Raw genomic sequence first — 115,343 nt, forward strand, 5'->3', positions numbered from 1 at the left:
AGAAGTGGCTGGAACGGGAGTCTGCGGTTCGCGGCACCGGCGCAATTGTCCCCACAAGAAATTGAGAGATCGTTGCCCGCTTTTGGGGGTGCCACTCAATCGAGGTTAGAGCGCGGAGATCGGTTCGGCAATGTTGGACTTGACGGCGGGCATAAAGCCGAAAGTGGATCAGCTGACCAATTGTCTCGCAGCAGCGTTAGCTCTTGAGCAGGATTCGCAGTTGCGCGCGCATCTATCGACCATCGCGAGACGACCTGAAGCGCTTGCTCTCTCAACTAAAACAATGACTGTGCCCGTCGAGATTGCATCGGAGCGCATCGAGCTCGCCTCCGAACACGCAACCAATGCCGCTCTTGACGGGATCGATTTTGAGGCTAACAGCGCCTTCAAGGAGCGGTTGCGAGCTCAGATCGCGAGAACACGGAGGCAAGCCGAACAACTGCTCTTTCCATTTTTTTCGCACACCAGTGTGCCTTCGCGTTCGGAATTCGACGCTTTGTGCAAATGGGCGCCCACTATGGGAATTGCCGCGAACGAGCTTGGCCAACAGATAGTTGAGATGAGTGATTGCTGGCGGGAGCCAGCGCTGAATGAGTGGGCGCACAGCGGACCATCACGTTACGGCGCTGCAGTTCGGTACTCGGCCCTCTTACGCATGCAGGCTCATCTCGTGCTGTTGCGCAGTAGCGTGCGAGCGTCTGCAGGAGCGGCAACAGTGCCGCGTTCGTTTCCTTTGACAGACCACTCGCCGACTCTCTTTCTAACGCGGGAAAGAGTTGTTTGGCTCGCTGCCGCGGCGGCGCGATGGGCAGCATCGCTTGGTACAAGCCTCGTTGAGGGCTATTTGCGAGTGCTGGGAAGCGCAAGGCACGAGATCGAGGTCTTCGATGCGCTTTTCGGCCTGGTTTCGATAGCGCTGGCGCATAAAGAGAGCAGAGAGGATATCGCGAGGATACTCGAGATGAAGGGTGCTGCCATTGTGGAGGCGGCACCTACAAGGAGCGACTACGTTGCTGCCGCATTTCGATCCGCTTTGGGCATTCTGCGGCGACCGCATATTCGTGTGGATATTTCCTCGCTTACCCGTCTAGGTTGGAAGGCCGATCCGAGCGGAGACGGGTTGGCGTACCCGGAAGCCTTCCGCTTGGATCCTACGGAAATCGGCTCGCAGGGGCACATGCTTGGGTTTGCCGTTTTACCGATTATTCTAGGTGCCGACGTCAGGCTGCACTACCCGCGGTCCAAAGCGCGAGTCTCGCGGCTTGTTCCTCCGCCGGGCGAACTTTGTACACTCATCAAACGAGCTTGGTCTTCCGACTTGGCAAGCGGCTGCTCGTGCTTCTGACGCGCCCCGATCCCCAGGACCGATCGACGTCAACGCGATCACGCCACGTGGTCAGATTGGTGTGCTGCCGTGGCGTGATTCGAGGTCGATTGAGCGGGATGAGCACCAGGTCCGAGGTGCGCGACGACGTCTTTTGCCGACAACGGCTCACCACATTCCGAGCAAACCATGACAGGATCGAAAAGTTTACCGCACTTCTTGTGCTCATGAACGATCGGACGACCGCGCTCGTCCGCCAGGTGCGTGTCTCCCCAATGGACGAGTGCCATCATAATTGGATGGAGATCCAGACCCTTCTGCGTCAGAATGTACTCATAACGTTTAGGAGATTCCTGATACGGCACGCGACGTAAAACACCGTTCCGCACAAGCTTCTTGAGGCGCTCGGCAAGCAGGTGCCGTGTGATACCAAGTGCCGATTGAAATTGCTCGAACCGTCGCTTGCGCAGGAAAGATTCCCGAAGAATGAGCAGAGTCCACCGGTCGCCGATCACACCGATAGTGCGTGCCAGCGAACAGGGCTCCTCTTCCAGAGTGTCCCATTTCATTCCAATTACTCCAGCATAGCTTTCCCGATCCGTCGGTCGGAGTCGTGGATTCCGTGAATCCTCATTCTAAATGGGTACTGTGGAAAAGCAACGCCAGCCCGTTGAGCCCATCAGATTGGGAGAGGCAAGCGAATGTTGACAGTTCTATTTTGGAACGATAAGTATAAGTTGCTACCTGCCTGCGACACTCGATGTTGCTGCTGTCAACTAGGAGAGAAGACCCGTGCCAGATTCGCTGAAGGTGGAATTTTTGTTCGATTTCGGCAGCCCGAACGCCTACCTCGCAGAGAGGGTCATTCCCTCAATTGAGCGTCGGACGGGGGTGAAGTTCCAATATGTGCCCATCTTGCTCGGCGGGATTTTTAAGGCCACCGGTAATATGTCGCCCTTCGAGTCGCTGCGCGGCATCAAGAATAAGCCGGAGTACAATACGCTCGAAATGAAACGCTTTTTCCAGCGGCACAACATCACGAATTTTCAACAGAATCCATTTTTCCCGGTCAATACTTTGATGTTGATGCGTGGCGCGGTCGCCGCCCAATTGGAGGGCGTGTTCGAGCCTTACTTTCGCGCGGGGTATCACCACATGTGGGAGAACCCGAAAAAGATGGACGACGTCGAAACCTTCCGCGCCGCATTCAAGTCTTCCGGCGTCGATATCGACCGGTTGATGGAGCGTGCGCAGCATGACGACGTCAAGAAGCGACTGGCCGACTTGACCGCCGACGCCGTTAACCGTGGCGCCTTCGGATCTCCGACCTTTTTCGTCGGCAAGGAGATGTTCTTCGGCAAAGACCAGCTTCGGGACGTGGAAGAATCGATTCTCGAGCAGATGCAGAAGCGCGCGCCCCAGCCGGTATAAAATTGCCGCGAACGCGTCGCTCTTAGTAGAGGATAGTTCAAGGGCGGACAAATGCATGTCGGCGCCGCCTAGGCGGTAGGTTCCTTGAACTGACGGGGATGGTCTCAGGGCCATTCACGACGATGCCTTCTGGTGGATCAAGGAGCGGACGTAATCAAGATCGAGCCGGTCGTCGGGATATTTCTCGACGGAGCCGCGCCCTGGTCGGGTTTCCGGGCTTTTTCCCAAATCGCTGCTCACTCGCGATCGACATGCGCGAGGAAGGTCGTGAGGTGATCGAGAAGATGGCTGGCCAATGCGGCATTCTAGCCCTGAACTTCCGGGCACGATGGCGGGCTTCGCCTAGGGCGCCGAGCACACGGAATCTTCTGCCTTGGATTCAGCGCCGCGTATTCCGCTGTTTTAGGCCCGATGAAATGGCTTGGTTTCGCGGCACCTCGCTGCTTTCATGCGTGCGCGAATGGCTTAGCAGTCCGGTATCGATCATAAGGTGCACGACGTGGATGTTCGTCGGCCCAATTCACGCCCGATAGGTCGCAAAACCGCTCCCATCTCGAAGACTGGTGGCTGCTTCTGCGAACATGATGATGAGGCGGCTCGGATATCATATGGTGAGCGACTCGCGGCGGACCAGAAAGCTGGCGTAGCGAACGGACTTCCATGCCATGAGGAGCAGTCTTCGGTGGTCTCGTGCGACGGCTTGGCCCGTTCGCGCCTCCATTGAACGGGCAGATCTCACAATTTATCGACGTGCACCTGCAATTTTGCAGACTTGCGTCTGCAGATGCAAACGACATAGCAGCCTACCGCGAGCCGCCAAGCCACCGCAGCTCCGATGAGCTCTTCGCCTCCCGAGAATTGCAACCCCGCTCCTCGACACCGGTTCAATCGTTCTAATTTAAAACTCACATTTAGCTGAGAAAGCTTCTCTGTAGGTCAGCCTTTAGGGCCGCAAAGGAGGTCTGGTTTGAAAATACTCATTGACTAGTTCTAAAAAAGAACTGTACTTATGCCGCAACGAGATCGAGAGGAGCAGTGGCCGGCGCAGCGGGGGAGCTCGAAAATGCGTCGGTTGGCGTGCCTCGGTGACCTCGCCCGGAGCTCGGGGGAGCGGTCGTCGGAGACCGGCAGAACCCATCAGAGGAACCTCGCCGAGATCGCAAAGATCGAGCCGCCGGTTCAGCAAGATTTCAGGTCCAAGAGGAGAGCAGCATGCAGAAGAGAAATGCCACCGTGGCCGTGATCGGTGCCGGCGACTACATCGGCGGGGAGATCGCCAAGAAGTTTGCTGCCGAAGGCTTCACCGTATTCGCTGGCCGTCGCAACGGCGATAAATTGGCTCCCTTAGTCAAGGAGATTGAGGAAGCAGGGGGCGAGATCCATGCCCGCTCGCTCGACGCTCGCAAGGAGGAGGAGATCATTTCCTTCCTCAATGACGCAGACAAGCACGCGCCTCTCGAAGTTTGCATTTTCAACATCGGCGCGAACGTCAATTTCCCGATTCTGGATACTACCGAACGTGTATTCCGAAAAGTTTGGGAGATGGCCTGCTATTCCGGTTTTCTGGCAGGGCGTGAGGCTGCGCGGCTGATGTTGCCGCGCGGTGGCGGCAACATCTTCTTCACCGGCGCGACCGCTTCGCTGCGCGGGAGCTCCGGCTTTGCGGCCTTTGCGAGCGCCAAATTCGGGCTGCGTGCAGTCGCCCAGGCTATGGCGCGTGAATTGGGGCCAAAGAACATCCACGTTGCGCATCTCGTTATCGATTCCGGCGTCGACACCGAGTGGGTGCGGCAGCGTCGGATCGAGGCGCTCGGGCCGAATGCACTCGACGATCCCGAGGCGTTGATGCCGCCATCATCGGTCGCTGCGTCCTACTGGCAGCTCTACCAACAACCGAAGAGCGCCTGGACGTTCGAGCTAGAAATCCGTCCATTCGGCGAGAAGTGGTAGGAGCGCTTCCGATGGAATTGGCTCTCTCGCCGGAAGATGCGGCGTTTCGCGAGGAAGTACGCACCTTCATTGCAGAAAACTATCCGGCGGAGATGCGAGTTCCGAATCCGGAGACGGACCTGAGCAAGGAGCAGTCGCTTCTCTGGCATCGCATCCTTCACGACAAGGGGTGGATCGCGCCACTCTGGCCGAAGGAATATGGTGGTCCTGGGTGGTCGATCACGCGCCAATTTATTTTTGATCAGGAGACGTCTCGCGCCGGCACGCTCCCGCCGTTGGCCTTCAGTATTACCATGGTTGGCCCGGTCATCTACACGTTCGGAAATGAGGCGCAGAAGAAGAAGTTTTTGCCGCGCATCCTTTCTGGGGAGGACTGGTGGTGCCAGGGCTATTCGGAGCCGGGTTCTGGTTCGGATCTCGCGACCGTTCGCACGAGGGCGGTAAGGGATGGTGACCACTATGTCGTCAACGGTCATAAGACCTGGACCACGCTGGCCCAGAACGCGGACTGGATCTTCTGCCTTGTTCGTACTGATCCGACGGCCAAACCGCAGTCCGGCATCTCCTTCCTCCTGATCGACATGAGGTCGCCGGGCGTCACAGTGCGTCCGATCATCACGATCGACGGTAGTCACGAGGTAAACGACGTCTTCTTGGAAAACGTACGCGTTCCCGCCGAGAATCTAGTTGGCGAGGAGAACAAAGGCTGGACCTACGCCAAATTCCTGCTCGGCAATGAGCGCACCACAATGGCCGGCATCGGTCGTTCGACACGCTATATCAACAAGCTGAAGCAGATCGTGAAGGCCGAGATCCCGGCCGACGATCCTGCGCATTTCGAGTTTCTTCGCGACATCGCCCGCGTTGAGCTTGACGTGTTGGCGCTTGAGGCGACCCAGCTCCGCGTCGTCGCACAGATGTCGCGCGGAATCGATCCGGGACCTGCGGCATCACTGTTCAAGATTCGCGGTACCGAGATATTCCAGAACATCACCGAATTAACCCATCGCGCGATCGGCAACTACGGGCTCGCTCTTCGCGAGCAGCCGATCAGCGACAACCACTTCATGCCGGGTCCCGCCTACGGACACACCGCATCTGAGAAATACCTCAACTCGCGCAAGCTCAGCATCTTCGGCGGGTCGAACGAAATCCAACGCAACATCATTGCCAAAGCGGTGCTCGGTCTCTAGCCGCAGCTTATCGAGAGGATCGGATGGATATCCAGTTCACGGAAGAGCAGGAATTGCTGCGATCCAGCGTGCAACGCTTGCTGCGCGACCAGTACGATTTTGAAGCGCGTCGCAAGATCGTCGCGAGCGAAGAAGGATTTAGCCGGGAGCAATGGAAGGCGTTTGCTGAACTCGGCCTGCTCGCCGCACCGTTTTCCGAGGATGTCGGCGGCCTCGGCGGCGGGCCACTGTCCACCATGATCATCGCGCAGGAATTCGGACGCCATATCGTCGTCGAGCCGTTTATCGAGACGGCGGTGGTGGCTGGTGGCCTGATCGAACAAGCAGGTACTGCCGAGCAGAAAGAAGCTTTCATCGCCGATATGATTGCCGGGACGAAGATCTGGGCGTTGGCCTGGACCGAAAAAGGGTCGCGCTTCGATCTCGCCAATGTCGCGACCACCGCGCTGCGGAACGGCAAGGATTATGTCCTGACGGGCGAGAAGGCCGCCGTCGTCGCCGCGCCCTGGGCGGACTATTTGATCGTTTCAGCCCGAACCTCCGGGCACAATCACGATCGCGGCGGCGTCAGCCTGTTCGTGGTCGAGCGCCGGGCCGCGGGTCTTGGCCTAAAGAGCTTCAAGACGATCGACGGCCGCCGGGCCGCCGAAATCAGTCTGCGCGAGGTTCGCGGGCATTTGCTCGGTAACGCGGGGGAGGGCGTCGCGGCGCTGGAAGCCTGTCGAGACCGGGCGATCGGAGCGCTGTGCGCGGAAGCTGTCGGTGCGATAGGCGAGTTGAATTCGGCGACGCTCGAATATTCCAAAACCCGGAAGCAGTTCGGGACCACCATCGGCTCTTTCCAGGTGTTACAGCATCGAATGGTCGACATGTTTATTGCGCATCAGGAGGCGCTTTCCCTGATGCAGCATCTCAATCTTAGTCTCAGCACCGGCGATGCCGTGCTGTCTCGTATCGCCTCCGGAGCCAAGTCGAAGGTCGGCTATGCGGGCAAATTCGTCGCCGACCAGGCGGTGCAAATCCACGGCGGCATGGGCATGACCGAGGAGTTGAACGTTGGTCATTACTTCAAGCGAATTTCTTCCATCAACATCCAGTTCGGCGATCCCGCCTACCATGTGCTGCGTTACGCGCAGCTCGGCGCCGTCGCCTAAAAAAAGAGGCCACCATGACCACTGAAGCAGTAATCGTTTCCACCGCGCGCACGGGCGTCGGCAAGGCATATCGCGGAGCGCTCAACTATACCGAAGGGCCCACATTGGCCGGCCACGTGATGGCGGAGGCCGTCAAGCGCGCGGGCATCGAGCCGGGCGACGTCGAAGATGTGGTCATGGGCTGCGCCATGCAGCAAGGCACCATGGTGATGAATGTCGCCCGTAAGGGCGCAATCCGCGCCGGCCTTCCCATTACCGTCGCCGGCACCACGATCGACCGGCAATGCGCCTCGGGCCTTCAGGCGATCGCGGTCGCAGCGCGCTCAGTTATGCTCGACGGCGTCGAAATAGCGATCGGCGGCGGCATCGAGTCGATCAGCCTTGTGCAGAACGAGCACATGAACAAGTTCCACGCCGTTGACGATGAGCTGATGGCGATGAAGCCCGAAATGTACATGTCGATGCTCGACACCGCCGAGGTCGTCGCCGAACGCTACAAGATCGGCCGCGACAAGCAGGATGAATATAGCCTCGAGTGCCAGCGCCGGATCGGAGCCGCGCTACAGGCCGGCCGATTCAACGACGAAATCGTGCCGTTCACTACCAAGATGGCCGTGGTTGACAAGGACACCAAGCAAGTTTCCTTCCATGAGGTGACGCTGTCGAAGGACGAGGGGCCTCGTCCCGACACTACGGCCGAAGGCCTGGCCAAGATCAAACCGGTTTTCGAAGGGAAGACCATCAGCGCCGGCAATGCCAGCCAGCTCTCCGATGGTGCCTCGGCTTGCGTCATCATGAGCGACAAGATCGCAGCCAAGAGAGGCCTCAAGCCGCTAGGCATCTTCCGCGGCTTCGTCGCCGCCGGTGTCGAGCCCGAAGAGATGGGCGTCGGCCCAGTGGCCGCAATCCCGCGGTTGCTCAAGCGACACAATTTGAAGATCGACGATATCGATCTCTGGGAGCTCAACGAGGCCTACGCGGTGCAGGTGATCTATTGCCGCGACAAGCTCGGCATCGATCCCGCGAAGCTCAATGTCAACGGAGGTTCCATCGCTATCGGTCATCCCTACGGCATGACCGGCGCACGATTGACGGGCCACCTTCTGATCGAGGGACGTCGGCGCAAGGCAAAATATGGCGTGGTGACAATGTGCATCGGCGGCGGAATGGGTGCCGCGGGCCTATTCGAAATCTTGCACTAGTGCGGGTGTCCAAGGCGGCGGTTCCGTCGCTTCGGCGAAGTCAATAAACGAACCATTCTGGAGGACCAGGTGAAGACAGCGATTACTGAACTTTTCGGCATTGAACACCCCATCGTTCAGGGCGGGATGCATTACGTCGGATTTGCCGAGATGGCCGCGGCAGTGTCGAACGCGGGCGGTTTGGGGCTCATTACTGGACTGACACAAAGGACCCCCGAGCTACTTGCGAAGGAAATCGCGCGTTGTCGCGATATGACCGACAAGCCCTTCGGTGTGAATTTGACTTTCCTGCCGGCGCTCAGCTCACCTCCTTATCCGGAATACATCGCGGCTATTCGTGAGGGCGGCATCAAGGTCGTGGAGACTGCCGGCCGCAGCCCGGAAGCCTACATGCCCGCCCTAAAAGCTGCGGGCATCAAAGTGATCCACAAATGTACGTCCGTGCGGCACTCCTTGAAGGCTGAAAAGATCGGCTGCGACGCAGTAAGCGTCGACGGCTTCGAATGCGGTGGCCATCCTGGCGAAGACGATATCCCAAACATGATTCTGCTGCCTCGCGCGGCAGATGAACTGAAGATCCCCTTCATCGCGTCCGGCGGTTTGGCCGATGCAAGGGGTCTCGTCGCGGCGCTCGCGATGGGCGCCTCCGGCGTGAACATGGGCACGCGATTCGTTGCAACCAAGGAAGCTCCAGTGCACGAGAACGTCAAAAAGGCGATCTTGGCCGCCAACGAGCTTGACACACGACTTGTCATGCGCCCTCTCCGGAATACCGAGCGGGTGCTCAATAACGCCGGCGTCGAACGTCTCTTGGAAATCGAGAAGGAGAGAGGCGCCAGCCTCAAGATCGACGACATCATCGAGGAAGTCGGTGGCGTGTATCCCAAGGTGATGGTCGACGGCAACATGGATGCGGGCGCCTGGAGCTGTGGGATGGTGGTTGGGCTCATCAACGACATTCCAACCGTCAAAGAACTAATCGATCGGATCATGCGCGAGGCTGAAACGATCATCCGGGGACGCTTGGGCGGTTTCTTGGATGGCAAGCCTGAGGCAGCGCGCAAGCCGGCTTTGGCTCATCTGTAATTCGATTGGATTGGATCTATATAGGGCAGGAGTCGGAATGACCGAGCACGTTCGTTGCGAAGTATCGGGCGGTGTCATGACACTGACTCTTGCCCGTCCAGAAAAGAAGAATGCCTTGAGTTTGGGGATGTATGGGGCGCTCTCGCACGCGCTAGAGGCAGCCGAGAGGGAATCCTCTATACGTGTCCTTCTCATCCAAGGTGAGGGTGACAGCTTCACCGCGGGGAACGACCTTGCGGATTTTCGATCCGCATCCGACCACCAGGAAGGGCCCGGAGAAGCATTTCGATTTATTAGCAATTTGGCACACGCGAGTAAGCCGCTGGTCGCAGCCGTGCAGGGGAATGCAGTAGGGGTGGGCACCACGATGCTGCTGCATTGTGATCTCGTGTTCCTCGCCGAGAATGCCAAGCTGGCCACACCGTTCGTCAACCTGGCGCTGGTCCCGGAAGCCGCATCGAGTTGGTTGTTGCCTGCGCGCATCGGATATGTCCGAGCGTATGCCATGTTCGCCCTCGGCGAGCCACTGGACGCGTCCTCTGCACTCGTTTACGGTCTCGCGAATGCTGTGGTGCCCGTCGGCGAGCTCCGACAGAAGGCCCGCAACGCTGCTGAGGCATTGGCGAAGCAGCCGGCCGGAGCCCTTCGCCACACCAAGGCGCTCATGCGGGAGACGCAGCGGATCGCGTCGCAGGTCAGCCTGGAGAGCAACCTCTTTCGCGAGCGGCTCCGATCTGCCGAAGCGCGCGAAGCCTTCTCAGCCTTGGCCGAGCGGAGACTGCCCGACTTTTCCAGATTGTCGACGTGAGTGCCAAGTGGATTGCCGTTCGAGGTGAGGAGCCTACGAGGTAGTGTATGAAGACGGCGGTCGTGATCGGGGTAGACTCGGACCAGGGCCTTGGAGCCCAGCTGTGCAAGCGATTTGCCGCGAATGGTCTGAGGATCGTTGTCGCGGGGACAAGTAAATCGGCCATTGAATCGGTCGCGCTCGAGGTTCTGTCATCCGGCGGCAAGGCTCTTGCCTTCGTCGCCGACCCGACGAACGAGGCCGACATCATTGCGCTCTTCAATGTCGCGGGACCGGCGGTCGACCTTGCGATCTACAATGCCGGAAATCGCGTGCCACGCATCGTATCGGCGATTTATAGCGAAGCCGAACAGTTCGAGCAGGTCTGGCGGGGCGGCTGCTTTGGCGGTTACCTATTCGGCCGCGAGGCCATTCGCCGGATGCGACCGAACGAGCGAGGTACGCTTCTGTTCGCCGGAGCAAGCGCTTCCCTATCTGGGCTCGCAGGTTACGCTCCGTTCGGTTCAGCAAAAGGTGCTCTGCGGGTGCTCGCGCAGGCATTGGCCAAGGAATATGCAGGCGACGGAATTCATGTCGGTCACGTGATAGTGGATGGCGGAACGCCGGATGATGTTCATCCTGCAGGCAACGTTGTTCGCGGCGACGATACGATCAGCATTAACGTATTAGTTGATGCATTTGCACACCTCTACAACCAGCCGCGTTGGGCTTGGTCGTTCGAGTTGGACGTGCGTGCCTCGAAAGAGAACTAGTAGCAATCAGTTGCCCGTCGAACCCTCCTCAGAGGATCCACGAGACAACACCACATCCAAAAGCAGTGTCTGCCGGGAGTTTGATTTCATGGCGGACCGGACAGCATCCATCTTATCCGGACATGAAAGCCCACATCGTTCGAATTAGGAACTATAGATCCAATATGGAAAGTATTAGGCGGCCGCACTGGACATATTTTCAACTAAAATTCTGGCAACTCGTCCGAACGAATTGACAGTACCAAAAAAGAACTTCATGATCTTGTAATAACAGTCTTAGGGGAAGCGCGTACTGCTGAGCAATCTGAGGAGCCGCACGTTCGCCGCGCTCACGCGTGGGAGGTCGGTCCCAGAACTCAGTGGCAAGCTGGAGAGCAAGCTGCACATGACCAACGCACCGTACATGGATGTTCACTTCCTGAAGCCGGAGCTGGATGTCGACCGCCGAGGCGACGGGACCTTACTTCTCCGCTCACGTCATCCACTGACCGGTGTTGGACGAACGGTTTGCGATCAACTTCCAAAATGGGCCTCGGAAGCCCCAGACAGAATTTTCATTGCTCAGCGCGCCAGCAATGGCGAATGGGATAGCGTGCGATACGAGAGTGCCTGGCAGATGGTTCAGTCATTTGGCCAGGCCCTGCTTGATCGTGGCTATAAGCGCGGCGACACAATTGCCATTCTTTCCGGCAATTCTATTGAGCATGCGATTGTCAGTTTCGGTGCGATGTGCGCGGGCTTGGTGGTGGCGCCGATATCCCCGAGCTATAGCTTGATACCGGGCGGTCTGGATCGCCTCGCCCACATCGGGAACGTGCTTCGGCCTTCGCTTGTGTTTGTCCAGCAGGTCAATCCTTATCGTAAGGTCATGGAGCTCGAGGGTTTCAAGGACGCCGAGTGGATTGCGGCCGAGCCAGCCGATGGTGTGGTGTTGTTCGGCGGGCTTTTGGAGGTCAAGCCTGGCCCCCACTTCGCGAAAGCGTTCGAGGACTTGTCTCCGGATGATGTGGGGAAGGTTCTGTTCACTTCCGGCTCGACAGGGCTGCCAAAGGGGGTGCCCAACACGCACCGCATGATGGCATCCGCGGTCGCCATGTCCGCTGTGGAGTTGGAGGAGCCGCCGGTACAGCTTGAATGGTTGCCGTGGCATCACACGATGGGTGGAAACTTAGTGTTGAACGGCGTCTTGAATAACGGAGGGTCGCTATTCATCGATGACGGGCGGCCGACGCCGGACGCGATGCATCGCACCGTTGCCAATCTCAAGGTCATCTCGCCTACGACGATGATAAATGTGCCCCTTGGCTGGTCGATGCTGGTCGATGCTCTCAAGTCGGACGCGCAACTGTGTGACAATTTCTTTCGCCGCTTGCGCCGTTGCACCTACGCCGGCGCCGCCATGCCGCGGGCGACGCTCGACGCGCTGCAAGAACTTGCAGTCCGTGCAACCGGGCGGCGTATTCCCTTTGGCTCGGGCTACGGAACGACAGAGACAGCACCTGGGATTTCCACCACGCAATGGCCCAGCGAAACGTCTGGCGAACTCGGGGTGCCGCTGCCGGGAGTCGAGCTCAAGCTCGTACCGGTGCGCGACTGCTACGAGGTTCGCGTGCGTGGTCCCAACGTTATGCGCGGCTATCTAGATCACGAGGCGACGCAGGCAGCGTTCGATGAGGAGGGGTACTACCGGACTGGGGATACGGCCACTTTCATAGATTCCGAGGATCCCAATCGTGGGCTGCGTTTTGCCGGTCGTCTTTCCGAGAGCTTTAAACTGAGCAATGGGACCTGGGTGGTGGCCGGAGATCTCCGACTCACCGTGCTCAATGCCTGCAGGGGGCTTCTGCAGGACGTGGTTATCGCAGGCGAGAATCGGGATTCGGTGGCGGTGCTCGCCTGGGTCAATCCGGAGCGAGCGGCTCGCGTGGCGTCCGACCCAAGCTGCGGGTCCGATGCGCGGCGCCTCTCCCGCGATCCGTCTGTTATCGAGCACATTCGGCAGGAACTGGAAAATTACAATCATGGCGCGAGCTCGAGCAATCGCGTCTCTGCTTTCACTCTGCTCGAGGATCCGCCTTCACTTGGCAAGGGCGAGATCACCGACAAGGCATATGTTAACCAACGTGCGGTCCTCAGCAATCGTGCCGTGAACGTCGAAGCGCTCTATGCACCAGAAACGCCGCCCGGAATTTTCGTTTGCCGGCCGAAGGTGAGGGCGGAGGTAGGCGCATAGCTGAAGGCTCTCAAGATGGGAGCATAGCGAAGTTCTCGGAGTCCACGATGCCTGTGGTTGATTTCTACTTCGATTTTCGGAGCCCATATTCATATCTTGCGAACAGTCAGGTAACGGCGATTCCAAATATCGAGATTACTTATCGCCCGATGGATGTGGCCGCAGTGATGCGACAGGTTGGCAATACGCCGACGACGATCGTCTGCGCGGCAAAGGGAAAGTACGCAGGGGTCGACCTTCAGCGCTGGGCAGCGCACTACGGAATAGCCCTCAAACGCCAGAAGGATCCCAAGGCGATCGACGGTCGGCGACTGTTGCGCGCTGCGATCAAGGCGTTAGAGGGCGGAGATGGAAGCAGGGCGATTCATGCCATTTTCAATGCAATGTGGGTGACAGGCGCACCACTTGTCACTCCTGACGATGTGGCAGCCGTACTCACTGCCGCCGGTATGAACGCAGCTTCGATGGCGGCGTCGTTGGATGATGAAGACCTCGATAAGCAACTGACGGAATCGAGCAGTCTGGCGGGTGATCTGGGCGTATTCGGTGCTCCGACCTTCATTATCGGTGGCGAGATGTTCTTCGGCAACGATCGTCTCGACTTCCTGCGGAAGCATCTGGAGAAACTACAGTGAGTAAACTGGCGAGTCCGATTGCCGTTGTGACCGGCGTTGGCCCAGGCACAGGTTCCGCTCTCGTACGTCGATTTGCTGCCGGAGGTTATCGGGTCGCCATGTTGGCTCGCGATGAGCGGCGTCTAAAGGATTTGCAGGCGGAGATACCAAATGCCGCGTCATTTCCATGCGATGTTGCCGATCCAGTCGCATTGGAGACGACACTCACCCAAATCGATCGTTCCCTTGGCACTCCGAAGGTCGTTGTTCACAACGCGGTGGGAGGGGCATTCGGCGGATTTACGGAGATCGATCCTGGCATTCTTCGCACCAACTTCGAAACGAACGTGATGGCTCTTCTGCACCTCGCGCGCCATGTGGTTCCCCCCATGGCGGCGGCCGACGGTGGTTCCCTGATCGTTACCGGCAACACATCGGCACTACGGGGCCGCCAGCGCTTCGCAGGTTTCGCGCCGACGAAAGCCGCGCAACGCATCCTCGCTGAATCGATTGCGCGCGAGATGGGCCCTAAAGGAGTGCATGTCGCGTATCTCGTCATCGATGCCGTCATTGATGTGCCCTGGGCGCGCGAGAGGTACAAGGACGCAGCGGATGACTTCTTCATCAAGCCCTCTGCCATTGCCGAGGAGGTCTGGCATGTCGCCCATCAGGATCGCTCGGCTTGGTCCTTCCTGACCGAAGTCCGTCCATACCGCGAGACTTGGTAGCTGACGAAGTGACCCGCTTTTGGAGAGGCCCGTCGCTCGGAGAGTTGCTTTTCGAAAGTGAGACGTGTGTCCGATGAGAAAAGTTCTCGCCGCTAAACTGCACGGCATTCACGTTACCGAAGCCAATCTTCACTATCACGGCTCGATCACTCTCGATCCGGACCATTGCCAAGATGCGGGCATTCTGCCGATGGAGTTCGTGGAGATTTGGAACAAGAATTCCGGAGCTCGTATTTCAACGTATGTCATTTTTGGCGCTCGCGGATCCCGCTGTTGCGTGCTCAACGGGGCCGCAGCGCGGACCTGCCAGGTCGGCGACCAGATCATCGTCTGCAGCTCGCAATACTTGGATGGCGCGCGCATCGTCGATCTGAGGCCCAAGATCCTGGCATTCGACCGCGATAACCGCGTCGTCGATCGTCTGACGTACTCGGTCAAGGCGGACTCGGTCGGAGGCCATCATTTCGAAATAGCGGATGAGAAGGGCGATTTGAAGCCTGTTCCGCTCCGTGCTGCGGAATCTAACTGAGCTCCATCGGTAAACAAGGAGATGGAATGAGCCATATCTCGCAGCCGCATGCTCAGCGCGTCACGATTCCGATGCTGCAGCGTTGGAAGGCGGAAGGGAGGCGCATGGTTATGACGACCGCCTATGATACGGTTTCGGCACGGATCGCGGACCCGGTCGTGGATATCTTGCTGGTAGGCGATAGCGTCGGCAACGTGTGCCTGGGTTTCGAAAACACGCTCTCGGTCAGCGTGGAAATGATGAACCACCACGTGGAAGCCGTAGCTCGCACGAAGCCTCGTGCGTTGCTGGTCGCCGATATGCCCTTTCTCAGCTTTCACATCAGCGTCGCGGACACAATACGCAATGCCGGCGGGTTTCTTCAGCGTGGCGCAGCCGCAGTAAAACTGGAGGGCGGCGCGAGGCGCATCGAGATGCTGAAGGCCCTTGTCGACAGCGAAATCCCCGTAATGGGCCATCTGGGGCTGACCCCACAGAGCGTCAACGTCATAGGTGGTTTCAAGGTGCAGGGTCGGACGGCGAGCGAGGCGCTGCGGCTGCTGGATGATGCACAGACGCTGCAGGAAGTCGGCTGTTTTGCGCTGGTGTTGGAGGGAATTCCGGCCGAGCTTGCCGCTCGTGTTACCGACTCGTTGACGATACCGACGATTGGTATTGGTGCAGGAGTAGGGTGCTCGGGGCAAGTTCTTGTATTCCACGACGTGCTAGGCTTGACCGATGAGCCGCGACCAAAATTCGTTCGAACTTATGTCGAAGGGGTCGACACGTTGCGGGACGCGCTTTTGCGTTGGGCCGCGGATGTCCGCAGCGGCGCCTTCCCTGGGGCGCAGGAATCGTATCGTCTGCCCGGTGACTTGGCCGATGCCATCGCAAATTGGGCGCCCCTCAATTCAAAATGACTTGAGCCGTTCCATGCAAACGATAACGAATGTTGCTGAACTTCGGCATGCGGTCGCGCGTGAGCGTCGGAGTGGCAACCGTATAGGACTTGTACCGACCATGGGGTACCTGCATGAGGGGCATATGTCCCTCGTCGATGCCTGTCGGGCCGCTTGCGACGTTACGGTCGTCAGCATCTTCGTCAATCCCACCCAGTTCGGACCGAACGAAGATTTGAACGTGTATCCGCGCGACTTCCCGCGCGACGAGAAGCTGTGCAGTGAAGGCGGTGTCACGATCCTGTTTGCTCCTGATGCACGCGAAGTCTACCCCGCGCAATTCCAGACGTTCGTCGAACCGGGAGACCTCGCGACGCCCCTATGCGGTGCTTTCAGACCTGGGCATTTCCGAGGGGTGGCCACCGTCGTGTCGAAACTGTTCAATATGGTGCAGCCGGATGTCGCCTTTTTCGGCGAGAAGGATTTCCAGCAGTGTGCGGTCATACGCCGTATGACCACCGACCTCAATCTTCCGGTTGAGATCTTCACAATGCCCACCGTTCGCGAGGCTGATGGCCTAGCGATGAGCAGCCGCAATCGCTTTCTCGACGATGACAACCGCCAGAGGGCTTTATCGATCAGCCGTGCGCTTCTTGCAGCGGAGGCCGCATTCCGAAAAGGCGAGCGCGATGTAGAGAAGCTCCTTGAACTCGCCAAGCGGCATTTGGGAGAGGTAGATCGGCTTCAGTATCTTGAGGTCGTCGATGCCGAAACGCTCAAGCGACCTGAGAGCCCGTTGCGTCGTCCCGCTGCGCTTTGCGTCGCTGCCTATATTGGATCGACCAGGCTGATCGACAATGTGGCGCTGAAGGGCGGGCTTACATTGCGCAGCGTTGCTGGCTTGGACACAGCGGCGCTCGAGCGCATCGATCGAGGTATCACGGAGGGGAGGGGCAATGCGCGCAAGAGTAGGTGATTTGTCACCCGTTCGCGACGTGGGCGTTTCCTCCGTCAAAGCGCATATTGGGAGGGCGCGTTCCTCGAGATTGCCTTGCGAGTCTCCGTCTACCGCGATTGAGTATGCGCAGATGTCACGATATTTAAGGGCATTACCTTCGAAATGGCATATTGCCCCGCGTTCCGGCGGCACGCTGAACGAGAGCTTTTGGATCGTCGCTCCCGCCATCGGCGTCATGGTGTTGATGGCGTCAATAGTATTTCTTCTTGGGAGGTAGGCAGCCGCGCAATGCAGGCACTGCGGGCATCGAACATTCCTGACCCGTACCCTGGCCTTGAGAGAGGATAGCTAAGCAGTCTCCTGAGTTGACAGTTCGATTTTAGAACTATACCGGATTGCGGGCAACAGAGAGAGGCTCGATGAAGGTCTTAGTGCCGGTAAAGCGGGTGGTCGATTACAACGTCAAGGTCCGCGTCAAGAGTGACGGGACGGGCGTAGAGCTCGCCAACGTCAAGATGTCGATGAACCCGTTCGACGAAATCGCCGTCGAGGAAGCGCTGCGGCTGAAGGAAACCGGCAAGGCGACCGAGGTGGTAGTGGTGTCGATCGGCCCCGCGCAGGCCTCGGAGACCATCCGCACCGGTCTTGCGATGGGCGCCGAACGCGGCATCCTGGTCAAGGCCGAAGGCAATGTGGAGCCGCTTGGCGTCGCCAAGATTCTGAAGGCGGTGGTTGAGGCGGAAGCGCCCGGACTCGTCATCCTCGGCAAGCAGGCGATCGACGACGACAGCAATCAGACCGGCCAGATGCTGGCCGCGCTGCTCGGCTGGTCGCAGGCGACGTTTGCCTCCAAGCTCGAAGTCGACGGTGCTGATTTCAAGGTCACTCGCGAAGTCGATGGCGGCCTGCAGACTGTCAAGCTGAAGGGACCGGCGATCATCACCACTGACCTCCGCCTCAACGAGCCGCGCTATGCGTCGCTGCCCAACATCATGAAGGCGAAGAAGAAGCCGATCGACGACAAGAGCGCAGCCGATTATGGCGTCGATCTGACGCCGCGTCTGGAAGTGCTGAAGACCGCGGAACCGGCGGGCCGCAAGGCGGGCGTCAAGGTCAAGGACGTCGCCGAACTCGTGAACAAGCTCAAGACCGAAGCCGGGGTTCTCTGATGACGACGCTGCTGATTGCTGAACACGACCACGAGACCCTGAAGGACTCGACCAACAAAGCGCTGACGGCTGCAAGCCAGCTCGGCGGTGACGTGCATATGCTGGTCGCCGGTGGCGGCCAGGGCACCAAGGCCGCGGCGGACGTCGCCGCCAAGCTCGCCGGCGTTGCCAAGGTGCTGGTGGCCGAAGGTGCTGCCTATGAGCACGACCTCGCCGAGCCGCTGGCTGCACTGATCGTCTCGCTGGCCGGTGACTACGATGCTTTCGTCGCGCCCGCGACCTCGCGCTTCAAGAACGTGATGCCGCGCGTCGCAGCCCTGCTCGACGTGATGCAGGTCTCGGAGATCATCAAGGTGGTCGCGCCCGACACCTTTGAGCGGCCGATCTACGCCGGCAACGCGATCCAGACCGTGAAGTCGAAGGACGCCAAGAAGGTCATCACCGTGCGCACCTCGACCTTCGCCGCGGCCGGCGAGGGCGGCAGCGCGTCGGTGGAGAGCGCCACGGCTGCGGCCGATCCGGGCCTGTCCTCGTTCGTCGGCGAGGAAGTCGCCAAGAGCGACCGTCCGGAACTGACGTCCGCAAAAATCATCGTCTCCGGTGGCCGCGCCATGCAAAGCCGCGAGAACTTTGCAAAATACATCGAGCCGCTCGCCGACAAGCTCGGCGCCGGTGTCGGCGCCTCGCGCGCCGCGGTCGATGCCGGCTATGCGCCGAACGACTGGCAGGTCGGCCAGACCGGCAAGGTGGTGGCCCCGGAACTGTACGTCGCGGTCGGCATCTCCGGCGCGATCCAGCATCTGGCCGGCATGAAGGACTCCAAGGTGATCGTCGCCATCAACAAGGATGAGGACGCGCCGATCTTCCAGGTTGCCGATTACGGCCTGGTCGCCGACCTCTACCAGGCGGTTCCGGAGCTGACGGCCGAACTGGACCACTAACCAACGTACAGGGCGTTACGCCGCCTACGTGCGAGAATCTAAGAACTCGGCGTCGATCAAATCGAATTGCAAGAGCCTTCGCTGGAATGGCGGTATGGAGGATATGATGAGCAATGTCGTAAGTTTGAAATCGCACGATGAAGTTGGCCTCGTTACGATCGACAGCCCTCCCGTTAACGCGCTAAGCGCTGCGGTTCGAGGCGGCATTCTGGACTGCGTCCAGCAAGCCATTGCGGATCCCACCATCCGAGCGATAGTATTGACCTGCAGTGGACGGACCTTCATTGCAGGAGCCGATATCACTGAGTTCGGTAAGCCTCCGAAGCAGCCGGGTCTCGATGAGGTGTTGGCCGCGCTCGAGAGCAGCCCCAAGCCGACAGTCGCAGCAATCCACGGGACAGCGCTCGGTGGCGGGCTCGAAGTCGCGCTCGCTTGTCATTTCCGGGTGGCGGATAAGAACGCAAAGCTCGGCCTGCCAGAAGTCAAGCTGGGGCTCCTGCCTGGCGCTGGCGGCACGCAGCGTCTTCCGCGCGCCGTTGGCCCGGAGCTGGCCGTCAAGATGATCGTCAGTGGCAATCCCATCGGTTCGCAGGAAGCACTTCGGAGCGGGTTGATCGAGGAAGTAGTCGAAGAAGCCTCTGCCGGCGGTGAGACGTTCGCCCGCAAACTCCTGGCCGAAAAGCGTGCTATTCGCAGGTTGCGCGATGACGATACGAAGCTCGCCGCGGCTCGAGCCGATCGCTCCATTTTCACCACCGCAGTAGCCGCAACGACGAAGAAAATTCGCGGGCTCGAAGCTCCATTGGCAGCGGCGGACGCAATCGGCTACGCGATCGATTTACCGTTCGATGAAGGGCTCAAGAAGGAGCGGGAGATATTCCTCCGATTGATGAGCAGCGATCAATCGAAGGCTCAGCGATATGCCTTTTTTGCCGAGCGAGAGGCAGCGAAGATTCCAGGAGTTCCGAACGGGATCCAGCCGCGCCTCGTCGAGCGCGTCGCGATCATCGGGGCTGGGACCATGGGTGGCGGTATTGCCATGTCTTTCGTCAACGCAGGCATTCCCGTTACCCTGGTCGAGACTGGAAGGGAACAGCTCGATCGCGGACTAGACATTATGCGGAAGAATTACGACGCGACCGCAGCGCGAGGCGGGATTCCCGCAGATGCGCCCGAGAAGCGTATGGCGCTGATCAACGGTACCGTCGGAATTGAGAACATAAAGCATGCCGACCTCATCGTAGAGGCGGTATTCGAAACCATGGCTATCAAGAAGGATGTCTTTGGTCAGATCGACCAATTCGCGAAGCCCGGTGCCATTTTGGCGACCAATACCTCCTTTCTCGACATCAATGAGATCGCCAAAGAGACCAAACGGCCTCAGGACGTCCTTGGGATGCATTTCTTCAGTCCTGCGAACGTCATGAAGCTCTGCGAAGTGGTTCGGGCTGCGGACACTGCCCCCGACGTCTTGCAAGCCGTCGTTTCAGTGGCGCGCAAGATTGGAAAGGTGCCGGTCGTGGTCGGTGTCTGCGACGGATTCGTAGGCAACCGCATGCTCATGGCCAGGCAACGTCAGGCTAGTCAGCTACTTTTCGACGGCGCACTTCCGCAGCAGGTCGATGCCGCTCTTACGAAGTTCGGGATGCCAATGGGTCCATTTGCCATGGGAGACCTCGCAGGATTGGATATCGGGTGGCGATCGCGGAAGGATCGCGGCATTAAATCGGAGATCGAGGACGCGCTTTGTGAAGCTGGTCGTTTCGGACAAAAGACCGGGAAAGGCTTCTTCCGGTATGAGGAGGGCTCCCGCGCGCCCCTTCATGATCCAGAAGTTGAGAAGCTGATCGATGAGACGCTGAGCCGCCTCGGACGCAAGCGGCGTGTCGTCAGTGATGAAGAAATTATCGAACGGACGACATACTCGATGATCAACGAAGGTGCGCGGATCCTCGAAGAAGGTATCGCGGCGAGGGCGAGCGACATCGACGTCGTATGGCTGTACGGGTACGGCTGGCCGATCTACCGCGGCGGTCCGATGCATTATGCAGACCATGTCGGACTTCAGCGGCTCGCTGATCGGCTGTCATACTATGCAAGAGAATCTAACGATGCTTCGCTTCAACCGACCCAGCTGCTGATGGAGTTGGCAGAACAGGATGGGAAATTTGGCGCGCGCGGCTGACCTACCTAGCTTGGCCCGAACGGGCCAGGCTTTTTCTCGAGACCGTTTTTTCGTTCCGGCCGTCAGGCGGCCCCATCTTCAAAATCCGAAGGTCTCCCAGACGGTCGGCGGTATTATCTTCCTGCTTTGCCGTTGGCCTAGAGACGATCGAGGGAAAACTGGCTGCTGCGCCACCGCTCGGTCGCTGCTCGGCAAGGCGAGTATCCCATCCGTATCGCGCGCAACTGCATCTTACATGACTAGGACCTGCACACGACGGGCTGCTGGGGCTTCCATCAGATCCCGTCGCCTAGAAGGCGCCGAAACGTCGGCTCTTCAGGCAGTCGGCCGGAGGGCGCATGCGACTCCAAACCAAGAAATTCAGGGTATATCGATCGCCACGCCGATAAAGTTGACAGCGTAAAACAATGATGCATATTGCCGCTCGTTCAACGTGGAAAGCTGCCCATGACCGATATCTCCAGCCTGAAAGCCACACTTCGGCTGCCCATCATCGCATCGCCGCTCTTCATCATATCGACGCCAGAGCTGGTGATTGCACAATGCAAGGCCGGAGTGGTTGGCACATTTCCGGCACTGAATGCTCGCCCAGCGCACGTGTTGGAAGATTGGCTCAAGCGCATTACTAACGAACTCGCCGAGCATGATATCCGCCATCCCGACCGGCCGTCCGCGCCATTCGGCGTGAACCAGATCGTGCATAAGTCGAACGAGCGGCTTCATCACGATCTCGAGGTCTGCACGAAGCACCAGGTACCTGTCGTGATCACCTCGTTGGGGGCTCGGCCGGAAGTCAACGAAGCGGTCCATTCGTACGGCGGATTGGTGTTGCACGATGTCATTAATCAGACGTTCGCGCGTAAAGCCGTCGAGAAGGGGGCGGACGGATTGATCCTCGTAGCAAGCGGTGCCGGTGGACATGCAGGTACGCTGTCGCCGTTTGCGTTCGTCAACGAGACCCGACAGTGGTTCGATGGGCCGATCGCGTTGTCTGGATCCATCGCAAGCGGACAAGCGGTACTGGCCGCCGAGGCGATGGGCGCCGACCTTGCCTACATCGGCTCCGCCTTCATTGCCACCGAGGAAGCCAATGCGCCGGCCGCCTACAAGCATGCCGTGACGGAAGCCAACGCGTCGGACATTGTGTATTCAGATCTCTTCACCGGGGTGCACGGCAACTATCTTCGAAAATCGATCCTCGACAGCGGTCTGGATCCTGACAACCTGCCAGCAGGCGACATTTCGACGATGAACTTCGGATCTGGTGGAAATATGAAAAAGAAGGCGTGGAAGGACATTTGGGGAGCGGGGCAAGGTGTTGGAGCGATCACCGCAGTCGAGCCGGTGGCACGATTCGTCGATCGCCTGGAGAATGAATATCTCTCGGCGCGCAGTAAGATTGCCGCTTGATCGCGACGGCCTGCTGCGGTCAGTGCCGTTGCCGCGATCGTGCAGGAAGGGTTGCCGAGGCGCCTGTCCGCGGGCGAGCGGGTTAGGCGAACGGCAGCATCTACTGCGATGCAGATCTGCGTCGTTGAAGTGCTGCTTCGCTTGGATAGTTGGTGAACGCTTGGAGCGGTTCTGCACCGCACTCGGGAGGCCAAATGCAACTCTTCATCAATGGCCAGACCTATCAAGTTGATGTCGAAGACGAGATGCCCCTTCTATGGGTCTTGCGCGACGTACTCGGAATCAGCGGGCCCAAGTATGGCTGCGGAATCGCGGCGTGCGGAGCGTGTACCGTGCGCATAAGCGGTGAGGCGGTGCGATCCTGCTCCCTTCCGGCCGTAGACGTCAAAGGAGAGGTCACCACTATCGAGGGATTGGGCACGCCGCAAGCCATGCATGTCGTGCAGAAGGCCTGGGTAACGCACCAGGTCGCGCAATGCGGTTACTGCCAGTCCGGTCAGATCATGTCAGCGGCCGCGCTATTGGGAGTCAATCCGAACCCGAGCGACGACGATATCGACCGAGCCATGTCGGGCAATCTGTGCCGCTGCGGCACCTATCCGCGCATCCGCGCAGCAATCAAGACAGCGGCGCGCGAACTGAAGGGACGCGCGACATGAGCAGGCTTGGCAAGATCGCGCGACGTACATTCCTGATCGGGTCCGCCGCGATCGCAGGCGGCGTCGCGCTCGGTGTTTATTCTTACGAGAGCGAGCCCGAGAATCCGCTGTTAAAGCACCTCGGCGACGGGCAAGTCGTGCTCACGCCCTACGTTCGCATCGACCAAACCGGAGTGACCATCATCACGCCGCGCGCCGACCTTGGGCAAGGCGTGGCGTCCGTGCTTGCGGCACTGGTTGCGGAAGAGCTTGATGTCGCATGGAACGACATCAGGATTGATTTCGGACCACCGAGCGCCGCTTACTATAACGGCGCGGTGACTGCGGAAGGTTTGCCATTTGCAGCGACCGACGATGGCTTGATTGCTCGCGAAGCGCGCGTCGTGGGCGATGTCATGGGCAAATTTTTGAGCCTTCAAATCACCGGTGGATCGTCGACCATTCCCGATGCCTATGAAAAGATGCGCGTCGCCGGCGCGGTCGCGAGGGACATCCTGCTGCAGGCAGCGGCAAAGCGGACGGGCATCGCCAAGGAGCAGTTGAGGACCAGCGATGGCAACGTGATCACGCCACGCGGCGAGGCGCTTAGCTACGCATCTCTGGCCCCAGACGCAACCCGGCTGGGGCCGCCCAAAGATGTTCGGCTCAAGCCTGAGGCTGAATGGCGCTATCTTGGTAAGACGATGCAGCGCATCGACATCGTCGCGAAGTCGACAGGTACCGCGACATTTGGCATCGACATCAGGATGCCGGATATGGTCTACGCCACGGTGCGCACCAATCCGCGGATTGGCGGTGGCATGAAGAGCTTTGATGCCAGCGCAGCTGAGAAGTCGAGAGGCGTCATCGCGATCCTGCCGATTACCGGTGGCGTGGGCGTGATAGCCGACAACACCTGGCGAGCCTTCAAGGCAGCGAGCCTGATAAAGTGCGATTGGGGGCCATCGCCCTATCCATCGTCAAGCGCAGCCATGTTCCGGGCGGTCGCGGGTTCCTTCATGCCGGATCGCCAGGACAGCCGGCTAAAGGACGAAGGCGATGTGGTGGCGGCGCTGCAGGGCACTGAGGTGCTCGAGGCTGAGTATAAGGTGCCATATCTTGCGCACGCGCCGCTCGAGCCCATGAATGCCGTAGTGCAGTTGAAGGACAGCCGTCTCGATATTTGGACAGGAACGCAGATTCCGCTGTTCGTGGTTGCAATGGCGGCGAAGGTCACAGGGCTTCGTGCCGAGGATATCCACCTGCATTCTCAATTTTCAGGCGGCAGTTTTGGGCGGCGCCTCGAACACGATTATGTCCGCCAGGCGATTGAATTGGCGAAGGCGCTTCCGGGGCGCCCGATCAAGATGACCTGGACGCGAGAGGAGGACATGGGTCACGATTTCCCTCGTCCGCTCGCCATGGCGCGCATGCGCGGCGCGGTCAAGGATCGCAAGGTCGAGGCCTATGATTTCAAGGTCGCTTGCCCTTCGGTCAACGCCTCGTGGTTTGGCCGGCTGAGTGTCCCGACGTTTGGACCCGACACTGCCATCGTGGCGGGCGCCTGGGATCAGCCGTTTCGAATTCCACACTATCGTGTTACGGGCTATCGAGTCCCGGAAATGGTGCCGGTCAGCTCATGGCGTTCGGTCGGCGCGTCTGGCAATGGCTTTATGCACAACTGCTTTCTCGACGAACTGATCCGGGCGGCGGGTGCCGATCCCCTGAAGGAACTGATCCGGCTCTGCTGGCATGAGCCGTCGCGCAAGGTGCTGGAAGCGGTGGGCGAGATGTCCAAATGGGATGGCGATCCCGGCAAGGACCGCGGGCGCGGAATCGCTTTTACGCTGTCGTTTGGAGTGCCCGTAGCCGAAGTCGTGGAGATCACCAGTACGCCGCGCGGTATCAAGATCGATAAGGTGTTCGTTGCGTGCGACGTAGGGAAAGTTCTCGACCCTGCGAATTTCGAGAACCAGGTCCAAGGCGGCGTTATCTGGGGACTCGGCCACGCGATCAACTGCGAATTGACCTACAAGGACGGAGCACCGGAGCAGACCAACTTCGACGCGTACGGGGGCTTGCGTCTCGACCAGGCACCTGCGATCGAGGTACGCGCAATCGACAGCGGCAGCGCCATCCGAGGCATCGGCGAGCCTCCGGTTTCCCCCGCCGCCCCAGCCCTTGCCAATGCTATCTTCGCCGCCACCGGCAAACGCATCCGCGAATTGCCGCTGAGGAAGCACATCGATTTCGTATGACCCCCACGTGCTGACCTTCCACCGTCGCAATTCAACTTAGCTCGCGCGAATGAGTGCGCTTGTCCCGCTTCATCAGAGGCCTCATGAAGATTGCCGTTGCCAAGGAAATCGACCCGTCGGAACCGAGGGTCGCCGCTTCGCCGGATACGGTGAAGAAGTTCAAGGCGCTGGGCGCCGAGATCGCCATCGAGCCCGGTGCCGGCATCAAGTCGGGCCTGCCGGATTCCGAGTTCACGGCCGTGGGCGCCACCGTCAGGGCCGATGCGCTGAAGGACGCCGACATCATCATCAAGGTGAAGCGCCCCGAGGCGTCCGAGCTTGGCCAGTACAAGCGCGGCGCGCTCGTCATCGCCATCATGGATCCCTACGGCAACGAGGCCGCGCTGAAGACGATGGCCGATGCCGGCGTCGCCGCCTTCGCGATGGAGCTGATGCCGCGCATCACGCGCGCGCAGGTGATGGACGTGTTGTCATCGCAGGCCAACCTTGCAGGCTACCGCGCCGTGATCGAGGGCGCCGAGGCCTTCGGCCGCGCCTTCCCGATGATGATGACCGCCGCGGGCACCGTTCCCGCCGCGAAGGTGTTCGTGATGGGTGTCGGCGTTGCCGGCCTCCAGGCGATTGCGACCGCGCGCCGCCTCGGCGCCGTCGTGACCGCCACCGACGTGCGTCCGGCGACGAAGGAGCAGGTGGAATCGCTCGGCGCAAAATTCCTCGCCGTCGAGGACGAGGAGTTCAAGAACGCGCAGACCGCCGGCGGCTACGCCAAGGAGATGTCCAAGGAGTACCAGGCCAAGCAGGCCGCGCTCACCGCCGAGCACATCAAGAAGCAGGACATCGTGATCACGACGGCGCTGATCCCGGGCCGGCCGGCGCCGAAGCTTGTCAGCGCCGAGATGGTCAAGTCGATGAAGCCGGGGTCGGTGCTGGTCGATCTCGCCGTCGAACGCGGCGGCAATGTCGAGGGCGCCAAGGCCGGCGAGGTCGTCGAGACAGATGGCATCAAGATCGTCGGCTACACCAACGTCGCCGGCCGTGTCGCGGCCTCTGCCTCCAGCCTCTATGCGCGCAACCTGTTCTCCTTCATCGAGACCATGGTCGACAAGAAGGAGAAGAAGCTTGCCGTCAACTGGGACGACGAGCTCGTGAAGGCAACCGCGCTCACCAGGGACGGCGCCGTCGTCCACCCGAACTTCCAGCCGAAGGGTTAAGGAGATCCGTCATGGAGCATGCTGCACAGGTCGTCGATCCCTTCGTGTTTCGGCTGTCGATTTTCGTGCTGGCCGTTTTCGTCGGCTATTTCGTGGTGTGGTCGGTGACGCCTGCGCTGCACACGCCGCTGATGTCGGTCACCAACGCGATCTCCTCGGTGATCGTGGTCGGCGCGCTGCTGGCCGGTGGCGTCGCGAACGTCTCGAGCGGTTCGGGCTGGGCCCGCGCGTTCGGTTTCGTCGCGCTGATCTTCGCCTGCATCAACATCTTCGGCGGCTTCCTTGTCACCCAGCGCATGCTGGCGATGTACAAGAAGAAGTCGAAGTAAGCGGCCACCTCGGGCTGATGGGATCAATGGGGACCTGAGATGAGCGCCAATCTCTCTGCATTCTTGTATCTTGTGGCGGGGGTGCTGTTCATCCTGTCGCTGCGCGGGCTGTCGAGCCCGGCGTCGTCGCGCCAGGGCAATCTGTTCGGCATGATCGGCATGGCGATCGCGGTCGCCACCACGCTTGCCAACCATCCGCCGGCCGACGGTCTCGCCTGGGTGCTCGTCATCGTCGGCATCGCGATCGGTGGCGTGATTGGCGCGGTGATCGCCCGCCGCGTGTCGATGACCTCGATGCCGGAACTGGTCGCCGCCTTCCACTCGCTGGTCGGCATGGCCGCGGTGCTGGTCGCCGCCGGCGCGTTCTATGCGCCCGAAGCCTTCGACATCGGAACCCCCGGCAACATCCATCCGCAGAGCCTGGTCGAGATGTCGCTCGGCGTCGCCATCGGCGCGCTGACCTTCACCGGCTCGGTGATCGCTTTCCTGAAGCTGTCCGCGCGCATGAGCGGCGCGCCGATCATCCTGCCCGGCCGTCATATCATCAATATCGCGCTCGCCGTGGCGCTGGTGTTCTTTATCGTCCGCCTGGTCCTGACTGGCGGTGCGCTCGACTTCTGGCTGATCGTCATCCTCGCGCTGGCGCTCGGCGTGCTCATGATCATCCCGATCGGCGGCGCCGACATGCCGGTCGTGATCTCGATGTTGAACTCCTACTCGGGCTGGGCGGCGGCCGGCATCGGCTTCACGTTGGGCAATTCCGCGCTGATCATCACCGGCGCGCTGGTCGGCTCCTCCGGCGCGATCCTGTCCTACATCATGTGCCACGCGATGAACCGGTCCTTCATCTCGGTCATCCTCGGCGGCTTCGGCGGCGAGACCGCCGCGGCCGGCGGTGGCGGCTCGGGCGAGCAGAAGCCGGCCAAGCTCGGCTCCGCTGACGATGCGGCCTTCATCATGAAGAACGCCTCCAAGGTCATCATCGTGCCCGGCTACGGCATGGCGGTGGCGCAGGCCCAGCACGCGCTGCGCGAAATGGCCGACATGCTGAAGAAGGAAGGCGTCGAGGTGAAGTACGCCATTCACCCGGTCGCGGGCCGCATGCCCGGCCACATGAACGTGCTGCTGGCCGAAGCCAACGTGCCCTATGACGAGGTGTTCGAGCTCGAGGACATCAACTCCGAATTCGCGCAGGCCGACATCGCCTTCGTGATCGGCGCCAATGACGTCACCAACCCGGCGGCCGAAGAAGACAAGACGTCGCCGATCTACGGCATGCCCGTGCTCCAGGTCTGGAAGGCCGGCACCGTGATGTTCATCAAGCGATCGCTGGCCTCGGGCTACGCCGGTATCGACAATCCCTTGTTCTACCGCGACAACACTATGATGCTGCTCGGCGACGCCAAGAAGGTGACGGAGAACATCGTCAAGGCGATGTAAGAAGACTGCAGGTAGCGCGGCGTCGGATCAGTGACTTTTGCGAAAGGGCCATCGTTCTTCGGCACAGGGCGACGTTCCTGAAGAACGTGCCGGGCTCTTTTCCATGGTGATCATGGCGTTCATCGTGAGAATGACGTGGGCAACCTCCTGCGAGGACCAGAACCCATTCCTGCCCGTGGACGGCCCTCGATGAGCTCCTAGCAGGAAGTCCGGAACCGCCCCATAAGCGGGCAGCTCTCTAGCTACCCCGGCGGGCCCTAGAGGTGAATTGCACGTCTTGGCGGTGGCATGTCGGCTGACTTGTGCAACCCCGGCTTGGCCGACTAGAAGCTTCTGCATATGCTTGCATAAGGGGCGCGCGGGCCTGTCCGGTCAGAAGACCGTCGGATGGGCTCGGTCTTCCTGGACCAATGCTATCTGAATGGTTGCGATTTTTAGGCAGGAACATGCGTAAGCCGCTGACGGATGAGGAGATCGAAGCGTTTAGGGAGCGGCTTGTCCGCGTGGCGGAGAAGCTTTTCGCCGCCCATGGAGTTGACGGGGTAACGATGCGACAGATTGCGAAGGCGCTGGGTTACAGTCAGACCGCCGCCTATCGCTATTTCGCTGATAAAGACGAAATTCTTGCGGCTGTCCGTGCCGCTGCTCTAAGACGATTCTGCAGCAGATTAGAAACCGCATTGAAGCCTGGCCGGGACGCGCGGGAAAACGCTAAGGCCGTCGGCCGCGCGTACCTGCAGTTTGCGCTGGATGATCCCGATTCGTACCGCCTGATATTCGGCTCGAAGGCTCCAGAAAGGGACATACCGGAATATTCCCGAACCGTCCACCGTTTCAATTCATCGATGACAGACTACGTCCGGGATCTTGTCAACCAGGGTTATCTGAAAGGCGATCCGGTGGAATTGGGGCGGGCATTCTGGGTGGCCGCCCACGGTATCGTGATGATGCACCTCAGCGGCTTTCTGAATTCCGTGAGAGCGCGAGACGAGCTGCACAAGATGGTAATGCAGCTGATCTACCGCGGCGCACGAATAGAGGTTGAGCCGAATTCTGGGGGCAAGCGTGCGTCACGCGCTTCGAAAACTGTAGTTCGCACTACGGCTCGCACGAGATCCTAGCTCCATCTTCAAAAGGGTGCTTGCCGGTCTTTGGGACCTCTATGCCGGACCCCTCGCTTCACTGCGAGCTAACCTGCTGGAACGAACCATTAGTTCTTTATTAGAACTTGCCCCTTATAGCCTATTAGGCTTTCCAGGAGTCCTGAATGCTGAAGCATGTCACTCTGACGGCTGTTCTGATGACCGCGATCTCCCTAGTCTCTTCAGTGGTGACTGTGGTGCTCTCCGTGGATGCATTGGATTCCTATCGAAAGCTACGCACCGCTGAGCAGGTCTCTGGGATCGCTCAAGCCTCCTCAAGCGCCTTCCGAGCTATGCACAATCTGCGTACGGCTCGAAGCATTACGCCCCGCGCTTTGGATGGCCCTAAGCCAATCGAGACCGATCTTCAAGCTGATCTTGCGAAGATCCGTTCCAAACTTCGCCAAGCCTTGGCCGAACTGATTTCGGATCTCCAGGCGGTTCATTCCGGATCGCAGGACCCGGCGATTTCATTGTCTGCTGAAATCGATGCGTTCTCGCGCCTCGATGAAAATGCCTTCGAGGCGATCAAGAAGCCTCCGGCTGAGCGCCCGGAAGGTATCGGAAGAGAATACACAGATGCGAGCTCGCTCTTGATGAGCCATCTCGAGAGCCTCTCGACCGAACTTGCCTCGCAAGTGAGATACAAGGACCCGCTAGTGGATCGGCTCATGGCGTTAAAGCAGCTCGCTTGGCTGCTGCGCAATTCTGGTGGCGAAGCGACTGTTCTCGTCGCGCAAAATCTGGAAGTGTTCCAGCAAGGCCCTGCGACACGGCAGACCTATGCGCGCCTGCTTGGGAAAACGGAGGCTGTGTGGTCTTCTATCGAGAGCCTCGTCTCGGGCGGCGAGCTGCCCGCATCCATTAGAGCGGCAATTGATGCGACAAAATCCGGCTACTTCGGGCAGGAGTATGTTACACCGCGAGATCGGCTTTTCGAAATGGCTTCTAGAGGAGAGAAGGCCGATATGAGTGTCGCGCAATGGGTAAACTTCAGCCTCGCGCGGCTCTCGACGGCGGTTAATCTCGCCGAGCGCGCGCTTGAGGCCGCTCAGCAGCACGCGGTCGAGCGAAAAGGATCGGCGCAGCGCAGTTTGATATTCCAGCTGACGCTACTTGCCTGCGCGATAGCACTCGCGGCTGGGTGCATGCTGGCGGTCCGACGCTATGTGATCCTTCCTCTCAGATGTCTGCGCGACGCAACCATCGAATTGGCGAACGGCAACACCGTCGTTGAGACCCCGTTCGCCGAGCGGAATGACGAAATCGGTCAGCTCGCAGGTGCGCTGCAGACATTCAAGGAAAATGCAGTTGCAAAAAAGCGCATCGAAGAGGAGCAGCAGCAACACGATTTGAGGGCCGTAGAGCGGCAGCATCACATAGAAAGACAAATCGGTGAGTTTGAACAGCAGATGGCACGCAGCCTTGCATCGCTGGCAGCCGCATCCGATCAGATGCGAAACACCTCCGCCAATATCTCCTTGTTATCGTCCGATGCGAGCACACAGGTGCAGTCTACCGAGCAGGCCTCGGAGCTGGCATCGTTGAACGTCCAAAGTGTGGCGTCAGCTTCGGAGGAGCTTAGCGCGACCATTAACGAAATCAGTCGACGCGCGGCGCAGGCTGCGGACATCGCAGCACGTGCGGTGGAGCAAGCCACCAAGACGGACATGACGGTGCAGGGCTTGGCCGACAGCGCGAGCCGTATCGGAGAAGTTGTGGAACTGATCACCACCATTGCTGGCCAGACAAACTTGCTTGCTCTGAATGCGACTATCGAAGCCGCGCGTGCCGGAGAGTCGGGTAGGGGCTTTGCAGTAGTGGCATCGGAAGTGAAGTCACTTGCAAATCAAACGGCGAAGGCGACTGAGGAGATTGCCGGACAGATTTCGGCCGTTCAGGGTGTAGCAAGCCAAGCGGTCCACGCGATCAAAGCTATTGAGGAGACGATCGGACAGGTGAGCGACGTGGCCTCCTCCATCGCTATGGCGGTCGGGGAGCAAGGGACCGCGACCCGCGACATTAGCGCCAACACTCAGCAGGCTGCTGAGGGGACTCGAAAGGTTTCGCAGAACATCGCGAGGGTAAGCAAGGCGGCCGAAGCGACTGGCGTGGCTGCGCACGATGTCGCGTCGGCAGCGAAGGTCCTGGACTCGGAGACGCAGGAGCTTCGGGTCCAGATCAACACGTTCTTGAGCGGGATCCGAGCTGCTTAGTCTGGTAAAGCACCCTAGTGTGCGCCCGGCGTTGCCGGCAGTCCAGTCGATTGACAATAAATGTCGAGACGATCCGCATGGTCTGCGGCAAAACGATAGTCGTCATGATGGCAGCTTTTGGGCTTCAGGTAAACGCTGCCGATCTCAACGACCAGCTCGACCTCGTTTCGAGACCCGCGACGGATACATCACACGGCGCCATTTCGGATTCGAGTGCCAGGGCTTCTGCCGGGCTACCGGTGACCCGCCGCTTGCAACTAACCCGCGCTTCGCCGCCCGCATCCGAGGCTCAACGCTTCGGATCCCGGAGGCCGCCTTCCCGGCGGCATCGCGGTGCGGAGCTCGGCCGACGCCGGCGAGGCGGGCTCATTGTCCGGCCCGCCAGTCCAGGTCAACTCAAGCGAGACAGTTCGGAAAAACGTCAGTTGATCGCTGAATCAACACGATATACCGGATAGCCAATCGATCGGCGAGTACACCAATGCTGAGCGGTTGGAGCGGCTCGATATTGCTTACGTGCCGTGCGCGCCGATCACGCGCTGCCCGAGATCATCCACAACGAGCAGGCGGTGGTGGCACGGGGCATCGTCAGCGAGCCCGAACCCGGAACGTTGGGCGTATACGACAGCCAAGGCCGGTCACCCGCTTCGAGGTTAACGAGGCCACAATCGGCGGTCCGGCGCGCGCAATGGCAAGCATTCGATGGAAGTGCAGTGCGAGCTCGGCTATGACGATTGCGCCATCGGTAAAATGATCGGCGACAAGGCGGCTCGCACTGTTGTTTGGACCCTCAAAGCTTCAGCTCGCGCCCGCTGCGGGCACGATCGGTGCGGCCGGAAAGTTCGCAGCCGCACTGCTCTGGTAGGCCGTTCGCTGATGCATGCGTTCAAGATATGGGTGGGCGTTATCGCAGATATTGATGCCATATGCGACTGCCCAGTCCAGACATGTCGTTAAGAGAATATCGGCGCTGGTGAATCGGTCGCCCATCAGGTAAGTGCGACCGTCTCCGAGCGCCACCTCCACATGGCGGAGCTGTTGGCAGAAATATTCGGCCGCCTTCGCAACTACTTCGGGCGCCACTCCGTAGATCGGGCCCAGTGCATTGGCACTGTGGCGACGCATTACGTAGAGGCTCGTCGAATCAAGCTCGGTCACAATGAAGAAACACCACTCGAGCCAAGCCGCGTACTCGCGCTGTGTCTCCGGCATCAGAGTCCTACCAGGTGCGGGATACGTGCGCGCGAGATAGGCTACGATCGCCGCGCTCTCCCCGATGCAGAAGTCGCCGTCCTGCAGGAGCGGAATCTTTTGGCGGGGATTGAGCTTCGTGTATTCCGCCGTCTTGGTTTCACCAGTTCGTGGGCCGATCGGCTTCGTCTCGTAGGGCAAGCCCAGTTCGTGCAGTGCCCAGTGTGCACGCACCGTCCGGCTTGTGCCAACGCCCCACAATGTCAGCTCTGGAGATTGCATCATCACCATTTCTCCACTGACGGGCGCAGATCCAATTCATGTGTCCAGCCGTCTCGACTTTGCTGATGCACGAACAAGTAAGCGTTGGCGATCGACGTAGTTTTTGCCAGGCTGTCCGCGGGAATATCGCTTGCCTCAATCCCGGCGGCCGCCTTCATCCGCTGATGGATCGCTGGGCTATCGACGCCAGAATCGATGATCAGGTGCGCGACATGGATATTCTTAGGGCCCAACTCTCGGGCCATCGCCTGTGCGACTGCACGCAAGCCAAATTTAGCAGACGAGAAGGCTGTAAAGCCGACGCCGCCGCGGACGCTTGCAGTCGCGCCGGTGAAGAGGATTGTGCCGCGTCCGCGCTCCACCATGTAGCGTGCCGCTTCACGCCCCACCAGAAAGCCGGCGTAGCAAGCAAGCTCCCAAGCTTTGAAGAACAGCTTTTCGGTGGTCTCGAGGAGGGGTTTGTTCACGTTGGAGCCGGCATTGAACAAGCAGACCTCAATGGGTCCGATTTCCTTTTCCACCCGTGCGAAGAGGGCCTGCACCTCTGATTCCTGCCGCGCATCGACGCTGATGGCATGTATATCGTGGCCGGCAGCCTTCAATTCATCGACAAGGCCCTGCGATTTGGTGCCGTCGCGACGGCAGATACAGATCGTATACCCGCCCTCGGCGAAGCGCCGAGCTACGGCCGCTCCAATCGCATCGCCCGCACCCACTAAGATCGCTACCCCGCGGCTGGTCGCCATAGTTCCTCCGTTAGTTCTAATTTGATACGGAAGCAATAATACCCGCATGCCCGCCTGTAAACCCGCAACTTAACTAGTTTGCAAAAATCGCGAAGCTGACAGGCCGCTTGACAGTTTGAAAATAGAACTACTATGCTGCAGCGGCTGGGCACCTGATTGGGCAGCCTAGCTCTAGTGTCCGGGCTTCGAGCTGGATGGGCCTTTGCGCTCCACCAGAGGGCGTCGCTTTCGCCATTCGCGGGGCCGGCGAAAGTAGCGACGACTAACCAAAACAAAGTGTTGCCAAGGGAGATTTCATGTCCAGGACACTTGCGCTCACCATTTTGCTTTCGCTCTCGATGGCGAGCTCAGCTATGGCTCAAACGCCGGGCGTGACTGAAAGCGAGATCAAGATCGGAGCGACTTACCCATTCAGCGGACCTGCCTCGTCGCTCAGCAACACCGGCAAAGGCATGATGGCGTATGTGAAGAGGATAAATGATGATGGCGGCATCAACGGACGCAAGATCAACTTGATCCTGTACGACGATGCCTACAGTCCGCCGAAGACTGTGGAGCAAACCCGGAAGTTGATCGAAAGCGACGAGGTCGCTTTTCTGTTCGGGCCGCTCGGCACGCCGGGTATCAGCGCTACCATCAAATACGTGAACGCGAAGAAGATCCCCCATCTATTCGTCGTTAGCGGAGTTACTCGGTTTACGAATTTCAACGAATTTCCGATGACGACTACGGCGATAACCAGCTATTTCACCGAGGGAAGAATATACGCGAAATATATCTCTCAAGTGCGCCCTAACGCGAAAATCGCGGTCCTGTATCAGAACGATGATCTGGGCAAAGATTTCGTTCAAGCGTTTAGGAGCCATTTTAAAGATGAGTTCGATAAGAAAGTCGTTCTGTCGTCCTATGAAGTTTCAGAGCCGACAATAGATTCGCATGTAGTTACCCTCAAAGCCTCAGGAGCGGAGGCTTTGCTACTTGCGGGCACGCCCAAATTCGCGGCCCAAGCGATCAGAAAGGCAGACGAGATTGGCTGGAAGCCACTCATCGTTCTCAACTTTGTCTCAAGCTCGGTCTCTTCCACCATTGTACCGGCAGGGCCGGAGAGGGCGACGGGGGTCGTCGCAGCGACCATGACGAAAGATGTGGCAGATAAGCAGTGGGCCGACGACCCTGGCATGAAGTGGTATCGTGAGTACTTCGCCAAGTATCTTCCAGGGGCCGACATCGGCGACGGGAATTACGTATTCGGCACGCAACTTGGTCAGCTCCTTGAGCAGGTGCTCAAGCAGTGCGGAAACGATCTGTCACGCGAAAACATCGTGAAACAGTCGCGAAGTATCCACGGCCTCGTCTTGCCGACCGTGTTGCCTGGCGTAGTCATCAATACGGGCCCCGACAATAGCATGGCTTACACGCAAATGCGGCTGCAACGTTGGACTGGGACCAGCTGGGAACAGTTCGGTGATGTGATGACTGCCGATAGCAACTAGCATAGCGATGCGCATCATCAGGATTGGACGAGGCGCCTCCTAGTACGCCATTTTCATGCGAACTGTTGCTGAAGCGATCAGTGTGGCGATCGATTCCTGTGACTACCGCATGCGAATACTCTGCCGCCGGGCTGCGTGGCGCCTTGCAATGAGATAGGCGCTCGTGCGTTGACGCTCGTTCTCCTTCGCGCTGGAGCAAACGAATCAGTCGGAGCGCGGCCGCTGAAAAGTTCTTCCGGGAGAAACCCGGCTTTTGCAGGCCCAACCACGCTTGGCGCGACTGCGGTTGAGCTGAAAGTGGGGCGTTTTGAGGAATACGAAGTTTGACTACGATTGGCTTGTCATAGGCTCCGGGTTTGGCGGCAGCGTCTCGGCGCTACGCCTTGCGGAGAAGGGCTATCGTGTCGGCGTGCTGGAACGAGGCAGGCGCTATCGCGACCAGGATTTCCCTAAGTCCACCTGGGATTTGGGCAAGTTCGTTTGGGCTCCAATGCTGGGCCTGAAGGGAATATTGCGGATGGCTCTGTTTCGACACGTCTTTGCCCTCAGTGGCGCGGGCGTCGGTGGCGGCAGCCTCGTGTACTCCAACACGCTCTATCGCGCCAAGTCCGAGTTCTTCGAGAATGCGCAGTGGTCCGCGCTCGGCAGCTGGAACGAGCTTCTGCAGCCCCATTACGACACGGCCGAGCAGATGCTTGGCGTGACGCCCGTGCCATTCGACTCGGTCAATCAGCAACTGATCCGCGAGATGGCGCGTCACTTTGGAACCGAAGGCACGTTCACCCGTACGCCTTGCGCCGTGTACTTTGGCGAACCGAACAAGACAGTCGAAGATCCTTACTTCGGGGGAGAAGGGCCCGACCGGACCGGGTGCACGCGTTGCGGCGCCTGCATGGTGGGTTGCCGCGTCGGCGCTAAGAACACGCTTGTTAAGAACTACCTGTGGTTCGCCGAAAAGCGCGGCGCGAAAATCCTGGCAGAGCGAGAGGTCGTTGACGTTAGCCCGCTCGGTGCGGCCGACGGTAGCGAAGGTTACCGCGTGACAAGCGAGCGCCCTGGTGCCTGGTTCGCTCGCGGCCGGCAGACCCATACGGCGCGGGGCGTGGTCTTCGCCGGCGGCTCACTCGGGACCAACGAACTGCTGGCTAACTGCAAGCACGGCGGCTCTCTGCCAAAAGTTAGCGATCGTCTGGGTGAGCTGGTGCGTACCAACAGTGAATCGATTCTCGCGGTGCGACTGCCGGATGATCGCAAGACATGGAATGACGTCGCCACCAGCTGCAGCGTGCACGTCAACCGTGACACCCACATCGAGTTTGTCACCTATGGCCGCAACGCCGACTTCATAGGCGGGCTCTACACGGTGTTGGTTGGCAAGGGAACGCCTGCAACGCGACCATTGAAATGGGTGGGTAGCATGTTGATGCACCCGGTTCTGGGGCTCAGGACGTTATTGCCCCTGGGCTGGAGCCGGCACGCGGTGATGCTTTTGGTAATGCAGGCTCTCGACAATGCGATCACGCTACGCGCCAAGAAACGCTGGTTCGGCCGCGGCTATCGGCTTGCCACCGCACAGAACCTCGATAAACCGAACCCGACCTACATCGAGAGCGGCAATCAGGCGGCCCAGTGGCTGGCCGATCACACGGGCGGCATCGCCCAAAGCAACTTGCTCGAGGCGCTGGGCAACATACCGACTACAGTGCATCTACTCGGCGGCGCCGTGATCGGCGCTGACGCGGCGAGCGGCGTAATTGATCGTCAGCTCCGCGTCTTCGGTTATCAAAACCTGCTCGTGTGCGACGGCGCGGCGATGCCGGCAAATCCCGGAGTCAATCCATCGCTGACGATCACGGCACTCGCGGAGTACGCCATGGCGCAGACACCAGCGGCGAGTCCGGAACGATCCTGCGGTATGAAAGGGCTTTGAGAGGAAACGCACTAGTTTCTTCAACGCTCCGAAGGTGCCCGGCAATCCCGCTGCAGACAAAGTGGTTGCCCATCACTCGCGAAAGCAGCTCTTCGCTCGCGAACCGGACCTCATCCCACAATACGTAAGAAGGGCTGGCCTAATCAATTCCAAATAGGAACGCATACGAATGTGGTTCCCGACATTTGGCCGAATGCCCGGGGGTACGCGGTAACGGTTGACAGTGCTGTTTTAGAACTATAGACACGACGTCAGTTCGGATGAGAGGAAGGACATTGGTGACGAGTCGGCTTGAATTTCAGTTCGATTTCGGTAGTTCGAACGCGTATCTGGCCGAGCTCGTCATTCCTTCGAATGAGCGCCGCGCTGGCGTGAAATTCGAGACGTGCCGGTGCTCTTCGGGGTGCATCTATCAAGGCCGGGGTCAACGGCAAGGACTACCTCCGGGACGTCGAAAAAGAGATCGTCACGCAGAAGAGTAGGCTGGCCAAGGCTGGCTAAACGAAACGGTCAACTCCGCTAGTCAGGCGAGAAGGAAGAGGAAGAAGCCATGCCCGGTCCACTCAAAGGCGTAAGCGTGCTCGATCTGACGGGCGTCGTGTCCGGTCCATTCGCCACCATGTTTCTCGCGGATCAAGGCGCCGACGTAATCAAGATCGAGCCCATCAGCGGCGACATCACCCGCCGAAGCCGTGCGGCCATCGATAAGAAAGGTGAGTTCTCGGCGCTTTTCATTTCCTCCAACCGCGGTAAGCGCTCGCTCGCCATCGACGTCAAGAGCGACTCGGGGCGCGAGGTGCTGGCGAAGCTGGTCGCCAAGGCCGACGTGCTGGTGCAGAACTTTCGGCCGGGCACCATGGAACGCCTAGGCCTTGGCGTCGAGGAATTGCGTCGACGTCATCCGCGCCTGATCTACGTGTCGATCAGCGGTGTGGGGGACACGGGTCCTTACGTTAAAAAGCGGGTCTACGACCCGATCATCCAGGGTCTGTCAGGCTTTGCCGATATCCAGTCGCAGCCTGTGACTAACCGGCCGCAGATGATCCGCACGATCGTTTGCGACAAGACCACCGCGGTAATGACCGCTCAGGCGGTGGCCGCCGCGCTCTATGCCAGGGAAAAGACCGGGAATGGCGACTATATCCAGGTCGCGATGCTGGACACGATGATTTCTTACCTCTGGCCGGAAAGCATGAGCCAATACACGGTCGTCGGTTCAGAGGCAAACTCAAGCGACCCTAACGACCGACCCGATCTCGTATTCAAGACGAGCGACGGCTATCTCACCTGCGGTACAATCTCGGACTCGGAATGGCAGGGATTTTGCCAGGCGACGGGGGACCCCGAGCTCGCCAAAGACGAGCGCTTCGCTAGTCCCGCCGGGCGTAGCGTGAACGCCACCGCTCGCATCAACAGAATGCAAGAATACATCAGTCAGCGCACTACTGCCGATTGGCTCGAGCGACTTGACGCGGCCGACGTGCCTTGCGCTCCGATCTTGCGGCGGTCCGAGATCATTCACAACGAACAGGTCATCGCGCGCGGTTTGATCGCCGAGATTGATCAGCCCACCGTTGGAAAGGTGCGCCAGCCCAAGCCCGCTGCGCGGTTCGAGCTCAACGAATCGAAGATTGCCGGGCCGGCCCCGCGGATCGGCGAGCACTCGCAGGAAGTCCTGATCGAGCTCGGCTACGATGAAGCTGCCATCAAGAAGATGGTCGTAAACAAAGCCGTACGCCTGGCGAGCTAGAAAAGGGCATCGAAAGCGCGGTTTAGCTGAGCTTGTCACCCGAGCATTTCTTCTTCGGAAACTCCAGACACATGGCGCATATGGTCTAATTTTGCGACCTCGTTTCTTTCGAGTGGATAGGCAAAGTGTTCTAATGAAAGGGCGGGTCGATACAGTTCAGGCGAGCTGCGGAATCGCGAGGTCCTTGGAGGCCATAGGCGATTGGTGGTCGTTACTCATCATCCGCAATGCCTTCAATGGGGCCCAGCGCTTCGGGGAATTCCAGAACGAGCTCGGAATCGCAAAGAATCTGCTGTCCGCTCGCTTGAAAAAGCTGGTCTCGCACGGGATCTTTGCCATTGAACCGATCGAGGGTACGGCGTTCAACCGCTATATTCTCACAGAAAGAGGCGAGAAGCTCTCGATGGTCCTAGTCGCCTTGTGGCAATGGGGATCAGAACATTGTTTCGAGCCTAGCGAGCTGAAGGACTGCATCGTCGATAATGACACAGGGGAGCCACTCGGCAACCTGCCGATCCGCGAAAGCGGCGGCCGGATTTTCCGGGCCGAGCCGCTTCCGCACGATCAGCACCAAAAGCCGATCGGGCGAGGTCAAGTGAAGAGCGCCGGCTTGCGTCTGCAGCGTTAGGACCGCCATTGATCACTCATCTCTAGAGAGCACCGAGGAGAGAGTGCCGGGTATGCCTGAATTGTGGATACTCTTCGCAAAGCGCGCGCTACGATGCTTGGCGTCGATGCGAACTACTATGCCCGTCATCGCCGGAGCATACTTCAACGGCTGAGCTCGCCAGGTATTCCGTTCTACTTTCTGAAGATCGACATCGCCGGAAACGCAACGCAGGGACCATAAAACGGCCGCCTTGACTCGTTCTAAAATAGAACTTATCCAAGCTGTGGATGATCAAGGTGGACAGTGGCCGGGCATCCAGTCAGTCAAGACCCTTCAACCTCGCTGGCAGGCGGAATGGCAAAGGCCGCACAGCAGCCCAGGGTGACAAAGCGTAGCCGCGGCGGCGCTATTCCCTATCATCATGGATCACTCGATGAAGCGTTGCTGATTGCGGCTGAGCGCGTGCTCATACGCGACGGACTTGCTGGGCTGACACTACGTGCAGTGGCCCGCGAGGCGGGCGTCTCGCACGCAGCTCCGAGGCATCATTTCGGCGATCTCGCGGGGCTCGTCAGCGAACTCGCAGCAATGAGTTTTCGACGCTTAAACGCCAGGATTGCTGCGGCCGGCACCACCGGCAAAACGCCGACAGAAAGGAGACTAGCGCAGGTGCGGGCGCATATTGCATATGCGCAGGACCAACCGGCAATGTACGGCCTGATGTTCCGCATCGAGAGGCTCGATATGTCGCGGCCGTCGTTGCAGGAGGCGGTCAACGCGTCCTTTGCAGGGCTCGCCGACGAGTGCGTCCCTGGTCATCCAGAGAAGAGACCTTTATCGTTCGATCACGCCGCGGCGGTCGCGGCAGCCTGGTCGTTGGCCCATGGTTTTAGCGTGCTCCTGCTTGATGGCAGGCTCGGCAAGATCATCGCCCAATCGCAAAAAGGCGTCACAACGGAAGCGCTGCTGGAAGCAATGCTCCGCAAGTCGGTCACGCAATAAGCTGCTCCCCGACGGGGTCCTGCCCACCAAGGATAGCGCTTGAGGGATTGCTGGAAGCGTCGCGGGCTGAACCAGCTCACTTGACGGGTTCTAAAAAAGAACTATAGATGGCAGCAAATTAGACCAGCAAATAATGCCGGCGGGTAAACACTCGGAGGAAAGTTATGACCGGTCGCCCACTCTTGCTGGCAACAATGTCCTTGGCGTTATCTGTTGGGGTTGCTTCCGCGCAAAAAAAATACGACGCAGGCGCCAATGACACTGAAATCAAAATCGGCAACATGATGCCGTATAGCGGTCCCGCGTCCGCTTACGCAAATATTGGCAAAGCTACAGCGGCGTATTTCAGCATGATCAATGAGGCCGGAGGCCTCAATGGGAGAAAGCTCAATTTCATCAGTTACGATGACGGATATAGTCCGCCGAAGGCTGTGGAGCAGGTAAGGCGTCTAGTCGAAAGTGATGAAGTGTTATTCATGCTCAGCCCCATGGGAACGCCTTCGAATGCAGCGATCCAAAAATATCTGAATGCCAAGAAGATACCGCACCTGTTTCCTGCCTCGAACGCAAGCAGATGGAGTGATCCCAAGAACTTTCCTTGGACTATGGCATCAGCTGGTGTGGGCTACGTCAGCGAAGCCTACATTTACGCGCGTTATCTTTTGAAAACACGGCCTGACGAAAAGATCGCTGTGCTTTATCAGAACGACGACTTTGGGAAGGAGCTACTAAAGGGCCTAAAAGAGGGCTTAGGAAGCAACGTAAGCATGATTGTTGCAGAAGTTTCCTATGAAGTGACCCAACCAACCATCGACTCCCAGATTCCTCTTCTCAAGAGTTCCGGCGCCACGACGCTGTTCAGCTTTGCCATTCCAAAATTCGCAGCGCAGAGCATCAAGCGAGCTGCCCAGATTGGTTGGTCTCCGCTCCACTTCATTCCTGGCGTATCCGCCAATTTAAACGCGACCATCGTGCCTGCGGGTTTGGATAGTGCGCAAGGCATCATATCCGGGACTTCGTTGAAAGATCCAAGTGACCCGGCTTGGGCAAACGATCCCGGCATGACCGCCTATCTTTCCTTTCTGTCGAGATGGATGCCTGACGCTAACAAGGCGGACCAGAACTACCAGTTCGGGTACAACGTCGGCCAGCTCATGAGTCAGGTCTTGAAGCAATGCGGCGATGATCTCACACGAGAGAACGTCATGCGGCAGGCTGCCAACCTCAAGAACGTCCAACTCGACACTTCGATTCCTGGCATCACAATAAGCACGAGTCCGACGAACTATTCGCCGGTCAATAGTCTTCAGCTTATCCGCTTCCAAGGAAGCGGATGGGAGAGATTTGGAGATATCTTGACCGACGACAGAGTCCATTGAGTCGCCTCAGACTCCGCATGTGTGCATCGCGCTTGAGGCGACACGTAAGTGAGATCGTCCAAGCCTTCAAACCTCAGAAGCCTGCATCAAGTATGCAACTCATGGCGACCCAAACAACGGGAGATAACAGATCGTGGACCTTGATGACATACACTATTACGAACCGTCCAAAGGGCATGGACTTAGGCACAATCCGTTCAACGCGATCATTGCGCCGCGTCCCATTGGTTGGATCTCGTCTCAAAACGCGCAAGGGCAGCTAAATCTGGCGCCATACAGCTTCTTCAACGCTTTCAATTACGATCCACCGATCCTCGGCTTCGCGTCCATTGCTTGGAAGGATAGCGTTCAGAACGCCTCCGAGACGAAGGAGTTCGTCTGGAATCTTGTCACGAAGGATCTCGGCGAACAGATGAACAAGACAGCGGCCCCCTTGCCGCGCGGCGTAAGCGAATTTGAGTTAGCCGGACTGGCAACGGTGCCCAGTCGTCACGTCAGCGTCCCGCGCGTGCGAGAAAGCCGTGCGGCGATGGAATGCAAGGTTACCGAAATCGTGAAGTTCAAGAACTGGAAGGGAGAGTCAGTCGAAGGCTGGCTAGTCCTCGGCGAAGTTGTGGCCGTTTACATAGATAAGGCCCTGATAAAGGATGGCGTCTATCAGACAGCGCTTGCACATCCGATCCTGAGGGCAGGACGCGGCGGTGACTATGTGGAGGTCACTGAGGACCGAATGTTTGAAATGGACCGGCCGGCTGGCAGCAGTAGCCCGGCGTTTCATGGATCCTAATCTGGTGGTTGACACCATAACAAATGCAAATGTTTCTACAGCCACATCAGGATTTGTCGTGAACGCAATCACAACTCTCCAACCTGCCGACGTTCTTGCCCTTCAGCGCTCCTCCTTCCGCCGCAAGGGCGTGCCATCCCTCGCAGAACGGCGATCCGATCTTTCGCGTCTCAGAACCGCCTTGATCGCGAACCGCAGCAAGATCGAAGCTGCCATTAATAGCGATTTCGGTCACCGCTCGCGCCACGAGACGGGCATAATGGAGCTGGCGGGGCTTATTTTCGGGATCGATTATCTCCGCAGTCGGCTGCCCCGCATGATGCGTCCGGAAAAGCGACACGTCGCGCTGCACATGCGGTTCGGATCTGCCCGCGTCCAGTACCAGCCGCTCGGCGTCGTCGGGGTCATGGCGCCTTGGAATTACCCGGTCTACCTAGCGCTGATGCCACTCGTCACTGCCGTCGCAGCGGGGAACCGTGTCATGTTGAAGCCGTCGGAATTCACGCCAAAGACTAACGCGCTAGTCGAAAACATTTTGGAGACCGTCTTCCCGACCGACCAAGTTGCGGTGGTAAACGGGGACGCTTCCGTCGGCATGACATTCTCCGCGCTGCCCTTCGATCACCTGATCTTCACCGGCAGCACCCCGGTAGGCCGCAAGGTTATGCAAGCGGCCAGCCAGCATTTGGTACCGGTGACGCTCGAGCTGGGCGGCAAATCGCCCGTGATCATCGAAAAAGGCCATCCGCTCGACCATGCCAGCGCTGGCATCGTGTACGGGAAGCTGATCAGCGGCGGGCAGACCTGCATCGCGCCGGACTATGCGCTTGTTCACGAGGACGATCTACAGACCTTCCTGGCTGCCTACGACGCGGCAGTCGTCTCTGCCTACCCCGATGGTCCGTCGGGCGACGACTATACTTGGATCCTCAACGATCGCCATCTCACGCGACTGACGGGACTGCTGACGGACGCGCGCGACAAGGGGGCGACCGTTCGCCTGATGGGACGTGAGGGCCGGGGCGCGCACCCGCGTGCGATGCGGCCGACAGTTGTCCTCGGAGTCACCGATGACATGACGATCGCGCGTGAGGAGATTTTTGGCCCGATCCTACCGGTCTTCACCTACCGGACGATCGAGGAGGCAATTGAGTTCGTCGACGCTCGGCCACGGCCGCTGGCGCTCTACTACTACGGCCGCGACAAGGCGGCGCAACGCAAGGTACTTGATGGCACGGTTTCCGGCAACGTCACCATCAATGGCACGATCCTGCACATCGCTCAGGACGACTTGCCGTTCGGCGGCGTTGGCGCCAGTGGCATCGGTGCATATCACGGCATCGAAGGCTTCCGCCGATTGAGCCATGCGAAAGGCATCTACGAACAGGGCCGTTGGAATGGCTCAACGTTGTTGCGACCGCCTTTCGGCAAGATGGCCGAGCGCATCATCGGCTTCGTGCTGCGCTAAAGCGACATTTCCACCTTTGTCAGGTTCAGAACCATGGCCCGTCACGACCACACGCATTTCCACGGCAGTTGTACCTGCGGTACCTTCTCATTCGAGACCCGCAAAGCCCCCGTCACCCGCTTCGTTTGCCACTGCACGTTCTGCCAGGACTTTACGGGACAGGCCTTTTCCGATGTTTCGGTGTTGAGGTCGCGCCAGATTGTCATGAAGGGAACGGAAGCTCTCGTGTTTACGAAATATCGATCGTTGCCTCCCAACCTCAATCGCGGTCGCTGCAGGAGGTGCGGCAAGCCCGCCATGGAGACGATGCGAGCCGGCCCCCAGCGATTGGTGTTCATACCCTCGGCCCTCTTCACCGAACAGGATTTGCTCCCACCGATCCGGCTACATGCGTTCTACAACCGTCGAGTGGCGGACGTGGCGGACGATCTGCCGAAATACGAACGCTACTGGCCCAGTCAGTTTGCAATAACGAGGTCCATCATGGGCTTCTAGAGATTAAGAGAGCCCATCGTCACCTTGCCGGCCGTGGCGAACCGATATCCGACCGTGAGCCTCGACAGTTACATCAAGGCCCGAGGGGGCGGTCACTGAGCTCTCCCCGAACTCGACGGGATTTTCCATCGGCGAGCGCATGCGATCGTGGCCTACCGTTCGCGTACCTAGGGTAACCCGCACAAGTCGCTGATCCGAAACACGCCGCGATCACGCTGCTTGCCTCGAATAGTGCTTTTTCATAGTGACTGATCGAGCCGATGCATCCGGGACCTACAGCCTGGGGCCGAAGCTGACGGGTATAGTTGCGGGCAATTGTCGCACCATCGGCGGAAAGACTGTTGCGTCGCATTCGTTCCGTACAAAGCGCTTTTCTCGGTTTCACACCAAATCGCACCTGAATTGTGAGGAAGTACGCTGCCGTGACTACATTGGCTGAACTCGAAGATAGACGCGCCGGGGCCAGGCTCGGCGGCGGGGAGAAGCGCATCGAGGCGCAGCACGCTCGGGGCAAGCTGAGCGCTCGGGAGCGCATTGAGCTCTTGCTCGACAAGGGCTCGTTCGAGGAGTTCGACATGTTCGTCGAGCACCGCTCGACCGAATTCGGGATGGAGAAGACCAAGGTCCCCGGCGACGGCGTCGTCACCGGCTGGGGCACCGTGAACGGCCGCAAGACCTTCGTGTTCGCCAAGGATTTCACCGTGTTCGGCGGCTCGCTGTCCGAGACCCATGCGCTGAAGATCACCAAGCTGCAAGACATGGCGATGAAGGCGCGGTCGCCGATCATCGGCCTCTATGACGCGGGCGGCGCCCGCATCCAGGAGGGCGTCGCCGCGCTCGCGGGCTATTCCTACGTGTTCCGCCGCAACGTGCTCGCCTCGGGCGTGATCCCGCAGATCTCCGTCATCATGGGCCCCTGCGCCGGCGGCGACGTCTACTCGCCTGCGATGACCGACTTCATCTTCATGGTGAAGAACACCAGCTACATGTTCGTCACCGGCCCGGACGTGGTGAAGACCGTCACCAATGAGGTCGTCACGGCGGAGGAGCTCGGCGGCGCCTCGGTGCACGCCACGCGCTCCTCGATCGCCGACGGCGCCTTCGAGAACGACGTCGAGACGCTCTTGCAGATGCGCCGCCTGATTGACTTCCTGCCGTCCAACAACACCGACGGCGTGCCGGAATGGCCGAGCTTCGACGACATCGGCCGGGTCGACATGTCCCTGGACACGCTGATCCCTGACAATCCGAACAAGCCCTACGACATGAAGGAATTGATCCTGAAGGTCGTGGACGAGGGCGATTTCTTCGAGATCGCGGACGTGTTTGCGAAGAACATCGTCACCGGCTTTGGCCGCATCGCGGGCCGCACCGTCGGCTTCGTCGCCAACCAGCCGATGGTGCTGGCCGGCGTGCTCGACTCTGACGCCTCGCGGAAAGCGGCGCGCTTTGTCCGCTTCTGTGATGCCTTCAACATCCCGATCGTCACCTTCGTCGACGTGCCCGGCTTCCTGCCGGGCACGAGCCAAGAATATGGCGGCCTGATCAAGCACGGCGCGAAACTGCTGTTCGCCTACTCGCAATGCACGGTGCCGCTGGTGACCATCATCACCCGCAAGGCCTATGGCGGCGCCTTCGACGTCATGGCGTCGAAGGAAATCGGCGCGGACATGAACTACGCCTGGCCGACCGCCCAGATCGCGGTGATGGGCGCCAAGGGCGCGGTCGAGATCATCTTCCGCGGCGACATCGGCGATCCCGACAAGATCGCCGCCCGCACCAAGGAATACGAAGACCGCTTCCTCTCACCCTTCATCGCGGCCGAACGCGGCTACATCGACGACGTCATCATGCCGCACTCGACACGGCGGCGGATCGCGCGGGCGCTGGCGATGCTGAAGGACAAGAAGGTGGAGATGCCCGCGAAGAAGCATGATAATTTGCCGTTGTGAGATAGCAGTGTTCAAAAAAATTCTGATCGCCAATCGCGGCGAAATCGCGTGCCGGGTCATCAAGACCGCCCGCCGGATGGGAATTGAGACGGTTGCGGTCTATTCAGAGGCCGACCGCGACGCCCTGCATGTCGAGATGGCCGACGAGGCGGTCCTGATCGGCCCGCCGGCGGCAGCCGAGAGCTACCTTCTGATCGACAAGATCGTCGACGCCTGCCGCAAGACCGGCGCCGAGGCCGTGCATCCCGGCTACGGCTTCCTGTCCGAGCGCGAGGCGTTTCCGCGCGCGCTGGAAGCTGCGGGCATCGTCTTCATCGGCCCGAACCCGGGCGCGATCGCCGCGATGGGCGACAAGATCGAATCCAAGAAGGCGGCCGCCAAGGCCAAGGTCTCGACCGTGCCGGGCTATCTCGGCGTGATCGAGGACGACAAGCACGCGGTCCGCATCGCCGACGAGATCGGCTATCCCGTGATGATCAAGGCCTCCGCCGGCGGCGGCGGCAAGGGCATGCGCATCGCGCATTCGAAGGGCGAGGTCGCCGAAGGTTTCAACCTCGCCAAGGCCGAGGCCAAGGCCTCGTTCGGCGACGACCGGGTCTTCGTCGAGAAGTTCATCGTCGATCCCCGCCACATCGAGATCCAGGTGCTGGGCGACAAGCACGGCAACGTGATCTATCTCGGCGAGCGCGAATGCTCGATCCAGCGCCGCAACCAGAAGGTCATCGAGGAAGCGCCGTCGCCGCTGCTCGACGAGACCACCCGCCGCAAGATGGGCGAGCAGGCGGTCGCACTCGCCAAGGCCGTGAATTACGATTCCGCCGGCACCGTCGAATTTGTCGCAGGGCAGGACAAGAGCTTCTACTTCCTTGAGATGAACACCCGTCTCCAGGTCGAGCATCCCGTGACCGAGCTCGTCACCGGCATCGACCTCGTCGAGCAGATGATCCGCGTCGCCGCCGGCGAAAAGCTCGGCATTGCGCAGAAGGACGTCACGCTCACGGGGTGGGCCGTCGAATCCCGCCTCTATGCCGAAGACCCGTTCCGCAACTTCCTGCCCTCGATCGGGCGCCTGGTGAAGTATCGTCCGCCGGCTGAGGTGAGCAAGGACGGCATCACCGTGCGCAACGACACCGGCGTGCAGGAGGGCGGCGAGATCTCGATCCATTACGATCCGATGATCGCGAAGCTGGTCACCCATGCCCCGTCGCGCGCCGCCGCGATCGAGGCGCAGGCCACCGCGCTGGATTCCTTCTATGTCGAGGGCATCCGTCACAACATCCCGTTCCTGTCCGCGCTGATGCATCATCCGCGCTGGCGCGAGGGCCGGCTCTCCACCGGCTTTATCGCCGAAGAATTCCCCAAGGGCTTTTCGGTGCGCGTGCCCGAGGGCGAGGTTGCCCGGCGGATCGCCGCGGTCGGCGCCGCCATCGATCACGTGCTCGGCGAGCGCAGGCGCCAGATCTCCGGCCAGATGGGCGGCCGCGTCGTGCAGCGCGAGCGTCGCCGCGCGGTGTGGCTCGACCGCCAGGAGATCCAGCTCGAGGTCGCGCGCGAGGGCGAGGCGATCGCGATCCGCTTCCTCGATGCCGAAGGCAAGGCGGGCAATGCCCATCTGCTGCAGTCGCCGTGGAAGCCGGGCGATCCGGTCTGGCAGGGCACCATCGACGGCCATTTCGTCGCGGTGCAGGCACGGCCGGTTCCGAATGGTATCCGTCTTGCCCATCAGGGCGTCGAGGTGCCGGTCTATGTCTGGACCGAAGCCGAGGCTGCCTCGGCTCGCCTGATGCCGGTGACGACGGCGTCCGACAGCGGCAAGAAGCTGCTCTGTCCGATGCCCGGCCTCGTGGTCTCGATCGCGGTGAGCGAAGGGCAGGAGGTTAAGGCCGGCGAGACGCTGGCGGTGGTCGAAGCCATGAAGATGCAGAACGTGCTGCGCGCCGAGCGCGACGGCACGGTGAAGAAGGTCCACGCCAGCGCCGGCGCGACGCTGGCCGTGGATGCGCTGATTGTGGAGTTCGAGTGACTGCGCCCCTCGACGGAACGCGATTTGGGAAAGGACGCGCGATGACATCTCCGAGTGATTGGAAGACGATCGTCGAGAAAGAACTCGGCGACTCGTACGCGGAACGCCGGAAACATCGCCATCAAGCCGAACTACACAGCGTCAGACCTGACGGCATCGGTCATTTGGACTCGTTGCCTGGCATGCCGCCTTTCGTCCCACGGCCCGCAGGAAGCCGGAGCGACACTGAGTCAAGCTTTGTTTTTACGCTCGCCAGTTCGGCATTCCACACGTCTGTAGTCGCCTGGGCTCGGCTGCTCGAAATTGGCCGAAGTCTTGCAGATTGGACCGAATCCTATCGCTGTTCTACGGTTTAGAGTTCCGTGTTGTAGCTCTACAGTCAAAAGATCGCATCCGAGATCGACCAGGCTGGTGGTGGTCGCTATGAGCGAGACTATCTGGGTTTCGCGCTTCGCCCATTGTTGCGGTCACAGCTTTTTCGATGCTCGCCGTAGGTTCGGAGCGCCCGCCGCAGCTGCAGAGGTACCGGACGTTGCGGTACGGTAGCCGTAATCGGGGTGAGTACCTAGTATCTTATTAGTGCTTTCATGCGTTCGTTCGGCGGATAGGCGTTCATGTACTTGACGCATTCGCTCTTGGGCTTCGCCTTCAGTCCGACGCTGCGATTGCTGCTGCCCGTCTGAGCATTCAAGCGTTGGTCTATGTTCTCTAGAATGGCCGAGCTCTGCTTGAACTTGGGATCGTCGGCCTTGACGTTCTTTGCTACCGCCGCGACGACATTCCGTATGTTGGTGAAGTCCTCCGCGTAAACGAATGGTGCCGCCCTGGCCAGCGCGCCGAGCAGGTTCGCTCGAGCGTTGACGCCGTACTCGGCCGTATCGAGATCGCCGTCGAGTAGCTGGACGAGTGGGACGCAAGTGTATTCCTCGTCCATCACATTGCCCAAGATGAGAATCGAGTTGAGGCGTACGTCGTAGTTGTCGCTACGGGCTCCGACGGTAAGTACGGCGAAGGTGTCGATGCTCTGCCATTTGCGGAATTCGGCCTGATACCCAGCGATAGTATCACCGTTGGTCGGTCTGCCATCGGTAGGGGCCTTGCCGGCGGCCTCCTCGGCGGCCGCAATCTTGGTGGCGATCCGCCGCAGGGCCCCCGTGGCGGCGAGGTATCTGGCCCTGGTCGACGAACCGACGGATGCGGCCCTCATACTATCCTTGAGTCCTGTGACGATCGGTACAAGGCAGCCGACGGCGGTCTTCCAGTCCGTCAGGAGAGATTCGGAAACAACCGGCACGCTCGATCCGCTGGACGACGATACCTCCCTTTCGTATTGCGCGCAGACGGCGCGGTCCTGCGCGAAAGCAGCGCGACCTCCCAGTGTCATCAGCGCCAGCGAAGCGAGAACGATCGTGAAGGATTTCATTGGGCCTCTATCAACGGGGGCGGGAAATTTGGCTTGAGTGTCTTGGCGCTCGGTTTCGCGTTGTCGACCAAGCGACTGGTGGCGATCAGCTCCTTAGCCCGCTCGACCTGCTGGAGGTTCACACAGATTCGAACTGGATAGGCGGGATAGTCGATACCTCCGTCGTTGCTCCTGAAGATGCGCTCATCAAGCCTGATGAGAAATTCGGCTTTTGCCGCGGGAAGCAAGGTATCGGCATTGCTGGTCGACTGCACTCTGTAGAAGTCGGCTGAAATCAGCTTCGCGGCGGCGCGCTGATCCAATTTGCGCGCAGCCTCGCGGTTTTCGGGCGTTGGGCACATCCCCTTGTCGTCGACCTCCACGCGTGGCGACGGATCGCCTTCCGATTTTGAAACCTCGAAGGGCAGATATGGAACGAAAACTTCCAGATTACGCCCTTTCCGCGCGGCAGGGACGGGCGAGCCGTCCATCTCGAAGAGAGCCGCGTACTGGCTCACGTCGGTGACACCGTCACCGCCTTGCACAAGCACGCGCACAAACTTGCGTTCCGGCTGGAAAGCATCGCGCATCTTAGCGGAGTATTGGATGATCCCGAAGGCTACCGCGAAGGCGACTATGCCAGCGCCTCCCGCAATTGCCACGTTGTAGCCGGCACCGGAATTGAACTGCCCCATACCCTGCGTGCCCGTTCCATAGAGCATCAGGGCGACCCCCAGAACTACCCAGACGAAGGTAATGCCCGCGTGGTTCGTGGACATGTAGGCCTGTGCCATATAGATCAGGCCGGCGCCGACGATGATGAAGAAAAGCCCGCTGGTGAAGAAGGCAGCTAGTCGACCTAAAGGTTTTGCACCGCTTCCAGCGGGCACTGTCTGTTTTACGAGAAGCTCCCTCATTTCGGACAGGCGCGCGTCGACCGACTCCATAAATTCCTTCTGGGACGGCTGTGCAGCGCCGGACTGATTGTTTTGGTCGGGCTGGCCGCCGCCTTGTGCATCCGCCATGGTCCTCCCCCGATCGGCCTCTCTACACGGGGAGCTTTTCAGATTGAGCTTCGCCTAGTACCTAGTGAACCTCCTAGGTTCGCGTCCAGCGAAGCAGTTGGCTCCGCCTAATTTCGGAGCTGCCGCAAGCCGCTGTGCCGTCCCGAAAGAAACGGCTACGATAGCGATTAGCTCACCGCTTCAGCTACGATCCCGGTCGTTCAGTCTAAAAAAGCTGCTTCATCGCCTTCAGTGGAACTTGGGGTGTAGTGCGTACGAGCTACCCGGGCTCACAGACCTGTCCTGGCAATCGGTCGCGAAGAAAGTGGATCTCCGCGCGTCAGGGCGTTCGAGTAAGCACGAATTTCATGGGACCGCCGTCGCACATCCCGTCGGACATTATCACCACCTCGTAGGCATCGGGATCGTCCCGAAGGATAGCGAGCGCCTCCGGCTTCAACTCCTCGTCGCAGCTCCGCAGCTTCACGCCGCTGAGATCGAGCTGAATAGGATCCTTAAGCTTCGCGACGTCGGTCGGCCGCCCGTCCCAAAGGCCCAGAAACCATCCGACGTTTTCGTGGGCGGTGTCGTCATCGGGGCCCGCAAGAACCAAGATGCCATCTTTCACCGGAGCCAAGTCTCGGATGCCTCGGCCTTCACCCACCTCGACGAAGGTGACAGAAGCTTTCGGCGCTGGTGTCTCGAAAAACTCGCGCGCGTTTGTCGTTAGGATGGGCGCCGTGGCATTTTTTGTCGGTCCACGGAATCCGAAATGCAGTTGTCCGTCCCGCGCCGCGATGCCTTCGATATTTACGCCGCGTTGCCCCTTCAGCTCCGGAGCCTTTGGCGGGGGCTCCCTGCCGAGGCACTTCTGCTCGCCTACATGGTCGGCAAGCGCGGGAAGCGAACTCATCAGGCTCCAGAGCGCGCCCGTTTCCTTGCGGTCGGACGGGACGGCCTTTCCGGAAACGGGGTCAATAGGGAACCGCAGGACGTATCTGCTCCCTGGGTTGCTTTCGCAGGTCTTGCGCTTCGCGGAGTGCGATCCGGTGACATAGAAGTATTTGCCGTCAGTTGACGCTCCTTCCGCGTCCAACTCCTCGTCGGAATTCCGCAGCGGGAGGGAGGTGTTGTCTATGACATAGCCGGTCGAGGAGAGCGTGACATACCGGGCTTCGACGCCCTCGTCGAACACGACGAGGCAGGGCGCTCCCACCGGCCCCGAACAGGCTATCCCGCTTAGCGCACGACGCATCTTTTTGGAGTGCGAGGAAAAGTCGAAGGCGCCTGCGTCCCATGGGCCACTGACGGGAGCGACGGCGTTTGCTGAGCGGGCGCTTTCGGTCGGTACGAGGAGGTTGATCAATAAGCATAGGAAGGCTGCGGTTCGCATGGCTGTCCCCCTAATACTTGACGCAGAAACGTTCGTGACCTCTATCTTCGAACCATGAGCCCGGATGGGCGGCGGTCATACTCGGGAATGCCCTAGGGTCCGGTACCTCCGCCGACCGCGCGCAGCCCCGAAATGAGGAAGGACCGGCGCGTGCCGGACCTTCCGGTGGTGGTTGTGTCATCACGTGCAGCGACAGCCTGGTTTCCGTCATGGAGCCGAGCCGGCACTTGACCAGGGACAGTTTGCGCTGATCTCCTTGGTCTCTGGCTTGATAGCATATGGGACGTAATGGGACCGGAAACATGGATACGAACGAAACACCCGCAGACGTGACGGGATGGCTGGAGCTTCAGCTGGCCAAAAAACGGCCAGCTATTGTCGGTTCGCTGAGCCTGCGTCGAAGCCCGTGCATGCGCGAGAATTGCCCAGCGTGTCAGTCGGGTGAGAAGCATCCGAGCCACGTGTTGTATGGTCGTCACAAGGGACGACGATTTTCGATTTATGTTCCCGACCAGTTGGTGCCGGAGGTGCAACAATTTTTGGACAACGGGCGCGCGCTTCAAGATCTGCTGTATGACTTCACAGAGCGCTACATGAAGGCGTTGAAACGGGCGAGGACATCGACGAAAGAATCGGCTGATTGATTTGCGTCGCGATGATCCGACCATTCGGCGTCAACGTATGCAAGCTATGTTCATTGATTTCCATCACTCCCCGGCGGAAACTCGACGCTCAATTTGCTTGAATGGTGCTCGACATGGGGCGCGGGCCCGGAGCGATACTAAGCGGTGCCGCTTTCGGTCTCGGTTGACGGGGCCGAGCCGGAGATGCGCTCGGCGCCGGCGGAAGTATCGAAGCGACCGCCTCGTGAGGCACCGATTTCCGCAATCTTATTTCTATCCTGCGCCGCTGCGCCACATCGCCGCCTGAAGTCGTGGAAAGAGCGAGCGTTTCGTCCGTGTTGATGAGCTGGGCACCAGAAAGCGGGATCATCTTGTAGTTGGCCAGCTTCGGCGACTGACGGAGCACACTGACAACCGACACCGCTCTGGCAAGCCCGAGCCCTGCGTTGTCGACGGGCGTCAGGCGCGCGATGTCCCCTCCGTTCCGTAAGATGGTCGCCAGGTCACGGTCGAGGTTGGATTGCCTGGAGGGAATAACAGGCGAGGGCGGCCTCGAAGGATCGGGTACCGCCGGAGCGAGCTGCCTGACCCCGAACGTCTGCTCGTCGGTGTGTCCGACCACCTCGATGACGTCGACGTCGTACTTCTCTATGAAGCGCAGTATCTCGTCGGGCATCGTCGTCAGCAGAGCGTTGCGAAACGGCGCCGCGAGTTCGGCGCTTCCCGTCTTGAAGTAATAGCCGCCGGCTTCGCTCAACGTGATGATAGGAGGCCAATTGTGCCCGGAAGGGCCGGCACCCGGTGCGGACCCGCGGCCGATCAGATCTGCCAATTCCTGGGGCGATGGCACTCGACCGTCCGGCATCGCGCGCTTCATGGCTGCGACGATCTCAGCATCGCGAAGCGCCTTTTCCAGATCGATGCCGCTTGATTGGAGAGTCGTCATGGCGGCAGCCTTGTCCTTGATTTCCTTGAGCGAGGAGCCATCCTTCCGGAGTTCTGAAATTGCGGCCTTGCTGTCCACCAGATCGCGCCAGAACTCGTCCATCGCGCCGGCGTCCGCGCCCGCGGCGTTGACGATCTTCTCGGAGAGCGCTGGATTTTGTCTCAATGCGTCCAGCACGGCTTGATCGCGCTTGCTCTGGGCTTGATGCCGCTCGATCTCCTTCTTCGCCTCGTCCAATTTGCTCCGTTCGGACCTGAGATAGGTCGCCATGGCGATGAGAAGGCAGAACACCAGCAGCAGCATGATCTCGGCCATAGTCAGGCCGAGAACTAGTCCCTGCCTATACGAAGATCGTTGTTGGTTGATCTGACCGTCCATCGTCGTCGATCCATTCGAATGCAGTATTGCTATTTCGCCGTGCCTCCGGGCGACCCGCCCCAGGGTCCGGATCTGAAGGCCTCCTGTTGACGAGCCGTTTCGGCCGATCGCAATTCCGCGATCAGACGTTCGGTTGCGGAAGCGATGTCCTGGGTCCGTTTCAGGTTTGTATCCACCATCTTCGCATGCGTCTCCGCCCCTTTGCTGAAAGCGTTGACGGCCCTAGACAGTCCCTGGATCATCGGAGAAAGCTTGATCTCGATGATCTGCTCTGGAGTCTGCATGGTTTCCAGCTTGGCGGCCAACGCTTCGATGGCCTTGATCACCGAGCGGGTACTCTCCGCAAGCTGATTGGCATCGCTGGCAAGCTTTTTGGAAGCGACATCGAGCGACTGAGCTATCCGGTTGTTCAGGGATTCGATTGTGTCTCCGGATTTTTTGGAAGCCTCCTCGAGCGGCTTGACCGAGTGGTCGGCGAACTGCTTGAGCTCGCCTGCGACGTTCTGTCGAGCCTCCCCCAAAATGCCCTTCATCTCCTCCATCGCATCGGTGATGGACTGCTGGGCTGCTCTTCGGAAATATGCGAATTCGAGGACGGTGCTGTCGAGTTCACGTCTCACCTTGCGCGACGCATCCGCCAGTTCCATGCGTGCCGCCGCTTCCACCTCGATCGGATCACGCCTCATCTGATTGAAGAAGATGCGCAACGCGATGCCCGCGATGGTCGAAGCGATCGCGATGCCGAAGTTCTGGACGATCTGCTCCGCGGACCCGTTGGCCGAGAACTGATAGAGGGATACCGCCAGGCTGGTCAGCGTGAAGAGGAAGCCCATGTAGTACAGATTGTCGCCCGACTGGTCGTCACGGAGCCGCATCAAACGGGCGATCCCCAGCACTAGGGCGTAGGCTATCATGACGAGCACCGGCACGGACGTGACCAGCAACGCGCTGAGACCCACCAGCTTCGAAAACACGATGTAGCCGCAACCGGCGAGCACGACGGCGAAGAAGAAAAGTCCGCCCGCAAGACCATGTGGGATGCGCGACTTCGTATCTGAGGGTGCCACTGAGCTATGTTCCCTGAAGGCGGTGGATGGCGACCAGAACGCCCGCGTTATCTTTCACCCAGGCATCCCAGAAGGAGACGTGACGGGCGGTTTCCGGCATGACGTTTGGCCTGCTCACGTAGTCGATTGTCACGAGCGCCTGATGAAGGTCGGTCCTGTACTTGAGATATGCCGGCGACTGCTTGAAGCGTGGATAGGTGAGATCGGCGTTCCGATACTGACTGTACTCGCGAGTGTGCTCGATCATATCCGAAATGACGACCAGGCTTTTCTTGGCCGAGCGGCTTTGCGAGGTCGAGAACTGGTCGATGGCGATGTCCTGGATCGCGGCCATGATCGGCGAGCTGTTTGCCTTCGCGGACGATAGGCTGTTCCGGATTGCCTCGGCTGCGGGTTTTCGAAAGCTTTCTATCCATCGCATGCGGGCGATCCGGGGATTGTCGGTCCATTCGCTGAGGCCTACTCCATCGCCCGGATTGCATTTGGAGAAGAGCGATCGGCTGCGGTTGCCTTGGATATCGAGAACCCGGATGTCCAGACGATAGTACGGCGGCAAGCCGGTGACGAGATCATTCAGGATGCCCATCACTTCGCGTGTGGTAGTCGGAGAGAGATCGTCGGAAGTGTCGACCAGCACTACTGTGATGCCTTCCGGACCGGCGATCGGGCACAGCGTGTTTCGGTCCAGGGCGGGCCTGGAAGGCATGGAGTAATAGAGGGCACCGAGAGCGATTACGGCTACCACCGCCACGAACAGCAGCAAGACGCCTCCGATGACGGAGGCATCCACACTCATGCCTTTCTTCCTACTTCGACGTTTTGCCATTCCCATTCCCTGCCTCTGGGAAGAAGTCGTCGATTTCTCTGTACGATTGGACAGCCTTGTCGAACGCGTCGTTGATCGCCCGAATTTGTCCTTTCAGGAGTTCCTGCGTCTGAACGATCGTACGGTGGAGTTCGTCGCCGGCGGCGGGCTCCGGTCCCGAAGTCGCCGGCACGATGCGCTCCATCGCGTAAGGGCGGTCGAAGTGCGATGGCGCGGGCGTGGAGCGAGCTTTTCGGTTCGCTTCGCGGTAGGTCTGAAGCAAAGCGTTGCAGGCGCGCTCGATGTGGGACTGATGTTCGGAGAAGCGTTGGGCGAGGCGGCTCCTGTCACGCAGCATCGCGTCGAATTCCGATCGACGGACCGTCAGGTCGTGAACAGCGTCGTTCATCGCTTCCGACGCCCTGTCCCGGATATCTCGCAGGCTATCGATCAGATCCGACTTCGCATCGGTGAACTTGGTGCTCGCATCGCTCCACCGCCGCTCCAGACCGGCATAGCCGATGTACGGATCGAAGTACGTCAGGCCATCGACCATGGCGATAAGCGAAAATACGAATCCCACGCCGAAAAGAAGCCACGACATGACGTCCGTCAATCCCAACGGAGCAGCTCGGATGTGCTTGAGCACTTCCTGGCCCACGTCGATGGCTATGTCGGGCGGAATCTCCCGAAGGTGGGCGAGAGTGAGATTGAGTGTGACGGCGAAGACCAAATACCCGATCAACCCGACGACGCCCACCAGCTTCAGGAACGGATTGCGCTGATTGATCAGTCGAACCGGGAGCAGCCCCCACAGGAAGCTGACCAAAATGTTGAATGCAGCGAACACGGTGGCTTGGACGGCACCGCCGACGTAGCCGAGCTCGTTGGCCTTGGCGAGAAATGTTCCATTGATCACGATCTCGACCACGAACAGGACCGCGAGCACGCCGACCTTGAGATAGATCTTGCCCCAGCTCGCAAGACGGGCCGGACGTGTAATGCCGTGCTTCTTGCGGAAACCATCCCTTTCCAGTTCGGATTCGTTCAGCCGTCGGCGCAAGGCGAAGAGTTCGTCTCTGCCTAGAGTCGCTTCCGCTGCGAAGTCACCGACGGCCTCCGGAGCCGCCTGCTGGATCACCGCGAAGCGTTCCTCGAAGTTGAGCGCGGCGAGGCGCTGGTCGTACGTATGAAGATGCTCAAGGTAGATTGAATGGGCATCCTGTTTGTGCGCTTCGATACGCTCGACGATCTGGTGTTCGACATCGTCCATCGTGCCGGCGCTTTGTTGCGGCCGGCCGTCCGCTCCGCGTTCGGATCCCCGCTGCGCCAGGTTCATCTCGCGGGCGACGGTCTCGACGTTCAGGTCGAGAAAGACCTGGGTTGAGGGGCGATACGGATGCTGAGCTTGACCGAAGAGCTCGCGAAGGCGGGCTATGGGTGACGGGCGATTTGCGGGTTTCGAAATCATCTTATCGCATCAGAGTTTCGAACGCCGGCAGCCGGCCGCCACGGCTTCCGCTTCTGAGCAGAACCAGCGCCTCGTCTTGGTGTCCGTCATGACCAGCCGATCGTAAAACTGCCCGCCAGGCAAATGGTAGATGCATGCAGGCGTCGCCCGCAGATTGCCTTTGATCGTGCAATTGGGGGCAGGGGGCTTCTCCGTCAGAGATCTGGCGATCATGGTTTTTTGCGCGTCGGTGGGCACTGAATTGGCGCCGAGCACGAGCGTGGCGGAGCCGCGTCTCCTCCAGTCCCATGGTGCGACGAAGGACCCCTTCCACAGCCCGCGCTGGGCGGCGCGCGCCACGTCCTCGTCGGTCACGTAGTTCAGGGAATATCGCCGAAACGCCAATGCCCAGCCTTCACTCACGAGCCAACCGTTCAGGTCCCGGCCCTCGACGAAGCAGGTCCCCAGCGCTCGTCCATACCGATCGGCGCCGGATGTTCGGCACAGCCAGGAGCGACCGGCGGAATGGTGTTCCAATGCCGAGCGAGCTTCGATACCGCATTGCCAAGTTTTGCCTGCTTGATCCAAGCAGACCTGATCCATTTCGGGTGCGTCAATGCCCTGCAGACGGATTTTGAGGGCGCCCACGTAGACGGTGTCAGCATCGACGATTTGGGGAACCCCGTTCACCTCGGCCGCGCACGTGGGCAGGATCAAGGCGAGCCAAAAAAAGGCGATCAACCGCATCTTACTGTTCCCCCAACAACCCCAAACCACGGTATACTGCAATCTTTATTGAAAACCACGGCGCGAAGCAGCTATGCGACCAAAGTCCACGGTATGTCGAGGTCTGCCGACGAGGCCGAGCGACGCAGACCAAGGGTTTTCCCTAGGAACGGTGTGTAGCAGAGCACGCGAAGGGGGGGCAGAAGATTGATTCCGGTCGGACCGAAGAGCGACAATGGCGGCTCTCTTCGAATCGATGGACCTGGAGGCCTCGCATCATGCGTTCCAAGAAACTTGAGCGCTTCAAGACCAGTGGTAGCGGAAAGCTTCTGGAACTCGGCATTCCCTTGCCGACGACATTAGATGGAATGGTCTATCGCTTTTCGCCCAACCCCGACGCGCACCTCAGACACTTGCTGCTGGGTCAGCGCGCCGAAGGATTCTTGTTCCGACCGAGCCTTCTGGCCGGATGACTCACTCGCCCCGAGCATCAGGCACGATCTGCCGCTTACAGCGGTCAACGCGCGGACGATGACGAGTTCACGCATCCGGACGACATCGAGGCAGCGAAGGAGCTCGTGGGACATGCTGCTCATGCGGACATGCAGGAAGCGCTGCACGACATGTCTTCGGGTCTCGAGCGTCGGCCTTCCGGCAACAGCTTCCTCAAGATCTCGGCCGGTCCGAAATCCATGCCGAAACCGACGGTAAGGCCGTCGAGAACCTCGTCGGCGGCAGCGGCACAATGGCCGGCGTCACCCAGTTCGCCCACACTGCCGATTCCGGCCAAGGCGTGACCGCGGCGTTCTCGGCTGAAGATGCCAGCCAGTAGTATCAGGCCGGCAACATCAACATGACTGGCGCGACCGCGTCCGGCATGCTCGGCGGCTCCTACGGCTCCAATGCGGTCGGCGGTTCGCGTTCGCCGAACCTCGTTGGTCAGGTGCGTGTCGATCAGGCCTTGGCTATTCCACGCGTCGGTAGAAGGGAAGGCATCGGATAGTAGGCTCACACGGCAAGCTGTTTACCCATCTTCCGAGCAGATAGGCGCGGAGAGACAATGGTCGCTCCGTAACCGTCAACCCGTTGAAAGAAGGCGGAGGCCTTAGGTACGAAGCATGCCGTACTCGGCCCGGTAGCGGCATATCAGATCCCACCGAGTTCATTCTCTTGGCCTCGTTCGCACAGTCCTGCACAAGCCAGACTGAGGCCCAGCGCCCCATTTGGACCAGTTTCAGTCGGCAAACTCCGCGATATTGTTGGCGGTAAAGCAGCGATATGCTAGGAATAGCTGTCTGGGTACGCGGACGCGTAAAAGATGCCGCAGGATGCAAACAACGAGGCAGTTGTTTACATTGTCGATGACGACAGCTCGCTCAGACGTGCGCTAGATAGCGTGTTTCGGTCCGTTGGGCTGCAGACACGTTGTTATGGATCGGCGCAGGACTTCCTCGAAGCACAACCTGTCGATTTGCCCGGATGCATTGTGCTCGATGTGCGGTTGCCTGGCATGAGCGGGCTCGATTTCCAAACGAAGTTGGCAGATCTCGGCAACCAACTGCCTGTGGTTCTGATGACGGGTCGTGGTGATGCTCCGGTGTCGGAAAGGGCGATGAAACACGGCGCCGTAGATCTGTTGATCAAGCCCTTCCGTAATCAGGACATTCTGAACGCGGTCGCTATAGCCATCGAACGCGACCGTCAGCGGAGGACCTCGCCCCGGATTTGAAGGGCTCGTCGGCGGAAGTGGTCGAGTTACTACACTGGCTAGTGGAGCTCAGCGACCCGATAGACTGTTTAACGCGGTCTCTAGGCAGACCCTCGTGAAAGCGTTGGAACAGCAATGACAGCAGATGTTGGGGTGACACCTGAGCCTTTCGAGATCCTCGACCTTGTCGGGGAAAGCGTCTTCGTCCGCGACTTCGATGGTTGCATAAAGGCATGGAACAAGGCGTCAGAGACGCTGTACGGCTACGTCCGCGAGGCCGCCGTCGGGAAGTTCGCAAGTGTCATCCTGCACTGCGACTATGCCATTTCAACAGCCGACGTCGAAGCCATTTGCCTCGCGACGGGCCATTGGGAGGGAGAGGTTAAGCGGAAGTCGGCGCAAGGCAGGCAAATGCTGGTGCACGTTCACTTATCCGTACGATATGACCCGATGGGCAAACCTATCGATATCGTTGAGACCGGGCGGGACTTAGCCGGATCGACGGACTTCGAACAGGCATCGCGGCTCAGCGAGCGTCGCTATCGCAACTTGTTCCAAGCCATGGCAGCTTCGTTCTGGGAGCTTGATGTCTCGGACGTAAATGAGAGGTTGCGGGCGCTGCGCAGATCTGGCGTTTCCGATTTCAAAAAGTTCTTCATCGAGAATCGTGGGTTTGTACGCGAGATGATGAGGTCTGCGCGCGTGGTGGACGTAAACGACCAGACCGTGGTCCTATTCGGTAGAGGTAGTAAAGGTGAACTCCTTGGAAATATCGAACCTTTTTGGCCCGAAGAAAGCGAGCACGTCTTTATCGAAGCGATGCTGAGTGGGATCGCACGGAGGCCCAATTACTGGATGGAATGCAGGTTGCGCCGAATCGATGGCACTGTCTTTGATGCACTCTTCACGATCGCCTATCCGCCTAGGGACCTGATCGGGGGTACCATCGTGGTAGGTGTGATCGATATCACCGAGCGCAAGAAATCCGAACTGGCGCTCCGTGCGAGTGAGCAACGGTACCAGAACCTCTTCAAGGCGATGGCTGTCTCGTTCTTCGAGCTCGATCTCTCTGGGGTAAGGCAGGTAATCAGACAACTGCGGACTGCGGGCGTGTCTGATGTCAAAAAGTACCTCCGCGATAATCCAGGCATTATACGCGAGATCATGCGGGCTACGCGGATCGTAGACGTGAATGACCGCAGCGTTGTTCTCTTCGGCTGCGGGCGCAAGGAGGATCTGCTCGTATCACCGGAGGTGTTTTGGCCCGAGGAGAGTTGGCCAGCTTACATGGAGGCCATCCTTACATTCCTCGATCAAAAACCTAGCTTCTCGATCGAAACCCGGCTTCGACGACTCGATGGCACGGTCTTCGACGCTGATTTTACTGTCTGGTACTCGCCGGAGAACAGATCGGCGGGCTTGGCGGGAGTGCTCGATATTACGGAGCGCAATCGAGCGCAGGAGATGCTGCAGCGTGTACGTGGTGAATTCGCGCACGCGGCGCGCGTCTCCATGCTCGGCGAACTTTCGGCTTCGATCGCGCATGAAGTGAACCAGCCGCTGGCAGCCATTGCCTCGAGCGGAGAAGCGAGTCTAACTTGGCTCGGACAAGCCGAGCCCGACGTCGACGAGGTGCGCGAACTTATCAACCAAATTGTGGCGGATGCCCATCGCGCTGGCGATGTGATTGCCCGAATCCGCTCCATGGCCGAGCATCGCGCGCCCGAGCGCAGTGCGGTGTCGCTCGACGAGGTTATCCGGGAAGCGCTTCTCTTCATTCGCCCCGAACTGCAAGCGCGTGCGGTGGTGGTATCGCACCAACCCTCTCGTTGCTCGTCATTTGTCCTCGGCGACCGGACGCAACTTCAGCAGGTGATTGTCAACCTAGCGGTCAATGCGATGCAAGCGATGGTGCAATCGGATTGCCATAAGCGGAGGATCACGATTCGAACCGCAGTCGCGGACCCGGCAGGTGTTAGTTGTGTCGTCGAGGACAGCGGGCCGGGTATCGATCACGACAACTTCGCCCTCTTGTTCGACAGTTTCTTCACGACCAAACAGCACGGCATGGGTATGGGACTTCCGATCTGCCGCTCAATCATCGAGGCGCACGGCGGGTGCATACGGGCCGAAAACGTCAGCACTTCGGGAGGTGCGCGCTTCTCCTTTGTTTTGCCTGCTGCCAAATAACCTACTTGAATCGCTCGCCAGACGCTCGCTGGCGGTAAGCATATACGCCGGATTTGCGGCCGCCCGCATCCGAGGCTCAGCGCTTCGGATCCCGGAGGCCACCTTCCCGCCGGCATCGCGGTGCGACGGCTCAGCCGACGCCGGCGAGGCGGGCTCGCTGCCGGCCCGCCAGTACCGGTCAGCCCAAGCGACACAGGTTCGGAAAAACGTCAGTTGATCGCTGAATCAACACGATATGCCGGATAGCCGAAGATGATTCCTCGCAGAGCGAAGCGGAATCCCCGACGCGACGAAGTCGCGGCCAGCTAGTCCTGGCGTACCCAAATCTGCGAACGCCCCAGCAGCGACACGCCGACGTAACCGCGCACGTCGAGCTTCTTGCCCCCGTCACCCAGACGAATTCTGCTGCTGTAGACCTTGCCATTGTCCGGATCGAGGATCTTGCCGCCAGTATATTCGTCGCCGTCCTTCTTCAGTCCGCTGAGGATGACCAACCCGATCACTGGGGCGTCCTTGAGCGCACCTTCGCATTTTTCACATTTCGGATTTCGATCTTCGGATGGGCCGGGAAATACTTTCTCGATCTTGCCTTGCAGGGTGCCGTTCGATTCCGTTATCCGGATCAGCGCTCTCGGTTTGCCGCTGACGTCATCGATGTTTCTCCACAAGCCGACCGGCGAGGTATTTTCTGCCCAAGCCCCGAAGGACGTGAGTGCAGCGGACAGGGTGAGGGCGATAACGCCTGATCGTTTCAAAATGCGCATTCTGGTGGTCTCCAAGGGGTACGATTATCCCGGGCACGGCTGCGATTGTCTCGCTACCGTGCAACCTGATTTCATTGAGGTGTCGCCAGACACCTCGGGTGCAGTGTAGTTAGGTGTTCACGTCGACGACCGTGCGGCCCTGGACTGAGCCTGCGAATATTTGGTGCGCCACATCCGGGACCTCTGCGAGGCCGACCACCTGTACCGTCCGGGCAAGCTTGTTCAGGTCTAAATCGCCTGCCAAACGCGACCACGCCTCGATGCGGGCGTCCTGTGGGGCGTTCACCGAATCAATGCCTGCAAGCGTGACGTTGCGCAGAATGAACGGCAGAACCGTTCCGGGAAGATCGACGCCCTGGGCCAGGCCGCAGGCCGTCACTACGCCGCGATATTGCGTCTGTGCCAGCGTATTTACCAGCGTATGACTGCCGACTGAGTCGATTGCGCCAGCCCAGCGCTCGCGCGAAATCGGGGCTCCGGGCTCCGAGAGCGTCCGCCGATCGATGACCTCGGCCGCGCCGAGGCTCCGCAGATAATCAGCTTCCTCAAGGCGTCCGGTCGATGCAACGACGCGATAGCCAAGATCGGAGAGGAGTGCGATCGAGATGGACCCGACGCCGCCATTGGCTCCGGTGACGAGAATGTCGCCGCGCTGCGGGGTAACGCCGCCATGTTCGAGGGCGAGCACCGACAGCATCGCGGTGTAACCGGCCGTGCCGATCGCCATGGCGTCCTTTGTCGAGAACGGGCTCGGGATCTTGACCAGCCACTCGCCCTTGAGCCGCGCCTTCTGCGCGTATCCACCGTGATGGGTCTGACTCAGTCCCCAGCTGTTGGCGACGACGCGGTCTCCGACTGCGATGCCTGAATAGGAGGAGGCTTCCACCGTTCCAGCGAGATCGATACCGGGAACAAGGGGAAACTGGCGAATGATCTCTGTGCGTCCACTGATGGCCAGCGCATCCTTGTAGTTCACCGTGGAATATTCGACCGCGACTGTGACATCGCCAGGCATGAGATCTTGCTCGTTCATGTCGACCACGCTGGTCGAAATTGTCTCGCCTGTCTTTGCTGCGAGCAGTGCCTTGAACGTCATCGTCTACCCCGGGTCGGTGTTGCGCTGGCCACAGACCTAGGATCGCGCCTCCCCGGTGCAAGAAGGCACAATTAAAGCCGATACTATCATTTATGGTGGTGTCCACGCGCACCGAGGTGCCGGCTCCGGCCGATTCGATAGCGGCCAGAAGTTTGCCGAATCGGCGCTCCAAGGCGCGAACAGGAAACCTGAGTATGTCCTTGTGCCCGTTGGCATATCGCATGCCGGCTCGCTGTATCGATATCTATTGTATTAGGATCGTCATGTGATATGGAGAGCTGCAACTGAACAGCCCGTTCAATGAGATCGACGGCCCAAGACGCCGGCGGACTGAACGTGAGCGGAGAGTTTGGCGCAGGCACTCCGGACCTGTCGGAGCGCGCAATGGTTGTAGATGTTGTAAGGAGGCGTCCATTCGTCCGAAACGGTTCGACGCGAAGAGCGGATGTGCGGTCGGAGTGACGTTGTCCGTCATTGGCGGTACGTGGAAGCCGCTGATCCTGTTTCATCTCTTTGCCGGCAAGAAGCGGTTCATGGAGCTGTCGCGGGCCATTCCTAACGCCACGCAGAGGATGTTAACTCTGCAGCTGCGCGAGCTGGAGGCCGATGGTGTGATCGTACGCCATTGCTATCCGCAGATTCCTCCGAAGGTGGAATATGAAATCTCTCCCTTCGGCCAAAGCCTCGGGCCTATTCTGCTTTCGCTCCGGAGTTGGGGCGAACAATATGGTGGTTCAATCGAAGGCGTCTCCCAGCCCCACTGCGCCTGTGGATCAGCAGCGCAACGCGTGCTCCCTATGACGTAAAATGGAGCGATGCGTGCGGGCGTGGTCGCATTAGGCTTGAAAAAGACGACGAACTCGATCTCGGCTCCGGTGCGCACAACCGCTCGCAGTCGGGCTATTTTCCTCGGCCAACTGAGCACTGTTGCCTTCTACGCGAGCATGCCGAGACAGGGTATCGGGACGGTTTTGATGGGCGCGCGCTTGCCGAGTTCTATCAGATCGTCATTCGTACCGGCATCTTCGCCCTGACCCTGGTCGCCGCCAACAGAACCGTGGTCAGCTTCTATCAGAGGCTCGGCTTCGTCGTTTACGGCGACCCCAACGACCCCATGCCCAAGGTGATCCTGCCCGCAGCGTCGGTGGTAGAAGCGATCGAGGGCGCCGGTCCCGTCAATCCAATCCTGTAAGCCTGCGCCTCCGGGAGGGCGCAGCTCCCTAGGAGTGCGATCCGGACGCCTTAGCGGGTCACCGCGAGAGACCCAGGCCAGCCCGCGCTGCTAAGCTTACGAATAGGGCTTGCCGTTTTTTCCGATAGCGTGCGATTTTGAATCGTCAGCCGGTCGAATTGCTATACGGTGGGCTTCTCAGGCGGGAGGCATTTCATGTCCGACAATGCGACGACCGTTCTTGTGCGCGCAGTTTTAGACGAGGATTGCGCACACGTTGCCGTCAGCGAAACCGGCATTCGTGCACGTGTGGCGTCGAAGATCCTGGAGACCGCCGCTCGCGGCGATACCTCGGTCGATCGTCTTAGATGGGGGGGGCGCCGGGCCCTGACCGATGCGCCCACGATGTGGCGCTAGGCGCGCGGCCGTCGGAATGAATTTTCAGGTCACGGTGCTCAAGATTCTCGTGAGCTATCCGGGCGGCTTTGCCGTCATGGCTGACTTGAAACGTGACATGGCCATCCTCGCGACTAGCGGCAGGGATTGGTCCGAGCGGACCACGCGTCTCGCGGCGTGCGTACCTGATCTGAACATCTTCTCGCAAGGGTTGGTCGAACGAACCGACGGGGGCTGGCGCATCACCGATAAAGGACGCGTCATTCTGGAGGTCATGGAAGCTCGTCCGCGCGATCCCGAGCCGGCGACCGAAGGCCCCTCCTTCGCATCCATCTCTTCTGCTGCGCCCCCGCTACCGCCGCCAACTGCCGCGCGCTTGCCGAAGCGCGAGCAGCGGAGGCGTCGACGCGCTGCTCGCGCCTGTGCCCGAGCAACCGCGGTCTGATGGACGTCGTACAAGCGAGGAACGACTACGGTTGCCCGGCGGATCTTGATCGTACCCGGCGCTCCACCATCTGGAACGCCTCCCCTTCAACGCCATGATCTTTCGACGATGAAGTTGCCTCGCCTTAGCTGCCGCTTCCGTCGGTCACATCGCCGATCCGGCAGGGTCTTCCTTCACGCCCCGCGCGACGATCCGGAGCGCGCCATCGGGTAGCGGCCGCTGTAGCTTCAACGCCTCTTCGGTAGGCGTGGTCATCCAAGTCTCTACCTCGTCAGGCGTGGTCAGGACCACCGGCATCGCCTTTGGATGGATGGCGCCGACTTCGGCGTTCGGCTCCGTCGTCAGGAAAGCGTAGATATCGTTGGTCGTTTCGCCTTCCTTCACTTTCCGCACCGACGTCCAGTTCGTCCAGATGCCGGCGAAGCAGGCGAGGGGACGGGTCTCGTCGATCGCGAACCAAATGTCACCACCTTCGGACTTGTTGAATTCGCTGAAGCTGTTGAACGGGACGACGCAGCGGTTGGCGGGCCCAAGCCAACGCGTCCAGTGCTTGCTTTTGACGTTGCGGATGTTCGTCGTGCCGCTGTCGGGCTCCATCCGGAGCAGCTCGTTGAAATCGACGGACTTGCCCTTGGCTTCCAGCTTCGCGGCGCGCTTCTTGGTGGCTTCCAGAAGGGCTTGTTGCGACGAGGGCATGCCCCAACGCGCCGTCGCGAGCTCGCGGCCTTCTTTCCCGTTCCGCACGATCGGGGCTGTGTAGTCCGGAAACACGCCGGCCATTGGCGCGAGATTGCCGACGTATCGGTTGACGACCCGAAACAGCGCACTGATGGCGGCCTGGTTTGTCGTGATGGAATAGAGGTTGCACATGTCAGGGATCGGATGATGGGTGGCGCGGACGTGGAGCCAGTTGAAGCAGCGTGGCTGGGGGGCGGCGACCAGCCTTAGCACACTTGCTGCAACGAAGGCGGCTTGCCAAGTCGTGCACGAACGTGGTGGGTTGATGGCGCAATGCGGCGAGATCGACGTCGCGCTTTGTCTTGCAGCGAGAGCACGCGATTTCTAGCCACGGGTAGCCGCCGTTGATGGCCTGGTCGACGCCAGGCGATGGATCGATCGGCTCGCCGTCGGACCACATGCGCTCGTTCCAGCTTTCGCAGAGCAGCCTGTCCGCCGTCCGGATCAGGGCCTCGCCCTCCGCCCTCGCTTCCGCGGACTTGGCGGCAAGGATCGTAGTCATTGCCCGGGCTTTCCCGAGCTCTTTGCTCAGCGCCTTTCGGTCACCTCCAGAGAGGGGCGTGGCATGGTGCTTCGGTGCCATCCGGGCGCCTTCGGTTTGCAAAGCAACGAACCATATGTCGACTATGCCGCCCGGCTCGTCGCCCGAACGCTTGTACCCGACTGAAGGTCATGGACGATCGTCGCCGGCTCGATGGCCATGGCAATTTCGCAGAGATGACGATGGTGAGTGAAGTAGACGACCTGGCCGACGGCGGCCATCCCGGCGAGCAACCGGAAGGCTTCTTCCGCCCGAAAATCGTCGAACGTCTCCATGATGTCGTCGGCGAGAAAAGGGCCGGGCGTGTGGGCGCGTACGAATTCGTGATATCCGGCTACACGCAGTGCCAGGTACAGTTGGAAGCGCGTGCCCTTCGACAGCTCGGAAGCGATTTTTGAGCTGCCGTCGGATCCCTTGGCGATCAAGAGCTCGCTGCCATTCGACGGCTGCGTAAGAAGCTCGGTGTAGGAACCCCGGCTGATCAGGGAAAATGCCTCAGACGCACGCTTCATCATCGAACTACGATGTCGGTCGCGATAGGCGCTCAAGGCCCTATCTGCCGCCGCAATCCCGAGCTTCAGCCTGAGATAGGCCAATGCCTTGTCTTCGATGGCGAGTAGCACCGTACGCCGTCTCGCTTCTACGCGCGCGATAGCGGCGTCGCCGCCGACGGCGGCTATTCTGTCTTCAGCCCTGTTTCGTGCGGAGAACAGGTCGCGGCTCCGACCGTCCTCATCTTCGAACCGCTGCTTCAGGGCGATCAATTCCGCTTCCAATGAGACGCGATCGACCGCGTCGAGCATGCATTCGGCTCGCTCGATGGTTTCCGCCCGACTTCCCTGAAGCAGTTCGTCGCGGGCCTGGATCAAGCGTGCATCGAGATCGGATCTGCGGGCGATCGCGCGCAAGCGACCGTCGACTTCCGTCAACGATGCGACGCCAAAGTGGCTCGTCATGAGGCTCGCCCGGGCATCCACCTCCGCACTTTCATCCGCAAGCGCCCGCGCCTTGTCCTGCTCCGCGACGAGTCGCGCTTCGATCTCCGTCCGTCGGTCCAGTATCTTCGCCGTGGCCCCGATGCAGTCCATGACGGCATGACAAAGTCCGAGAACGTCCGAGGAGTCTTGCGGCAGCCCGATCAAGGCGGCGAGCGCTTCGACTTCGGTCTGAAACTGGATCTGGTCGCGCTGCATTTTCGTGATGCGGTCCGTCAACTCCGATCGCTTTTGCAGAGCCGAGTCCAACTCCGCGAGAGCTTCGAGCGTTTCGCGCACGATGGCGGTCGTGGGTCGGATTTCGCGTTGTCCGAGCCAACAGGAAGCGCAGATCTCCTCCCAAGCCTTGCTCCAGGCTTCCTCGGCCAGCCGGGCATCGCCGAGCTTCCGCTCGCGAAACCTCAGCTCGCGTCGCCGATCCTCGATCGCCGCACGTGCGTTCTTGGTGTCGACGGTGCGATCGAGCGCTGCCTGGCCGGCCGCCAACATCGCGGCGACGTCATCGTCTTCGCGGATTTGCACGCCCGCCGAACGCATCATGCCGGCAACCCGCTCCCGTGAGACAGCGGCTTCGGTCTGCGCATCGTGAAACTCTCGTTCGGCCGCCAGCAGTTTTCGGTGGGCATCGACCGCCGCGTCGCGCTTCCGTACCCATTGGTGCAGCCCCGATACTCCGACCGAAGCGTCGAGGCCGTGACCGATCGCGCTGATCGCCTTCTCGATTTCCTCGGTCACGGCCATACGCTTCTTCTGGCTCTCCTGAAGCTGCCGACCGAGCTGCGTCAGGGCCGCCCGGATCTCGGCTTGCTCCAACAGAGCATTGTTCAATTCGGCGATGCCGGCCGTATGGGTGAAGCGCTGCTCTGTGATCAGATCGAACTTGCGCATGGCGTCCTCGAACGCGGCCGCCGTCGTCGCGTCCAGCTCCGCCTTGTGAGCGGCCCAGGCGGCTTCGCGCGCGGACCGCGCTTCGCCTGCGTCCTTGTCGCTGACGAAGCCGACCATGGCACCGAGCGCCGCGATTCTCGCATCGAGACGTTCTGCCTGGGCGGCGAGGCGATCCTGTTCGCCATGTCGTGCCGTGATTTCTTGGGAGAGGTCCGCTTCAATCGCTGCCCAACGTTGAAGCTGTGCTTGCGTCGGCACCGACGCCTCGCAGAGGGTAATCCTGTCTCCGGCCCAAGGACGTAGGTCGGCCAAGTGATCGTCGAGTTCATTCGCGCGCTCGCGACACATGCGATGGGCCGTACGCAACCGAGCCGCGTCGCCGACTTGGCGAGCCGTCGCAACGGCCGCGGTCAAGGCGCCAGTTGCCGCCTCGTCGAAGCCTGCGTCGCGCCCTTCGATCTTCATTTCGGCGAACGACAACGCCACGGCCGCCTTGTCGACTTCGGCTTCGGCCGCGGCGAGATCGGCCTCCACCCCAGAGCGTCGCTCCATCAGGTCCCGAAGCGGTCCAGTGACGGCGGCCGGCAAGATGAGCTGTGCGGCATCCTGCTCCGAGGCATGATCGATGCGGCCGAGAATCCGCAAGATCGTTTGTTCGGCGACCCCGAGGCGAAGACGGCGATCGGGAAGGTCCTTCTCCGCCGTAATGTGCCTTGCACGCAGGTCCATCAGCAACTCGGCGCGCTTCTCCAGCCCGCAAGCCGAAACGTTCACGACGAGCCGTTCGAGCTGCTCCCGCAGATCGACGATGCTCTCCGCGATCGTTCGCGTCTGAGCCGCCAGCGTCGTCTGCCGGGTCATCAACTCCGGAAGATCGTCGGCCCAGGTAGATGGCGCGTCGGCCAACGCGGCGAGTGGAAGCAGATCCGCCCGAAGAGACCGCAAGGCTTGAAGTCTCGGCAAGGCGTTGAGGAAGCGTTGCACTTCGTCGATACGGGCCTGCGTCCGGCCGCGCTGGGCGATAGCCTCGGCGTACGCGGAAGTCGCTTCGTCGCGCTCGATGACGAGCCGGGAATAGTCGGAAGCGAGCGTGTCGGTCCGATCCCTCTCATCCTTGAGCGCTGACAACTCCTTCTTGAGGTCGGCAAGGAGCCCCGATCGTTTTCCCGACCGGAAGAAGCTTTCCGCTTCCGATCTTGCGGCGCCTAGCCTATCGCTGAGATCGGCGAGCCCGGCTGTCGCGGAGAATAGTAGATGACCGAGGTCGCCCTTGCTGGCGAGAATGCTTTCTCCGCCCGCTTCCAGCGTCTCGTCGTCGAGGCTGAACATCGTCTGATACGCGCCGCGATCTAAGCCGCCGAGTTCGCCGAGCAGTACGGCATCCGGAACAGGATTTCCCGCATCGTCGAGTAGGCTGTTGTGCGGCGCCTTGATCCGGGAAAAGGCACGTACGGTCCCGAGGATATCGAGTTCGGCCTCGATGCGCATCGCCGGATATGGATGCAGAAAGTTGAACCGACTTGTATGGCCAATGCCGTAGAACAGGTCCATGCACGCCGACATCGCGGTGGACTTGCCGGCCTCGTTGGGGCCATAGACGATGTGGAGATCGGAGGCGCCGGCCGAGCATTCTCCGAAATCGATGACCGCGTCGGTGAACTTGCCGTAGCGGCGAAGGCCGAGCTTTCGAAGGCGCATCAGCGGACCTCCTGCGCGCTGCCGACGGCGAGCCGTGCCAACACTTCTTCCGACCCCTCGCTGGCGAGGCGACCGACAAGCAGGTCCAGGCCGGTCTCGTCCGGAGCCAGGCTCCGTCGGCATTCCGGGGGGAGTTGCGCCAGAAGGTCGTTGACGATAACGCCCGCTTCCGCCCGAAATGCTTCCGATCCGACGATTTCGTCGCTCATCGTCCTTCGCAGAGCTTCGACCGGATCTGCGCTCTCCGCATCATCGACGACCGATCTTCGGCAGGCGGTGTCGATTTTTTCGATCCAGATGTTGCCTATCGCCTCGGCCCGCGTCTCGGCTTCCGTGCGCAGAAGATCGGCGTCGCGACGGAAGGTCCATGCCATCGGAGTCGTTCCCGAAAGGGCAAGTCGCGCAACCGTGTGATCGGATGCCGATCGACCGGCGGCTTCGACCAAAGCTCTGTCGATCCGAGCGGCCAAGTCGGGCCACGACGCGGCCCCGGAGGCGTCAACGGAGACGCGCTCGAATTGCGCCAAGCTGACGATGCGTTCTTCGATCTGTATCGATCCATCGTCGAGCACGCTGGCCAGCGTTACCGACTTCGGACCATGTTCTCCGACGTCTCGTCCTTGCGGAATGCCGGGCATCACCACCGTGCAAGGTCCCTCGATCGTAGAGCGCTTGTGGATGTGCCCGAGCGCCCAGTATCGGAAACCCGATGAGAGGAGCTCGGCAGCGCTGCACGGCGCGTACACGTCGTGAGGAGGAGAACCGTCGAGGCTGGTGTGCATGAGACCGATGTTGACCGCGCCGGCGACGGGCGGGCGATATTTGGAAAGAAGGTTTTCCGGTGCGTGCGGCTTCGCGAAGCTGAGCCCGTGGACCGCGATCGGCCGCTCCCCGCGATCCCGCGGGATCTCGACGAACTCAGCGCGCCCGCCGAACAAGTGCACATTTCCAGGGAGGACGAGCTCCTTCGTTATCTTCGACAGCGCGTCGTGATTGCCGCGGATGATGAAGACCTCAATCCCGGCCGAATGCAGGCGGAGGAACTGCTCGGCGAGAAAGCGCGCCGTCTTCATCGAAGTCTGCTCGCCGTCATAAAGATCGCCGGCGATCAGGAGGGCGTTCACCTGCTCGTCGAGACACAAGTCGACGATGCGCGAGAGCACTTTACGGCTGGCGTCGCCCACGAATTCCGCCAGCCGCGGATCGCGCAGAGCGAGCGAACGCAGCGGCGAGTCCAGATGGACATCGGCTGCATGCACGAAGCGGTAGGCGGTCATGATGGTTACTCATCCTGAGTCGAATCAGCAAAGTTTACTGCGCCGCGCGAATCGCGATTCGATTGTCATCGACGAGCGGCAGCCGCCGTCCCAGATATCCCCAGCACTTTGGGCTGCCCTCGCACGCGCTGCTTAATTCCTCGGTTCGCGTTCATTCGTAGGTTGGCCAGCACCCGTCCTCTTCGTGACGGCCGGTCCTCTGCCTGCAGGTGTTATCGAGCAGGCGCTGCCCGACCGCCTCCCAAAAGGTTTCGGACCCGTAGAGGCGGACCGCGTCGGCCTTTTGGATCTCGAGAATCCGCTCGCAGCGGCGGCAGGCGACCCGCAACACGTGCCGCGGGATGTCGCAGAGCCGCTGCTTTTGGACCGGGTAGGCGGGAGGTCTGGCGTCGGCGGCAGCATCGTCCAGGACGGCCTGCCAGTATTCCGGAGGCAGATCGTCTGGCGGGCCCACCGCGGGCGGTACCGGCGCGTTTCTGCCGACCGCAGAGGCGGCAAGCCTTTCCATTTGCTTTCGGGTCGGCATGCGCCAGCTCGCGGGGCGATCGGACATGCCGCATTAGAACATATCATGAACAAAAGAGTCGAGTCCGCCGAAGGTTCAAAACTCGAAAAATCATCCGGTGCGCGACAATCGATTGTCGGAACCAAGCCTTCTCGTTCGTCTTGAATCCAGCCACAGCCCTTGGAGTAACCGTGTAAATGGCCCCTCGAGCCAACTGGAAAGGCTTTCTCCGGCTGTCGCTCGTGACCTGCCCGGTGGCGCTCTATCCGGCGACGTCCGAGTCCGAGAAAATCAGCTTCAATCAGCTCAACCGCCAGACGGGGCATCGCATCAAGTACCTGAAGGTGGATGCCGATACCGGCGATGAGGTGCCCACCGAGGACATCGTCAAGGGCTATAAGGTCGACACGGACACGTTCATCGAGGTCACCAAGGAGGAACTCGAGAACGTCGCGCTGGAGAGCACGCGTACCATCGAGATCGACGAGTTCGTCGACCGGCAGGAGATCGATCCACGCTACCTGATCCGGCCGTACTACCTGCGTCCGGACGGAAAAGTCGGGCATGACGCCTTCGCCGTAATTCGCGAGACCATCCGGGAGATGGATAAGGTCGCGATTGGGCGGGTCGTGCTCACCAACCGCGAGCACATCATCGCGCTCGAGCCGATGGAAAAGGGCCTCGTCGGTACGTTGTTGCGCTATCCCTACGAGGTCCGGGACCCGCAGGAATACCTTGACGAGATTCAAGAAGTGAAGGTCACGAAGGATATGCTGGACTTGGCCAAGCACATCGTGAACCAGAAGTCCGGTCGCTTCGAACCCGAGAGATTCGAAGACCAGTACGAGACCGCTTTGATCGACCTAATCAATCAGAAGCGCTCCGGCAAGCCGATCGTGCCGAAGGAGCGGCCGGCCGCGAGCAACGTCGTCGATCTGATGGAGGCGCTGCGCCGGAGCGTCGGCGATGCCTCCACCGAGACCAAACCTTCGAAGTCGGCCAAGAAGAGAAGGAGGGCGGCCGAAGGGCAGAAGGAGATGCTGATGCCGATCGCCGGTAAGAAACCGGCCAAACAGGCGGCGCCGAAGAAGTCGGCCCCCAGGTCGCAACGAAGGTCCGCCTGACGATTGTGAGGAGAACCGCATGGATATGAGAGAAGCCTCCGCAATGACGGAAGCCTCCGGGCTGATGGGTGAACCGGGTGGCGCTGAGCAGCCTGGCCTGCTTCCACGCTCGCCGTCGCAAGACGTCGCCATGATGTGGGCCGATCGGCTGCGCGAGGTCGCAGTGAAGTCTCCGTTGCAGTCCCTCTTCGTCGCATTCCTGCTCGGTATCTGGGTCGCGCGCAGGCGCTAGATCCGTCCAGCACGCTTCATGGCTAGGAAGCTCAAAACGTCCCAGACCTCGCTTGGGTTCTACGATTTGGCGGTCGCTGCACCATCGATGGAGGCAGCGCTCGAGGCTTGGGGGCGGGCAGCAATCTTTTTAGCAGGACTTCGCCAAGGAGACGGACGAGAGCCGCTTCAACCCGCCGGCAGTTGTCGCATGCACATTGACAAAGATCAGATATCCTTTCTCAGCCCCTTGAAGAACGCGTGCCTGACCTTGCCTTCTGCCGACTTCGTCCGGTACTCGATTTCGGCGAGAAGCTTGGGCTCGACCCAAATGCCCTTGTGCGAGATGCGCTTTGCATAGGGCTGCGTTCTTCGGATAAGAGGCTTCAAGCGCTTCTGCAGATCGGCGGCCGATACTTTGTCGAAGCCATGGTCCACCTTGCCTGCATAGATGAGGTCGTCGCCCTTGCGGCGACCGAGATAGATGCCGTCCCATTTGCCTTCGTCGAGAGCGAATCCTGCGATCGTCAGGGTCTCCCGCTGCGCGCAGGTTTTCTTGACCCAGTTGTTTCCGCGGCCACCGGCATAAACACTTTCCTTGACTTTCGAGACGACGCCTTCGAGTCCGATCTTGCAGGCGTGCGCAAACATCGCGCGACCCTCGATCTCAAAACTTTCGCTGAATTGTATTTCCGTACCGGAAACGATCTTCTTGAGTTCGGCCTTGCGTCGCAGCAACGGCAGCTTCCTCAAGTCTCGGCCGTTCAGGTACAGCAGGTCGAACGCAACTAGGACGATCTTGGTCGAGCTGCCCTTGAGCTCCTTGATGAGCTCGGCGAAGTCGCTAGTACCGTTGACCGCGGGCACCACGATCTCGCCATCGATGATGGCGGAGCCTGCCTTCACATGCCAGGCGTCGGCAGCGACCTTTTTGAAGCGATGCGTCCAGTCGTGTCCTCGGCGGGTGAAGATCTTGACGCCGTCATTCGCGAGATGGACTTGGACGCGATAACCATCGAACTTGATTTCATGAATCCATCTGGCTCCCGACGGGACCTTATCGGCAAAGGTCGCAAGTGCCGGTTCGACGAAGCCGGGGAAGGGAGTTTTGACGCCAATCGGCTCCGGTTTTTTGCGCTGAAACGCCACGCAAAGACTCCATACATCAACCGATTCAAACTGGGGCCGTCGGATTCGTTCCGGAACCCGGGAATCCTTGAAGCGTTGCACTTCCGCCATTTGCACGCAGGAGAAATGCCATGGCGGCAGCGAAGAAGAAAACGGCACGTGGACGCACGCAGGATCGGGCGCGGGTCGCGCGAGGTCAGGACTACGAAGTGCGCTACGAGGCAAAGAAGACGGGACGATCGGCTTCCGCGGTGAAGAAGACTGTCAAAAAGGTCGGCAACAGCCGCAAGAAGGTCGAGAAGAAGCTCGGGCGTGGAAAGCGCGCTTGAGGGCGGCTCAGATCGGCAGATCGAGTTGAGGCTCGGTTCGGTCTTCGGCCTGCAGGGACGACAGCGACACCCCCAGCAGCCGGACGGCCTTCGGCAGCGGCATCTCGGCCTGCAGCAGAGCGACTGCCAGGCCTTCCAGGTCGGCTCGGCTGGCCACCTGGACCGAGACGGAACGGGCGCGCGTGATGATCTCGAAATCGAAGAACTTCACCTTCAACGTTACCGTCCGGCCTCGGTTACCCGTTGCCTCGCAGTGGCGCCAGACCTTGTCGACGAGCGGCTGAAGCTCCGCCACCAAAGCGTCGAACTCGGCAAGATCGCTTGAGAAAGTATTCTCCGCGCCCACGGACTTCCGGATCCGGTTGGCCCGTACCGGGCGGTGATCCACGCCGCGCGAAATCCAGTAGTAGTAGGCGCCCGACTTGCCGAAGTGGTGCTGCAGGAATGCGAGGTCCTGGTTTCGAATGTCGAGCCCGGTGAAGATCCCCAATGCGTTGAACTTCGCGCTCGTCGCCGGACCGATGCCATGGAATTTGCCGACCGGCAGAGTTTCGACGAATGCGGCACCGGTTTCCGGAGAGATGACGAACTGGCCGTTGGGCTTTCTGTGGTCGGATGCGAGCTTCGCAAGAAACTTGTTATAGCTGATGCCGGCCGAAGCATTGAGGCCGGTCTCCGCTTTGATCTTTTCGCGTATTCGCAGCGCGACGTCGCGGGCGAGGGCGATGCCTTGCAGGTTCTCGGTGACGTCGAGGTAGGCCTCGTCCAGCGAAAGCGGCTCGATGATAGGCGTGTGCTCCGCGAAGATATCTCGTATCTGCCGGCTGATCGCCTTGTAGACCTCGAAGCGCGATTTCACGAAGATCAGGTCCGGGCACTGCCGCTTAGCGGTGACGGACGGCATTGCCGAGCGCACGCCGAATTTTCGAGCCTCGTAACTCGCCGCTACGACGACGCCGCGTTGCGCGGACCCGCCGACCGCCACGGGCTTGCCGCGGAGCTCCGGATTGTCGCGCTGCTCGACCGACGCATAGAAGGCATCCATGTCGATATGGATGATCTTGCGCGTGGTCGTCTCAACGGCAGCCTGCTCCTGATCCGATGCGTTCATAGTGCGATGTTAAACGAGGCCGCGTCACAAGTCCGCATGGCGGCGTCGGTCGCTGAAGGAACTCTAGCAGTTAGGCAGCCTCTGCGTTCGGCGCGACCTCTTCGTCGCGTTTCCGGTTGATGAGGTTGAGCAGGTGAACGGAAGCTCGTGCGTCGCAGAGCGCCCGATGATGATTGTCGAGCTCTATCCCGTAGATCTCGCAGAGTTTTCCGAGGCCGTAGGACTTATGTCCCGGGTAGCGCCGCCGCATACCGGCGCACGTACAGAGTTTCGGAAATCGGAAGCGACGTTCCAGCCGTTCATACTCGTAGGCGATGAAACCGTAGTCGAAATTCACATTGTGAGCGACGAAGATGCCATCGCCCATGAAATGCAGAAAGCTATCGGCCACTTCCGCGAACACCGGGGCATCGCGAACCATCTCGTGCGTGATGCCCGTGAGTTGAACGATCTTCCCCGGGATCGGCCGCTGCGGATTTATCAGACTGTGCCATTCGTCCACGACCTGATGATTGCGGACTTTGACGGCGCCGATCTCGGTGATGCGGTCGCCGTTCGACCAGGCGCCGGTGGTCTCGATGTCGACCACGACGTAATCCTGCTCGGGATCGAAGCGATAATCGACGCGCCCGATCTCGGCGAGGAGCCCTGCGGCGCCGAGCTGGTGGAGGCGGGTCAGCTGATTGCGCCGGATGACATCGCCTTCCGCCTTGATCTCCATGAAGGAGACTTTGCCGTCGCGCACCACCATCAGGTCGGGGAAACCATCCCGCATGCCGCCGAAATCCTCGCACATCGTGCGGACGATCTGCGCGACGCCGATCTGATCGGCCCCCTCAAGTAGTGCTCGCAAGGCCTCGACTTGCACATGATCCCAGGCGAATATCCCGTTGGGCCGCCCCCAGTGCTGCGCGACGGTGCGCAGCAGCGTCGGGAGAGCGCGTCCGGATCCGATGGCTTCGAGCTTCTCCTCGATCGATGGCGCGAAAAGCCGGCAGAAGCTGCGGTCCCTCAGGCACTGCGGCAACCAATCGAAGCCGCTGGGAAGCTGCGAGCGCTCGAAGAGCTCGTCCCAGAACAAGAGGCCGAACAGCGTGTGCCACAGCACGTTCTCCGTATGGAAGACTGTGGCGCCTTCCCGCCGCAATACGCCGGCCACGCCCGCTTCGGGATTGCCGCGATGAGTGTCGTCGACCGTGATGACGCGGCCGGACCGAAGCAGTTCGGTGTAGAGCCCGGTGCGTCGCCCCCCGAATTTTCGCGCGTAGAAATCGGTCGCGAAGAGATGCTCCCCGTCGCTTGCGGGGTCGTCTATCATCCGCTGCAGTAACTCCTCGGCTTCGACGCGGTCGCCTTCATTGTAGAGCAGGCGAGCCAAGCGCTCGTTGCAGTCGGGCGAGGAGCCCGCGCGGTAAAGCTGCCGGGCGAGACCGCCCTCACCGGCCCGTTCGAAGAACAGGCCGGTCTGATGCGCGGCGCGGCTGCGGAGATCGGCGGCGTAATCCGTCCCGCAGATAGGGCCTGCAAGAATGTCGATGGCTGCCTGCCGGTAGACGGCGTCCGATTTGACCTCGAGACGATCGAGGATCTGGCTGTGGTGAAAACACGACAGCGCCTCGTCGCCGTCTGTGAACCGTGCGCTGAACGACGTTTCCCGGTTGGTCCGAAGAATACCGAGGTCGCGAAGGGCGAAGTTCTTCAGATCTACCTCGGTCTTGCCGAAATAGAGATAGAGCAGGAACTCGATCGGCCGCGTGCCGTCGAGGGCGATGAACTTGTGGGCGCCGCAGTGCTGAGCGGCCACCGAGAAAGGGATCTGCTCGAGATAATAGTCGACGAACTTGGACTTCGCCCACGACTTTCGGACGTCGCCCCGCCCTGCCGCCTGCGCTCCCGTCACCAAAACGTCCTTGGGAAGGCGGGCGACGAAGGCCGCGTAGTCGGCTTCGCCGAGAGATCGAGTGTGCCCGACGGACATCAATTCGGTGGCCGCTCGTTCGATGTCCGTTATCTCGGGATAATTGAATAGCGACCGGTTGAAGATCGCGCCACGCCGGTTGACCATCCGGATCAACAGGCAGCGAGCGTCTCTCGACATGCGGTCGAAGCAGGCGAGGAACGCGTGATGATCCGCGGTAAGGATCGAGGCGTAAGTCTTCCGGACGAATTCCAGCATCTCGGCGAAATGGTCGAGATAATAAAATGTCTGCAATGTCGGAAGCTTGGCCACGCGGACCTTGTTCGGGGGATTCGGTCGTTCTATCTTTGTTCCGATCCAATGCAGAAAGTCAATAGTCTGTCTGCGCCAAGATGAGCGCGGCTAGACGCAGCCAGGCGGGCAGTCGGGACAGGTGTCGCCGATCGCGTCCAGTACGTCCTGGATCTCGCCGACGGCTTGGTTCGGAGACAGTCCAGAGGGCGGATCCCGTCGTGCGATATCCAGGGCACGGTCTCGGGCGTGCGGATCGGCCCGGTCCTGCATCCAGCCGTGTTCCTCGCACTCGCGAATGGCTCCGGCGCCCAACAGCACCGAAATTGCCCAGCCGCGCAGCGTCCGGATCGCCAGCCGTCTTTCCTTTGTCATCAGCATGAGATCGCTCCTGCCCGGACGAATCCTTCCGCCCGTCGCTCGCTCCGGGCGATTAACACAGAGCAGCGATTCCGAATTGCCGAGGCTGCGGCTTGTCCACCTGTTCCGGCGGGCTACCATCCAGCGGAATCTTCCTTGCGCCGCCGCGGAGGACATTCTGGAGTCCTTAAGGCGATAATCGCGTCTGCCTCCTGCCCCCGCAATTCGCGCGTCGGGCGCGGGATCGGAGGCGGCAGGAGCAAATAGGCGCTCCTCGGGCGGCCAGAGGGGGCAGAGAGCCCGGCGCCCTCGGTGTGCCGGATGCCTAGGAGGTTCCCGAGCTTGCCGGCCAAGAGCGGCTGGGCCCTTATTCGAATGGGATGCGGCGGAGACGGCCGCCGCAAGGTGCATGGGGGCGGGCAATGTGGCTGAGCAAAGCAGACGTCAGGGCAAATCTTGTTGCGGATATGACGAGGCGGTTTCCCGGGCGAAACGGAAACTTTCCCAACAAACTGAAGATCTCGGCCCTCGGATTTCCCAACGCGGAGTCGCTGCGCGAGTGGGGCAAGGCGCTCAACCGCGCCAAATGGTTCACCGGCTGGTTTACGCCCTCCGAGTTTCTGGCATGCGTCACTATTGGACCTGTGCCGAACTCCGACGATCCGAATCTGATCGATCTGATGTTCAACACGCAAACGCGGCCTCCCGAGCGAGCGGCTTCGCGCACGTCGATGCTCCGCCTCTTCGCTGGCGCTGCGGACGTGGCGAAGAAAAAGCCGGCCGCGACGCCGGGCAACGCCGCGAAAGCCAAGAAGGCGGCAAAGAAGGTTGCGAAGCCGAGGGGGTGAGGGTTATGTCGAATAGCGGCACTTGGAGATGGACCATTTGCCTGTCCCTCCCGATCTTGGCGGCGGTGTCCTCGACTTCCAGAGCGGATTGTCTCGACGAATTCGTTGCCAAGAACGGATCGTCGGGGTCGATCGCAATCCTGATGCAGGACCCGGCCTTCCAGAAGTGCCGAGGCAATCCCAATCCCGGCGCCCGCAAGGCGAAAACAGAAAAGGCCGCGGCGATCGCGCCCGCCGTCCTTGCCGCTCCGGCGGCGCCGATGGCCGTTGAGCGACCCGTGCCGCCGCCAACCCCGCCCGAGTACATCACGACGATCTATCCGATGCTGCGGAGCAGCTTCTCCGACGTTTGGCTGTTCGACAAGCGAAAGGGTGTTTCGGATATCGCCGACGCCGAAGGCGCGCAATTTTCCTATGCCGACGACCGCATCGCCCAGAACAAGACGTGGACCGCGCATGCAATGGGTGCGGTCGTCTTTCAGTACCTGCACGATCGTTACCCGAAAGACGACAGCTTCAATTTCATCGGCTTGAGCGTCGCGCCTTTCGTGCAGGTCGACAGGATCAGCAACAGCAGTCCCAAGGCGGCCGTCAACAACGTGGACGAGATCTCCTTCGGAGGTTCGGCGGAGATAGGCTTCGACGTCGGGCCGGGTGCGAACTACTTCCGGCTCAGAGGGGCGGGAGTCGAAGATCGCGTCGCGGGCTCGTCGAGTGGGTCGAGTGTATTCGAATGGATTCCGATCATCGATGGCGTGCTCAATTCGCCGTTCAACATCGGCACGCTGCCGATCACGTTCATCTTCGCACCGGAGTTGAAGATCAGATACGACAACGTGCTGACAGACGATCTCACGGGCCGAAAGCAATACCTGACGCGCGGAGGCGCCCAGGTCTTTCTGAAGTACACGGGCATTGCGGGCGTGCTTCCCGATGCCATCAAAAACATCGGGTTTCTCTCGACCCTCCACGGTCAGACCACGGCAAGCTGGCTGACCTCCTCTTTTGACGGTCGCAGCTACGGCTATTTCAACACGTCGTTGACCGTCAACCTCGACGAACAAGGCTATATCGGCCTCAGTACGAGCTATACGAAAGGGCGCTCGGAAGAGACTGGACGGAAACAGGATATTTGGAAGGTCAGTCTCACCGGTAAGCTGTAAAAGGCGCTGCACGTATTTTTCATCCCTCGAAGGGCACAAATAGCTATCTTCCAAGGATCGGCGGAGATTGCGCTGCATGGACGCGATACTAGGATCGAACGACGAAGCCGCTGCGGCACTTCCTCGCTCGATCGTTTTACCCGAAATCGAGTTCGTCAGAAAATTTCGTTTGGGGCGGCAAGTCTGTCTGCTGCGCGAAAGCCAGTCGGTCGATGTTGTCCGGATCACCTCTGAGCTTGCCTATGGCCGGACGCGCTTTCCCGTCTGGCATCTTGGAACGGGGGACCGCATCACGGTGGTCGACCGCAAGCTTCGCTCCATTCCGGCGGGCATCACCGGCGTCCTGGAGCGGACCGACGAGGGGCACCAATGGCAATGGCACTCACTGGTCGATGACTTCGAAGCCCGTGTCAAAGCCGATGCTGGCGCGGTTGCTGCCGAAATCGAGGCGGCATGGAAAGACAAGTTTCGCTTCCGCATGGAGGAAGCCGATTCATCAGGAGAAGTTGCTCCGGGCAACGAAGGACTGAGGCCGCCCCAGATCGGTGCGCTGCACGCGATCGGCGCCCATTGGAGCATCTTCCCCAACGAAGTCGCCACGGTGGTCATGCCGACGGGGACCGGCAAGACTGAGACGATGCTGGGCACCGTCGTGAACTATCGCCGAGGTCCAACCCTAGTCGTCGTGCCGTCCCGGGCGCTTCGCAACCAGACGTTCGGAAAGTTCAGGAAGCTGGGATTGTTGCGCGATCTCGGCCTCGTCGATAGGGCAATCCCGAACCCGATCGTGGGCGTCATCACCAAGGAACCGAACTGCGAAGAAGATTTCGAGATGCTTCGCGGCTGCAACGTCGTGATCGCGGTCATGGCATCGCTTGGCGCCCCGGGCGTGGCCCCGTTCCGTCCTGGCATCGCAGCTATTTTCGCGTCTCTGTTCGTGGACGAGGCCCACCACATTCCCTCGGATACCTGGAGCGAATTCCGATCTCATTTCACGGCACATCGGATCGTGCAGTTTACGGCCACTCCGTTCCGGCTGGATCGGAAGCTCGTCGATGGCCGTGTGATCTTCAACTACTCGCTGGCTGCGGCGCAGCGCGACCGATACTTCAAAAAAATCACATTTCTTCCGGTCTTCGAGCTCGACCAGGCGGATGCTGACGAGGCGATAGCGCGAGAGGCTGTCCGCGTTCTACGGACGGATTTGCGGGCAGGCCTGCGTCATTTGCTGATGGCCAGGTGCCGGCTCATCGACCGAGGCGCAAAGATCAAGGCGATTTACGATCGCTTGGCACCGGAATTCGACGCTCTCGTCGTCCATTCGGACATGGAGGATTCGGTCATCGAAGCCGCTATCGCCCGTATGCGCGCCGGCGAAAGCAAAATCGTCATCTGCGTCAACATGCTGGGCGAAGGGTTCGACCTGCCCGAATTGAAGATCGCCGCTCTGCACGATCTGCACAAAAGTCTGCCGATCCTGCTCCAGTTCACCGGGCGGTTTACGCGCACGTCGGCAGTCGCCATCGGGGACGCGACTGTCGTGGCCAATATCGCTGACCCCAAGGTCTCGCAGAGATTGGAGAAGCTCTATACCGAGAACGCCGATTGGAACGTCCTGCTCAGCGAGCGAAGTTCGGAAGCGGCCAAAGAACACGCTGAGCTGGTGGAGTTTCTGAGAAACTCCGACACGCTCGTCGACGACTCCGGCGTCGACGAGATCAAGATCTCGAAAAATCTGCTGCGCCCCAAGTTCAGCACTATCGTCTTCAGGTGTACGAAGTTCACCCCGAAGAGCTTCCAAAAAGGGATTTCCAGCTCGGTCATCGTGCACAACGCGTGGCTCAACCCGAGCGCTAATCTGCTGTTCTTTGTGTCGCGTAGACAGGACGCCGTCCGATGGGCGAAAGGTCGGGTCGTTGAAGACCGAGAATGGCATCTTTTCGTGCTCTATCACGATGCCGAGGCTGGGCTCCTGCACATCAACTCGTCCGACAAGGCGTCAACGCACGACGAACTGGCCAAAGCGGTCGGCGCGGACAGTCGGATCCAGGGCGAGACCGTCTTCCGGTCGCTCGGAGGCATCAATCGGCTGATCTTCAGCAACATCGGCGTCCGGAAACATGGTCGCCGCAACATGAGCTTCGCCATGTACACGGGCGCCGACGTGAAAGAAGCGTTGACGGCGGTGGATACCAAGGATGCGACCAAATCCAACCTCGACGGTCGGGGATGGGAGTACGGCTCGGTCGTTCACCCTGGGTGCTCCGCCAAAGGCCGCGTCTGGTCGAAGGCGCAGGGGTCGATTCCGCACTTGGTGCGCTGGTGCAGACCGGTGGGGCGGAAGCTGATCGACGAGACCATCGATGCCTCGAAGATCATCGATAACGTGCTCATTCCCGTCGAGGTCAAGGACAAGTTCCCCGAAGAACAGGTGCTCTCCGTCGAGTGGCCGCCCGAGTTGCTCAAGACCTCGGACGAACGCATCTTCGTCGTGAAGGGCGACCAAGAGGTCGCTACGGCCTTCTGCGAGTGGTCATTTGACGAGGAGAATTCGACGGCGACCAAGCTGGCCTTCAGGCTGATTTCGTCATCCGGCGAGCTCGACGAGCAAGTGTCCCTGAAATTGGACGCCAGCAAGGGATACCGGTTCGAAGGAGCCCCTGGGGTTAGTTTCAAGTCGGGGCGGCTGACCATGGCGCTGACCGACTATCTCTACAATTACCCACTGCTCGTCCGGTATGTGAGCCTAAAAGAATTGGAGGGCGATCTCCTATACGAACAGAGCAACCCAGCGACGATAAAGCTGGACGACCGCAGCCTCGAGTCGTGGAAATGGCCCAAGGACAAGGTTGATATCACGGTGGAGTCGATCTGGAAAAAAGGCGTCGAGAGGCCGAAATCGGTCCAGGCGTATGTGGCGGCCCACTATCGGGATGAAGGCTTCGAGGTAGTCTTCAACGACGACGATGCGGGTGAGGCCGCCGACCTGGTCTGCCTCAAGGAGGAAGAGGAAAGCGTCAGAATCGTGCTGACCCACTGTAAATTCTCCGGTGGAGCAACAGAAGGCACCCGCGTCAAAGACGTCGTCGAAGTGACCTCCCAGGCCGTCAGGAGTGCGATCTGGCGCGGCAACTTCGACCGGCTGCACAGGCATCTGCTGGCCCGCCTGAAGCTCAAGGGATCCGGCGCGGGAAGCCGCTCGCGGTTCCTGACGGGCAGCCTGACGACCTTGGCTGCGATCGCCAAATCAACCCGCATCAAGCCGATCGACTTCGATATCGTCATCGTGCAGCCGGGCGTAAGCCGCTCGCGCATGTCCGAGGACCAGCGCCTGGTCTTGGGAGCCGGGCTGGTGTTTCTGAAACAGACAATCGGGGTCGACGCGCGAGTCATTTGTAGCGAATAGGCCGGGCGCAAGGTCACATTCAACGTTCGCCGGCTCAAACATATCTCCGTAGATCAATGATTAACTCACACGGTTAGCAGGCCTTCCTACGGCCAGACTTTGTTCACGATCTCCGCCAGGCGGGCACCGGCCTTGGCGAGCTGTTGTCTCTTAATGCCGTCCGCTTTTCGGAGATAGGCGGGGCGATCGGCGAACGAGATCGTCCACTTCCTGGGGCCTGTCTTCGCGAAAGACGTGTCCGCCATGGCTTCCTTTGCCACCAAGACGGTGTCGGTCGCCCAGATGGCGGACCAGTTTTCGATGCGATCGGTATCGGCCGGCACTTGCTTCGCGGCATCGACCAACGTTTGCGGTGCGGTATCGCCCAGGTCCGAGGGCGTATCGTCCCACTCGTGATGGAATGCCTGGCTTCCATCGTGAATCCAGTTGCCGCCGGCGGTTTCGGTGTTCGGATCGATAGTGTGAGTGACGTCCGGATCCACGAGGCTTCCGTCGGGACCCAGATAGGGCGCCGCGACATGCAGCGGCTGCGCCAAGTCGCCGACCAGATGGGCGAGCATGAACAGAGCTTCCTTTTTGTTCTTGATGTCGAACGGCGGCGGCGCCGGTCTGTCGAGCAGCACGGCAATCGCGGCATTGATCGCAGCGACCAGATCGTGGTCGTTCGTGCCGGCGTAATTCCGGTCGAAGCGATCTCGCTGCACGGCGACATCGTCGAAGTGGTAGGTGTTATGGCAGCCCAAATTCGCGGTGGCACTTGCTCCTTCCGGATAGACGCAGTCGATCCAGTTCCGGCCGGCGTAGTCGACCATCGCCGCGCGATCGTTCGCGAAGGGCGTGCAGGGCGGCTCGTATCGGGAGTCCACGATGTACGCCAGACTGCCGTCGGTCTGCCGGTGCACGCTCTTCACGCAGTCCAGCCAAGGTCCTGCTTCGCGCAGGTCGACACCCAGTAGCGTTCTGACGTGTTGTTTGGCACGCGGGTTGAGCAACTGATCGGCGATCGAGCCCACGAGTCTGTGCCCGTCGGGTCCCCACGCAAACGCCGATTGCGGCAGCAGCAAGCAAAGCACAAAGGCGAGCGTAGCGGCCCGTCTGGACATGATTCAATCTCCTGGATCAGATCTCGGTTGCCGCGAAAACGGCGTCAATAGCCGCCGTCGAAGGGGAATTGCTTTGGCGGGTCGATCTTCACGCCGAGCTTGGCCTGCAGCGCCGGATCGAGGTGCGACCGGAGTGCGGCATCGCAAACGGCGTATCCCCAATTCATGAGACGGTTCTGCAGACTCTCCGGCATGGATTCCAGTCGCGTGGGAACTTCGGCAAGCGGGATCGGATTGCGTGTCGAGCAGTGCAGCGGATCATCCTTCAGTCCGTAATCCGTGAAGGAGGTGCGGATACCCCAGTAGGTGCCGCTGTGATCCTTGCGGATATAGGAATCGATCAGGTGGCGCTTGCGCAGGCTCCTCACCTGATTGTCGACCGTGTCGAGAATCCTCAAGGAATGCCTGGCCCAATCGCGATGCGGATCCTCCTCCGGAGCGATCTTCTGACCCGCGTCGCTCACCAGAAGGGTCTGGTACCGCTTCGAGATCGTCTCGAGACCCAGATTGTCGTACACGCCGCCGTCGCTCAGGATCGCGGTCTTCGTGAAGGGCTCTCTGTGAAGGTCGGCACCGGGCGTGTTCACGACCGGCTGCTCGATGTCGAGTTCGGAGGGCGAGAGAATCGGGGGAAACGCGGACGAAGCCGCTACGGCGGCCGCGAGCGAGACATCGGGCTTCTCGACCAGGCCGACCCGGTAGTCGCCCATATAGTTTCGCGAGAAGCGCCAAAGTGCCGCCGTTTGAATGTTCGTGGCGTTGATCACAAAGCAGGGATTCCCGGGCTGTGAGTCGTCCGGAAGATCCGCGAGCTTGGCGCCATGGAAAAGATTCTTATCGTATGCCTTGGCCACGCGGTCGCTGATCGACCCCGGGAATAGGATTCCTCCGATAATGGCGCCGGCATCGATCGTGCTCCCTGCCATCGTTCTGACCCGCTCGACGAAGATGTCGAGGTTGGTCGCAACGTCGTCGGTGAACTTCAGGTCCTTCCAACTGGTGCCAAGGGCGCCAGCGGTGATCGAGCCGCCGGAGACGCTCGATATCCGCTTGATCTTGCGCAGCAGCGCGACCTCGTTGAGGCGGATCAACGCGCCGACGTGGAAGACCATCGCGCGGTATCCTCCGCCTGACAGTGCCAGGCCGATACCCTCCTCCGGCTGGCCGGGAGGTTGGTCGATGAATTGGTCCAGAGACATGTCGTGCTCCCACTATGATCGTTGCGAATTCGTTGCCGCGCGCGCGGCAGTGTCAGCAGCGTAAGAAGACCGGATCATTCGCCGATCTCTACCTCGACGAAGATATCCGGCGCGAGAAGCGCTTCGAAATCCGTCCTCAACGGCTGCTTTTCGCCGAGCCATCGCTTTTCCCGCGCGGCAAAAAAGGGCAGGTCCTTCAGCTTCACGCCTTCCGCGGTCAGTGCGTCCTCGTAGAGCTTGGAGTTCTGAACGCGTTTTCCGATCTCCACGAGAAGCGCCGAGCTGGGAATCGACTGGTAGTTCTTCCGCAAGGTCGATGCGATCGCTTTGGCTGCGTGCGCCCGTTGAGTAGGCAGGATGGCTTCGAGGATCGTCGACGGCTCGGTCTCTCTACCGTCCTCCGCATCGTTCCATGGCGTGGCGTTTACGCTCCCATGATGTCCGATCTTCAGGAAGTCCAAAGGGCCCTGCAGCTTGTCCTTGTGCAGATGCCACATCACGTTCCAGGATGCGTTCTTCTTTCCTTCCTTGAAGCGCGCATCCCATTCCGCGTCGCCGACGAAAAGCAGACGTTTCCCCCTCCATTCGATGAGCAGCACCACGCTCGTGTTGTTCACGACGCTTCCCGCCTCGTCGGCGAATGCGAGCGCGTTGGACATCATCCTGGATTGCAGCCGTCGAAAGTCGGCAAGCCCGATGTTCGTTGGGATCTCCACCGCTTCGCCGGTGGCGTGGACACGAAAAGGCGCACCGGTTTCTTCAAGACCGCGCAGGGAGCTGTCGGGGTCTTCACCGAGGTAGTAGCCGTCGATATCATCTTCGGGGCCAAGAACGGTGATGGTCGTGTCTCTTAGCTGTACTCCGAGGGAGGCGGCCGTGTCTCCGGCATGGACATATTTCGGCGCTATCCCGTTCGCTTCGGGCAGGGTCTTTTGCAGAGTTTCGATCGCGTCGTCGTTCGAGACCGCGTAGACATCGATCAGGTCCCGGATTTCAGGACTTTGATCGAGGTTGAGTTCGGCGAGGCCGCGCATCGCCCGCTTGGCGAAATCCTGCAGTGCGAATGTCTTCTGCGATTGCGGATGATCGCGGTTCATCGCCGTGCTCATCCAGATGTCGCCAATCGCGAGACCTGAAAACAGGTCCGCATCGAAACCCGCGATGTGATCCTTGTGCTCGTGGGTCACGACCAGCAGGTCGAGGCGCTTCTTCCCGTGGCCGGCATCTGGCAAATCCTCCTTGAGGTGCTCGATGGCCGCCTTCAGAGCGGCGAACGACCCCCACGATCCGCAGTCGATGAGCATGTGGAAATCGCGGTCGCCCGCCTGAGCGACCCGTGCATCCGGGATGCGGCAGTAGATGCAGTCTCCCAGCTCGACGTTGTAAGCGCGTATCAGGAACTTATCTGCCATTGGCGTTCACCCATATCGTCCTCGGCGTCGTCATGAATTCCGAAGTGCGGAGAGAGCTCGAATCTCAAGGCGCCGTCGGTTTCCCGAGAGATGAAAGGAGGGGTCTTCGTGGCCAGCAACCCCTTGGCTCCGCCGGGTACGCTGCCGATGCGACCTGCCTTCACCCTGTCGGCAACCGACTTCTTGAACTCCGCCAGCCGCTTCAGGCCCAGCTCGCGTTCGATCTTGTCATCGCCCTTCCGCTGGCCGCTACCTTCGAAACCGGTGCCGGGCTTGCGCGACCACGCGAGCACGTTTCCATCCCGATCGAGCGCGAGCGTGCCGCCGCAGAGGAGGCTCGCCGGTCGCCCCTCGAAGCGTCCGAACTCGGATCCGCTCAGTTCGACGTCCTCGCGCCAGACGTATTGGATGATGACCTGCTCCGGCAAGCGGCGCGCCTGACGCGTGAGCTTCCGCGCCTTGTAGAGGTCGGAGACGACGACGTCCGCATTGCGCGGAATGAACAAGCGGTCCCGATTGTCGTCCAGGAACCTATATGCCTCGGCACGTGAAGAGGCCAATTGCTCCACGTCGTGATAGACGTCCAACGTGAGCCGTTCGAACACTTGGCGAGGCTCGTTCAGTGTCGCGATGTCGTCGTCGTCGAAGATTTCGCGCTTGCGGAACACATCGATCATCATGTCCCGATAGCCGTCCGGATCGGACGGATTGGCTATCTGCTCCATCCTCAAGACGGCAAGCGCATAGTCCTTGAAGGTCACGTCGACCGGTGGCAGCAGGTCGAGCGGCTGGACGGCCATCTGCTGCATCCGCTGGATCGTGTCCCAGAACGCCGTCAGGAGAGACAGCTTCCGTTCGTCGATGTAGTAGCGCGAGAGTCTGATGATGATGTCGAACATCGCCCCCGTCAGGACTTCTGACAGCAGATGAGGCCGTTGCTCGTCCTTCAGCTTCGACATCGTCTGGTCGTTCCGGGCGGTCCTTAGATAGGGGCGGCCGCTGACCGCGGTACCGAACTGCTCCGCAAGCCTGTTTAGGGCCGTATCCGTGCTCAAGTCCCCGAGTGAATTCTTCGCGATGTATTGCCGAAAGTCGTTGTTGCGGAAGGCGATCAGGATAGCCGTCAAGTCCCCCATGAATTCGTGGAAGGCGGCGGTTTCGGGCCGTATCGCCTCGATCAGGTAGGGCCGCACGCCGTCGAGGACCGCATGCGCGAACTCGTGGTTGATGATGTCGGCCGAAAGACAGGTATAAACCGTGTCGGCGCCATCGTCGAAATAGTAGAATTGAAGGGACTTGCTTTCCCGGTCGTAGAACGCGTTCTTGCCGTAACCTGCGTGAGGTACGACGATCAGTCGATTTCCTTCGAAGCCCCACGAGATCCTTCGCCCCAGACCGAAACCGCTTTCGAAGAAGTCGAGGGCACGCTGCAACACGGCCCAGACGTGCACCTGATGGGCCTGCAGGGCGTGCTGGTCGCCGAACGACCGTTGTGTGATCGGGTTTCCATCGGAATCATCGAATCGTTTCGTCTCTTCGTTCCAGGTCGAAGGCGGCACCAGCGATCCGGTGTCGGCATTGAAGTCCACGACGGCGAAGCGCGCGCTTGTCGGGCCCGGCGATAGGCCCGGCTCCCAAGGCACAAGCGCCTCGTCGAAGGCCATACCAGGATTGTTCTTCGCGAAAAGCGGGTCCTGGAAATAGACCTCGAAAGGGATTCTCAGATCGAGATCCTTCTGAACGGTGCTGTCCAGGTAGCGCCGCGCCGCATAGAGCTTGAGAAGCGTGGCCTTCGTAAGCGAAACCATTCTTTTCTCGGTCATCGCATCACCGGATACTGCGAGTAATAGAACTCGTGGGCCCGGACAGGCTCACGAAACAAACGGACGTGGGATAACCCGCGGATCGGCCTGAGGTCGTATGTTCGATGCGCATTATCTCACCGCGATCAAGCTCAGAGTGTTGGCTTTCGGAAGACTGTCCTTGGTCGTAACCATCGTTAGGGCAATGGAGACGAGATCGAGCACCTGCATGGATCGCTCTTCGTCGATCGCTCCGACCCTCGGCTTGGGAATGAAGAAGTCCTCGCCGTTCAGATTGACATGTACGGCGGCGATTCCTGGTCCCGGATTCCCACGCTCGACCACGAACAATCTGATCGTCCTGTGGATGCCATCCGGGCCCTCCATCAGGACTTCGGGGACGTAGGGCTGAGCGGAATAGTTTTGAGCCGCGATGAGTTCGCCCAGATAGTAGAAAAGGCCCTCCAGCGTCCTGCGGGTGTGCGGGGGCAGTGGAGCGTTGACGAGCCGAAGGGTGCGCAGGACCGTCTGAAAGCGGTTCATCGAGCAGAATTCCCGGGCGGAGTTGAGGAAGGAAGTGCCGCCCCGGGGCGGACATCCGCGTTCCCTGTAGGCGTCGGCGTCCTTCCTCAACTGGTCGCAGATCTCGTCGACCCGGCCAGACGTCGGTCTTGAGCAGGCATTGTCCCTGGCTCGAAGCAGCTGGGCGAATTGCGCCGGTGTGAACTGCAGGGACTCGATCATCAGAAGATTGACGATCTCCTTCGGCCATTTGTGGTCTTCGAAATACTGTTTGATCCTGGGATCCATGGGATCATGGATGCGCTGGACGAAATCCTTGGTGTTGTTGTTGCTGATCGAGTAGGTCGAAAAGCCTCCGTTGTACGAAACCGACGGATTGAGCGCATACGAGGCAAGGCCGGAAGGCGTGAAGTTGAAGGAACTGCCGGCAGTACCAGAGAACGAGGGGCTGGCGACCATTTCGCCGAACCCGACGAACGACATCGGCGCGCGCTGGCTCGCTCGGACCGCGTTCAGCAATATCTGCTTGTTGTTCGCATCCCAAATGGCGGCATCGTAGGCGTCGGATTTGCTCACGAGTTCCGCGCGCGTGCATCCGGGAAGGGACTGTAGCGACAGGAGCGCCGCGACCAACGAACCGATCAATCCGAGATGACGCACCAGATTGCCTTTCCCCGTAGAACTCGGACGACGGATTATTCCACAAGGTCTTAGACGATGAGACTAGGGAAATGCCTAGGGAAACGTTGCAACGAGATGACGGCAGCCTTTTGCCGGAGGCCGACCAGTTCGGAAAGTCGAGAGGTTGGGATCTCAGGAGCATTGAGTTATTGTTGGTCTTCCGCTTTGGTCGGCTTCCCTGTTTGGCCGTCCTAGGAAAAATTGCGATCGAGCAGGAGATTTGAGTGAAGGCCGAGTTGCTTCTTGAATTGGACATGTCGGTCCTGGAAGTGGAGTATGGTCGTCTCGGCTCAGCAAGGGGTCGACGCACGCCTGGCACGCCCATGCGAGGCAATCGTCTTCGGCTTGCGATCGCTCGAGAGTTCGTCGAAGCCGTCCGCGATATCGTAAGCGAAGAATTCGGTCTCGACACCTTGGTCGGCGTACAGCGCTTAAACGCGCACGGAGCCGTCGGTAAGATAGCCTTTCTCGGAGGAAGGCAAGCCGCGCTCGCGAAAGCCGAAGAGCGGGTACGGAGTGTGTGCGGGCAAGTGCCGGTGCCTTGTCGTGGAGGACGACCGATATTGGATCACCTCCTGAGCTGCGCAGAGGTTGTTCGTGCTCCAGACCGCGCGGGTGGGGCGCTCGACGCACTCAAGAAGGAATGCGCGGCTCGCTTCCTGACTATGGCCGGGCCTGCACCGACGCGCCGACGTTCATTGGCTTCCGCTCCCCCGCGCGTCGGTAGAAGATGATGCTGCAATCCCAGCTCTGGAGTATGGACAGTCGATCCACTCCGCGGGCGTGCAGCTTTACAAAGGTAAGGACCATAGGCGGCAATGCGGTAGCCAGAATTCCCTGCTCTGCGCGACCGGCGGCGCCACGGTAGGCAGACGAAAGCCTTATGGGATCGTTTATGTCGGGTCATACTGAAAACCCGCGGCTGCGGAGATTTTACGACAAGTTGGCCGCCTTAATTCCCTGTTAGTCTGAGGACGCACGTGCAGAGCTCCTCGCGATGCGACGTCCAGATCTCCTTGTTCGATACTTCAATTGGGCCGATCGTATCATTTCCCCGCGCCCGCGTCGGGCCGTGACTTGGGAAGGAATTTCCCGGCACGGATCGGCGCTCTCCTGCTGGGAAGCCGTCGAGGGGTTGGCCGCGGAGATCGAAGCCGGAAACGATCTGACGCCATTCCTCTCCGACAAGGTCCACAAATTCGGGTACGTGAGCGCCAAGCAGGAGGGAAGGCGGTCTCGTGGCGTGGAATGGGCGGACAAGGATTACGCCTTGAACGCGTTCGAGATGCATCATTTACATCTGAGCCGCTCCGGCTCGGAACGGCTGCTTTACGTCCAGCTTCTCCCGGGCGGACGCCTTCTTCCTGATGGTAGGCGACCACAAAAGTTTCGACGACGGGTCCTTGGCCCGAGCCGTCGCGGAGTCGCGGGTGGGAACATCCTACGAGCTGAAAGGCATTATGGTGCCTCGTCGGAAACCGGCGATAAGCGAGCAGAACCAGATCCAGCGACGAGGTTACACGACGTTCTATCCCACGAGCGAAGGCGGATCGGTCGTGGGCGCGACATTGTCGACTGCCGGCACCTCACCGCTTCACAGCGTACAGGCCAAACGCGTCATCAAGACAATCGAAAGATTGGAGGCCGACATCGATAAGCCGAGCTTCGGCCGAGATTGGTTCGAACAAAGCGGAAGGCCGTATCCCGACTCACCGGATTTCGAATGGGCTATGAATCATTGCGATCTGTGTCTGCTCGAAAACAAGGCCTTGGTGAAAATTCCTCTAGTCCTTTGGCGGCGCTGATAATCGGGCGGGCGACGCATTTCCGGACCCATCAACTCGGCGCCGCATCCCGAACATCCAGTTCTCCGTCTTGCAACGACAGGGTCAACCAAGGTGAACAGGGATCGCGGTATCCGGTGATGAGAAAGTAGCGACGCTCGACCGACGGATCTTTCCATAATGTCGCTTCGGGGTGCGAGTTGTTGAACAAGACCGTCGCGCCTCCCTGCGCACGCTCTTGAGCCGCGACAAGCATGCGGGCGATAGAGGCGGGCTCCGGATGCGAATTGGTGCCGTTCGCGCTCACGATCCAGCACGCCGCCTTGATGCGACCGGCCAGTTCGTGGCTGAAGTTGCCGCCCGATCCATGGTGAGGAAATTTGCAGACGTCTACCTCGACCGGAGAGGGCAGTCCCTTCAGGAGCAGCTCCGCAGGGCAATCGGCGGTCATCAGGATCCGGTGATCTCCATGCCGCGCGAGCAGTGCGATGCTCGATGCGTTCACCACGCTGGTGTCCCGGCGATAGGACGCCTTCGCCAGTTCGGCAACATCGAGCTCACCCTGGCCCATCTCGACGACCTGCTTGACCGTCCGATTTTTTATTCGGCGCAGCTCTTTTTCCCAGTGCTCGCCGAGCTTCGCGAGCTGTTTTAGGCCTGGCGAGACGACGTCTAGCGATAGGCCGGAAACCGGGCTCACGCTGGCGCCTCTCAAGACCGGGCCCTCCTTGAATAAGCCGTTCCACGACCATCCCCTTGCTCGGATGGCCTGGCAGAAGCGAAAAGCTTCCGCGACCGACATTTCCGTGACGTCGGCGGAGTTTCCCGATAGATGCTGGGGCCCGTTGAACCAGACCTCCTTCACCAGCGGCGATAGGAAAGCGCTTTCGGCGACACCGATGGCGCCGGCAAGATGGTCGGAATCGATGTGAGTGACGACGAACAGGTCGATCGACCTTTCCGTCGGCTTCAACGTTCTGAAGTAGGCTTCGACGGCTTGCTCGGTGCCGCGTCGCCCCGCGTCGATGAGGATGTTGAATGGCTTCTCGCCGATGCAGCGGATGAGGATGCAGTCCCCGTCCTGGGCGTCGAAGACCACGACTTCGGTCACGGACTTCGGTGTGGTGGCCTCACTCGGCAACCGCTTCCTCCTCGTCCGGCCTGCGACGCGCCTGCAGCGTCGATACCTTGATGTTGCGTCGCGCCGCGACCGAGCGCGGCGAATCCTGGTGCTTGAGGGCGTCGAAGGTGGCGCGCACCATGTTGTAGGGGTTCGACGACCCGATGGATTTGGCGACGACATCCTGGACGCCGAGCGTCTCGAAGACGGCGCGCATGGGGCCGCCGGCGATGATGCCGGTGCCGGCCGGGGCGGCACGCAGATAGACGCGGCCGGCCCCGTGCCTTCCGGCGATGTCGTGATGCAGCGTGCGGCCCTCCCGAAGGGCGACCCGGGTCAGGTTGTGCTTGGCCGCCTCGGTAGCCTTTCGGATCGCCTCCGGCACCTCGCGTGCCTTGCCGTGCCCGAAGCCTGCACGGCCCTTCTGATCGCCGATCACGACGAGAGCCGCGAAGCCGAACCGCTTCCCGCCCTTCACGGTTTTGGCGACGCGATTGATGTGTACGAGTTTGTCGACGAATTCGGAGTCGCGTTCGTCTCGTTCCTTGTGAGGTCTGCGGGGGGAGCGGCGAGGTGGCGCGGGTGGCGGAGACTTGCGCTCCGCAGGCGCTTCGGTCTTTGCATCGGCGGTCGGTTGGCTCGCCGCAGGGCGCGCAAGGCGCGAAGCGATGTGATCGAGGATCAGATCAGGCTTTTTTTTTGAGCCGCTTTCCCCGATGGCCTTTTCGTCAGGTGTGTACGGAGACGTTCCCCTTATCACGCTGGTATCGCCTCGTCCGAAGCTTGCCCGAATGCGAGCTATCATCTGCTTTATCGCTTCGTCCGAGGGATATTTCCTATCCTTGAGCGATTCTGCCATGGCTTCGATATAACGATCGAGCAATTCCATAGTGCAGCCGTATCGCGGCGGGTTGACATTTGCGGCAGAGATGGCGCCTGCAGCGAGGTCGGTGGCGTCCTCGATCTTTAGTGAAGGATACATGAGAGCGAGAAGCGCCATGCATATGCCGGCGTCCGAAACTTCCTTCGAAATAGACTTCAGCCCCGAGAAGACGGTTTCCAGATGACCGTCTGCAAGCCGGGGGAAGAGCAGGATAGAGTGGGCGGCCGCCACATACCGGTCTACCAAAGAGTTTTTGTCGCTCTCGAGATGCATCACGATTTTGCGCGCTGCCTGCTCTGCGGCATCGTGCATGTGCGCCCTACGGAAACCCCAGAAGGCGGCGGGAAGACCGTAGTTTGTGAGTATGCGCGGACAGAGGAAGGACCCGTTCTTTCCCTGGAGCAGATCGACGTAGAGAGAAAGAGCGAAATCGATCCGCGCGAAGAGACGAGGCCCGTTTGGATTGGAGAGCTCCAGATGAGCCTGTTTGACGTTTTCAGGAAGATCGAACTTGAACATCCTGCCGAGCAGCAACCCGCTTCCATCGTCCGCGGGCTTATCGTCGAACCAAAGCTTCCACCAAATCTTTCGGTTAGCCTCCCCTGGAAGGGAATTTGTCCAGTCCGCCTCATCCCCAAGGATTGCGCTGCAGGCCTCGTAGAATTTGGTCTTGTCGCCGACGGCGACCGTACCGTAACCCGAAGCACCGTTCGGTGCAGCGACATGGGCTTCGGCCTTGGCGTCGATCCATGGCGGAGCATCTTCCCCCATTTCTACGATGCACTTGTGCATCTTTCCATCCACGCCAACCGTATCCAGAAAAAGAGGTGGTCGGGGGATATCGAGCAGCTCAGAAACTTCCGTCTTCATGGAACCGGCACCTCATGATGAGCCCGGACGATGGACTTCTTGAACGCCTTGCCATGCACTTGGAATTCGTAATCGCCACGCTCGACATGCAGCTCGTAACCCTTCGGGCCTCTGTCGCCGTTCGTTATCGGACCGTTCGGGAGAAGTTTCACCGAGCAACCGCTGCCCGTGGTGCCGGCGAGCACGTCAAGAACCGTCGCAGGCTTTGGAGTTCTCAGAAGCGGTTCGTGCATGCCACCGGCATCGACGTCGGCCACGTTATTCCATCCCTTCTTGACGGACGGGCCCAGATGCCTGGCCCAGCGCCGGAAGAGCGCACCCGCGCCTTCGGCAATTTTGGCTGCCGTAACGTCGTGAAATGGATCTCCCTTGATGAACAACTCGGCTCCGGTCCCTGCGAGGCACTCGAGGAAGGCCCTCGTTCCCAGGGGTCCTCCCCGGAATTTGGCCATGGCTGGACGGTCGTTCAAGTGGATATCGTTGTCCCAAAAACTTGATTGGGTGATCGAAGCGCTGAAGACCACAGTCGCATTGCGGATCGCCGGCCGGTGCGCCTTGTGGAAGGCCGAAGAGAATTGGTGATGCGCATCCCGGTCCGTTCTGCAGCTGTCGATGAAGCAGAACATCGGATGACCGCCTGTCAGCCCGTTGATGTCGTTGATCGTGGCGTGCCAGTTTATGCCCTCAGCCGGAGCGTCGTCCTCAGGCGCTTGCGTGAACAGAAGCTGGATCGGACCTTCCTGCATGCGGCAGGCGCCGTGCCCCATCCAATGCAGGATGCCGGCTCCGCCTTCCTTGACGATGCGGTCAGTCCAAGCCGTGAACGCTGCGGCGACGTTCGCGAACGTCGGCTCCTGTGCGTCATGTCTCGTTTGGCCGTCGACGTAGCTAATGGATTGTGCCGGCTCCGACGCCAGCACCTGTATCGACCTGACATACATTCCCTGCGTAAAGTCATGTGGCTTGTCGAGCCAGAACGGGATGATGTCATTGCAGAACGCTTGGACGTTCTGAAAAGGGGGGCCGGAATGCTTGCCGACGACAACCACGAGGACGTGGATGGGGCAGGCGCCGGATCGAGCGCGAGAGATGAGCATAAAAGCGAAACTGGAAATGAGAGGAGGGGAACGAGTGTCTTCGACGGCGACCAGAAGGATCGCGGCGTCTTTCATCGTCACATCGGAGGCGGCTGTCCCTCGGGAAGCCCGCTCGACCATGCCCCTGGTCTCCCGTTTTCCGAATCACCCGACAGCAACCCTACATTGCTCCGCAGCAAGGCCATAACGGAAAATCCGATTCGATGGTGAATCGATCGCCGTTGGCCGCACTTTGCCGTGGATAGCCGCGTTGCCAACATATCGTCCTCGCCGGGCTTCAGGGTTCGGAGTCATCCCAACCGGTAAGTAGCGATAAATCAACTATAAATTGATCCGCCCCGGGGGATTCCCTAGGCTGTCGCTGCTCGTTTTCAGGCCTGCCGCGCCGCTGATTTGGGCGGGTTAAGCACAGCGAAGCGGCACGCCGATCCCACTGCCTTAAAAGGAGTCGTCACGTTGGCCGATTTATCCGCATAGCCCGACGCGGCGCGGTGTTCATCTGCACGTCATCTTTCGGCCTGCCACCGGCGAGGAAGTGGGCCTGCGCGGTGTAGATCGATCGGCCACCTCCGGCCGCTCACGGCGAGCCAACGGTCTCGAAGCAGAACCAGTTTGAAGTGTTGGCCGGTGTCCATTCCTGTCGAGCGCGAGTGACTTCGAAAGGCTTCGCTCGCTGGAAGCTTCTGCTCCGTCGGGGCACGTCAACTTGAAATTGCCGAAGTAAACTAGATAAACTCGCGGGACTGGCGAGATGCCGGGTCGGTCAGGAATCGGTTCGGATGATGGAAAGCGCGACCGCAAGGCTTGTGCATGCTGCCAGGGAATCGGCGCCAGCCAAGTTCTTTCTTGCTTTGATCGACGCGGATTTCCTGGAGGTGAAGTTCGTCGTCATGCTTGCGTTCGTCTTCGGTTGGCATTCGCGAGCTTGGTGGTTGACGCTGACGGGGTTGCTGCTGTTGGCTGCTTTGACCGCGGCGACACTGGCATTCATCGTCAACATCATAGGCTACTGGGAGGGCGGCAAAGCGGTCAGGGAATTGACGAAGACCATTGCCCTCCGCCGGTCGCGCTTCAGGCGCATCGAAGTCGTATCGGACGACGAGCTGCAGCTCTTTTTCAACTATTCGCATTCCGACTTTCCTTTCCGGGACAAGGATGCGCCGATACTGGTGACCGTCTACGATTTCGACGCAGAGGTCAGGTCGTTTCGAGTTCAGTGCTTCTTCAACATCTGGGAGACGTCCTACGTAATCCTGAACGTGAAGAAGCCTGTTTCCGAGCTGAAACCATTGCAACGTTTCATCGTCTATCACGAGTATTCGCACGGTAGTCTCGATGGCGGGCGCCTTTGGATCTGGCCGATCGTGCATGTCTCGAGCGCGATAGGTTCGGTCTTGCTGGCCGCCGCGCTCGTCGGCTTGAGTTGGACCGGTGCCGTTTGCGCCGCTACCGTTCTGGCGACAGCGCTCTTCCTCGGATCGAGCAAGATCAGGCGGACCAAGGAGGCCGAGGCCTATGCGGACACGTACGCCGCCTGGGTCATTTGGAAGCAGAACCCCCATGAGGCCGTCGGAGTCCTCGCGAGAAGCATCGAAGACCTCTCGGGGCGAACGAGCTTCCCCACCCGAGAGGAGAAGCTGACTGCCGCACACCGATTGGCAAGTCTGCGCCGGGAAAGAGAAGCCATGCTCGCCGGCGAAACCTGGGACGATCGTCACAAGATATGGGTAAGGCAGATCTATGCTTGGCGGTGGTACGTATATCTCAACTGCGCTCTCATCGCTCTTTGGTGCATTCCGCCGTTTTGGGCGAACGACTTCTCGCTGCTGCACGCGAATGCGATTGGTGGGGCGGCGTTCCTTGCCGCGCTCGCTCTATGGTATCCCCTGACCTATCAGGGACGGGAGTTCGGTCGTTGGATGAAATATCATTTGGAGGTAGCCGACATGATCGATGACAGACAGATCCTTGCGATGTTGGAAGACGTGGCTCCAAACTCGGTCGAGATCGTGGGGGAGGAGGAGACCGATCTCATCATCAGCGGAACGCACTCTCTCGAGCCGGACTTCGCGAGGCGGCTGGTGCCTGGGGATCCCGGCGGCGCGAACTTCCCGAATTTCGGGCATGTGCAAGACCTGGTGACGTACTGCGCCACGGCCTATTCGATCTATGAGATCACCGGGAAGACAGGGGATTTTCTGGACTTCTTTCTCGACCACGACCGGAAGCTCAAGGTCGTTCAAAGGGTGATCGAAAAGCTGCGCGTGCTTGGTCTGAAGCGGCCTGCCGATGAAATTCAGGTCATGCTTGATCGCGTCCTGGATTATCTCACCAGGCCCCGGGCGGCGCCGCCTCCTACCTGACTGATTGCAGTACGTTGTATATCCCTCGCACGCGCACGCTGTTCCGAGGCAACCTGAAGGCCGGAGCGATTACAACGTTTCGTCCGAGCAACGGAACTAGCGCGCCGCTAATGAAGATAGAGCCTCCTCGTCCTCGGGCGCGAGGTTCAACTCGTCGTGCAACGCCAGACGGGCTACTATATGCGACGCGCGTTGAAGCGCCAGCTCTACGTGTCTCCATCCGAACCTATCGCGCCATACGCGCCGGGTGGCTTCGCCCAGGATATGGCGGCAGTCTCCGAGAGGGATCAAATCTGACAATTTGTCAGAGACGGCGTTTCGGTACGCAGCCGAGATCTCAGCCGACGAGAAAATCAGTCGCCTAACTGCCTCGTCGGCGCAATGATGAAGCGCATCGCATCCTAGGGCTACCGTGCCGGTACACTCGACTTGGTGTACCGCATCCAAACGGACGCCTCTCGATCTCATCAATTCGATTTCACGATCGTGGTGCAGGAGATCGAAGACATAACCCTCGCGAAGCGCATCGTCTCTCTGCTGCAAACTGGATCCAAACACTCGCGAAGGACGCTCTTTCGAGAGGGTGCCAGCCTGGAGTGTGACGAATGGGTACGTACAATGCCCGAACAAGACTGGCGTTCCGCCGGCGAAATGCAGGGCGTCGTCGCAAATCATCACGGCGGCCGCTCCGCCCTGAAGCTTGGCGAAGGATTCGTCAAAGCCATTCTCCACGATCCTGTCGCCGACTCGATCACGGAAATGATCTTCGATGGTCTTGCCGGGGTCGCTGTACCACAGACGTGAGGGATCCAGTATCCGGATCGCTTCGTATTTGCCGCCTTCCAGCCCATCAAGGAAACCGACTGCACTCAAAGGTTTATGGTTTCCATCGAGGATCGGCCACCAGAGCTTCTTAGCGAAAGCGCGGATTTCGCAAGGCGCCCCTCCGAAGCGAGCGCCATCGATCCGGTTGATGCGGAAGGCGACTGGCGCTTCATCAGGTGAGCCGGTCGCTATCGAGACTTGAACCTGTGCCGACAGCCGGACGCGACATGTCCGGGTCCGCGCGCGAGGAGGGAGGTAAGTGACATGATAAGGCAACTCAGCCTTGGCGAGAATTGCGCCCATGATACGGCTCTCACTACAGCAGATTTGTCGGATCGTGGCGGCGAACCAACGCCGATGGGCGACAAGGTCAAAGCGAAGTCGTCGCCACGTCTTTCGCAATCACCGGCGATGCGCCGTCATATATGAGTGACTTCCACCGCGTCAAATTCGGGCAAGCGCTGAGGCCCTAAATTCCAAAGGGCTCGCACGTTGATCGGCGTTTTGCTCGCTCGCTGCTTTCCTTTTATTCGATGAAGATGTACTCCTCACCGTCGGGCGCGGTACCCGGCAAGACGTCGACCGAGCCGAACTCGCTGGCCGCCTCCTGAAGCCGGTCACCTGCGTCGCCCAAATCCCGGTAGGCGAATCCGATGGCGTGCCCCTGACGCGAGTACCAGAAATCCTGTCCCGCAGCCGTGGCCGAATAGCCGTGTTCGTTGTAGATCCTGTCGAGAAGGCGGCGGTTCTGCCGCTGAAAGCGATGGCAATCTTTCAGGATTTGGGGGAAGCAACCCGGAAAGATGTCCAGAGAGCCGTCGCAGCCTTCTGGCAGGTCGGCAAAGATCGCGGCGTCGAGATAACCGTCGGCGAACGCATCGAACGCCAGCTTCTTCGCCGGCTTGCACTTCCGTCCCTTCATGACCGTCCTGCGGGCCGTCCCACCGCGGCTTGGCATCACTTTGGTGCCAGCCTTCTTGCGGGTGTTGGGGGCGCGCTTGCTCGCTTTGACTCTCATTTGAAGCTCCGTGTTGCTTCCGAGGTCGCTCGTATCGGATAACAGTTCAACCTTAACGAGCAATTTTCCCCGACTTTCCATAGCCTGTCGGCGCGGGAGGTGCTCGTCTCTCTGGCCGCCGCTGGCGTGGGTGCGCAGACATCGAGCTGATCCTCAGTGCAGCCGCCCTATCAGGCCAATGAAATCTTCGAATGCCTTCTCGGCAGCCGGATCGCCGTTCTCGAGATCAGCGGGCGACGGCAGGACGAGCACCGAATAGCCGCGATCTTGGGGTCCGGCGTCGGGCTTGTTCCAGGGGGCGTGGGGGCTCACGATCGGCTCGATCAGCGCCTCGAGGTCTTCGGAATAGTCGGCGACCACATCCCAACCGGACTCGCCGAAGACGAGCATGATCCAGGACGTCGCACCTCTGCTGTGAAGGCGGAGCTCGGCAATCTCCAGATCCATGAGGAGCTCGAGAATGCCGTCCCGATCTTTGGATTTCTTGAACGCAGGATCGTCTTCCCGCACGCAGCACGTGATGCTGTAGCCTTGCTTCAGAAACTCGTCGATCAGCTCGGTCGTAATCTGACGATCGATCGCTTGAACGTTCCTTGCTTCGGCGATCCTTTGAACCCTGGCATCGAAGTCGGCGTCGGTCGAAACCCGGCCCGGCCAGAATTCGCTGTGCCGTTCGAAGATCTGGATGTCGATCATCTCCATCGCGAGGCGCCGGTCGGCATCCCGATCCTCGGTCAGCGGCACCGTGGCGCCGATGGTCACGAGCAACTGGTACTTGGAACTGTACTGGTGAAGCTCGACGCTCCGGAACGTGACGTAGGGCCGGTCGTAAATGCAGGGCTTCGCGTTTCCGTACTCGCAAATGAGCTTCGCGGCCTCGACCCGCGTCATGCCCCTGGCGACCACCACGTCGTCGTTCTCCAGGCCCTCCTTCTCGATCCAGAGGGTATATCGCGTCTCGGGAGTCATCGTGATCTCCGCTGTATCCTTGCTAACGAGAGGGCGGCAGCCAATCGGGGGCGTCGGGGCTTTTGAACTCGACGGACGCACGGAGCGATGCGATATCCGTCGCGACGTCGACCAGCGTGCCGTAGCGGCTGCACCCCACGATGAGGCTCCGCCCGGGAAACACCAGCCCGTCCTTTCGCCAGGCGGCGCGCGGACCGATGCCGACCTTCACGAAGACCGCGTCGGCCGTGGTGACCCTCATCATGAACCGGCATCGGCCCCCGACTGCGCCGTCGAGCGAACCGGCGTCGGAGCGCAGACTGACCTGACGGATATCGCGCGTCTCCGGATCCACGAGGATCGCAGTGACCATTGTCCTGCCGTCTTCCGACTCGCGAGGCATGTTGTCCGGTGCGACCCACCGAACCAGCTTCGTGAGCGTGTCGACGTTGGTCTTCGGCGGCGTGTACGCACCGACGGCGTCTCGCTTGCCGACCACGACGCCCGCGCCGACCACGACCCGCGAGCGGCCGATCGTAAAGCCGTTGTCGACGCAGGGTTCCTTCGCGGTCAGCAAGCGGTCGCCATTCGGGAGGCGCGCCGTGACCGCCGGCTTGGATCCGAGGAGACGCGTCAAGCTCCCGACGGAGACCTCCCGATCTTCGGAGCTCACGGCACGGGCGTTGGAATCGATCAGGACGATCTTCATGGCGCCGCCCACGGGAATTTCAGATCGGCTTCGCGGGCCAGATGAAAGCGCATCGTCCGCTCGTGCGTCGGCTCTCCCATCGCCGCCAAGGATTCGACATGAGCGATCGCCTCTTCATCGCTCGCGAAGCGACGGTCGGCGTCGATACGGCCGATCATGCAGACCTGATCGGAATTGGTATAGAGGCCCCAGCCCTGCGGCCACATCGTGGTCTCCGGGGCGTTGACCGAGCCTTCCGTCATCGGCGTGGTGTCGTCGGTCGCCTCCGAACGGCCGAAGTCCCTCATGACCCGCGCGAGATGTTGCAGGCGAACCGGCTCGACATCGAGCCGGATGCCGAAGTCGAACTCGACCTCGCGGATCCTGATGCCGGCATCGATCTTGTCGATCATGGTTGCGGACGCATACAGGAAGCTCACTCGCCGCTGGGGACGATCGAAATGGATGAGGCCGAGCGCCTGTCCCTCGGGCGTCCAGCCCAAAGTGAACCCCGCCCGAATGGGGGGCGAGACGTCGGTGCGATCGTCGTCACGCGCTCCCGCCGACTCCAGCACGGCAGCCAACTGGGTGACGAACGAATCCTTGCTAGGAGCCCTCCGGTTTGGATGCCAGCGGCTGTCGCCCGTGGCCTCCGGCCCGACCTCGCACTGGAATTCCATCGACGCCAGCTCCGCCACCGCATCAGCGCCCATCCCGTGGCTCTCCGCGATAGAGGCGCAGATCAACCGGGCTGTCTCGGAAGCCGCCATAGGGAAGACGGCGGCCGGGCTGTTGGTGGAGATCGCCTTCAGCGCCGCGCCCACGGCCGAGGCCGGCACGCCGAGCATGCGCCCGAATTCGTGCGCGACGCGATCATTGCGAGATGGGCTCTGGTTCACTGGTCTCTCCTAGCGCAGTCCGGGCGTGAACACGTTGGGCTCGTACGGCCACGTGCGTTCCGAGAGCATTTCGACCTTCACTCCTGCCGTCGCCAAATCGGTCAAAACGAAGATGCGCAGTCCCACCGATTTCGCGAGACGAACCTGATCCTGCACGATCAGGTGACCGAACGAACCGAACCGGGCCATCTCCAGAAGACGCTGCAGGCTTGGTCCGATCTCCATGCCGGAGGCTCCGTTGTCGACGAAAAGGTGGTGAACCTCGCGATCGAGCTCGGAAGCTCGAAATGCACAAGCCGCCACCTGGCGATCGATCTCCTCCGTGCTCTCATGGGCGACGCGCGCGTAGATGGCGCAGGAGTTCTGCGGGTCGTAGCTCAATGTCATTTCCCTCTCTCGCTCACGATTGAAACCTGCGGGAATGACAAAACGCAACTCAAATCGATTCGGCGGAAATCGATTGATGTGGAGAGAGGTTGAACAAATTTTTTTGCTGAGCTGTTCATCGCAATGTCCACTGCATCAGCATGCGTGTCCATCGGACAGAACAGCGGACATCGAACTCATCGCTGAGTGGACAAGCACCACGCGATTTGACAGAGTCCACTGAGCGACGCATGGCGATACATTTGTCCATTAATGTCCACTCCCGTCCATTTGCAGCATGAAATGGTTCACCTAGTTTCGGGACTAACGATATCGGTAGTCCCGAAACCGGGTGAACCATAAGAGATTGTGCGGAGTGCGTTTTTCAAACTGATGGCACCCCTCGATTACGGCGGAGACCAAATTGGGAGCCTCAAACGCCGCCACGAACGTGCCGCGACCGCTCCACCGTCCTTGTCCAATGATGGCAGCTTGGCCGCTGAAGAATGGACATTGGTGGACATTGTGATCGGCTTCGAGCAGGCGCGGAGAGCCGATGTCCATTGCGGCAGTGGACACCAATAACCCTGCAAAACAAGCCGTTTTCGATGTCCACTCCCTTGCACGTTAACCATGTCCATTCGGAAATTATGGACACGGGGGCGGGTGGTTCCCACATATCTGCGAGGAGGACACACGAATGGACAACGTGCGATCGCAGATCGAGAACCTGATTTCGAACTTGGACCACCGCATCGACATCCAGCAGGAGGCGTTGCGCCGTCACATCGACCAGAGCCTGGCCCGGCTGGCGGAGCTTCAGATGCAGCGCAAGCAATTCGCTCGCATGCTGGAGGATCTTCCCGTCACGCCGGAAAGCGAGACGCGCGTGACCGCCATGGCCGAGGCGCCGAAGGCCGAACAGCATCCGCCGGCGGCTCGGAACGATAGCCCGCGTCCTCCGGCTTCAACCTTCATTCTCGATACGCTTCAGAAGGACGACAACAAGGGAGGCATCGCGGGGCCGCAGCTTCAGGCGCTGGCCAAGGAAGCCGGATACACTAAGGATGCTTTCGACAAGGCTCGGACCCGGTTGCGGGACTCGCGCCGCATCGAGATGGTCGACGGCCTCTGGGCGATCGCTCGGCCGATGCCCATCGAGAAGGCGGCCTAGTCTCCCGTCGTGGAGCTTCGGTAGCGCGGGAGCCGAGTGCTGACCCAGGTGATAGCCGCGGGAGCCCTCTCGGCTTCGATCCGCGCGGAAATACGGAAGCAAGCGAGGAGACGATCATCGAAGGCGTCGCGGCATCGTGCAGATCATCGAAGGCGAACTGGTCGCACCCGGCGTCGGTGACCTCTTCACGGACGTGGTCGTAAACAGAAACGTCTGAGCGTTTACGAGCTCATCCTTGATGCCATCTGGAAGATGTTGGATGATCGTGAGCGGGGCGTTCCCGAAGCAAGGAAAGAGAGGCCGCATGCCGAAACGTGACAAGGAAGCATTGCATTGTCTGGTTACCGCCACCGCGAAAGGCATCCGCATTCAGTTGCCGAAGACCGACGATCTGTCGCCGCTCTATTCCCGTAAGCAAGTGAAAAACATCATTGCCGACCTCCAGTCGGCTCTCGACAACGATCTGTTCCTCGCTTGACGAGAGGCGCGCCTCCGTGGCGAGTTTCATGGAGACCGGGTTAGCCAGCGGCTGAACTCAAGCCGCAGCAATCCGTGCGCACGCTTGGTGACGTGCCCGGGGCAGGAAGATGGCCAAGCCGGCGCAATCCGCGGCGGGCGGTTCGCGCCGGTGCCGTAACCGCTGAAGCCTTTGGGCCTCGCTCTCTTGGAATATTGCAGAGGCGGAAGCGTGCCGGATCGCGGGGCGTGGCTTCAGGCGCTGGCCAAGGAAGCCGGTTATACCAAGGACAGAACGCTTTTCGACAAGGCTCGGACCCGGTTGCGGGACTCGCGCCGCATCGAGGATCGACGGCCTCTGGGCGATCGCTCGGCCGGTGCCCATCCGGAAGGTCGCCGATCTTCATGCGTTCGAGACCTTGGTCTCTCGGGCGCAACTTTGACCATGAGAGCCCTCGCTCGATGTTCAGCGGCGCGAACCGCTCAATCATCAATCGTAAGCGACACCTGGACTTCGCAGCCCTGCGGCAGGGGCCTTCTTGTCCATCGTGCCCTTCATCTGCGTCGCGAGCAGATTTATGATCCGGGTCCCGAGGCCGCTCTTCACCTCGGCGGGGCAGCCGACGCCTTCGTCGCTTACGGTGATGAGAATACGGTCCTCCGCGGCGCATACGTCGATCTCCACCACTCCCGGCCGGTGATCCGGGAATGCGTATTTGAAGCAGTTGGTCACGAGTTCGTTGACGACCAGTCCGATCGAGGCTGCCTGGGGGCTTCTCATCTGGATGTCCTCGCATCGGATGCGGAGGTCAACGGGCCGCACTCCACGATGGTAGTCGGCGAGACTTCCGCACAAGGATTCGAGGTAAGGTCCCAGAGCTATCCGGCTGCCGTCCGAGGTATCCCTGAGCCGGTCTTGGACCTTCGCGATGACATCGACGCGGGCGACCGCCGAGGCGATGGTCGGCTGCGCCGCGGGGGCGGTCTCGGAGCGCCTGCAGGCGGAGGATAGATACGAGGTGGCCAGGTCGTTCTTGGTTCGATGCGCGAGGCCCTGCAACATCACGTCGGCGTGCCGTTTGGCTTCGGCCAATTTTGGACAGTGGGGTCCGAAGGAGCTCGGTCACCGCCGCAATGCAGAGGCCGGTCAGCACGAAAAGGCGAGCGGAAAGATCGGGTCGATAGGGGGCTCGGGGAACAGAAAACCGGGGGTCAAGGCAACTCATGCTACCGTTGCAAGGATCCCGGATCCTCGATCGAGCAGAACAGCGGGAATGAACAGCAGAACCGGATACGGGTTGCCCATTCAGCACAATCCTTACAGGAACGCGATGCCGACGATGCCGAGAGAGAGTACCGATCCAAGCCGCAAGCTTCGATCGCGTCGTCAGAACCCGATGCAGGATATCTTCCATCGATGCTGATTTGCCGCCCAGACTCCGGCGCTCCTTGAACGACTGAATGTTTACGGAAACCGCCACCGTAGAATCCCCGGCGGGCTATGATCTCCTTAGGCGCAAATACGCACGTTCGATAAGCGGAATCGCGCCGCGAAAAGGAATATTTTACGGTGTTCCGAGAAAGCCACGGCATTTTCCGTTCGAGAGATGATCTTTAAGCGGTGCCCCTCTACTGTGCCCGGCGGGAGAACGTCCATGGTCCTTGTTGCCGCTACCGAGGCGCTGGTCTCGAGCGAAGAGGCTGACGATGTCAAACGCGTCCGTCAGCGCCGACGCATGTTCATCATGGTCGGCTTGGCCTATCTCTTCGACGTACCGATACTCTTGCTGTACTGCCTGACGGGAGGGATAACGGTCTCATTGCCCGCGATGTATTGCCTCGCCGGAGTTTCGTTGACCCTGGTAGCCTTGGTTCTATCGGAACTGCGCCTGAGCGACAGGCTCCGCGATCACTATATGACCGCTCAGCTAAGCATCGGAAACATCGCCATCCAACTGACGGCGGCTTACGTGGCGCCGGAGATCGGCTTCTTTTTCATATCAACCATTTTCTTCGTGGTTGGCTACGGCTGCCTGCGCATGACTGGAAGGCAGACGGGTTTAGTATGGACTTTCGCCGCAGTCGGGTCCGTATACCTCTTCATGCTCAGCGGCAAGCACATCGCATTGCCCATGGATACGCCGGCGGAACGCAGTCTCGCACTTTTGTGTTTCCTGACCACGTTGGCGCGCTGCGCCATCGTCGGGCTCTACGGCAGTTCCTTGCGCGAGATGCTCTACAAAAAGAGCAACGAACTGGAAAGTGCGCACGCTCGCATCGAGCAGCTTGCTCAAACCGACGAGCTCACGGGAGTGCTGAACCGGCGGTACATCATGAGATCGGTGAACGAGGAGCTGCTGCGCGCGCAAAGGAAGCCGGCGCCCTGCAGCGTGGCGATCATCGATCTGGATCTGTTCAAGGGGATCAACGACACGTTCGGTCATCCGGTCGGGGACGAAGTGCTTCGATCGTTCGCAATCGCTGTGTCCGCTAACATCCGGAGCGTCGACAGGCTGGGACGGTATGGCGGCGAGGAGTTCCTGCTCGTTCTTCCGGAGACGCCGAGGGATCAGGCCATCGCGATCGTCGATCGGCTTAGACAGATCGTGGGAAACCTGAACTGGGATGCCATTTCGAATGGTCTCAAGGTGACCATGTCGGCGGGTGTTGCCCAAGTCAGGCAGAACGAGGCTCCGGAGGACATCCTCGCGAGATCGGATGCGGCGCTGTACCGGTCCAAGGACGCCGGTCGCAACCGAGTTACCGGCGGCTAGGTGCTTTGGATGCTGGCAGAACCTTCGATGAGTACCGTATATTGCTCGGATGATCCGGATAGACCGAAAGACTGAGACTGACCTCCGAGAGGCCGTCCGCCTCGCGACTACCTATGCGGCGGACTCGTTCCGGGCCGAAAGCATCGAGGAATTCGACAAGATTCCTCGGGAGCATTTTGTCGCAAGATGTCACGAGGGTTTCAGCCTCGCGCAGGACGTCATTCTCAAAAATCTTCTGCCGCTCGAAGAGAAATTGAAGGCACTGCGCGGTGACATCGCAAAGCAATCCAAAGGAATGAAAAAGCGCGAAATTCAGCGCGACGAAGTCCTGCAGAAGCTCAATGCGGAGGAGGCAAGGCTCGTATGGATCTCGAACGCCTTTCGCCGGGTCGCCGACGCGATGGCTTGGCAGATACTGGGGATGAACAAGGTCCTCATGCGGAGCACGCACACGGGCGGCGCCGGGCGAGGCTACCTGAGCGATACGAACATCGCTTCGGCGATCGACGCCATCGCGCAGCTCCGCAAGCCGGGTGAATTCTATCTGATCACCGATCTTACTCTGAGCCTCGGCGCCGGCGCGGGCGATCTGCTCCAAGTACGGCCGGATCAATCGTGCGGGTTCGTGGAGCTGAAGACTGGCGTCCAAAACGCGCGGATCTTCGATTTCATTCATGGCTTTGCCGATCAAGTCGAGGCGCAACAGGAAAAGATCGCGAAGGGAGAGGGACCTCGATCCCCCGAGGAATGTTCGCTGCACCAGTACATGGATGCGAACATCGACCTCATGACAGAAAAGGGAAAGCGAAAGCAGATCGACCGGATCTTTCGGCAAATGGAGAGGTCGCTTCAGGTTCTAGATTACGAGCGAACCGGTTTCGCGCGGGACAAGTCTTCCGCGAAGGATGGAATGCGGGTCGAGAGATTTGCTCACGTTCCCGAAACGACCGAAAAATATGCGTTCAAGGAAATCGGGAGAGCCCTCAGCGGAACTGCGGAGCAGCCGCCCTACTTCTCGTTCCTGCACTATGGACGGGTCCTGACCATACTGGTCTCGGACAATCTGAAGTCTTCGACCTTTGCGAGGAGCCTGTCCCCCTTCGTGCGGACAATGAACGCGCGTCACATGATCTATCACCAGATCAACGACAATCTTCCAGACTGTGGACACGGCAAGGGCCCGAAGGAGGGAGCGCAGGAATTCATCACATATTCCAGGCTCTTCGTCCTCGATTGGGCCACTCAGGTGCTTTGCGACGGCTCGCTTATCCCTCCTTTTCTGATGGGATTTGGTTCCGACCTCATTTTCGACGTCATCTGCGGCCGGAAGAGTATTTTCGTGCACTTCGACCGGGTGGCGTTTGCGGAATTCGTGACTGAGGCTGCTGACGGAAAATTCAGTGTCGTGCCGGTCAAGCACGTCGACGGCGAGTGGGCTGGTCTCAAGATCAAAATTGCGCAACGACCAGGGCGGAAAGGCGATTGGACGATCGGATGGGGCTTGATACTCCGCATGTTGATCGAATTTCAGGATCCGGAGACCCTGCGCCGGCATCTCGTCGAGATGATGACGGAGCGGGAAGGACGGGACGAGACGTCGCTCCGACCGACCGATGCCGTCGAAACGGATCCCGGTCGGAATCGCGAGACTTAGCCCTATCGTTGCGGGCCTCGACGGAGGAGGAACGCTTTACAAGATGCCAATCACCGACCCTTAAGGGGTCGGTTGAAGCGCGAGCTCGCCGGTGGAGTCTCGGCGCTGGCGGCTTTTCTCGGAGAGGCATGGGTTGCCATTCGGCCTCAAGCGGTCGCCTGATATCGGGTGGAGAAGACGCTGTCGGGACGATCGAGGCCGTAGTGCTCGCGCAGCGTCGAACCGGCGTAGTCGTGGCGGAATAGACCAGGCTTGCGGAGTATCGGCACGACCTGCTCGGCGAACAGATCGAAGCCTTCGGGCAGCTACGGCGGGCGCACCATGAGAGGAGTCGCTCGGACATCTGCCCGAATAATCCGGCCCATAGGCGATGTCGTCGAGCTGACAACGAGGTATTTCAGGGCGCGAACCGGTCTTCGTCGAGCGCAGCCTGGAGATCGGCGATGATGCGTCGCACCTGCTTGCGCGAATAGCCACGCTCTCGGGCAACTGGATAGAGATGCCCCTCGCCGTGACGACGATCAGAGCGTGCGACTTGCTTACGTTTTGCCATGCTGCCTCTTGGTTTGGCTGTTTTTGTACGATGATGTTCCATTGCATTGAAGCCCACTGGACGCGTCCTGGAAGTCGTCCGAAGAGCCTTCGTCACCAGTCGATCGAGGCCACCATCTTGAGCGCACGGTCGATTTCGGCGACGTCCACGGTATAATCGTCGGCAATGTCGATATGCGCGCCGCTATCGTCCCTGCCATTGTGCACGGCAATCGCAATCCAGCCCGGGCCTGCATTCAGATCCATCCAGCGATTGGCCTGACGGATGCGCATTGCCGCCTGCTTCAAAGTCACTCGCATTTATCGCTTCTCCTCCTATCTAATCGTCGCACTGCACGCGCGCGCGCTCTCAAGCTTCGCTCAGTTCCCGGGATTATCCGGAGCGCCAGCGTGGAGGTCGTTGTCTGGTCGGGGTGCACGATCACGCCTCCTCGAAGTCGTCCGCGGCGAGTTCGTCCGAGTCCGAGGAGTGGTCACCCAACAGATCGGAAACGATCTGGGTCTCGGACACGACCCAATCGGCATCGGGGCGCCCGCCGACGCCGTGAAGATGCATCAGCAGAGCAGGGGCGAGACCGTCCACCCAGGTCTCTCCATGGTTCTTCAGCAGCTGCAGCACCGCCGGCCAGACGCCGACCACGCGCATGTTCGAATGGATCAGGCTCATCGGCGTGTAGTCCTGATTGGGATTGTGCGTGGTGCTGGGCGTTCCTCCGGCCTTCAGGTTGAGGAACATGGCCTCGTAGAATTCCCGCCGCTCGAAGAAATATTTGAGCTTCCTGTCCCAGTGCGGGCGAAGCACCTCCGACAGCGCGTTCCAGGTGGCGTCGTCCATGCGATGTTTTTCGGGCTCCTCAAACATCGCAAGATCGATCTTGGAGGGGTGAATTTCCCGGAACCCCTTCTCCCGCGGCGGGATGACGACCTCGAAGCTGATCTTGAGATCAGGCTGGACCGGGCCGGTTTCGAAGAAGCAGGAGAGGTCGATCGTGACGTAGGCGGTGGCGCCGTAATCGTGGTCGTGCGGAGTGACGTGGATGTCGAGCATCCGCCGCACGGTCTCGACGATGTCGAGGTCGGCGGGCTTCTTGGACGAGTACGTGGCCGGCTGGCGCAACCGCTCCAGCAGGTCGGTGCACTTCCGCAACTCTGTCTTTCGGACGGCTCCCGCCTTCGATGCGGCGTTGTCGCGGGCGAGAATGAGGTGGTGATCGAGGACGCGCATCTTCGTTTCGATCTCATGGCGACGCTCGGAGTAAGACTCTCGAGCCGTTCCGGAGAGCGGCGCCATCTCCACCAGCAGCGATTTGTGCTCGGCCTTGAGCAGCGCAAGCTCTTTGCGCGTGTCTTCTTCGGAGGCCTTGAGCACCTGGATGGTGCCGGCGTTTCGTTCGCTCAGCTTGGCCGCGTAGCGCTCGATGGCTCCGTCGGACGAGATTTCCTTGCCGAGGACGGTCAGGACGATCTGCGTGAGGCGGTCGGCATCCAGCCGGAAATGGCTGCTGCAGCTTCCGCGGCCCATCGATCCCGCGCATTTCATGACCGCGCGGTTGGCCTCTTCGCCCTTGTAGTTGAACCGGTAGACGCCGCAGGCTCCGCACGAGACGGTGCTGGTGAGGAGGCGGCGGCCCGAGCCGTCGCTCGAATACCTGCCGGAAAGCCGGGTCTGCTTTTCGCCCTCCTTTTTGGGAGCGTTGCGCTTGAGGTAATTGCCGGAGTTCCTGGCAAGCCGCTCCTGAACCCGATCGAAGAGGGCTCTGTCCTTGATGATCGCGAGCTTCGGGTCCTCGACCTTGTAATGATCCTCGACCGGAGCTTCGATCATCATGGGAGCGGCGCTGCCGTTGTCGGTCCAGTTGATGGTTTTGCCGTGCCAGAATTCGCCGATGAAGTCCTTGCAGCGCAGAAGGCCTCCATCTTGGGCCTTGTTGCCGACGAGGTGATTACGCTCCCACAGCTCGGCCTTTCCCGGCGGCTTGTAGGCCTCGTCGCCGGCCTTCCAGCGCGAATTCAGGTAGGTGATGATGTTGGAAGCGGTGCGGCCCTGGTCGAACATCGCGAAGATTTCCTGCACGACGTTGCCGTACAGAGGGTGGATCTGGGGAGCTTCCCCCTTGTGCGGGCGATAATGGCCGTGCCGGAGCCTCTTGGTGATCTTGTTGCGGTGCTGTGCGTTGATCCGATGTCCCGAACTCGTGCGTTTGGCGATGTTGTTGATTTCCCGGGTGGCTGCGAGACAGGAGAGCGCGCACTCGGCGTCGGTCAGCACCACGCCGCGGCCCGTCGTGATGATCGGAATGCCCTGTTTGGCGAGCATGACGTGGATGGGGTAGAGCCAGCCGCCGCGGGCAAGTCGGGTCTCCTCGTCGATCAGCAGCACGTCGGCGAGCCCCGAACGCAGGACGGCGATCGCGCGGAGCATGTTGGGCATGCCGAAGATCGCCTCTCCGAAGGTGTCTGGGTCCGCGAAGACCCGTTGGAGAAGCATTTCCCTCTGGCGGGCGAAGGTGATGATGGGCTCGACCTGGCGGATGAGGCTGGTGGAGCTCTCGAATTCGCCTTCGCTGTTGCGCAGATAGCCGAGAGCCCTCAGTCCCGACCTGTTCAGGACGTCCGAACCGGGGCCGATGAAGGCTGCGGGGGGCAGAAGAAACGCCTTTTCCAAGAGTTCCACACGCTCGGAGTGCGTCAGAATCTCTTTTCTCGTGACACTTTCGTCAAAAAGCGCCATGATTTCCGAGGTTTTCACCTTGGAAACGGACATGCCTCTGGGACGAACGTTGGTCAGCGCGGTGGTCACTGTAAGCCTATAAATGAATGTGCTATCATTATTGTTGGATGCAACAATAATTGTCAGCTAGGCTCGGCTGGCTTTCCCCATGTTTCTGCTGCAGGGTGCCGGCCTTACCCAATAAACCTCATTTCCCATGGCCGGACGCCCCCAAAAGACAGCATGGATAACCGAAGCCCGACGGTTTCGGTCCGCCCTCGAAGCCGCCGGGGAGGGGAAGCGAGAAGCGAGCCTTGAGGAGCTTGCAGGGGACGATGCGGACGTAAACACCCTCCGCAGGGCCATCCGGGCAGTCGATCTTCTTGACCGATGGAGCCAAGACCACGCCGAGGCGTCCGAGAAGCTCATTGCGACGCCTCAAACCGCGCTGGAAGTCTTCGCTGCCTGGGCCTCGCTCGACGAGAAGGCGGCCTGGCAGGCCTACGAAAAATGGGAGCAGGAGCGGACGCCCATCAACGATCTGGCACAGGAGCTTCGCACCTTCAGATCGGGCAGAGGCGCACGCGGCGGTCGAGGGCGGGAAAAGGACCTTCGCGAACAGATCGCTCCACATCTAAGTAGCTTCCTCCGGAAGCTCCTCGGCCGGAATCTCGCCTTCGAATGCGTCCGCAACGTAGCGCTCATGGAAGAATCCATGATGGACTTCGTTGCTTCGGCGAGCATGCCCGAAGACAGTCAATCCCTTTCGATAGCCATCGTCGTCGTTGGGCCCTACCGCAATCCGAACATGTATCGGAAGCGGAAGATCGAGTGGATCCAGAGAGCATTTTCCCTGGCGTGGATACATGATCACGTGATCCTGGTGTTGGAGGATGCAGAAGAGGTCGCCGGCTACGAAATCTGGGTGCGGAAGTTCAGCGCGGAGATTCGTGCCGGCTTGCGGCCGAGCGTTCTTGTGGCCGCAGCGCCGACCGGATAGCCATCATGAAGACCGTCGTCGCCGATGACGATGTCGACGTTGTTTCCGAAGTTTGGCGCTCTGCGCGGTCGCGTGGGCGACATCCTTCGCGATCTGCTGTTCTTTCAACGACTCCGCGTCCGATTGCGCTTCCGCCAACCGGTCGATGAATCTGAGGAACTCGGGCCGCTCCATAAGGAGCGCAGCGATCGAAAACTCTTTCGTCAGTTTCTGACCTCCGATAATTTGGTCTCCGTCGGGCGCAAAAGAAATTTCGGGTTCAGTGCAAATGCGCGACGTCGACCGGCGAACACGGTAACGGTCGACGGACAGACTCACTCAGCGCGCTACATCTCGGCTCGCCGCCATGGCGGCCGTGGTTGCGGCTTGCTTGCTAGGGAATGCGCAGAGGTCGCATCCAGCTAGTGCCGGATGCGACGCGATTCTGCCGGCGTATCCTCAGGCGCGGCGAGGACGAACCAG

96 protein-coding genes and 4 pseudogenes are annotated in these 115,343 nt (G+C 60.1%); 59 read left to right on the forward strand and 41 right to left on the reverse strand.

Annotation, left to right across the window (positions count from 1 at the left end; translation table 11 throughout):
* Positions 1-130: 130 nt before the first annotated feature.
* Positions 131-1,345, forward strand: a complete 1,215-nt coding sequence (locus tag XH90_RS08850; RefSeq protein ID WP_194480475.1) for a hypothetical protein — start codon at positions 131-133, stop codon at positions 1,343-1,345.
* Positions 1,346-1,383: 38 nt separating this feature from the next.
* On the opposite strand, the gene XH90_RS08855 is transcribed toward XH90_RS08850, so the two are convergent.
* Positions 1,384-1,893, reverse strand: a complete 510-nt coding sequence (locus XH90_RS08855; protein ID WP_194480477.1) for a helix-turn-helix domain-containing protein — start codon at positions 1,891-1,893, stop codon at positions 1,384-1,386.
* A 223-nt stretch (positions 1,894-2,116) separates the two neighbouring features.
* Between XH90_RS08855 and XH90_RS08860 the strand changes: the two genes are divergently transcribed.
* From XH90_RS08860 to XH90_RS08980, 25 genes are all read left to right on the forward strand, one after another.
* Positions 2,117-2,755, forward strand: a complete 639-nt coding sequence (locus XH90_RS08860; protein ID WP_194480479.1) for a 2-hydroxychromene-2-carboxylate isomerase — start codon at positions 2,117-2,119, stop codon at positions 2,753-2,755.
* Positions 2,756-3,967: 1,212 nt separating this feature from the next.
* The gene (locus tag XH90_RS08865; protein WP_194480481.1) at positions 3,968-4,705 is read left to right on the forward strand and encodes an SDR family oxidoreductase; all 738 of its coding nucleotides are present in this window, start codon (positions 3,968-3,970) and stop codon (positions 4,703-4,705) included.
* An 11-nt stretch (positions 4,706-4,716) separates the two neighbouring features.
* Positions 4,717-5,898: an acyl-CoA dehydrogenase family protein gene (locus XH90_RS08870; RefSeq protein ID WP_194480483.1), complete on the forward strand. Its 1,182-nt coding sequence runs from the start codon at positions 4,717-4,719 to the stop codon at positions 5,896-5,898.
* Positions 5,899-5,921: 23 nt separating this feature from the next.
* Positions 5,922-7,052: an acyl-CoA dehydrogenase family protein gene (locus XH90_RS08875; protein ID WP_194480485.1), complete on the forward strand. Its 1,131-nt coding sequence runs from the start codon at positions 5,922-5,924 to the stop codon at positions 7,050-7,052.
* Between the two features lie 14 nt (positions 7,053-7,066).
* Complete coding sequence (locus tag XH90_RS08880; RefSeq protein WP_194480487.1) at positions 7,067-8,254, forward strand: acetyl-CoA C-acyltransferase; 1,188 nt, start codon at positions 7,067-7,069, stop codon at positions 8,252-8,254.
* 69 nt (positions 8,255-8,323) lie between these two features.
* Positions 8,324-9,340, forward strand: coding sequence for a nitronate monooxygenase family protein (locus XH90_RS08885; RefSeq protein WP_194480489.1), 1,017 nt, complete (start codon positions 8,324-8,326; stop codon positions 9,338-9,340).
* Positions 9,341-9,377: 37 nt separating this feature from the next.
* The gene (locus XH90_RS08890; protein WP_194480491.1) at positions 9,378-10,148 is read left to right on the forward strand and encodes an enoyl-CoA hydratase; all 771 of its coding nucleotides are present in this window, start codon (positions 9,378-9,380) and stop codon (positions 10,146-10,148) included.
* 47 nt (positions 10,149-10,195) lie between these two features.
* Positions 10,196-10,900: an SDR family NAD(P)-dependent oxidoreductase gene (locus XH90_RS08895; RefSeq protein ID WP_194480493.1), complete on the forward strand. Its 705-nt coding sequence runs from the start codon at positions 10,196-10,198 to the stop codon at positions 10,898-10,900.
* Positions 10,901-11,285: 385 nt separating this feature from the next.
* Positions 11,286-13,133: an AMP-binding protein gene (locus XH90_RS08900; RefSeq protein ID WP_246755733.1), complete on the forward strand. Its 1,848-nt coding sequence runs from the start codon at positions 11,286-11,288 to the stop codon at positions 13,131-13,133.
* A gap of 47 nt (positions 13,134-13,180) precedes the next feature.
* Positions 13,181-13,768 (forward strand): 2-hydroxychromene-2-carboxylate isomerase, encoded by a 588-nt coding sequence (locus XH90_RS08905; protein ID WP_194480495.1) that lies wholly within the window; start codon positions 13,181-13,183, stop codon positions 13,766-13,768.
* Positions 13,765-14,475: an SDR family NAD(P)-dependent oxidoreductase gene (locus tag XH90_RS08910; RefSeq protein WP_246755735.1), complete on the forward strand. Its 711-nt coding sequence runs from the start codon at positions 13,765-13,767 to the stop codon at positions 14,473-14,475. The genes XH90_RS08905 and XH90_RS08910 overlap by 4 nt, the downstream gene beginning before the upstream one ends.
* Positions 14,476-14,548: 73 nt before the next feature.
* Entirely contained in the window at positions 14,549-15,004 is a 456-nt protein-coding gene (gene panD, locus XH90_RS08915) for an aspartate 1-decarboxylase (protein ID WP_194480502.1), read from the forward strand.
* A gap of 26 nt (positions 15,005-15,030) precedes the next feature.
* Entirely contained in the window at positions 15,031-15,903 is an 873-nt protein-coding gene (gene panB / locus XH90_RS08920; protein ID WP_194480504.1) for a 3-methyl-2-oxobutanoate hydroxymethyltransferase, read from the forward strand.
* A gap of 13 nt (positions 15,904-15,916) precedes the next feature.
* Positions 15,917-16,858, forward strand: a complete 942-nt coding sequence (panC, locus tag XH90_RS08925) for a pantoate--beta-alanine ligase (protein WP_194480508.1) — start codon at positions 15,917-15,919, stop codon at positions 16,856-16,858.
* A gap of 401 nt (positions 16,859-17,259) precedes the next feature.
* On the forward strand, positions 17,260-18,009 hold the full coding sequence (locus XH90_RS08930; protein WP_194480510.1) for an electron transfer flavoprotein subunit beta/FixA family protein: 750 nt from the start codon (positions 17,260-17,262) through the stop codon (positions 18,007-18,009).
* Positions 18,009-18,950, forward strand: a complete 942-nt coding sequence (locus XH90_RS08935) for an electron transfer flavoprotein subunit alpha/FixB family protein (RefSeq protein WP_194480513.1) — start codon at positions 18,009-18,011, stop codon at positions 18,948-18,950. The genes XH90_RS08930 and XH90_RS08935 overlap by 1 nt, the downstream gene beginning before the upstream one ends.
* Before the next feature lie 106 nt (positions 18,951-19,056).
* Positions 19,057-21,135: a 3-hydroxyacyl-CoA dehydrogenase NAD-binding domain-containing protein gene (locus XH90_RS08940; protein WP_194482632.1), complete on the forward strand. Its 2,079-nt coding sequence runs from the start codon at positions 19,057-19,059 to the stop codon at positions 21,133-21,135.
* A 447-nt stretch (positions 21,136-21,582) separates the two neighbouring features.
* Positions 21,583-22,545, forward strand: a complete 963-nt coding sequence (locus XH90_RS08945; RefSeq protein WP_194480515.1) for a nitronate monooxygenase family protein — start codon at positions 21,583-21,585, stop codon at positions 22,543-22,545.
* 194 nt (positions 22,546-22,739) lie between these two features.
* Positions 22,740-23,204, forward strand: a complete 465-nt coding sequence (locus tag XH90_RS08950) for a (2Fe-2S)-binding protein (RefSeq protein ID WP_194480518.1) — start codon at positions 22,740-22,742, stop codon at positions 23,202-23,204.
* Positions 23,201-25,441, forward strand: coding sequence for a xanthine dehydrogenase family protein molybdopterin-binding subunit (locus tag XH90_RS08955; RefSeq protein ID WP_194480521.1), 2,241 nt, complete (start codon positions 23,201-23,203; stop codon positions 25,439-25,441). The genes XH90_RS08950 and XH90_RS08955 overlap by 4 nt, the downstream gene beginning before the upstream one ends.
* A gap of 83 nt (positions 25,442-25,524) precedes the next feature.
* Positions 25,525-26,652 (forward strand): Re/Si-specific NAD(P)(+) transhydrogenase subunit alpha, encoded by a 1,128-nt coding sequence (locus tag XH90_RS08960; protein WP_194480532.1) that lies wholly within the window; start codon positions 25,525-25,527, stop codon positions 26,650-26,652.
* A gap of 11 nt (positions 26,653-26,663) precedes the next feature.
* Positions 26,664-26,981: a proton-translocating transhydrogenase family protein gene (locus XH90_RS08965; protein ID WP_025034139.1), complete on the forward strand. Its 318-nt coding sequence runs from the start codon at positions 26,664-26,666 to the stop codon at positions 26,979-26,981.
* Between the two features lie 39 nt (positions 26,982-27,020).
* The gene (locus XH90_RS08970) at positions 27,021-28,421 is read left to right on the forward strand and encodes an NAD(P)(+) transhydrogenase (Re/Si-specific) subunit beta (protein WP_194480534.1); all 1,401 of its coding nucleotides are present in this window, start codon (positions 27,021-27,023) and stop codon (positions 28,419-28,421) included.
* 446 nt (positions 28,422-28,867) lie between these two features.
* Positions 28,868-29,542 carry a TetR/AcrR family transcriptional regulator gene (locus XH90_RS08975; protein ID WP_194480536.1) on the forward strand — a complete coding sequence of 225 codons (675 nt, stop codon included), beginning with the start codon at positions 28,868-28,870 and terminating at the stop codon, positions 29,540-29,542.
* 146 nt (positions 29,543-29,688) lie between these two features.
* The gene (locus XH90_RS08980; RefSeq protein ID WP_194480538.1) at positions 29,689-31,779 is read left to right on the forward strand and encodes a methyl-accepting chemotaxis protein; all 2,091 of its coding nucleotides are present in this window, start codon (positions 29,689-29,691) and stop codon (positions 31,777-31,779) included.
* Positions 31,780-32,577: 798 nt separating this feature from the next.
* Here XH90_RS08980 and XH90_RS08985 read toward each other — a convergent pair.
* Both XH90_RS08985 and XH90_RS08990 read right to left on the reverse strand, forming a co-directional pair.
* On the reverse strand, positions 32,578-33,252 hold the full coding sequence (locus XH90_RS08985; protein ID WP_194482633.1) for a glutathione S-transferase family protein: 675 nt from the start codon (positions 33,250-33,252) through the stop codon (positions 32,578-32,580).
* 2 nt (positions 33,253-33,254) lie between these two features.
* Entirely contained in the window at positions 33,255-33,998 is a 744-nt protein-coding gene (locus XH90_RS08990) for an SDR family NAD(P)-dependent oxidoreductase (RefSeq protein WP_194480540.1), read from the reverse strand.
* Between the two features lie 296 nt (positions 33,999-34,294).
* Between XH90_RS08990 and XH90_RS08995 the strand changes: the two genes are divergently transcribed.
* The 11 genes from XH90_RS08995 (at position 34,295) to XH90_RS09050 (ending at position 48,887) form a co-directional block, all read left to right on the forward strand.
* A complete protein-coding gene (locus XH90_RS08995; RefSeq protein ID WP_194480542.1) occupies positions 34,295-35,491 on the forward strand; it encodes an ABC transporter substrate-binding protein in 1,197 nt (398 codons plus the stop codon).
* A gap of 307 nt (positions 35,492-35,798) precedes the next feature.
* Entirely contained in the window at positions 35,799-37,421 is a 1,623-nt protein-coding gene (locus tag XH90_RS09000) for an FAD-dependent oxidoreductase (RefSeq protein ID WP_194480543.1), read from the forward strand.
* Between the two features lie 550 nt (positions 37,422-37,971).
* Complete coding sequence (locus tag XH90_RS09005; protein WP_194480545.1) at positions 37,972-39,171, forward strand: CaiB/BaiF CoA-transferase family protein; 1,200 nt, start codon at positions 37,972-37,974, stop codon at positions 39,169-39,171.
* A 184-nt stretch (positions 39,172-39,355) separates the two neighbouring features.
* On the forward strand, positions 39,356-39,799 hold the full coding sequence (locus XH90_RS09010) for a helix-turn-helix domain-containing protein (protein WP_246755737.1): 444 nt from the start codon (positions 39,356-39,358) through the stop codon (positions 39,797-39,799).
* Between the two features lie 336 nt (positions 39,800-40,135).
* Complete coding sequence (locus XH90_RS09020) at positions 40,136-40,783, forward strand: TetR/AcrR family transcriptional regulator (RefSeq protein WP_194480549.1); 648 nt, start codon at positions 40,136-40,138, stop codon at positions 40,781-40,783.
* A 164-nt stretch (positions 40,784-40,947) separates the two neighbouring features.
* Positions 40,948-42,162 carry an ABC transporter substrate-binding protein gene (locus XH90_RS09025; RefSeq protein WP_194480551.1) on the forward strand — a complete coding sequence of 405 codons (1,215 nt, stop codon included), beginning with the start codon at positions 40,948-40,950 and terminating at the stop codon, positions 42,160-42,162.
* Between the two features lie 133 nt (positions 42,163-42,295).
* Positions 42,296-42,949: a flavin reductase family protein gene (locus XH90_RS09030; RefSeq protein ID WP_194480553.1), complete on the forward strand. Its 654-nt coding sequence runs from the start codon at positions 42,296-42,298 to the stop codon at positions 42,947-42,949.
* 58 nt (positions 42,950-43,007) lie between these two features.
* Positions 43,008-44,417 carry a coniferyl aldehyde dehydrogenase gene (locus XH90_RS09035; RefSeq protein WP_246755738.1) on the forward strand — a complete coding sequence of 470 codons (1,410 nt, stop codon included), beginning with the start codon at positions 43,008-43,010 and terminating at the stop codon, positions 44,415-44,417.
* 33 nt (positions 44,418-44,450) lie between these two features.
* Positions 44,451-44,912, forward strand: coding sequence for a GFA family protein (locus XH90_RS09040; RefSeq protein WP_194480555.1), 462 nt, complete (start codon positions 44,451-44,453; stop codon positions 44,910-44,912).
* Positions 44,913-45,334: 422 nt separating this feature from the next.
* The gene (locus XH90_RS09045) at positions 45,335-46,864 is read left to right on the forward strand and encodes an acyl-CoA carboxylase subunit beta (RefSeq protein WP_194480556.1); all 1,530 of its coding nucleotides are present in this window, start codon (positions 45,335-45,337) and stop codon (positions 46,862-46,864) included.
* 7 nt (positions 46,865-46,871) lie between these two features.
* A complete protein-coding gene (locus XH90_RS09050; protein ID WP_194480558.1) occupies positions 46,872-48,887 on the forward strand; it encodes an acetyl/propionyl/methylcrotonyl-CoA carboxylase subunit alpha in 2,016 nt (671 codons plus the stop codon).
* Between the two features lie 565 nt (positions 48,888-49,452).
* On the opposite strand, the gene XH90_RS09055 is transcribed toward XH90_RS09050, so the two are convergent.
* The 3 genes from XH90_RS09055 to XH90_RS09065 all read right to left on the reverse strand — a co-directional run bounded on the left by XH90_RS09055 (position 49,453) and on the right by XH90_RS09065 (position 52,686).
* Positions 49,453-50,310: a hypothetical protein gene (locus tag XH90_RS09055; protein ID WP_194480560.1), complete on the reverse strand. Its 858-nt coding sequence runs from the start codon at positions 50,308-50,310 to the stop codon at positions 49,453-49,455.
* Positions 50,307-51,314, reverse strand: coding sequence for a hypothetical protein (locus tag XH90_RS09060; RefSeq protein WP_194480562.1), 1,008 nt, complete (start codon positions 51,312-51,314; stop codon positions 50,307-50,309). The genes XH90_RS09055 and XH90_RS09060 overlap by 4 nt, the downstream gene beginning before the upstream one ends.
* Positions 51,315-51,633: 319 nt before the next feature.
* A complete protein-coding gene (locus XH90_RS09065) occupies positions 51,634-52,686 on the reverse strand; it encodes a DUF3616 domain-containing protein (RefSeq protein ID WP_194480565.1) in 1,053 nt (350 codons plus the stop codon).
* 302 nt (positions 52,687-52,988) lie between these two features.
* Here XH90_RS09065 and XH90_RS09070 point away from each other — a divergent pair, with 302 nt between their 5' ends.
* Positions 52,989-53,330 carry a hypothetical protein gene (locus XH90_RS09070; RefSeq protein ID WP_194480566.1) on the forward strand — a complete coding sequence of 114 codons (342 nt, stop codon included), beginning with the start codon at positions 52,989-52,991 and terminating at the stop codon, positions 53,328-53,330.
* Positions 53,331-53,418: 88 nt separating this feature from the next.
* On the opposite strand, the gene XH90_RS09075 is transcribed toward XH90_RS09070, so the two are convergent.
* The 5 genes from XH90_RS09075 to XH90_RS09095 are packed head-to-tail and all read right to left on the reverse strand — an operon-like array spanning position 53,419 to position 58,702.
* The gene (locus XH90_RS09075) at positions 53,419-54,633 is read right to left on the reverse strand and encodes a hypothetical protein (protein WP_194480568.1); all 1,215 of its coding nucleotides are present in this window, start codon (positions 54,631-54,633) and stop codon (positions 53,419-53,421) included.
* A gap of 29 nt (positions 54,634-54,662) precedes the next feature.
* The gene (locus XH90_RS09080) at positions 54,663-55,700 is read right to left on the reverse strand and encodes a hypothetical protein (protein ID WP_194480570.1); all 1,038 of its coding nucleotides are present in this window, start codon (positions 55,698-55,700) and stop codon (positions 54,663-54,665) included.
* 4 nt (positions 55,701-55,704) lie between these two features.
* A complete protein-coding gene (locus tag XH90_RS09085; RefSeq protein WP_194480572.1) occupies positions 55,705-56,496 on the reverse strand; it encodes a hypothetical protein in 792 nt (263 codons plus the stop codon).
* A 10-nt stretch (positions 56,497-56,506) separates the two neighbouring features.
* Positions 56,507-57,976, reverse strand: coding sequence for a hypothetical protein (locus XH90_RS09090; RefSeq protein ID WP_194480574.1), 1,470 nt, complete (start codon positions 57,974-57,976; stop codon positions 56,507-56,509).
* A 9-nt stretch (positions 57,977-57,985) separates the two neighbouring features.
* Positions 57,986-58,702 (reverse strand): thermonuclease family protein, encoded by a 717-nt coding sequence (locus tag XH90_RS09095; protein WP_194480576.1) that lies wholly within the window; start codon positions 58,700-58,702, stop codon positions 57,986-57,988.
* 257 nt (positions 58,703-58,959) lie between these two features.
* Here XH90_RS09095 and XH90_RS09100 point away from each other — a divergent pair, with 257 nt between their 5' ends.
* The 4 genes and pseudogenes from XH90_RS09100 to XH90_RS09115 all read left to right on the forward strand — a co-directional run bounded on the left by XH90_RS09100 (position 58,960) and on the right by XH90_RS09115 (position 62,579).
* On the forward strand, positions 58,960-59,154 hold the full coding sequence (locus XH90_RS09100; RefSeq protein ID WP_194480578.1) for a hypothetical protein: 195 nt from the start codon (positions 58,960-58,962) through the stop codon (positions 59,152-59,154).
* Positions 59,155-59,402: 248 nt separating this feature from the next.
* Positions 59,403-59,642: pseudogene (locus XH90_RS09105) on the forward strand (porin); the annotation flags it as partial.
* 357 nt (positions 59,643-59,999) lie between these two features.
* On the forward strand, positions 60,000-60,410 hold the full coding sequence (locus XH90_RS09110) for a response regulator transcription factor (protein WP_194480580.1): 411 nt from the start codon (positions 60,000-60,002) through the stop codon (positions 60,408-60,410).
* A gap of 114 nt (positions 60,411-60,524) precedes the next feature.
* Positions 60,525-62,579 (forward strand): PAS domain-containing sensor histidine kinase, encoded by a 2,055-nt coding sequence (locus XH90_RS09115; protein ID WP_194480582.1) that lies wholly within the window; start codon positions 60,525-60,527, stop codon positions 62,577-62,579.
* A gap of 305 nt (positions 62,580-62,884) precedes the next feature.
* Here the strand turns inward: XH90_RS09115 and XH90_RS09120 are convergent, their stop codons facing one another.
* Both XH90_RS09120 and XH90_RS09125 read right to left on the reverse strand, forming a co-directional pair.
* Positions 62,885-63,343 carry a DUF2147 domain-containing protein gene (locus tag XH90_RS09120; RefSeq protein WP_194480584.1) on the reverse strand — a complete coding sequence of 153 codons (459 nt, stop codon included), beginning with the start codon at positions 63,341-63,343 and terminating at the stop codon, positions 62,885-62,887.
* A gap of 109 nt (positions 63,344-63,452) precedes the next feature.
* Positions 63,453-64,439 carry an MDR family oxidoreductase gene (locus XH90_RS09125; protein ID WP_194480586.1) on the reverse strand — a complete coding sequence of 329 codons (987 nt, stop codon included), beginning with the start codon at positions 64,437-64,439 and terminating at the stop codon, positions 63,453-63,455.
* Between the two features lie 458 nt (positions 64,440-64,897).
* Between XH90_RS09125 and XH90_RS09130 the strand changes: the two genes are divergently transcribed.
* The 4 genes from XH90_RS09130 (at position 64,898) to XH90_RS09140 (ending at position 66,451) form a co-directional block, all read left to right on the forward strand.
* Positions 64,898-65,245 carry a winged helix-turn-helix transcriptional regulator gene (locus XH90_RS09130; protein ID WP_371748330.1) on the forward strand — a complete coding sequence of 116 codons (348 nt, stop codon included), beginning with the start codon at positions 64,898-64,900 and terminating at the stop codon, positions 65,243-65,245.
* 251 nt (positions 65,246-65,496) lie between these two features.
* Positions 65,497-65,631, forward strand: coding sequence for a hypothetical protein (locus tag XH90_RS39605; RefSeq protein WP_256442511.1), 135 nt, complete (start codon positions 65,497-65,499; stop codon positions 65,629-65,631).
* A 195-nt stretch (positions 65,632-65,826) separates the two neighbouring features.
* A complete protein-coding gene (locus XH90_RS09135) occupies positions 65,827-66,027 on the forward strand; it encodes a hypothetical protein (RefSeq protein ID WP_194480588.1) in 201 nt (66 codons plus the stop codon).
* Positions 66,028-66,043: 16 nt separating this feature from the next.
* Entirely contained in the window at positions 66,044-66,451 is a 408-nt protein-coding gene (locus XH90_RS09140; protein WP_194480590.1) for a hypothetical protein, read from the forward strand.
* A gap of 144 nt (positions 66,452-66,595) precedes the next feature.
* Here the strand turns inward: XH90_RS09140 and XH90_RS09145 are convergent, their stop codons facing one another.
* The 5 genes from XH90_RS09145 to XH90_RS09165 all read right to left on the reverse strand — a co-directional run bounded on the left by XH90_RS09145 (position 66,596) and on the right by XH90_RS09165 (position 73,141).
* Positions 66,596-67,321, reverse strand: a complete 726-nt coding sequence (locus tag XH90_RS09145; protein ID WP_194480592.1) for an SOS response-associated peptidase — start codon at positions 67,319-67,321, stop codon at positions 66,596-66,598.
* 1 nt (position 67,322) lies between these two features.
* Positions 67,323-67,772, reverse strand: coding sequence for a hypothetical protein (locus XH90_RS09150; protein ID WP_194480594.1), 450 nt, complete (start codon positions 67,770-67,772; stop codon positions 67,323-67,325).
* A 41-nt stretch (positions 67,773-67,813) separates the two neighbouring features.
* Complete coding sequence (locus XH90_RS09155) at positions 67,814-71,311, reverse strand: AAA family ATPase (protein ID WP_194480595.1); 3,498 nt, start codon at positions 71,309-71,311, stop codon at positions 67,814-67,816.
* Complete coding sequence (locus XH90_RS09160; protein WP_194480597.1) at positions 71,311-72,588, reverse strand: DNA repair exonuclease; 1,278 nt, start codon at positions 72,586-72,588, stop codon at positions 71,311-71,313. Before XH90_RS09160 ends, XH90_RS09155 begins: the two co-directional genes overlap by 1 nt.
* A 151-nt stretch (positions 72,589-72,739) precedes the next feature.
* Positions 72,740-73,141 carry a hypothetical protein gene (locus XH90_RS09165; protein ID WP_194480599.1) on the reverse strand — a complete coding sequence of 134 codons (402 nt, stop codon included), beginning with the start codon at positions 73,139-73,141 and terminating at the stop codon, positions 72,740-72,742.
* A gap of 149 nt (positions 73,142-73,290) precedes the next feature.
* Here XH90_RS09165 and XH90_RS09170 point away from each other — a divergent pair, with 149 nt between their 5' ends.
* The 3 genes and pseudogenes from XH90_RS09170 to XH90_RS39775 form a co-directional block, all read left to right on the forward strand.
* On the forward strand, positions 73,291-74,217 hold the full coding sequence (locus tag XH90_RS09170; protein ID WP_194480610.1) for a Ku protein: 927 nt from the start codon (positions 73,291-73,293) through the stop codon (positions 74,215-74,217).
* A gap of 19 nt (positions 74,218-74,236) precedes the next feature.
* Positions 74,237-74,449, forward strand: coding sequence for a hypothetical protein (locus XH90_RS09175; protein WP_194480612.1), 213 nt, complete (start codon positions 74,237-74,239; stop codon positions 74,447-74,449).
* A gap of 18 nt (positions 74,450-74,467) precedes the next feature.
* A pseudogene (locus XH90_RS39775) lies at positions 74,468-74,654 on the forward strand (cell envelope biogenesis protein TolA); the annotation flags it as partial.
* Between the two features lies 1 nt (position 74,655).
* Here XH90_RS39775 and ligD read toward each other — a convergent pair.
* Complete coding sequence (gene ligD / locus XH90_RS09180; RefSeq protein ID WP_194480614.1) at positions 74,656-75,576, reverse strand: non-homologous end-joining DNA ligase; 921 nt, start codon at positions 75,574-75,576, stop codon at positions 74,656-74,658.
* Between the two features lie 110 nt (positions 75,577-75,686).
* Between ligD and XH90_RS09185 the strand changes: the two genes are divergently transcribed.
* A complete protein-coding gene (locus tag XH90_RS09185) occupies positions 75,687-75,884 on the forward strand; it encodes a DUF3606 domain-containing protein (protein WP_194480616.1) in 198 nt (65 codons plus the stop codon).
* Positions 75,885-75,891: 7 nt separating this feature from the next.
* Here XH90_RS09185 and dinB read toward each other — a convergent pair whose 3' ends face one another.
* The 3 genes from dinB to XH90_RS09200 all read right to left on the reverse strand — a co-directional run bounded on the left by dinB (position 75,892) and on the right by XH90_RS09200 (position 79,585).
* Positions 75,892-76,995 carry a DNA polymerase IV gene (gene dinB / locus XH90_RS09190; RefSeq protein ID WP_194480624.1) on the reverse strand — a complete coding sequence of 368 codons (1,104 nt, stop codon included), beginning with the start codon at positions 76,993-76,995 and terminating at the stop codon, positions 75,892-75,894.
* A 70-nt stretch (positions 76,996-77,065) separates the two neighbouring features.
* Complete coding sequence (locus tag XH90_RS09195; RefSeq protein ID WP_246755740.1) at positions 77,066-79,225, reverse strand: exonuclease domain-containing protein; 2,160 nt, start codon at positions 79,223-79,225, stop codon at positions 77,066-77,068.
* 90 nt (positions 79,226-79,315) lie between these two features.
* Entirely contained in the window at positions 79,316-79,585 is a 270-nt protein-coding gene (locus tag XH90_RS09200) for a hypothetical protein (protein ID WP_194480627.1), read from the reverse strand.
* 604 nt (positions 79,586-80,189) lie between these two features.
* On the opposite strand from XH90_RS09200, the gene XH90_RS09205 reads away from it, so the two are divergent.
* Positions 80,190-81,575, forward strand: coding sequence for a hypothetical protein (locus XH90_RS09205; RefSeq protein ID WP_194480629.1), 1,386 nt, complete (start codon positions 80,190-80,192; stop codon positions 81,573-81,575).
* 76 nt (positions 81,576-81,651) lie between these two features.
* Positions 81,652-84,981, forward strand: coding sequence for a DEAD/DEAH box helicase (locus tag XH90_RS09210; RefSeq protein ID WP_194480631.1), 3,330 nt, complete (start codon positions 81,652-81,654; stop codon positions 84,979-84,981).
* Between the two features lie 86 nt (positions 84,982-85,067).
* On the opposite strand, the gene XH90_RS09215 is transcribed toward XH90_RS09210, so the two are convergent.
* The 5 genes from XH90_RS09215 to XH90_RS09235 form a co-directional block, all read right to left on the reverse strand.
* Positions 85,068-86,084 carry a S1/P1 nuclease gene (locus XH90_RS09215; protein ID WP_194480633.1) on the reverse strand — a complete coding sequence of 339 codons (1,017 nt, stop codon included), beginning with the start codon at positions 86,082-86,084 and terminating at the stop codon, positions 85,068-85,070.
* A gap of 44 nt (positions 86,085-86,128) precedes the next feature.
* Complete coding sequence (locus XH90_RS09220) at positions 86,129-87,283, reverse strand: patatin-like phospholipase family protein (RefSeq protein WP_194480635.1); 1,155 nt, start codon at positions 87,281-87,283, stop codon at positions 86,129-86,131.
* Positions 87,284-87,357: 74 nt separating this feature from the next.
* On the reverse strand, positions 87,358-88,695 hold the full coding sequence (locus tag XH90_RS09225) for an MBL fold metallo-hydrolase (protein ID WP_194480637.1): 1,338 nt from the start codon (positions 88,693-88,695) through the stop codon (positions 87,358-87,360).
* Positions 88,677-90,359, reverse strand: coding sequence for a serine protease (locus XH90_RS09230; RefSeq protein ID WP_246755741.1), 1,683 nt, complete (start codon positions 90,357-90,359; stop codon positions 88,677-88,679). Before XH90_RS09230 ends, XH90_RS09225 begins: the two co-directional genes overlap by 19 nt.
* A gap of 270 nt (positions 90,360-90,629) precedes the next feature.
* Positions 90,630-91,595, reverse strand: coding sequence for a hypothetical protein (locus XH90_RS09235; protein WP_194480641.1), 966 nt, complete (start codon positions 91,593-91,595; stop codon positions 90,630-90,632).
* A 1,508-nt stretch (positions 91,596-93,103) separates the two neighbouring features.
* Here XH90_RS09235 and XH90_RS09240 point away from each other — a divergent pair.
* Complete coding sequence (locus XH90_RS09240; RefSeq protein ID WP_194480643.1) at positions 93,104-93,505, forward strand: hypothetical protein; 402 nt, start codon at positions 93,104-93,106, stop codon at positions 93,503-93,505.
* Between the two features lie 31 nt (positions 93,506-93,536).
* Here the strand turns inward: XH90_RS09240 and XH90_RS09245 are convergent, their stop codons facing one another.
* The 3 genes and pseudogenes from XH90_RS09245 to XH90_RS09255 form a co-directional block, all read right to left on the reverse strand.
* Positions 93,537-94,625, reverse strand: a complete 1,089-nt coding sequence (locus XH90_RS09245) for a ComEC/Rec2 family competence protein (protein WP_194480645.1) — start codon at positions 94,623-94,625, stop codon at positions 93,537-93,539.
* Positions 94,615-95,160, reverse strand: a pseudogene (gene rpsE / locus XH90_RS09250) (30S ribosomal protein S5); the annotation flags it as partial. The pseudogene rpsE and the gene XH90_RS09245, both read right to left, overlap by 11 nt.
* 1,193 nt (positions 95,161-96,353) lie before the next feature.
* Positions 96,354-97,574, reverse strand: a complete 1,221-nt coding sequence (locus XH90_RS09255; RefSeq protein WP_194480647.1) for a hypothetical protein — start codon at positions 97,572-97,574, stop codon at positions 96,354-96,356.
* A gap of 659 nt (positions 97,575-98,233) precedes the next feature.
* On the opposite strand from XH90_RS09255, the gene XH90_RS09260 reads away from it, so the two are divergent.
* Positions 98,234-99,817, forward strand: a complete 1,584-nt coding sequence (locus XH90_RS09260) for a hypothetical protein (protein WP_194480649.1) — start codon at positions 98,234-98,236, stop codon at positions 99,815-99,817.
* 96 nt (positions 99,818-99,913) lie between these two features.
* Here XH90_RS09260 and XH90_RS09265 read toward each other — a convergent pair whose 3' ends face one another.
* From XH90_RS09265 to XH90_RS09290, 6 genes are all read right to left on the reverse strand, one after another.
* The gene (locus XH90_RS09265; RefSeq protein ID WP_194480651.1) at positions 99,914-100,945 is read right to left on the reverse strand and encodes a hypothetical protein; all 1,032 of its coding nucleotides are present in this window, start codon (positions 100,943-100,945) and stop codon (positions 99,914-99,916) included.
* Between the two features lie 223 nt (positions 100,946-101,168).
* Positions 101,169-101,723 carry a hypothetical protein gene (locus XH90_RS09270; protein WP_194480653.1) on the reverse strand — a complete coding sequence of 185 codons (555 nt, stop codon included), beginning with the start codon at positions 101,721-101,723 and terminating at the stop codon, positions 101,169-101,171.
* Positions 101,724-101,813: 90 nt separating this feature from the next.
* Positions 101,814-102,551: a hypothetical protein gene (locus tag XH90_RS09275; protein WP_194480655.1), complete on the reverse strand. Its 738-nt coding sequence runs from the start codon at positions 102,549-102,551 to the stop codon at positions 101,814-101,816.
* A gap of 100 nt (positions 102,552-102,651) precedes the next feature.
* Positions 102,652-103,317 (reverse strand): hypothetical protein, encoded by a 666-nt coding sequence (locus tag XH90_RS09280; protein WP_194480657.1) that lies wholly within the window; start codon positions 103,315-103,317, stop codon positions 102,652-102,654.
* The gene (locus XH90_RS09285) at positions 103,314-104,144 is read right to left on the reverse strand and encodes a hypothetical protein (RefSeq protein ID WP_194480659.1); all 831 of its coding nucleotides are present in this window, start codon (positions 104,142-104,144) and stop codon (positions 103,314-103,316) included. Before XH90_RS09285 ends, XH90_RS09280 begins: the two co-directional genes overlap by 4 nt.
* A gap of 60 nt (positions 104,145-104,204) precedes the next feature.
* Positions 104,205-104,630 (reverse strand): recombinase family protein, encoded by a 426-nt coding sequence (locus XH90_RS09290; protein WP_194480660.1) that lies wholly within the window; start codon positions 104,628-104,630, stop codon positions 104,205-104,207.
* A gap of 631 nt (positions 104,631-105,261) precedes the next feature.
* Here XH90_RS09290 and XH90_RS09295 point away from each other — a divergent pair.
* On the forward strand, positions 105,262-105,735 hold the full coding sequence (locus tag XH90_RS09295) for a hypothetical protein (protein ID WP_194480662.1): 474 nt from the start codon (positions 105,262-105,264) through the stop codon (positions 105,733-105,735).
* Positions 105,736-106,039: 304 nt separating this feature from the next.
* Positions 106,040-106,213, forward strand: a complete 174-nt coding sequence (locus XH90_RS09300; RefSeq protein WP_194480664.1) for a hypothetical protein — start codon at positions 106,040-106,042, stop codon at positions 106,211-106,213.
* 468 nt (positions 106,214-106,681) lie between these two features.
* Here the strand turns inward: XH90_RS09300 and XH90_RS09305 are convergent, their stop codons facing one another.
* The gene (locus XH90_RS09305; RefSeq protein WP_194480666.1) at positions 106,682-107,284 is read right to left on the reverse strand and encodes a sensor histidine kinase; all 603 of its coding nucleotides are present in this window, start codon (positions 107,282-107,284) and stop codon (positions 106,682-106,684) included.
* Positions 107,285-107,846: 562 nt separating this feature from the next.
* Here XH90_RS09305 and XH90_RS09310 point away from each other — a divergent pair.
* A complete protein-coding gene (locus XH90_RS09310; RefSeq protein WP_246755742.1) occupies positions 107,847-108,965 on the forward strand; it encodes a GGDEF domain-containing protein in 1,119 nt (372 codons plus the stop codon).
* Positions 108,966-109,014: 49 nt separating this feature from the next.
* Entirely contained in the window at positions 109,015-110,619 is a 1,605-nt protein-coding gene (locus XH90_RS09315; RefSeq protein WP_194480668.1) for a hypothetical protein, read from the forward strand.
* A 146-nt stretch (positions 110,620-110,765) separates the two neighbouring features.
* On the opposite strand, the pseudogene XH90_RS09320 reads toward XH90_RS09315, so the two are convergent.
* From XH90_RS09320 to XH90_RS09335, 4 genes and pseudogenes are all read right to left on the reverse strand, one after another.
* Positions 110,766-110,924, reverse strand: a pseudogene (locus XH90_RS09320) (LLM class flavin-dependent oxidoreductase); the annotation flags it as partial.
* A 92-nt stretch (positions 110,925-111,016) separates the two neighbouring features.
* Positions 111,017-111,172 (reverse strand): hypothetical protein, encoded by a 156-nt coding sequence (locus tag XH90_RS09325; RefSeq protein WP_194480669.1) that lies wholly within the window; start codon positions 111,170-111,172, stop codon positions 111,017-111,019.
* A 92-nt stretch (positions 111,173-111,264) separates the two neighbouring features.
* Positions 111,265-111,471 (reverse strand): hypothetical protein, encoded by a 207-nt coding sequence (locus XH90_RS09330; RefSeq protein WP_194480672.1) that lies wholly within the window; start codon positions 111,469-111,471, stop codon positions 111,265-111,267.
* 121 nt (positions 111,472-111,592) lie between these two features.
* Positions 111,593-113,836, reverse strand: coding sequence for a recombinase family protein (locus XH90_RS09335; protein WP_194480674.1), 2,244 nt, complete (start codon positions 113,834-113,836; stop codon positions 111,593-111,595).
* 262 nt (positions 113,837-114,098) lie between these two features.
* Here XH90_RS09335 and XH90_RS09340 point away from each other — a divergent pair, with 262 nt between their 5' ends.
* Positions 114,099-114,881: a hypothetical protein gene (locus XH90_RS09340; protein ID WP_194480676.1), complete on the forward strand. Its 783-nt coding sequence runs from the start codon at positions 114,099-114,101 to the stop codon at positions 114,879-114,881.
* Positions 114,882-115,343: the final 462 nt, after the last annotated feature.

It is taken from the genome of Bradyrhizobium sp. CCBAU 53338 (genome assembly GCF_015291665.1).
Taxonomy (GTDB): Bacteria; Pseudomonadota; Alphaproteobacteria; order Rhizobiales; family Xanthobacteraceae; genus Bradyrhizobium.

What these genes read in the sequence shown, in the direction of transcription:
- XH90_RS09185 (WP_194480616.1), top strand. Translation starts at nt 75,687, where the DNA reads ATGGCGGCAGCGAAGAAGAAAACGGCACGTGGACGCACGCAGGATCGG.
- XH90_RS09325 (WP_194480669.1), bottom strand. Translation starts at nt 111,172, where the DNA reads ATGGCAAAACGTAAGCAAGTCGCACGCTCTGATCGTCGTCACGGCGAG.
- XH90_RS09065 (WP_194480565.1), bottom strand. Translation starts at nt 52,686, where the DNA reads ATGCGAACCGCAGCCTTCCTATGCTTATTGATCAACCTCCTCGTACCG.
- XH90_RS08880 (WP_194480487.1), top strand. Translation starts at nt 7,067, where the DNA reads ATGACCACTGAAGCAGTAATCGTTTCCACCGCGCGCACGGGCGTCGGC.
- XH90_RS09225 (WP_194480637.1), bottom strand. Translation starts at nt 88,695, where the DNA reads ATGGCAGATAAGTTCCTGATACGCGCTTACAACGTCGAGCTGGGAGAC.
- XH90_RS09060 (WP_194480562.1), bottom strand. Translation starts at nt 51,314, where the DNA reads ATGGCGGATGCACAAGGCGGCGGCCAGCCCGACCAAAACAATCAGTCC.
- panC (WP_194480508.1), top strand. Translation starts at nt 15,917, where the DNA reads ATGCAAACGATAACGAATGTTGCTGAACTTCGGCATGCGGTCGCGCGT.
- XH90_RS09165 (WP_194480599.1), bottom strand. Translation starts at nt 73,141, where the DNA reads ATGTCCGATCGCCCCGCGAGCTGGCGCATGCCGACCCGAAAGCAAATG.
- XH90_RS08875 (WP_194480485.1), top strand. Translation starts at nt 5,922, where the DNA reads ATGGATATCCAGTTCACGGAAGAGCAGGAATTGCTGCGATCCAGCGTG.
- XH90_RS09220 (WP_194480635.1), bottom strand. Translation starts at nt 87,283, where the DNA reads ATGTCTCTGGACCAATTCATCGACCAACCTCCCGGCCAGCCGGAGGAG.
- XH90_RS09115 (WP_194480582.1), top strand. Translation starts at nt 60,525, where the DNA reads ATGACAGCAGATGTTGGGGTGACACCTGAGCCTTTCGAGATCCTCGAC.
- XH90_RS09120 (WP_194480584.1), bottom strand. Translation starts at nt 63,343, where the DNA reads ATGCGCATTTTGAAACGATCAGGCGTTATCGCCCTCACCCTGTCCGCT.
- XH90_RS08960 (WP_194480532.1), top strand. Translation starts at nt 25,525, where the DNA reads ATGAAGATTGCCGTTGCCAAGGAAATCGACCCGTCGGAACCGAGGGTC.
- XH90_RS08980 (WP_194480538.1), top strand. Translation starts at nt 29,689, where the DNA reads ATGCTGAAGCATGTCACTCTGACGGCTGTTCTGATGACCGCGATCTCC.
- XH90_RS09215 (WP_194480633.1), bottom strand. Translation starts at nt 86,084, where the DNA reads ATGTCCAGACGGGCCGCTACGCTCGCCTTTGTGCTTTGCTTGCTGCTG.
- XH90_RS08970 (WP_194480534.1), top strand. Translation starts at nt 27,021, where the DNA reads ATGAGCGCCAATCTCTCTGCATTCTTGTATCTTGTGGCGGGGGTGCTG.
- XH90_RS09210 (WP_194480631.1), top strand. Translation starts at nt 81,652, where the DNA reads ATGGACGCGATACTAGGATCGAACGACGAAGCCGCTGCGGCACTTCCT.
- XH90_RS08930 (WP_194480510.1), top strand. Translation starts at nt 17,260, where the DNA reads ATGAAGGTCTTAGTGCCGGTAAAGCGGGTGGTCGATTACAACGTCAAG.
- XH90_RS08890 (WP_194480491.1), top strand. Translation starts at nt 9,378, where the DNA reads ATGACCGAGCACGTTCGTTGCGAAGTATCGGGCGGTGTCATGACACTG.
- XH90_RS09315 (WP_194480668.1), top strand. Translation starts at nt 109,015, where the DNA reads ATGATCCGGATAGACCGAAAGACTGAGACTGACCTCCGAGAGGCCGTC.
- XH90_RS09175 (WP_194480612.1), top strand. Translation starts at nt 74,237, where the DNA reads ATGGATATGAGAGAAGCCTCCGCAATGACGGAAGCCTCCGGGCTGATG.
- XH90_RS09340 (WP_194480676.1), top strand. Translation starts at nt 114,099, where the DNA reads ATGGCCGGACGCCCCCAAAAGACAGCATGGATAACCGAAGCCCGACGG.
- XH90_RS09155 (WP_194480595.1), bottom strand. Translation starts at nt 71,311, where the DNA reads ATGCGCCTTCGAAAGCTCGGCCTTCGCCGCTACGGCAAGTTCACCGAC.
- XH90_RS08895 (WP_194480493.1), top strand. Translation starts at nt 10,196, where the DNA reads ATGAAGACGGCGGTCGTGATCGGGGTAGACTCGGACCAGGGCCTTGGA.
- XH90_RS09255 (WP_194480647.1), bottom strand. Translation starts at nt 97,574, where the DNA reads ATGGTCGAGCGGGCTTCCCGAGGGACAGCCGCCTCCGATGTGACGATG.
- XH90_RS08940 (WP_194482632.1), top strand. Translation starts at nt 19,057, where the DNA reads ATGAGCAATGTCGTAAGTTTGAAATCGCACGATGAAGTTGGCCTCGTT.
- XH90_RS09295 (WP_194480662.1), top strand. Translation starts at nt 105,262, where the DNA reads ATGGACAACGTGCGATCGCAGATCGAGAACCTGATTTCGAACTTGGAC.
- XH90_RS09075 (WP_194480568.1), bottom strand. Translation starts at nt 54,633, where the DNA reads ATGGACGGTCAGATCAACCAACAACGATCTTCGTATAGGCAGGGACTA.
- XH90_RS09140 (WP_194480590.1), top strand. Translation starts at nt 66,044, where the DNA reads ATGAATTTTCAGGTCACGGTGCTCAAGATTCTCGTGAGCTATCCGGGC.
- XH90_RS09280 (WP_194480657.1), bottom strand. Translation starts at nt 103,317, where the DNA reads ATGAAGATCGTCCTGATCGATTCCAACGCCCGTGCCGTGAGCTCCGAA.
- XH90_RS09110 (WP_194480580.1), top strand. Translation starts at nt 60,000, where the DNA reads ATGCCGCAGGATGCAAACAACGAGGCAGTTGTTTACATTGTCGATGAC.
- panB (WP_194480504.1), top strand. Translation starts at nt 15,031, where the DNA reads ATGAGCCATATCTCGCAGCCGCATGCTCAGCGCGTCACGATTCCGATG.
- XH90_RS08955 (WP_194480521.1), top strand. Translation starts at nt 23,201, where the DNA reads ATGAGCAGGCTTGGCAAGATCGCGCGACGTACATTCCTGATCGGGTCC.
- XH90_RS08950 (WP_194480518.1), top strand. Translation starts at nt 22,740, where the DNA reads ATGCAACTCTTCATCAATGGCCAGACCTATCAAGTTGATGTCGAAGAC.
- XH90_RS09330 (WP_194480672.1), bottom strand. Translation starts at nt 111,471, where the DNA reads ATGCGAGTGACTTTGAAGCAGGCGGCAATGCGCATCCGTCAGGCCAAT.
- dinB (WP_194480624.1), bottom strand. Translation starts at nt 76,995, where the DNA reads ATGAACGCATCGGATCAGGAGCAGGCTGCCGTTGAGACGACCACGCGC.
- XH90_RS09275 (WP_194480655.1), bottom strand. Translation starts at nt 102,551, where the DNA reads ATGACGCGGGTCGAGGCCGCGAAGCTCATTTGCGAGTACGGAAACGCG.
- XH90_RS09040 (WP_194480555.1), top strand. Translation starts at nt 44,451, where the DNA reads ATGGCCCGTCACGACCACACGCATTTCCACGGCAGTTGTACCTGCGGT.
- XH90_RS09100 (WP_194480578.1), top strand. Translation starts at nt 58,960, where the DNA reads ATGCGTTCCAAGAAACTTGAGCGCTTCAAGACCAGTGGTAGCGGAAAG.
- XH90_RS08995 (WP_194480542.1), top strand. Translation starts at nt 34,295, where the DNA reads ATGTCCAGGACACTTGCGCTCACCATTTTGCTTTCGCTCTCGATGGCG.
- XH90_RS08905 (WP_194480495.1), top strand. Translation starts at nt 13,181, where the DNA reads ATGCCTGTGGTTGATTTCTACTTCGATTTTCGGAGCCCATATTCATAT.
- XH90_RS09055 (WP_194480560.1), bottom strand. Translation starts at nt 50,310, where the DNA reads ATGAAATCCTTCACGATCGTTCTCGCTTCGCTGGCGCTGATGACACTG.
- XH90_RS09005 (WP_194480545.1), top strand. Translation starts at nt 37,972, where the DNA reads ATGCCCGGTCCACTCAAAGGCGTAAGCGTGCTCGATCTGACGGGCGTC.
- XH90_RS08865 (WP_194480481.1), top strand. Translation starts at nt 3,968, where the DNA reads ATGCAGAAGAGAAATGCCACCGTGGCCGTGATCGGTGCCGGCGACTAC.
- XH90_RS09200 (WP_194480627.1), bottom strand. Translation starts at nt 79,585, where the DNA reads ATGCTGATGACAAAGGAAAGACGGCTGGCGATCCGGACGCTGCGCGGC.
- XH90_RS08935 (WP_194480513.1), top strand. Translation starts at nt 18,009, where the DNA reads ATGACGACGCTGCTGATTGCTGAACACGACCACGAGACCCTGAAGGAC.
- XH90_RS09135 (WP_194480588.1), top strand. Translation starts at nt 65,827, where the DNA reads ATGTCCGACAATGCGACGACCGTTCTTGTGCGCGCAGTTTTAGACGAG.
- XH90_RS09025 (WP_194480551.1), top strand. Translation starts at nt 40,948, where the DNA reads ATGACCGGTCGCCCACTCTTGCTGGCAACAATGTCCTTGGCGTTATCT.
- XH90_RS08965 (WP_025034139.1), top strand. Translation starts at nt 26,664, where the DNA reads ATGGAGCATGCTGCACAGGTCGTCGATCCCTTCGTGTTTCGGCTGTCG.
- XH90_RS09150 (WP_194480594.1), bottom strand. Translation starts at nt 67,772, where the DNA reads ATGGCACCGAAGCACCATGCCACGCCCCTCTCTGGAGGTGACCGAAAG.
- XH90_RS09020 (WP_194480549.1), top strand. Translation starts at nt 40,136, where the DNA reads ATGGCAAAGGCCGCACAGCAGCCCAGGGTGACAAAGCGTAGCCGCGGC.
- XH90_RS09085 (WP_194480572.1), bottom strand. Translation starts at nt 56,496, where the DNA reads ATGAGTGTGGATGCCTCCGTCATCGGAGGCGTCTTGCTGCTGTTCGTG.
- XH90_RS09310 (WP_246755742.1), top strand. Translation starts at nt 107,847, where the DNA reads ATGGTCCTTGTTGCCGCTACCGAGGCGCTGGTCTCGAGCGAAGAGGCT.
- XH90_RS09070 (WP_194480566.1), top strand. Translation starts at nt 52,989, where the DNA reads ATGGATACGAACGAAACACCCGCAGACGTGACGGGATGGCTGGAGCTT.
- XH90_RS08855 (WP_194480477.1), bottom strand. Translation starts at nt 1,893, where the DNA reads ATGAAATGGGACACTCTGGAAGAGGAGCCCTGTTCGCTGGCACGCACT.
- XH90_RS09170 (WP_194480610.1), top strand. Translation starts at nt 73,291, where the DNA reads ATGGCCCCTCGAGCCAACTGGAAAGGCTTTCTCCGGCTGTCGCTCGTG.
- XH90_RS08850 (WP_194480475.1), top strand. Translation starts at nt 131, where the DNA reads ATGTTGGACTTGACGGCGGGCATAAAGCCGAAAGTGGATCAGCTGACC.
- XH90_RS09265 (WP_194480651.1), bottom strand. Translation starts at nt 100,945, where the DNA reads ATGGGCGCAATTCTCGCCAAGGCTGAGTTGCCTTATCATGTCACTTAC.
- XH90_RS08900 (WP_246755733.1), top strand. Translation starts at nt 11,286, where the DNA reads ATGACCAACGCACCGTACATGGATGTTCACTTCCTGAAGCCGGAGCTG.
- XH90_RS08870 (WP_194480483.1), top strand. Translation starts at nt 4,717, where the DNA reads ATGGAATTGGCTCTCTCGCCGGAAGATGCGGCGTTTCGCGAGGAAGTA.
- XH90_RS09160 (WP_194480597.1), bottom strand. Translation starts at nt 72,588, where the DNA reads ATGACCGCCTACCGCTTCGTGCATGCAGCCGATGTCCATCTGGACTCG.
- XH90_RS08945 (WP_194480515.1), top strand. Translation starts at nt 21,583, where the DNA reads ATGACCGATATCTCCAGCCTGAAAGCCACACTTCGGCTGCCCATCATC.
- XH90_RS09230 (WP_246755741.1), bottom strand. Translation starts at nt 90,359, where the DNA reads ATGGCCTTCGACGAGGCGCTTGTGCCTTGGGAGCCGGGCCTATCGCCG.
- XH90_RS09300 (WP_194480664.1), top strand. Translation starts at nt 106,040, where the DNA reads ATGCCGAAACGTGACAAGGAAGCATTGCATTGTCTGGTTACCGCCACC.
- XH90_RS09285 (WP_194480659.1), bottom strand. Translation starts at nt 104,144, where the DNA reads ATGCTCGGCGTGCCGGCCTCGGCCGTGGGCGCGGCGCTGAAGGCGATC.
- XH90_RS09260 (WP_194480649.1), top strand. Translation starts at nt 98,234, where the DNA reads ATGATGGAAAGCGCGACCGCAAGGCTTGTGCATGCTGCCAGGGAATCG.
- panD (WP_194480502.1), top strand. Translation starts at nt 14,549, where the DNA reads ATGAGAAAAGTTCTCGCCGCTAAACTGCACGGCATTCACGTTACCGAA.
- XH90_RS08985 (WP_194482633.1), bottom strand. Translation starts at nt 33,252, where the DNA reads ATGCAATCTCCAGAGCTGACATTGTGGGGCGTTGGCACAAGCCGGACG.
- XH90_RS09205 (WP_194480629.1), top strand. Translation starts at nt 80,190, where the DNA reads ATGCGTCACTATTGGACCTGTGCCGAACTCCGACGATCCGAATCTGAT.
- XH90_RS09095 (WP_194480576.1), bottom strand. Translation starts at nt 58,702, where the DNA reads ATGCGGTTGATCGCCTTTTTTTGGCTCGCCTTGATCCTGCCCACGTGC.
- XH90_RS09090 (WP_194480574.1), bottom strand. Translation starts at nt 57,976, where the DNA reads ATGATTTCGAAACCCGCAAATCGCCCGTCACCCATAGCCCGCCTTCGC.
- XH90_RS09145 (WP_194480592.1), bottom strand. Translation starts at nt 67,321, where the DNA reads ATGTGCAACCTCTATTCCATCACGACAAACCAGGCCGCCATCAGTGCG.
- XH90_RS08990 (WP_194480540.1), bottom strand. Translation starts at nt 33,998, where the DNA reads ATGGCGACCAGCCGCGGGGTAGCGATCTTAGTGGGTGCGGGCGATGCG.
- XH90_RS08975 (WP_194480536.1), top strand. Translation starts at nt 28,868, where the DNA reads ATGCGTAAGCCGCTGACGGATGAGGAGATCGAAGCGTTTAGGGAGCGG.
- XH90_RS09125 (WP_194480586.1), bottom strand. Translation starts at nt 64,439, where the DNA reads ATGACGTTCAAGGCACTGCTCGCAGCAAAGACAGGCGAGACAATTTCG.